This is a genomic window from Methylophaga muralis, assembly GCF_001720165.1.
In the GTDB taxonomy this organism is placed as follows: Bacteria; Pseudomonadota; Gammaproteobacteria; order Nitrosococcales; family Methylophagaceae; genus Methylophaga; species Methylophaga muralis.
This window is the reverse complement of sequence record NZ_MCRI01000001.1, coordinates 230,686-341,152: the sequence shown is the minus strand read 5'-3', so window position 1 is coordinate 341,152 and position 110,467 is coordinate 230,686. Positions and strand designations below refer to the sequence as shown.

General features: G+C 44.6%; 106 protein-coding genes, 2 tRNA genes and 3 pseudogenes (1 of these 111 cut by a window edge). 55 read left to right on the top strand and 56 right to left on the bottom strand.

Annotated features, from left to right (window positions below; all coding sequences use genetic code 11):
* Positions 1-87: 87 nt before the first annotated feature.
* Positions 88-228: an entericidin A/B family lipoprotein gene (locus A9E74_RS01640; protein ID WP_069294922.1), complete on the top strand. Its 141-nt coding sequence runs from the start codon at positions 88-90 to the stop codon at positions 226-228.
* 93 nt (positions 229-321) lie between these two features.
* On the opposite strand, the pseudogene A9E74_RS13970 reads toward A9E74_RS01640, so the two are convergent.
* A pseudogene (locus A9E74_RS13970) lies at positions 322-511 on the bottom strand (YqaE/Pmp3 family membrane protein).
* Between the two features lie 163 nt (positions 512-674).
* Between A9E74_RS13970 and A9E74_RS01635 the strand changes: the two are divergent.
* The gene (locus tag A9E74_RS01635; RefSeq protein ID WP_069294921.1) at positions 675-1,199 is read left to right on the top strand and encodes an ankyrin repeat domain-containing protein; all 525 of its coding nucleotides are present in this window, start codon (positions 675-677) and stop codon (positions 1,197-1,199) included.
* A 47-nt stretch (positions 1,200-1,246) separates the two neighbouring features.
* Here A9E74_RS01635 and A9E74_RS01630 read toward each other — a convergent pair.
* From A9E74_RS01630 to rpsU, 5 genes are all read right to left on the bottom strand, one after another.
* Positions 1,247-1,323, bottom strand: a tRNA-Ile gene (locus A9E74_RS01630).
* Between the two features lie 10 nt (positions 1,324-1,333).
* On the bottom strand, positions 1,334-3,172 hold the full coding sequence (gene rpoD, locus A9E74_RS01625; protein ID WP_069294920.1) for an RNA polymerase sigma factor RpoD: 1,839 nt from the start codon (positions 3,170-3,172) through the stop codon (positions 1,334-1,336).
* A 95-nt stretch (positions 3,173-3,267) separates the two neighbouring features.
* Positions 3,268-4,992 (bottom strand): DNA primase, encoded by a 1,725-nt coding sequence (dnaG, locus tag A9E74_RS01620; RefSeq protein ID WP_069294919.1) that lies wholly within the window; start codon positions 4,990-4,992, stop codon positions 3,268-3,270.
* A 67-nt stretch (positions 4,993-5,059) separates the two neighbouring features.
* Positions 5,060-5,521 carry a GatB/YqeY domain-containing protein gene (locus A9E74_RS01615; protein WP_069294918.1) on the bottom strand — a complete coding sequence of 154 codons (462 nt, stop codon included), beginning with the start codon at positions 5,519-5,521 and terminating at the stop codon, positions 5,060-5,062.
* A gap of 23 nt (positions 5,522-5,544) precedes the next feature.
* Positions 5,545-5,760 (bottom strand): 30S ribosomal protein S21, encoded by a 216-nt coding sequence (gene rpsU, locus A9E74_RS01610; RefSeq protein ID WP_014705573.1) that lies wholly within the window; start codon positions 5,758-5,760, stop codon positions 5,545-5,547.
* A gap of 152 nt (positions 5,761-5,912) precedes the next feature.
* Here rpsU and tsaD point away from each other — a divergent pair, with 152 nt between their 5' ends.
* A complete protein-coding gene (gene tsaD / locus A9E74_RS01605; RefSeq protein ID WP_069294917.1) occupies positions 5,913-6,929 on the top strand; it encodes a tRNA (adenosine(37)-N6)-threonylcarbamoyltransferase complex transferase subunit TsaD in 1,017 nt (338 codons plus the stop codon).
* On the opposite strand, the gene plsY is transcribed toward tsaD, so the two are convergent.
* Positions 6,921-7,517, bottom strand: a complete 597-nt coding sequence (gene plsY / locus A9E74_RS01600) for a glycerol-3-phosphate 1-O-acyltransferase PlsY (RefSeq protein ID WP_069294916.1) — start codon at positions 7,515-7,517, stop codon at positions 6,921-6,923. The genes tsaD and plsY overlap by 9 nt on opposite strands.
* A gap of 76 nt (positions 7,518-7,593) precedes the next feature.
* On the opposite strand from plsY, the gene folB reads away from it, so the two are divergent.
* Positions 7,594-7,947, top strand: a complete 354-nt coding sequence (gene folB / locus A9E74_RS01595; protein WP_069294915.1) for a dihydroneopterin aldolase — start codon at positions 7,594-7,596, stop codon at positions 7,945-7,947.
* Complete coding sequence (locus A9E74_RS01590; protein WP_084002802.1) at positions 7,944-8,471, top strand: 2-amino-4-hydroxy-6-hydroxymethyldihydropteridine diphosphokinase; 528 nt, start codon at positions 7,944-7,946, stop codon at positions 8,469-8,471. The genes folB and A9E74_RS01590 overlap by 4 nt, the downstream gene beginning before the upstream one ends.
* On the opposite strand, the gene A9E74_RS01585 is transcribed toward A9E74_RS01590, so the two are convergent.
* Positions 8,403-9,122, bottom strand: a complete 720-nt coding sequence (locus tag A9E74_RS01585) for an SDR family oxidoreductase (RefSeq protein WP_069294913.1) — start codon at positions 9,120-9,122, stop codon at positions 8,403-8,405. The genes A9E74_RS01590 and A9E74_RS01585 overlap by 69 nt on opposite strands.
* Positions 9,123-9,138: 16 nt before the next feature.
* Here A9E74_RS01585 and A9E74_RS01580 point away from each other — a divergent pair, with 16 nt between their 5' ends.
* Positions 9,139-10,302: a class I SAM-dependent methyltransferase gene (locus A9E74_RS01580; RefSeq protein WP_069294912.1), complete on the top strand. Its 1,164-nt coding sequence runs from the start codon at positions 9,139-9,141 to the stop codon at positions 10,300-10,302.
* A 53-nt stretch (positions 10,303-10,355) separates the two neighbouring features.
* Here the strand turns inward: A9E74_RS01580 and A9E74_RS01575 are convergent, their stop codons facing one another.
* From A9E74_RS01575 to A9E74_RS01550, 6 genes are read right to left on the bottom strand one after another with little or no spacing between them, the layout of a single operon-like run.
* Positions 10,356-11,225, bottom strand: a complete 870-nt coding sequence (locus A9E74_RS01575; RefSeq protein ID WP_069294911.1) for a hypothetical protein — start codon at positions 11,223-11,225, stop codon at positions 10,356-10,358.
* A 30-nt stretch (positions 11,226-11,255) separates the two neighbouring features.
* Positions 11,256-12,278 carry an NAD(P)H-dependent glycerol-3-phosphate dehydrogenase gene (locus tag A9E74_RS01570; protein ID WP_069294910.1) on the bottom strand — a complete coding sequence of 341 codons (1,023 nt, stop codon included), beginning with the start codon at positions 12,276-12,278 and terminating at the stop codon, positions 11,256-11,258.
* A gap of 19 nt (positions 12,279-12,297) precedes the next feature.
* A complete protein-coding gene (gene secB, locus A9E74_RS01565; protein ID WP_069294909.1) occupies positions 12,298-12,780 on the bottom strand; it encodes a protein-export chaperone SecB in 483 nt (160 codons plus the stop codon).
* A 21-nt stretch (positions 12,781-12,801) separates the two neighbouring features.
* The gene (gene grxC, locus A9E74_RS01560) at positions 12,802-13,059 is read right to left on the bottom strand and encodes a glutaredoxin 3 (protein ID WP_069294908.1); all 258 of its coding nucleotides are present in this window, start codon (positions 13,057-13,059) and stop codon (positions 12,802-12,804) included.
* An 18-nt stretch (positions 13,060-13,077) separates the two neighbouring features.
* A complete protein-coding gene (locus A9E74_RS01555; RefSeq protein WP_069294907.1) occupies positions 13,078-13,497 on the bottom strand; it encodes a rhodanese-like domain-containing protein in 420 nt (139 codons plus the stop codon).
* A 35-nt stretch (positions 13,498-13,532) separates the two neighbouring features.
* Positions 13,533-13,829, bottom strand: coding sequence for an ArsR/SmtB family transcription factor (locus A9E74_RS01550; protein ID WP_069294906.1), 297 nt, complete (start codon positions 13,827-13,829; stop codon positions 13,533-13,535).
* 154 nt (positions 13,830-13,983) lie between these two features.
* Here A9E74_RS01550 and gpmI point away from each other — a divergent pair, with 154 nt between their 5' ends.
* Genes gpmI through A9E74_RS01525 form a run of 5 tightly spaced genes read left to right on the top strand, consistent with a single transcriptional unit; the run spans position 13,984 to position 19,404 of the window.
* Positions 13,984-15,516: a 2,3-bisphosphoglycerate-independent phosphoglycerate mutase gene (gene gpmI, locus A9E74_RS01545; protein ID WP_069294905.1), complete on the top strand. Its 1,533-nt coding sequence runs from the start codon at positions 13,984-13,986 to the stop codon at positions 15,514-15,516.
* An 11-nt stretch (positions 15,517-15,527) separates the two neighbouring features.
* The gene (locus A9E74_RS01540) at positions 15,528-16,673 is read left to right on the top strand and encodes a murein hydrolase activator EnvC family protein (RefSeq protein ID WP_069294904.1); all 1,146 of its coding nucleotides are present in this window, start codon (positions 15,528-15,530) and stop codon (positions 16,671-16,673) included.
* A gap of 24 nt (positions 16,674-16,697) precedes the next feature.
* Positions 16,698-18,023, top strand: a complete 1,326-nt coding sequence (locus A9E74_RS01535) for a S41 family peptidase (protein ID WP_069294903.1) — start codon at positions 16,698-16,700, stop codon at positions 18,021-18,023.
* A gap of 10 nt (positions 18,024-18,033) precedes the next feature.
* Positions 18,034-18,588 carry a DJ-1 family glyoxalase III gene (locus A9E74_RS01530; RefSeq protein ID WP_069294902.1) on the top strand — a complete coding sequence of 185 codons (555 nt, stop codon included), beginning with the start codon at positions 18,034-18,036 and terminating at the stop codon, positions 18,586-18,588.
* 12 nt (positions 18,589-18,600) lie between these two features.
* On the top strand, positions 18,601-19,404 hold the full coding sequence (locus tag A9E74_RS01525; RefSeq protein ID WP_069294901.1) for a response regulator: 804 nt from the start codon (positions 18,601-18,603) through the stop codon (positions 19,402-19,404).
* A 2-nt stretch (positions 19,405-19,406) separates the two neighbouring features.
* Here A9E74_RS01525 and A9E74_RS01520 read toward each other — a convergent pair whose 3' ends face one another.
* Positions 19,407-20,303 (bottom strand): LysR family transcriptional regulator, encoded by an 897-nt coding sequence (locus A9E74_RS01520; protein ID WP_069294900.1) that lies wholly within the window; start codon positions 20,301-20,303, stop codon positions 19,407-19,409.
* Positions 20,304-20,403: 100 nt separating this feature from the next.
* Here A9E74_RS01520 and metE point away from each other — a divergent pair, with 100 nt between their 5' ends.
* Positions 20,404-22,683 (top strand): 5-methyltetrahydropteroyltriglutamate--homocysteine S-methyltransferase, encoded by a 2,280-nt coding sequence (metE, locus tag A9E74_RS01515; RefSeq protein ID WP_069294899.1) that lies wholly within the window; start codon positions 20,404-20,406, stop codon positions 22,681-22,683.
* Positions 22,684-22,712: 29 nt separating this feature from the next.
* Here metE and A9E74_RS01510 read toward each other — a convergent pair.
* The 4 genes and pseudogenes from A9E74_RS01510 to A9E74_RS01495 all read right to left on the bottom strand — a co-directional run bounded on the left by A9E74_RS01510 (position 22,713) and on the right by A9E74_RS01495 (position 25,993).
* Positions 22,713-23,416: pseudogene (locus tag A9E74_RS01510) on the bottom strand ((5-formylfuran-3-yl)methyl phosphate synthase).
* A complete protein-coding gene (locus A9E74_RS01505; RefSeq protein WP_069294898.1) occupies positions 23,409-23,993 on the bottom strand; it encodes a DUF447 domain-containing protein in 585 nt (194 codons plus the stop codon). Before A9E74_RS01505 ends, A9E74_RS01510 begins: the two are co-directional and overlap by 8 nt.
* Positions 23,965-25,440 (bottom strand): DUF6513 domain-containing protein, encoded by a 1,476-nt coding sequence (locus tag A9E74_RS01500; RefSeq protein WP_069294897.1) that lies wholly within the window; start codon positions 25,438-25,440, stop codon positions 23,965-23,967. The genes A9E74_RS01505 and A9E74_RS01500 overlap by 29 nt, the downstream gene beginning before the upstream one ends.
* Positions 25,433-25,993, bottom strand: coding sequence for a flavoprotein (locus A9E74_RS01495; protein ID WP_069294896.1), 561 nt, complete (start codon positions 25,991-25,993; stop codon positions 25,433-25,435). The genes A9E74_RS01500 and A9E74_RS01495 overlap by 8 nt, the downstream gene beginning before the upstream one ends.
* A 137-nt stretch (positions 25,994-26,130) precedes the next feature.
* Here A9E74_RS01495 and A9E74_RS01490 point away from each other — a divergent pair, with 137 nt between their 5' ends.
* On the top strand, positions 26,131-27,444 hold the full coding sequence (locus tag A9E74_RS01490) for an NAD(P)/FAD-dependent oxidoreductase (RefSeq protein WP_069294895.1): 1,314 nt from the start codon (positions 26,131-26,133) through the stop codon (positions 27,442-27,444).
* Between the two features lie 65 nt (positions 27,445-27,509).
* Here A9E74_RS01490 and A9E74_RS01485 read toward each other — a convergent pair whose 3' ends face one another.
* From A9E74_RS01485 to A9E74_RS01470, 4 genes are all read right to left on the bottom strand, one after another.
* Positions 27,510-28,067 (bottom strand): cytochrome b, encoded by a 558-nt coding sequence (locus A9E74_RS01485; RefSeq protein ID WP_069294894.1) that lies wholly within the window; start codon positions 28,065-28,067, stop codon positions 27,510-27,512.
* 89 nt (positions 28,068-28,156) lie between these two features.
* A complete protein-coding gene (gyrB, locus tag A9E74_RS01480) occupies positions 28,157-30,571 on the bottom strand; it encodes a DNA topoisomerase (ATP-hydrolyzing) subunit B (RefSeq protein ID WP_069294893.1) in 2,415 nt (804 codons plus the stop codon).
* Between the two features lie 75 nt (positions 30,572-30,646).
* Positions 30,647-31,723, bottom strand: a complete 1,077-nt coding sequence (gene recF, locus A9E74_RS01475; RefSeq protein ID WP_069294892.1) for a DNA replication/repair protein RecF — start codon at positions 31,721-31,723, stop codon at positions 30,647-30,649.
* A 133-nt stretch (positions 31,724-31,856) separates the two neighbouring features.
* The gene (locus A9E74_RS01470) at positions 31,857-32,024 is read right to left on the bottom strand and encodes a rubredoxin (protein ID WP_069294891.1); all 168 of its coding nucleotides are present in this window, start codon (positions 32,022-32,024) and stop codon (positions 31,857-31,859) included.
* Positions 32,025-32,164: 140 nt separating this feature from the next.
* Between A9E74_RS01470 and A9E74_RS01465 the strand changes: the two genes are divergently transcribed.
* On the top strand, positions 32,165-33,073 hold the full coding sequence (locus tag A9E74_RS01465; RefSeq protein WP_069294890.1) for a hydrogen peroxide-inducible genes activator: 909 nt from the start codon (positions 32,165-32,167) through the stop codon (positions 33,071-33,073).
* On the opposite strand, the gene A9E74_RS01460 is transcribed toward A9E74_RS01465, so the two are convergent.
* On the bottom strand, positions 33,070-33,696 hold the full coding sequence (locus A9E74_RS01460; RefSeq protein WP_069294889.1) for a TlpA family protein disulfide reductase: 627 nt from the start codon (positions 33,694-33,696) through the stop codon (positions 33,070-33,072). The two genes, A9E74_RS01465 and A9E74_RS01460, sit on opposite strands and share 4 nt — an antisense overlap.
* Positions 33,697-33,749: 53 nt before the next feature.
* Here A9E74_RS01460 and murJ point away from each other — a divergent pair, with 53 nt between their 5' ends.
* Complete coding sequence (murJ, locus tag A9E74_RS01455) at positions 33,750-35,294, top strand: murein biosynthesis integral membrane protein MurJ (RefSeq protein WP_084002801.1); 1,545 nt, start codon at positions 33,750-33,752, stop codon at positions 35,292-35,294.
* 50 nt (positions 35,295-35,344) lie between these two features.
* Here the strand turns inward: murJ and A9E74_RS01450 are convergent, their stop codons facing one another.
* Both A9E74_RS01450 and fnr read right to left on the bottom strand, forming a co-directional pair.
* On the bottom strand, positions 35,345-36,040 hold the full coding sequence (locus tag A9E74_RS01450) for an OmpW/AlkL family protein (protein WP_069294888.1): 696 nt from the start codon (positions 36,038-36,040) through the stop codon (positions 35,345-35,347).
* A gap of 110 nt (positions 36,041-36,150) precedes the next feature.
* Positions 36,151-36,900, bottom strand: coding sequence for a fumarate/nitrate reduction transcriptional regulator Fnr (gene fnr / locus A9E74_RS01445; protein WP_069294938.1), 750 nt, complete (start codon positions 36,898-36,900; stop codon positions 36,151-36,153).
* A 97-nt stretch (positions 36,901-36,997) separates the two neighbouring features.
* Here fnr and hisB point away from each other — a divergent pair, with 97 nt between their 5' ends.
* Genes hisB through tatC form a run of 10 tightly spaced genes read left to right on the top strand, consistent with a single transcriptional unit; the run spans position 36,998 to position 42,167 of the window.
* Positions 36,998-37,591, top strand: a complete 594-nt coding sequence (gene hisB, locus A9E74_RS01440; protein WP_069294887.1) for an imidazoleglycerol-phosphate dehydratase HisB — start codon at positions 36,998-37,000, stop codon at positions 37,589-37,591.
* Between the two features lie 50 nt (positions 37,592-37,641).
* Positions 37,642-38,277, top strand: coding sequence for an imidazole glycerol phosphate synthase subunit HisH (gene hisH / locus A9E74_RS01435; RefSeq protein ID WP_069294886.1), 636 nt, complete (start codon positions 37,642-37,644; stop codon positions 38,275-38,277).
* A gap of 25 nt (positions 38,278-38,302) precedes the next feature.
* Positions 38,303-39,052 (top strand): 1-(5-phosphoribosyl)-5-[(5-phosphoribosylamino)methylideneamino]imidazole-4-carboxamide isomerase, encoded by a 750-nt coding sequence (gene hisA, locus A9E74_RS01430; RefSeq protein ID WP_069294885.1) that lies wholly within the window; start codon positions 38,303-38,305, stop codon positions 39,050-39,052.
* 1 nt (position 39,053) lies between these two features.
* Positions 39,054-39,827, top strand: coding sequence for an imidazole glycerol phosphate synthase subunit HisF (gene hisF, locus A9E74_RS01425; RefSeq protein ID WP_069294884.1), 774 nt, complete (start codon positions 39,054-39,056; stop codon positions 39,825-39,827).
* On the top strand, positions 39,824-40,207 hold the full coding sequence (gene hisI, locus A9E74_RS01420) for a phosphoribosyl-AMP cyclohydrolase (protein ID WP_069294883.1): 384 nt from the start codon (positions 39,824-39,826) through the stop codon (positions 40,205-40,207). Before hisF ends, hisI begins: the two co-directional genes overlap by 4 nt.
* Positions 40,204-40,524, top strand: coding sequence for a phosphoribosyl-ATP diphosphatase (locus tag A9E74_RS01415; protein WP_069294882.1), 321 nt, complete (start codon positions 40,204-40,206; stop codon positions 40,522-40,524). Before hisI ends, A9E74_RS01415 begins: the two co-directional genes overlap by 4 nt.
* Positions 40,521-40,859, top strand: coding sequence for a histidine triad nucleotide-binding protein (locus A9E74_RS01410; protein ID WP_069294881.1), 339 nt, complete (start codon positions 40,521-40,523; stop codon positions 40,857-40,859). The genes A9E74_RS01415 and A9E74_RS01410 overlap by 4 nt, the downstream gene beginning before the upstream one ends.
* A 9-nt stretch (positions 40,860-40,868) precedes the next feature.
* Positions 40,869-41,111: a twin-arginine translocase TatA/TatE family subunit gene (gene tatA, locus A9E74_RS01405; RefSeq protein WP_069294880.1), complete on the top strand. Its 243-nt coding sequence runs from the start codon at positions 40,869-40,871 to the stop codon at positions 41,109-41,111.
* Positions 41,112-41,116: 5 nt separating this feature from the next.
* The gene (tatB, locus tag A9E74_RS01400) at positions 41,117-41,434 is read left to right on the top strand and encodes a Sec-independent protein translocase protein TatB (protein WP_069294879.1); all 318 of its coding nucleotides are present in this window, start codon (positions 41,117-41,119) and stop codon (positions 41,432-41,434) included.
* On the top strand, positions 41,424-42,167 hold the full coding sequence (gene tatC / locus A9E74_RS01395) for a twin-arginine translocase subunit TatC (RefSeq protein ID WP_069294937.1): 744 nt from the start codon (positions 41,424-41,426) through the stop codon (positions 42,165-42,167). The genes tatB and tatC overlap by 11 nt, the downstream gene beginning before the upstream one ends.
* Here the strand turns inward: tatC and A9E74_RS01390 are convergent.
* Both A9E74_RS01390 and A9E74_RS01385 read right to left on the bottom strand, forming a co-directional pair.
* Positions 42,164-42,508 carry a pentapeptide repeat-containing protein gene (locus tag A9E74_RS01390; RefSeq protein ID WP_069294878.1) on the bottom strand — a complete coding sequence of 115 codons (345 nt, stop codon included), beginning with the start codon at positions 42,506-42,508 and terminating at the stop codon, positions 42,164-42,166. The two genes, tatC and A9E74_RS01390, sit on opposite strands and share 4 nt — an antisense overlap.
* Before the next feature lie 8 nt (positions 42,509-42,516).
* The gene (locus A9E74_RS01385; RefSeq protein WP_069294877.1) at positions 42,517-42,765 is read right to left on the bottom strand and encodes a hypothetical protein; all 249 of its coding nucleotides are present in this window, start codon (positions 42,763-42,765) and stop codon (positions 42,517-42,519) included.
* Between the two features lie 178 nt (positions 42,766-42,943).
* On the opposite strand from A9E74_RS01385, the gene A9E74_RS01380 reads away from it, so the two are divergent.
* The 3 genes from A9E74_RS01380 to A9E74_RS01370 are packed head-to-tail and all read left to right on the top strand — an operon-like array spanning position 42,944 to position 48,123.
* Positions 42,944-43,882 carry an ABC transporter substrate-binding protein gene (locus A9E74_RS01380; RefSeq protein ID WP_069294876.1) on the top strand — a complete coding sequence of 313 codons (939 nt, stop codon included), beginning with the start codon at positions 42,944-42,946 and terminating at the stop codon, positions 43,880-43,882.
* Between the two features lie 3 nt (positions 43,883-43,885).
* The gene (locus tag A9E74_RS01375; protein WP_069294875.1) at positions 43,886-47,860 is read left to right on the top strand and encodes a PAS domain S-box protein; all 3,975 of its coding nucleotides are present in this window, start codon (positions 43,886-43,888) and stop codon (positions 47,858-47,860) included.
* Between the two features lie 26 nt (positions 47,861-47,886).
* The gene (locus tag A9E74_RS01370) at positions 47,887-48,123 is read left to right on the top strand and encodes a TIGR02647 family protein (protein ID WP_069294874.1); all 237 of its coding nucleotides are present in this window, start codon (positions 47,887-47,889) and stop codon (positions 48,121-48,123) included.
* Here A9E74_RS01370 and folA read toward each other — a convergent pair.
* Positions 48,120-48,605: a type 3 dihydrofolate reductase gene (gene folA, locus A9E74_RS01365; protein ID WP_069294873.1), complete on the bottom strand. Its 486-nt coding sequence runs from the start codon at positions 48,603-48,605 to the stop codon at positions 48,120-48,122. The two genes, A9E74_RS01370 and folA, sit on opposite strands and share 4 nt — an antisense overlap.
* A 95-nt stretch (positions 48,606-48,700) precedes the next feature.
* On the opposite strand from folA, the gene A9E74_RS01360 reads away from it, so the two are divergent.
* The 11 genes from A9E74_RS01360 (at position 48,701) to A9E74_RS01310 (ending at position 62,547) form a co-directional block, all read left to right on the top strand.
* Positions 48,701-50,326 carry a Na/Pi cotransporter family protein gene (locus A9E74_RS01360; RefSeq protein WP_069294872.1) on the top strand — a complete coding sequence of 542 codons (1,626 nt, stop codon included), beginning with the start codon at positions 48,701-48,703 and terminating at the stop codon, positions 50,324-50,326.
* A gap of 235 nt (positions 50,327-50,561) precedes the next feature.
* Entirely contained in the window at positions 50,562-52,742 is a 2,181-nt protein-coding gene (locus tag A9E74_RS01355; RefSeq protein WP_069294871.1) for a primosomal protein N', read from the top strand.
* Between the two features lie 77 nt (positions 52,743-52,819).
* Positions 52,820-54,583 (top strand): arginine--tRNA ligase, encoded by a 1,764-nt coding sequence (gene argS, locus A9E74_RS01350; RefSeq protein ID WP_069294870.1) that lies wholly within the window; start codon positions 52,820-52,822, stop codon positions 54,581-54,583.
* Positions 54,584-54,593: 10 nt separating this feature from the next.
* Positions 54,594-55,211 carry an SPOR domain-containing protein gene (locus A9E74_RS01345; RefSeq protein ID WP_245651997.1) on the top strand — a complete coding sequence of 206 codons (618 nt, stop codon included), beginning with the start codon at positions 54,594-54,596 and terminating at the stop codon, positions 55,209-55,211.
* A 93-nt stretch (positions 55,212-55,304) separates the two neighbouring features.
* On the top strand, positions 55,305-56,579 hold the full coding sequence (locus A9E74_RS01340; RefSeq protein ID WP_069294868.1) for a formylmethanofuran dehydrogenase subunit B: 1,275 nt from the start codon (positions 55,305-55,307) through the stop codon (positions 56,577-56,579).
* A 12-nt stretch (positions 56,580-56,591) separates the two neighbouring features.
* Entirely contained in the window at positions 56,592-58,259 is a 1,668-nt protein-coding gene (locus tag A9E74_RS01335) for a formylmethanofuran dehydrogenase subunit A (RefSeq protein WP_069294867.1), read from the top strand.
* Positions 58,256-59,158, top strand: coding sequence for a formylmethanofuran--tetrahydromethanopterin N-formyltransferase (fhcD, locus tag A9E74_RS01330; protein ID WP_069294866.1), 903 nt, complete (start codon positions 58,256-58,258; stop codon positions 59,156-59,158). Before A9E74_RS01335 ends, fhcD begins: the two co-directional genes overlap by 4 nt.
* Complete coding sequence (locus A9E74_RS01325; RefSeq protein ID WP_069294865.1) at positions 59,155-59,970, top strand: formylmethanofuran dehydrogenase subunit C; 816 nt, start codon at positions 59,155-59,157, stop codon at positions 59,968-59,970. The genes fhcD and A9E74_RS01325 overlap by 4 nt, the downstream gene beginning before the upstream one ends.
* 153 nt (positions 59,971-60,123) lie before the next feature.
* Entirely contained in the window at positions 60,124-61,134 is a 1,011-nt protein-coding gene (locus A9E74_RS01320) for a class 1 fructose-bisphosphatase (RefSeq protein ID WP_069294864.1), read from the top strand.
* A gap of 91 nt (positions 61,135-61,225) precedes the next feature.
* Positions 61,226-61,963: a dienelactone hydrolase family protein gene (locus A9E74_RS01315; protein ID WP_069294863.1), complete on the top strand. Its 738-nt coding sequence runs from the start codon at positions 61,226-61,228 to the stop codon at positions 61,961-61,963.
* A gap of 188 nt (positions 61,964-62,151) precedes the next feature.
* A complete protein-coding gene (locus tag A9E74_RS01310; protein WP_069294862.1) occupies positions 62,152-62,547 on the top strand; it encodes an MAPEG family protein in 396 nt (131 codons plus the stop codon).
* A 15-nt stretch (positions 62,548-62,562) separates the two neighbouring features.
* On the opposite strand, the gene A9E74_RS01305 is transcribed toward A9E74_RS01310, so the two are convergent.
* Complete coding sequence (locus A9E74_RS01305; RefSeq protein WP_069294861.1) at positions 62,563-62,820, bottom strand: TIGR03643 family protein; 258 nt, start codon at positions 62,818-62,820, stop codon at positions 62,563-62,565.
* A 50-nt stretch (positions 62,821-62,870) separates the two neighbouring features.
* Here A9E74_RS01305 and A9E74_RS01300 point away from each other — a divergent pair, with 50 nt between their 5' ends.
* Positions 62,871-63,401, top strand: coding sequence for a lipocalin family protein (locus A9E74_RS01300; RefSeq protein ID WP_069294860.1), 531 nt, complete (start codon positions 62,871-62,873; stop codon positions 63,399-63,401).
* Here the strand turns inward: A9E74_RS01300 and A9E74_RS01295 are convergent.
* Both A9E74_RS01295 and A9E74_RS01290 read right to left on the bottom strand, forming a co-directional pair.
* Positions 63,383-66,541, bottom strand: a complete 3,159-nt coding sequence (locus A9E74_RS01295) for an efflux RND transporter permease subunit (RefSeq protein ID WP_069294859.1) — start codon at positions 66,539-66,541, stop codon at positions 63,383-63,385. The genes A9E74_RS01300 and A9E74_RS01295 overlap by 19 nt on opposite strands.
* A gap of 15 nt (positions 66,542-66,556) precedes the next feature.
* Complete coding sequence (locus tag A9E74_RS01290; RefSeq protein WP_069294858.1) at positions 66,557-67,630, bottom strand: efflux RND transporter periplasmic adaptor subunit; 1,074 nt, start codon at positions 67,628-67,630, stop codon at positions 66,557-66,559.
* A 161-nt stretch (positions 67,631-67,791) separates the two neighbouring features.
* Between A9E74_RS01290 and A9E74_RS01285 the strand changes: the two genes are divergently transcribed.
* The 5 genes from A9E74_RS01285 (at position 67,792) to A9E74_RS01270 (ending at position 70,562) form a co-directional block, all read left to right on the top strand.
* The gene (locus tag A9E74_RS01285; RefSeq protein ID WP_069294857.1) at positions 67,792-68,868 is read left to right on the top strand and encodes an AI-2E family transporter; all 1,077 of its coding nucleotides are present in this window, start codon (positions 67,792-67,794) and stop codon (positions 68,866-68,868) included.
* A gap of 57 nt (positions 68,869-68,925) precedes the next feature.
* Positions 68,926-69,180, top strand: a complete 255-nt coding sequence (locus tag A9E74_RS14870) for an MgtC/SapB family protein (RefSeq protein WP_281198075.1) — start codon at positions 68,926-68,928, stop codon at positions 69,178-69,180.
* Entirely contained in the window at positions 69,177-69,350 is a 174-nt protein-coding gene (locus A9E74_RS14865) for an MgtC/SapB family protein (RefSeq protein ID WP_281198074.1), read from the top strand. The genes A9E74_RS14870 and A9E74_RS14865 overlap by 4 nt, the downstream gene beginning before the upstream one ends.
* Before the next feature lie 252 nt (positions 69,351-69,602).
* Positions 69,603-70,025 carry a plastocyanin/azurin family copper-binding protein gene (locus tag A9E74_RS01275; RefSeq protein WP_069294856.1) on the top strand — a complete coding sequence of 141 codons (423 nt, stop codon included), beginning with the start codon at positions 69,603-69,605 and terminating at the stop codon, positions 70,023-70,025.
* A 153-nt stretch (positions 70,026-70,178) separates the two neighbouring features.
* A complete protein-coding gene (locus A9E74_RS01270) occupies positions 70,179-70,562 on the top strand; it encodes a DUF6746 family protein (protein WP_069294855.1) in 384 nt (127 codons plus the stop codon).
* A 252-nt stretch (positions 70,563-70,814) separates the two neighbouring features.
* Here A9E74_RS01270 and A9E74_RS01265 read toward each other — a convergent pair whose 3' ends face one another.
* Positions 70,815-72,995, bottom strand: a complete 2,181-nt coding sequence (locus A9E74_RS01265) for a TonB-dependent receptor family protein (protein ID WP_069294854.1) — start codon at positions 72,993-72,995, stop codon at positions 70,815-70,817.
* A 582-nt stretch (positions 72,996-73,577) separates the two neighbouring features.
* On the opposite strand from A9E74_RS01265, the gene A9E74_RS01260 reads away from it, so the two are divergent.
* Both A9E74_RS01260 and A9E74_RS01255 read left to right on the top strand, forming a co-directional pair.
* The gene (locus A9E74_RS01260; protein WP_069294853.1) at positions 73,578-74,417 is read left to right on the top strand and encodes a plastocyanin/azurin family copper-binding protein; all 840 of its coding nucleotides are present in this window, start codon (positions 73,578-73,580) and stop codon (positions 74,415-74,417) included.
* A 211-nt stretch (positions 74,418-74,628) separates the two neighbouring features.
* A tRNA-Asp gene (locus tag A9E74_RS01255) sits at positions 74,629-74,705 on the top strand.
* Between the two features lie 22 nt (positions 74,706-74,727).
* Here A9E74_RS01255 and A9E74_RS01250 read toward each other — a convergent pair.
* From A9E74_RS01250 to A9E74_RS01175, 17 genes are all read right to left on the bottom strand, one after another.
* Positions 74,728-77,844, bottom strand: coding sequence for an efflux RND transporter permease subunit (locus A9E74_RS01250; protein WP_069294852.1), 3,117 nt, complete (start codon positions 77,842-77,844; stop codon positions 74,728-74,730).
* A complete protein-coding gene (locus tag A9E74_RS01245) occupies positions 77,841-78,938 on the bottom strand; it encodes an efflux RND transporter periplasmic adaptor subunit (protein ID WP_069294851.1) in 1,098 nt (365 codons plus the stop codon). Before A9E74_RS01245 ends, A9E74_RS01250 begins: the two co-directional genes overlap by 4 nt.
* A 105-nt stretch (positions 78,939-79,043) precedes the next feature.
* On the bottom strand, positions 79,044-79,817 hold the full coding sequence (locus A9E74_RS01240; RefSeq protein ID WP_245651996.1) for an HAD family hydrolase: 774 nt from the start codon (positions 79,815-79,817) through the stop codon (positions 79,044-79,046).
* Positions 79,805-79,969, bottom strand: a complete 165-nt coding sequence (locus A9E74_RS13965) for a DUF3012 domain-containing protein (protein WP_084002800.1) — start codon at positions 79,967-79,969, stop codon at positions 79,805-79,807. Before A9E74_RS13965 ends, A9E74_RS01240 begins: the two co-directional genes overlap by 13 nt.
* A gap of 20 nt (positions 79,970-79,989) precedes the next feature.
* Positions 79,990-81,270 carry a dihydroorotase gene (locus A9E74_RS01235; protein ID WP_069294850.1) on the bottom strand — a complete coding sequence of 427 codons (1,281 nt, stop codon included), beginning with the start codon at positions 81,268-81,270 and terminating at the stop codon, positions 79,990-79,992.
* A complete protein-coding gene (locus A9E74_RS01230; protein ID WP_069294849.1) occupies positions 81,270-82,241 on the bottom strand; it encodes an aspartate carbamoyltransferase catalytic subunit in 972 nt (323 codons plus the stop codon). The genes A9E74_RS01235 and A9E74_RS01230 overlap by 1 nt, the downstream gene beginning before the upstream one ends.
* The gene (pyrR, locus tag A9E74_RS01225; RefSeq protein WP_069294848.1) at positions 82,231-82,761 is read right to left on the bottom strand and encodes a bifunctional pyr operon transcriptional regulator/uracil phosphoribosyltransferase PyrR; all 531 of its coding nucleotides are present in this window, start codon (positions 82,759-82,761) and stop codon (positions 82,231-82,233) included. Before pyrR ends, A9E74_RS01230 begins: the two co-directional genes overlap by 11 nt.
* Entirely contained in the window at positions 82,758-83,177 is a 420-nt protein-coding gene (gene ruvX, locus A9E74_RS01220) for a Holliday junction resolvase RuvX (RefSeq protein WP_069294847.1), read from the bottom strand. Before ruvX ends, pyrR begins: the two co-directional genes overlap by 4 nt.
* Positions 83,174-83,695 (bottom strand): YqgE/AlgH family protein, encoded by a 522-nt coding sequence (locus A9E74_RS01215; protein ID WP_245651995.1) that lies wholly within the window; start codon positions 83,693-83,695, stop codon positions 83,174-83,176. Before A9E74_RS01215 ends, ruvX begins: the two co-directional genes overlap by 4 nt.
* Before the next feature lie 38 nt (positions 83,696-83,733).
* Positions 83,734-85,107, bottom strand: coding sequence for a Trk system potassium transporter TrkA (trkA, locus tag A9E74_RS01210; protein ID WP_069294845.1), 1,374 nt, complete (start codon positions 85,105-85,107; stop codon positions 83,734-83,736).
* A 9-nt stretch (positions 85,108-85,116) separates the two neighbouring features.
* Positions 85,117-86,391, bottom strand: coding sequence for a sigma-54-dependent transcriptional regulator (locus tag A9E74_RS01205; RefSeq protein ID WP_069294844.1), 1,275 nt, complete (start codon positions 86,389-86,391; stop codon positions 85,117-85,119).
* 2 nt (positions 86,392-86,393) lie between these two features.
* Entirely contained in the window at positions 86,394-88,553 is a 2,160-nt protein-coding gene (locus A9E74_RS01200; protein WP_069294843.1) for a sensor histidine kinase, read from the bottom strand.
* Positions 88,538-89,119 (bottom strand): DUF4390 domain-containing protein, encoded by a 582-nt coding sequence (locus A9E74_RS01195; RefSeq protein ID WP_245651994.1) that lies wholly within the window; start codon positions 89,117-89,119, stop codon positions 88,538-88,540. The genes A9E74_RS01200 and A9E74_RS01195 overlap by 16 nt, the downstream gene beginning before the upstream one ends.
* On the bottom strand, positions 89,097-90,413 hold the full coding sequence (gene rsmB / locus A9E74_RS01190) for a 16S rRNA (cytosine(967)-C(5))-methyltransferase RsmB (RefSeq protein ID WP_245651993.1): 1,317 nt from the start codon (positions 90,411-90,413) through the stop codon (positions 89,097-89,099). Before rsmB ends, A9E74_RS01195 begins: the two co-directional genes overlap by 23 nt.
* Positions 90,397-91,329: a methionyl-tRNA formyltransferase gene (fmt, locus tag A9E74_RS01185; protein ID WP_069294840.1), complete on the bottom strand. Its 933-nt coding sequence runs from the start codon at positions 91,327-91,329 to the stop codon at positions 90,397-90,399. Before fmt ends, rsmB begins: the two co-directional genes overlap by 17 nt.
* 8 nt (positions 91,330-91,337) lie before the next feature.
* Positions 91,338-91,841 (bottom strand): peptide deformylase, encoded by a 504-nt coding sequence (gene def / locus A9E74_RS01180; RefSeq protein ID WP_069294839.1) that lies wholly within the window; start codon positions 91,839-91,841, stop codon positions 91,338-91,340.
* Positions 91,842-91,880: 39 nt separating this feature from the next.
* Positions 91,881-92,198, bottom strand: a complete 318-nt coding sequence (locus tag A9E74_RS01175; RefSeq protein ID WP_069294838.1) for a c-type cytochrome — start codon at positions 92,196-92,198, stop codon at positions 91,881-91,883.
* Between the two features lie 187 nt (positions 92,199-92,385).
* Between A9E74_RS01175 and A9E74_RS01170 the strand changes: the two genes are divergently transcribed.
* From A9E74_RS01170 to topA, 4 genes are all read left to right on the top strand, one after another.
* Complete coding sequence (locus A9E74_RS01170; protein WP_084002799.1) at positions 92,386-93,417, top strand: LysM peptidoglycan-binding domain-containing protein; 1,032 nt, start codon at positions 92,386-92,388, stop codon at positions 93,415-93,417.
* A gap of 10 nt (positions 93,418-93,427) precedes the next feature.
* A complete protein-coding gene (gene dprA, locus A9E74_RS01165; protein ID WP_084002798.1) occupies positions 93,428-94,549 on the top strand; it encodes a DNA-processing protein DprA in 1,122 nt (373 codons plus the stop codon).
* Between the two features lie 23 nt (positions 94,550-94,572).
* A complete protein-coding gene (locus A9E74_RS01160) occupies positions 94,573-95,040 on the top strand; it encodes a Smg family protein (protein WP_069294836.1) in 468 nt (155 codons plus the stop codon).
* Positions 95,041-95,124: 84 nt separating this feature from the next.
* Positions 95,125-97,407: a type I DNA topoisomerase gene (gene topA, locus A9E74_RS01155; RefSeq protein WP_069294835.1), complete on the top strand. Its 2,283-nt coding sequence runs from the start codon at positions 95,125-95,127 to the stop codon at positions 97,405-97,407.
* Positions 97,408-97,458: 51 nt separating this feature from the next.
* Here the strand turns inward: topA and A9E74_RS01150 are convergent, their stop codons facing one another.
* From A9E74_RS01150 to purE, 3 genes and pseudogenes are all read right to left on the bottom strand, one after another.
* A complete protein-coding gene (locus A9E74_RS01150) occupies positions 97,459-97,734 on the bottom strand; it encodes an Rdx family protein (protein ID WP_069294834.1) in 276 nt (91 codons plus the stop codon).
* A complete protein-coding gene (locus tag A9E74_RS01145; RefSeq protein ID WP_069294833.1) occupies positions 97,734-98,864 on the bottom strand; it encodes a 5-(carboxyamino)imidazole ribonucleotide synthase in 1,131 nt (376 codons plus the stop codon). Before A9E74_RS01145 ends, A9E74_RS01150 begins: the two co-directional genes overlap by 1 nt.
* A gap of 14 nt (positions 98,865-98,878) precedes the next feature.
* Positions 98,879-99,372, bottom strand: a pseudogene (gene purE, locus A9E74_RS01140) (5-(carboxyamino)imidazole ribonucleotide mutase).
* 232 nt (positions 99,373-99,604) lie between these two features.
* On the opposite strand from purE, the gene gltB reads away from it, so the two are divergent.
* The 3 genes from gltB (at position 99,605) to hemE (ending at position 106,988) form a co-directional block, all read left to right on the top strand.
* A complete protein-coding gene (gene gltB, locus A9E74_RS01135) occupies positions 99,605-104,095 on the top strand; it encodes a glutamate synthase large subunit (protein WP_069294832.1) in 4,491 nt (1,496 codons plus the stop codon).
* A gap of 24 nt (positions 104,096-104,119) precedes the next feature.
* Positions 104,120-105,526: an FAD-dependent oxidoreductase gene (locus A9E74_RS01130; protein ID WP_069294831.1), complete on the top strand. Its 1,407-nt coding sequence runs from the start codon at positions 104,120-104,122 to the stop codon at positions 105,524-105,526.
* 397 nt (positions 105,527-105,923) lie between these two features.
* Entirely contained in the window at positions 105,924-106,988 is a 1,065-nt protein-coding gene (gene hemE / locus A9E74_RS01125) for a uroporphyrinogen decarboxylase (protein ID WP_069294934.1), read from the top strand.
* Positions 106,989-107,089: 101 nt separating this feature from the next.
* On the opposite strand, the gene A9E74_RS01120 is transcribed toward hemE, so the two are convergent.
* Genes A9E74_RS01120 through A9E74_RS01110 form a run of 3 tightly spaced genes read right to left on the bottom strand, consistent with a single transcriptional unit; the run spans position 107,090 to position 109,507 of the window.
* A complete protein-coding gene (locus A9E74_RS01120; RefSeq protein ID WP_069294830.1) occupies positions 107,090-108,361 on the bottom strand; it encodes an ammonium transporter in 1,272 nt (423 codons plus the stop codon).
* 18 nt (positions 108,362-108,379) lie between these two features.
* A complete protein-coding gene (locus A9E74_RS01115; RefSeq protein WP_069294829.1) occupies positions 108,380-108,718 on the bottom strand; it encodes a P-II family nitrogen regulator in 339 nt (112 codons plus the stop codon).
* A gap of 60 nt (positions 108,719-108,778) precedes the next feature.
* The gene (locus A9E74_RS01110; protein ID WP_069294828.1) at positions 108,779-109,507 is read right to left on the bottom strand and encodes a TorF family putative porin; all 729 of its coding nucleotides are present in this window, start codon (positions 109,505-109,507) and stop codon (positions 108,779-108,781) included.
* Between the two features lie 288 nt (positions 109,508-109,795).
* On the opposite strand from A9E74_RS01110, the gene lgt reads away from it, so the two are divergent.
* On the top strand, positions 109,796-110,467 hold the 5' portion of the coding sequence (gene lgt, locus A9E74_RS01105) for a prolipoprotein diacylglyceryl transferase (RefSeq protein ID WP_069294827.1). 123 nt of this gene lie beyond the right edge of the window; 672 of the gene's 795 nt are visible here — the first part of the coding sequence; its start codon is at positions 109,796-109,798; the stop codon falls past the right edge of the window.

Below are 110,467 nucleotides of genomic sequence, written 5' to 3'. Positions count from 1 at the left end.
CTAATTTTTTAACCTTAGCACGCACGATTAAATTGGACATTAGCTCCGGTCTTTTAAATCAAACTTCATTTATTTAAGGAAACCCGCATGAAACTTATAGCAGCATTTTTATCTTTGTTTTTTATCCTTGGTTTAACAGCCTGCAACACTATTGAAGGTGCCGGCAGAGATGTAGAAGCCGCTGGCGGCGCTGTAGAAGAATCTGCAAGAGAAAATAAAAACTACTAATCGTTAGGCAATGCCTTGTTGCTATTGTAGTTTAGTCAAACAATTAGCCCTGCTGAAGTTTTTCAAGCAGGGCTTTTTTACAGTCAAGGCCTTTTAATGCTTCAGTATCACATACAAGGCATGAATGATGCCGGGAATGAAGCCCAGTAAGGTTAGCAGAATACTTAGCCAAAAATGTCCTTTAAAACCTACTTCAAGAAAACACACCTAATGGTGGAAATAATATAGCGAATAAAATTTTAATTGGGTCTGTTGCGGTAAAAGCATGGTAATTACCTTTTATTTATTTAGTTATTATCAATTTATGTCACGGAAACATTATAGGCATCGCTCAATATTATTCTTTAACCTGTGTTTACTCTGGATGATCGCCTAGATCTTTTGGGCCTTCCTCCAACTCAATTAGTGGTTTTAAGTATTCATAAATCAACATTTTAGGAAACAAAATGGATAGGCCAAACGAACATCAATATCCCACACTAGATGATGAAACGTTGGAGATGGCACAAAAGCTATTTGAGCTGGTCCGACAGGGAAATACTGAAACGTTAGTTAAACCACTAGAAATGGGTTTGGCGCCGAACCTTAGAGACAGCAACGGTAACAGCCTGTTAATGCTCGCGTCCTACAATGGTCATGAAGAAATGACAAGGTTGCTATTAAAGCACGGCGCTGATCCTGAATTAGCCAATTTACGTCATCAAACACCGCTTGCTGGAGTAGCTTTTAAAGGCTATACAACTATCGCGCAAATTCTTATAGAACATGGTGCCAACGTCAATGCTATGACCCCAGACGGTAAAACACCACTTATGTTTGCTGCGATGTTTAATCAAGCTGAGGTCTTGCAACTTCTTTTAGATAATGGGGCCGATCCAGATTTATCAGCCGATGACGGTATGACAGCGCTTAAACTCGCTCACAATATGAACGCCCAGGATAGTATTCAAATATTGTCGACGGCGAGATAAAAATAAAAAACCCCAGTATTGAAAACAATACTGGGGTTTTAATTTATTGGTGGGCCCACCAGGACTCGAACCTGGGACCAAGGGATTATGAGTCCCCTGCTCTAACCAACTGAGCTATAGGCCCGATTTTGTAATCAGCTGTCGGAATCTAAAAAGCTTCTCAGTTGATCCGAACGTGATGGGTGACGTAATTTACGTAAAGCTTTCGCTTCGATTTGACGAATACGCTCACGGGTAACGTCAAACTGTTTACCGACTTCTTCCAATGTGTGGTCGGTATTCATGTCAATACCAAACCGCATACGCAGTACTTTGGCTTCTCGCTCGGTCAGGCCGTTAAGAACGCCCTGAGTGGCTTCTCTGAGGCCTTCGATGATAGCGGAGTCTGCTGGTGACATAACGTTGATATCTTCAACGAAATCACCCAGATGTGAATCTTCATCGTCACCGATGGGTGTTTCCATAGAAATTGGTTCTTTGGAAATCTTCAGTACTTTTCGTACTTTGTCTTCCGGCATTTCTACGCGTTCTGCCAATTCATCCGGGGTTGGTTCACGGCCCATTTCTTGAAGCATTTGACGGGCAACCCGGTTGAGTTTGTTAATAGTCTCAATCATGTGTACCGGAATACGGATAGTACGCGCCTGGTCAGCTATAGAACGCGTGATAGCCTGACGAATCCACCATGTTGCATAGGTTGAGAACTTGTAACCACGTTGATATTCGAATTTATCAACCGCTTTCATCAAACCAATATTGCCTTCCTGAATCAAATCCAGGAATTGCAGACCACGGTTCGTGTATTTTTTGGCAATCGAGATAACCAAACGTAGATTAGCTTCAACCATTTCTTTTTTGGCACGACGCGCTTTGGCTTCAGCAATCGACATTTGACGGCTGATTTCTTTGATATCTGCAATGGTCAATCCGCGGTCATCAGCAATTTCTGCCAATTTGGATTGTGCCGCCAGAATGTCATCCAGATTCTTCTTGATGGTAGATGAATAGTGCTTTTTAGCCCTAACGAATTTATCGGACCATTCAAGGTTGCTTTCATTTCCCAGGAAGGCATCGATAAAGTCGCGGCGATTCATACCCGCCTGCTCGACAACGATATCCATGATAATTTTTTCTTGTTTACGAACTTCTGTGATGGTTGCTGTCATCAATTCGTTTAAAAACACCAATGTTTTTGGTGTCAATTTGAATTCCATAAACAGGTTACTCGCCTGCTCACGGGCTTCAACCATGGCATCACCTTGTGTTGCCAGGACTTTTTTGTAAGCTTCACGTAATGCGGTAAAACGAGTGCGGGCCTCTTCCGGATCAATTTCACCAGAGTCCTCTTCGTCATCACTCACGCCACCAACATCATCGTCGTCATCATCGTCGCTATCGGTATCATCACTATCGACGCTGCTGGTCAGATCATCATCTTCATCTTCACTAGCAAGCAGTTCTTCTGGCGCGATAAAGCCTCGAATAAGTTCATTAAGCCTCATTTCACCAGCTTCCACCGCATCGTAGAACTCTAGGAAAGAAGAAATGACAGGAGGATAAGTAGACAGCATCAACAGGCTTTCGCGCAGGCCAGCTTCAATACGTTTAGCGATAACGATCTCGCCTTCACGGGTCAATAACTCAACAGATCCCATCTCCCGCATGTACATGCGGACAGGGTCGGTGGTACGACCAAACTCACCATCGGAACTGGCCAAAACGGCAGCCGCTTCTTCATCAGAGACTTCGTCATTAGATGAAACAGCCTCGGCAAGGCGTTCCATTTCATCGGTATCCATGCCATCTTCATGGACCATGATACCCAAGTCACTGAACATACTGACAATATCTTCGACCTGATCCGCATCGACCAAATCTTCTGGAAGGTGGTCATTGATCTCACCGTAAGTGAGATAACCGCGCTCCTTGCCCAGGGCGATAAGTTCTTTAACGCGTGATTGCTGATCTTTCATTCGGCCTCTTTATGCATGGTGACGCTGTTTTTGGCGGTAACACTATATTATAGTGAAAGCACTTCGTTATTGCATCATTTTTGATTACAGAACACTCACTTAAAGGATTTCACTTCCATTTTTTCAGCCTCTGTTAATTGGCTGAGAGGTTTGCTCATCAAATAAGTTAAACGTTCATCTCTTGCTTGCTTGTTTAGACGAGTCACAATCCCTATGAGTTCATGCTCCAGTTGTTCTGGCGACAAATTCAATGGTTGCATCGCGAGCTTTTCCATATAAGGAGCTTGTTGGGTGTCTCGCCAACGCTCCAACAGCTGTGCGGTTTTAAGATGGGGATGCTCACGCATGGTTTCAAGTAGCTGAATTAAAATCGCTAAGCCCGGCATATCCAGCAGACTTAATTTATCTGTATCCGGAACGGCTTCATGCAGTTGCGGATGTTGCAACAGAATCATCACGGCCATGCGCACCGGGGTCATATTGGCCATGGCATTTTGTTTAACGCTTTTAGCTCGTGGTGGCGCTGCTGGCTTTTCCAGATGTTTATTTAACGTGGCAATATTGGTCTTGGCATGGTCTGCCAGCTGCTGCTCCAGCATATCCCGGTATAAACCAGCTGGAATATGCCGTAGATAGGGTTTGGCAATTTCAACCAGCCTGGCACGGCCATCCATTGATTGACTATCCACTCGCGAAAGCAATGTAGCAAAGAAAAATTCGGAATAACTTTGTGCCTGATTCACTAACTGCTGAAATGCCTCAGCCCCCTGCTCTCTTACCATGGTGTCAGGATCCTGACCTTCCGGCAGAAACATAAATTTCAATTCAAAGTTGCCGCCAAGGATCGGTAAAGCGTTTTCTGCTGCTCGCCAAGCCGCCTCTTTACCTGCACGATCGCCATCAAAACAAAAAACAATTTCCGGCGCGCTACGCGTCAATAGCCGCAAATGTTCGGATGTTGTCGCCGTTCCCAATGTTGCCACGGCATTGTTAATTCCAAACTGCGCCAGGGCGATGACATCCATATACCCTTCAACTATCAGAATCTTTTCCAATCGACGATTGGCTTTACGGGCTTGATACAGGCCATACAGCTCCTGGCCTTTATGAAAGATGGGGGTTTCGGGTGAGTTCAGATATTTTGGTGTGCCATCGGCATCTATAACGCGTCCACCAAAGGCGATAACGCGGCCCCGACGGTCACGTATAGGAAACATTAGCCGATCACGAAAACGATCGTAGGTACGACCCTTGTCATTTTTAATCAACATTCCGGCTTCGAACAATTGATCCTGGGTTTGCTGATTATTGCCAAAAGTGCGTAAAACGTTGTCCCAGCCGTCCGGTGCCATACCTATATCAAAAGCGGCTACGGTTTCGGGACTCAGACCACGTTGTTGAATATAGTCCTGAAAGGGTTGACGCTGTGGATGGTTTTGTAGTTGATGCACGTAATAACGACTGACCTTATCCATCAGATCGTAAAGATTTTGTCTGGCAGGAGTCAGGGAAGCTTGTTGTGTTACCGGTACCTGCATACCAACGGTATCAGCTAGTTCCTGAATAGCTTCAGGAAAGCTGAGCTGATCGTATTCCATCAAGAAGCCGATCGCCGTTCCATGTGCACCACAGCCAAAACAATGATAAAACTGTTTATCAGGGCTGACAGTAAATGAAGGGGTTTTCTCGTTGTGAAAAGGACAACAGGCGTGAAGATTTTTACCGGCTTTTTTCAGCGGTACACGCGCATCAATAATATCAACGATATCGACTCGTGAGAGCAATTCGTCAATAAATTGTGGAGGGATTTGTCCGGCCATAAATCAATTATGGCCGAAGTCTGTCATGAATGTTAACCACGTCTGAAAAAAGACCTGGCATGCTGGCTTAGGAACTGAGCGCGGCCTTAACTTGGCTGCTTACTGCGCCCATATCAGCGCGTCCCTGAACTTTTGGACGCAACACATTCATCACCGCACCCATGTCTTTCTGGCTACTAGCACCTGTCTCTTGAATTGCATCAGCAATCGCTGCCTGCAATTCTGCTTCGCTCAAGGCTGTTGGCAAGAATTCTTCAATAATCGCCAATTCAGCTTTTTCGATAACGGCTAAGTCATCTCGGCCAGCTTGCTCAAACTGCGACAAGGCATCTTTACGCTGCTTAGTCATTTTGGTCAGCACAACGATGATGTCATCGTCTGACATATCCTGGCGATTATCGACTTCAACTTGCTTGATGGCAGCGGTGATTTGGCGCAATGTACCGAGACGATCTCTGTCTTTGGCGCGCATTGCGTCTTTTACGCTATCTTGAATTCGAGTTTTAAGCGGACTGGCTTCTTGAGGCATTAGAATGAGATTCTAATCAGCAATTAGTACATGCGAACGCGGCTAGCGTTTTCACGAGACAGTTTCTTTTGGTGACGTTTAACAGCGGCAGCTGCAGCACGTTTACGAACCGTAGTTGGTTTTTCGTAAGCTTCGCGGGCACGAGCTTCAGCAACCGTACCGGCTTTTTCACAAGCACGTTTGAAACGACGTAAAGCTACGTCAAATGGTTCGTTTTCTTTAACCTTAACAGATGGCATTCAATACATTCCTAAACAGACAATGACGGAAAAGCCCTTAATTGTACGAGATCTATTTAGGAAAGAAAATACTAAATGCTAATTAGTTGGATGAGACCAGCGCCAGCAAGGCATAATAATCGGCATTAATTTAATGCAGTCAGAATAAATTTATGCGTGTTTTAGGAATTGAATCATCTTGCGATGAAACCGGTATTGCACTCTATGATACTGAAAAAGGGCTGTTAGCTCACGCGCTTTTCAGTCAGATAGAGATGCATGCTGAATATGGTGGCGTGGTGCCTGAACTGGCTTCCCGCGATCATATTCAGAAAACATTGCCCTTAATGCAACAGGTTCTGGATGAAGCGGGTCTGCAACGTAAAGATATTGATGCGGTGGCTTATACGGCGGGTCCGGGTCTGGTAGGCGCTTTACTAGTTGGCGCCGCAATTGGCCGTAGTCTGGCCTGGGCGTTAAACATTCCAGCCTTGCCAATCAATCATATGGAAGGACACCTTTTATCGCCACTACTGGAAGCCAATCCACCGGCATTTCCATTTGTATCTTTATTGATTTCCGGCGGCCATACCTTACTGGTTGATGTTAAGGGCGTTGGTGAATACCAATTAATGGGCGAATCAATCGATGATGCGGTAGGTGAAGCATTCGATAAAACGGCCAAAATGTTAGGGCTGGGTTACCCAGGCGGCCCAGCATTGGCAGCTTTAGCAGAACAAGGCCAAGAGGGTGCTTATGTCTTTCCTAGACCAATGACTAATCGTCCGGGTTTGGATTTCAGTTTCAGTGGTCTGAAAACATTTGCTTTAAACACCTGGCATAACAGCGATAAAAGTGAACAGGCGAAAGCCGATATTGCGCTGGCTTTTCAAACAGCCGCGGTGGAAACCTTGGTGATTAAATGCCGCCGGGCATTAAAACAAAGTGGCCATAAACGTCTGGTGGTAGCTGGTGGTGTCAGTGCTAACAAGTCTTTGCGAGCAGCTTTAGATGCAATACCTAAAGTTCAGGTTTATTACCCGCAGTTACAGTTCTGCAGTGATAATGGGGCGATGATCGCTTTTGCTGGAGCTATGCGTGATCAAGCTATGGTTATGGAAACCGAAGCCACTTTTAATGTGCGTTCGCGTTGGCCTTTAGACGAATTAACGGCCCCTGTTTCAGCCTGATTTTTTCTCTTCACCTGCCAGTAAGCGTTGAATATTTCCGCGATGTCGCCACAACAACAGTATGGCAATGACCAAAATAACCCCGCGGGCAAATGCTGTATCAATCAACCAGATCGCATAAACCGGAGTCAGTGCAGCGGCCGTAATGGCAGATAATGACGAAATCCGGCTAATCACAAACACCATAATCCAAGTCAATAAGGCTGCGCCAGCCAATGCAGGTGAAAGGGCAAGAAATGCACCCAATGCCGTTGCGACACCTTTGCCGCCTTTAAACTGGAAAAAAATGGGGTATAAATGCCCAAGAAATGCGAAGAAGGCAATCAAGGTCAGGATATTGATATCAAAACCTAACATCCGTCCGATTAACACTGGAATGACGCCTTTTAAAACATCTATCAGTAATACTAATGCTGCGAGTTTTTTACTACCCATACGCAGAACATTGGTCGCCCCAGGATTGCCTGAACCTTGAGTCCTGGGATCCGGTAATCCAGCAATTTTGCAGAGTATTACAGCGCTCGACAGTGAGCCAATTAGATAGGCGCCGAGTAGTGCAAGCAGCGCGATGGCAGTTAATTCAGGCATGTTATGATGCGACCTTTTAAAATGTAGCGGTATTATTCAGTACCATTACTACTTTTGCCAACATTGAAGCGACATCATGGATAAAATTTTTCTTAATGATCTCAAAGTAGACACCATTATTGGTATTTATGATTGGGAGCGTGAAACTCTGCAAACCCTGCGTTTTGATTTGGAAATGGACTGGGATATCCGTCATGCAGCTAAATCAGATGATATTTCAAATACGTTGGATTATGGCGCTGTAGCCAATGTATTGGTGGAATTTGTTGCCAACAGCCGTTATCTGCTAATAGAAAGATTGGCAGAAGAGGTGGCGCAATTGTTGTTGAAAACATTTGCTATTCCAAAGCTCAAATTGACCTTGACCAAACCGGTCAAATTGCATGGTCAGAATTACGCACAAATTGTTATCGAGCGCTATAACGGATGATGCAACGGCAAGGCTATCTGCTTGGACTGGGCTCTAACATTAGTCCGCAGGATAATATGGCTGCCATGGTGACAGCCTTAGTGAGAGAATTTGGTGAACTTAATATCAGCCGCGTATTGAAAATCCCACCAGTCGGAATGAATAGCTATCGCGATTTTTTAAATACGATAATTTTTGTTGAAACCGACTTGCCCCAAAGTGAACTTAAGGTGTTTTGCAATCAAATAGAAACCCAGTTAGGTCGGGATCGTGACGACCCATTAAGCAAAACTAAAGATCGACCTGCCGATATCGATATTCTCTGCTCACTTAAATTGCCTGACGAAGCTGAAATTACCGTGAGCAGTGTGACTGACGAATATTTTCTTTATCCGATCATTCGTGAGCTATTAGGTTATTTGACTGAAACTGCCGAAGTAACACCACCTGAAGGCGTTTTAATCAAGACATCGCACCTAAGCTTTGGAGAGACGGCGACCACCATCTACTGGAATGGTAGCGCCAGTAATAAAGGGGTTTTCTAGCAAACTTTTGATGGCAAGATAAACTGGCTCAGCACCACCTTCTCGGGCCAGTGGGGTTTCAGCCAACATTTTCTGCCGAACCTCTTGACTATGTGATTCGGTAAATAATACCGGCCCCGGCGCCACTGAATTCACTTTGATATTTGGCGCAAGTTTTTTGGCAGAAACCACAGTTAGGTTATGTAACCCCGCTTTAGTTGTGCCGTAGATATCAAACCTCGGGGTGGGGTTTTCTACGTTGATATCAGTGATGTGAATAATATCCGCCGGATCATCTCCCGGGCCTTTTAAAGTCGCAGATAACGCCTGATTGATAAGAAACGGCGCTAACATGTGCACGGTAAAAAAGTGCTGATATTGTTCAGCAGCTTGGTTTAGATCTTCTGACGTCGGAGTAAAAGCTGACGCATTGTGCACAATGCCTCGATACGATTGACTTAACTGCTGCAATTGCTCAATAAACACCATAATGCTACTGGTGTCCTGCAGGTCAGCCTGGATAGTCTGTATGCCTAAATGCCTTAGTTTTTGGACATCATCGGTTTCAGTACGGTAATGTGCCAATACGTCATAACCATCCTGTTTTAGCCTGGAGGCAATATGAAATCCAACCCGCCGTCCGGCTCCTGTTACTAAAATGGGATTATCCACTGAAATTTCCGACTAAATGAAACACACCGCCACGTTACCTGTACCTGACCCTATAGCGCAACAGCATAGCGCTCAGCTGTTGCAACTGATTTATCAGACCATCGAAGATCGCAATGGCTGGCTGAGCTTTGCAGAATTTATGCAATTAGCTTTATACCAAACTGGATTGGGTTATTACAGTAATGGCTTGAGCAAAATTGGCAAAGCAGGGGATTTTATAACAGCACCAGAAATCACTCCGTTGTTTTCCAAGGCGCTGGGCAATCATATTGCTGATGTGCTTAAACAAATCCCTGAAGCTGATTGCCTGGAATTTGGCGCAGGGAGCGGTCAGATGGCCGTCGATCTATTGTTATATTTGGCTGAAATTGATTGTTTACCAAAGCAGTATTACATTATTGAAGCGAGTGCCTACTTACGTGAAATACAGCGTCATAAATTGAAAGAACAATCAGGTGACATATCAAGCTTAGTCATCTGGCTGGATCAATTACCTGTAGAATTTAATGGTGTAATTATCGCTAATGAAGTCTGCGACGCAATGCCGGTGCATCGGGTACAGTTTGAAAATGAGCAGCTTTTAGAAGTAGGGGTGAGTGTTCATAACGGAGAACTTGCATGGCAGACTCAGCCTATAACCAATCCCGAATTAAAAGCTCGTTGTGAAGAAATTCAGCCGCAGCTGGAGCTGTTTCCATATCAGACCGAAATCGCCTTACAGTCGCCAGCATGGTTGAGCACCATTGCTAATCTGCTGAACCAGGGCGCTATCTATCTGATTGACTATGGTTATGAAGCCAAAGATTATTTTCATCCTTTGCGTCATCAAGGCATGTTGCGTTGTCATTATCGTCATCAGGCACATGATGATCCGCTGGTTTTAGTCGGTTTACAGGATATTACTGCTCATGTGGATTTCACCGCGCTGGCTGAAACAGCCCTTACTGAAGGGCTGCAGGTAGAAGGTTATCAAAGACAAAGCGATTTTCTGCTGGCTGGCGAGATTCTTAATCTTAGTCAGGATAATGCAAATCAAGCCTTTCAGCAGATGCAGCAATCTGCGGCATTGAAACGTTTATTGTTTCCAGAACAAATGGGTGAATTGTTTAAAGTGCTTAGCCTGTCAAAAAAGGTTGAGATGCCACGCTCAAAATCCGCTGACCTTCGTTATCGTCTGTAATTGCTCAATAAAAAAGGCGCCGAAGCGCCTAATTTATATAACCCGAATAGGGATTATTGTTTTTCTTCAAGCTGCTGTTTGAGCTGCTCAAGCTGCTCTGACATTTCAAACAGGACTTCTTTGATGTTTGCCACATCGTCAGTCAAATTATCTGTTTGACGTTTAGTTCTGGCAATTTCTTCACGCATTTCAGGTGTTAATGCACCGGTATCCTGACCTTTACGTTCGGCAGCAGTTGCCAATACTGTCGGAATATCAATAATTAACCAGTCTGAACGCTCTGAGCCATCAACTTCATAATAAGACTGCCCATTATCAAGCACTACCTGCGTAGCAGGTCTGGAATCGCTTCTGCGGCTGCCCGGCAACAATGGATTCACCCGACGATCAATATCCTGACCGGTAATTTGGTCTTTATCGCGGTATTCCTGATGTACCAAACCAAAGATAATATTCAGACGACCATTACTATCAATGAACACACGACCACTGTTGGTTTTACGCTCTGCCGCAATTGCGCCGGCATGAACACCTAAAGTGACAAAAGTAATATCTTCATTCGGTTGAGCGCGACTTAAGCCTTGGGCAAGTGTTGAACTCAAGATCTGCAATTCACCTGGCGAGAACAAAGGAACCTGTTGTGTTCTCAATAATACCCGTTGATTGACATACAACGAAGACAGCACTTCTCGCATTTCATCAGAATTTATTGGTAATGGATGCTGGTTGGTACCAGGTTGATCCCGCTCGACCAATCGCACGTATTGCAGATTTGACTCCCACAGTTTCGGACCACTTTGTGACATGACGACTTCATTATCATTGGATGATTTTTTACTGAATGGGTTGCCACAGGCAGACAAGCCGACAGTCATTGCCATGCTGAGTGCAATGATGCTGCTGTATTTCACAATGCCTTGCATATAAATTTCCTCAATTAATTCGTATCACGTTTATCCGACTACCGGAGACTCTGCTTTTTGTTCACGACATAATAATGCCTGAACTGATTTGCGCGGATCGTACCCTTCAAACAAGATTTTGCATACCTGCTCGACAATTGGCATCTCAATACCTGCCTGCTGAGCGCGTAATAAAACCTCTCTTGCAGCATGCATCCCTTCAACCGTTTTCCCAACCTTTACAACGGCCTCATCAACGGTAAGCCCTGAGCCAATAGCCAAACCCAATTGACGATTACGACTTTGATTATCAGTGCAGGTCAAAATCAAATCACCCATCCCAGACAAGCCAAACATAGTTTCTGGTTCAGCTCCTAACACACTGGCCAAGCGCATGATTTCGGCCATACCGCGGGTGAGTAAAGCGGCTCGCGCATTAGCACCATAACCCAACCCATCACAAATTCCAGCGGCAATAGCCAATACATTTTTTACGGTACCGCCGATCTGTACCCCCAACACATCATTGGTGGTATAGGCCCTTAAAGCTGGACCATGAAGTGCATTTGCCAACGCCTTGGCAAACTCACCATCCCGGGAAGCCACCGTTAATGCCGTTGGCAATCCTGCTGCTACTTCTGCGGCAAAAGAGGGGCCAGAAACGACTGCCAGCGGATGTCCAGCACCCAGAATTTCAATCGCCGTATCATGCAGAAATTGCCCGGTTTGCGGCGTTAAACCTTTTGTTGCCCAACTAAGTGGGATGTTTTTTGGCAGAAAAGGTTTAATTTTATTTAAGGTTTCACTGAATGCTGCGCTGGGTACTGAAACCATCACATGTTGACAATGGGCCAATGCCTTGGCCAAATCCATTTCAATTTTTAAGGACTCTGGCAACACAATTTCCGGCAAATAACGGCTGTTCATTCGTTCTGCTGCTATCCGCGAAAGTTGTTCTGGATCACGTCCCCATAACAAGACTTCATGCCCGTTTCTCGCCATGGCTATTGCCAGTGCTGTTCCCCAGGCACCGGCACCAATGACTAAGGTGGGCATTAAAGTTGAAGCGTTCATTACTCTGTTTGTTCAAAAATTAATGCGTGGCTTGTGCTGCTTCCATTTGCTGACGAGCTTGATCAATTTGATGTCTGTATACCGCATCGAAATTAACTGGCGCCAACACTAACTGCGGGAAACCGCCTTTAATGACCACGTCTGAAATCACTTCACGAGCAAACGGGAAAATCGTATTCGGGCAGTAGCTGCCAATTAAAGGACCCATTTCTTCTTTGCTGTAACCGGTCAAGGTGAAAATACCAGCCTGTTTCACTTCTGCCAAAAACGCCACTTGATCATTAACTTTAGCGGTAACGGTAACAATCAGAATAATTTCATGGGTGTCTTCATCAAGACGGTTGTATTCATTACCTAACTGCAGATCCAGTTTTGGCTTCCATTCTTCACGGAAAATTGCTGGAGAATTCGGTGTTTCAAAAGAAATATCTTTGGTATAGATTTTCTGAATGATGAACTTAGGTTGTTGTTCTTCTGTTGCTGCTGCATTTTCTTCAGCCATGATTTTCCCTCTCGTTAAAGTTTAATTATTTGTTAATAAAGCATCGAGCTGGCCTGACCGGTCGATATCAACCAAATCGGTATAACCACCTACCGCTTTACCATTAATGAATATTTGTGGAACCGTACGGCGCTGACTTTTTTGCATCATTTCTTCACGTTTTTCAGGATGCTGATCCACCCGAATTTCATCGTAAACAACACCTTTACGATCCAACAGTTGCTTAGCCATAACGCAATACGGGCAATGGCCAGAAGAATAAATGATGACTTTGTTCATATCAGCACGTTCCAGGTCTTAACTGAACAGCGGCAATTTGGCATCTCGCCAAGCGTGTAAGCCGCCAGACAGTACATGAATATTGGTATAGCCACGAGTCTTAAACTGCTTGGCTGCAGATTTGGCACGTTGACCACTGTCACACACCAGCACTAAAGGTTGTTCTTTCTTTTTCAATGGCTTCAGATTCGCATCAATATCCGCCAGTGGCACATTTACCGAATCGACAATATGTGAACTCTCAAACGCCGCTTTATCACGAACATCCACAAAACAGCCTTTTTGCTGATTTACCAGATTGACCGCCGTCGTTACGTCGATGGTATTAAAACCACTGAGTTTGCGTGTTAATGAATCGGAAAAAACCAACCACAACAATACGACAAACAAGCTGGACAGTATCCAGTGGTTAATAATAAATTCGCCCAGATTTTCCATTAAACAACCCTAAAATTATGAATAATTGATGTATCTTATTTTGCGCAGAACAGTTCACACATCATACTGATCAGCCTTAACAGACGATCATCTTTAACACGATAAAAGATCCTATTCGCATCTCGTCTGGCAGCTAAAATGTTTTTTTCTTTTAATTTGGCAAGGTGCTGAGAGACATTACTTTGCGTGGTGCCTACATGATCTACGATATCCTGCACAGACAATTCTTTATCCCCCAAAGTACAAAGAATTTTCAAGCGCAAAGGATTCGACATTGCTTTCAGCGCAAAGGCAGCGCGCTCAATATCTTCATCAAGAGCCTGCGCCTTCATGTTTCCAGCCTGTGAGATGATGTTCGTCAATGCGATGGCAACTGTAATTGATTACAAAAGCCCATATAATACACAGCATTGTTGTTGATTTGCAGTGCTCACTGTTTTTGGCAAGCAAAGATGACGTCGCAACCTGTGATTAAAGGATAAATCCATGAACCACATGCACCGCCCACTTGCACTAATCATTCTTGATGGTTGGGGTTATAGTGAAGACCCTCAACATAATGCCATTATGGCTGCCCATACGCCTGTTTGGGATCATTTGTGGAATGATTACCCGCACACATTGATCAATGCTTCTGGCGCTGGCGTAGGCTTGCCCGGAGATCAAATGGGAAACTCGGAAGTGGGGCATCTCAATATTGGTGCAGGTCGCGTGGTGTATCAGGAATTCACCCGCATCAGCCGCGCAATCCGTACCGGTTCATTTTTTAGCAATCAAACTCTGACAGATGTTGTGGATGATGTGGTCCGCAATGACAAAGCGTTGCACATCTTAGGTTTGTTATCTGATGGCGGGGTACATAGTCACGAAAGCCACATTCACGCAATGGTCAAGCTCGCCGCAGATCGTGGCGCCAAAAAAATCTATTTACATGCATTTCTGGATGGTCGCGATACGTCGCCCAAGTCAGCTCTACAATTTGTCGAAAATATGCAAGCCAGTTTTAACGAAACTGGCGAAGGACGCTTTGCCAGTGTGATTGGTCGTTACTATGCAATGGATCGTGACAAGCGCTGGGATAGAGTCCAGCAGGCTTATGAATTGATTACCAATGCCAATGCGCTTTATCAGGCAGACAATGCTTTGCAAGCCATCAATGATGCTTATGATCGCGGTGAAACCGACGAATTTGTTAAAGCCACGCAAATTGGTGAAGCGGTGCCAATTGAAGATGGCGACAGCATCGTCTTTATGAACTTCCGTGCGGACCGAGCACGTGAACTGACCCAGACGTTTATTGATCCGGAGTTTAATGATTTCGTAAAACCACGAACGCCAAAATTGTCTCAATTTGTCACACTAACTGAGTATAAAAAGGATTTTGTGGTTCCGGTAGCGTTCCCGCCGGAAAAACTCAATAACCTGTTGGGTGAGTGTATTTCTGCCGTTGGTTTAAAACAGTTACGCATTGCCGAAACCGAAAAGTATGCGCATGTCACTTTCTTTTTTAATGGTGGCCGAGATGCTCCCTATGAAGGCGAAGATCGGATTTTGGTCCCATCCCCTAAAGTCGATACCTACGATTTACAACCCGAGATGAACGCACCAGAAGTGGCCGAAAAGTTAGTCAAAGCCATTCATAGCAACCAATATGATGTGATTATCTGTAATTTTGCCAATGCCGATATGGTTGGACATACCGGAAACTTTGACGCAACCGTTAAAGCCATCGAAACATTGGATAATTGTCTGGGCAAAATCTGGTCTGCATTGAAAGAAAGCGGTGGAGAAATGTTGGTTACTGCAGATCACGGCAATGCTGAAAAAATGCTTGATCATGAAAAAGGTCAAGCTCATACCGCACACACCAGCAATCTGGTGCCTTTGATTTATGCTGGCCGTCCTGCAGCATGTATGGAGCAAGGTGGGTTATCCGATATTGCCCCCACCATGCTAGACCTGTTGGGCCTGCCGATACCGGCGGAAATGAATAATCACCTTTTGGTGAAACTACTCTGAACTCGCAAGCTATGATTCGTGGTTTAATTCTGTTTTTATGGTTGTTTTTGCCTTTAAACCTCGCTGCTGAGCCTTCATCCGCAAAAAAGTTGGAGGCCGTTCGAGGTGAGATCTCAACACTCGACAAGAATTTAAATCTCAATAAAAAAACCCAGGCAGAGTTGCAACAGCAGTTAAAAAAACAAAGTCTCAAAGTTTCAGAAATCAATCGCGAGTTAAACAAGTTAAAACAGTCGATTGCCGTTAAAGATGATGAATTACTCAATCTTCAACTTGAACAAGGGCAAACTGAGCAACAACAGGCTCAACAGCTGGAAGCCTTGAATGAACAGATCCGTTCTGCGTTTATGAATGCGCAACCTAGCTACTTGAAGATATTATTGTCTGAACAATCTCCCGAACGAGTCAGTCGTAGCAACACTTATTACCGTTATTTCCACACAGCCCGTCAACAGCAAATCGAAGCTTTACAAACCACACTGCTGAATCTGACTGAACAGGAAAAAGCCATTTATGCCGTCAAGAAGAATCTGGGCGATCTAGAGCAGCAACAACTGGCACAACAAGAAGCTTTAAAACAACAAACTGCAGAACGAGAAAGCACCCTTGCAGCATTGAATAAGAAAATCTCTGGACAAGATGCTCAGCTATCAGCGCTAAGGCAAGAAGAGAAAGATTTACAGTCATTATTAAACGCACTTGCCAAAAAAGCAGCGCAAAGACCACCACCTGCTGCAGCGGTGAAACCAAATGCACGGTTTTCGGGTCTGAGTGGGAAGTTACAATGGCCTTTAACAGGAAAAATCCTGGCAAGCTATGGTAGCCAACGTAATCTTGATAAACTCAGTTGGAAAGGCATACTGATAGCATCCGATAAAGGTACGTCAGTCAAAGCAAGTGCAGATGGGCGGGTGGTGTTTGCCGACTGGATGAAAGGTTTTGGTTTGTTAATCATCATCGACCATGGCGAACAATTCATGACACTTTATGGCAACAATGATAGCTTGCTTAAAAACACCGGAGATACGGTAAAAGCAGGGGATGTGATCGCACAAAGTGGTGATCAGGGTGTCAGACAAATCGCTGGATTATATTTTGAAGTACGTCATAAAGGCAGTCCGACTAATCCTATACAATGGCTGCGCAAGCAAGGTTAACTAGAAATAAGGAATGAAGTTCATATGCGCTTTTTGAAACGTGATTTTGCGCTGGTAACAGCGGGTGTCATTATCGGCATCACATTGATTTTTGGCCAAATGGTGTTAGCCGATAAGAACCCTGTTGTTAAGCCTGACTTGCCAATCGATGATTTGAGAGCTTTCTCGGAAATCTTTGGCCGCATTAAAAGCAGTTATGTCGAGCCAGTAGAAGACAAAACCTTATTGGAAAATGCCATTCGCGGCATGCTTTCCGGACTGGATCCACATTCAGCTTATCTTGACCTGAGTGAGTTTAAAGATCTCCGTGAAGGCACTTCAGGCCAATTCGGCGGACTGGGTATTGAAGTCTCAATGGAAGATGGTTTTGTGAAAGTCGTTGCACCTATTGACGAAACCCCCGCGGCTGAAGCAGGCGTTAAATCAGGTGATTTAATCGTTCGCTTGGACGATACGCCGGTCAAAGGTTTAAGCCTTAACGAGGCTGTCGATATCATGCGCGGTGAACCTGGTAGTAAAATTTTGTTGACCATCATTCGTGAAGGGGCAGATAAGCCTCTACAACTTGAACTGACTCGCGCTATCATCAAAGTGAAAAGTGTTCGTTCAGAAACACTGGAATCTGGGTATGGTTACTTACGAATCAGTACCTTCCAATCGCCGACGGGTCAAAACCTGCGTGATGCGGTAAATCAATTGAAAACTGATAATGGTGGAAAATTAAAGGGTTTAGTGCTGGATTTACGTAATAATCCGGGCGGTGTTTTAGATGCCGCGGTAGAAGTATCTGATGCTTTCCTTAATAAAGGTTTGATTGTTTACACTGAAGGTCGCCTTCAAGATTCAGATCAAAAATTCCATGCCAAACCCGGAGATATGTTGAATGGTGCCCCGATTGTGGTGCTGGTCAATGGCGGATCGGCCTCAGCCTCTGAAATTGTGGCTGGTGCACTGCAAGATCACCAACGTGCAGTCATACTGGGTACTAAAACCTTTGGTAAAGGCTCCGTGCAAACGGTTATGCCTTTAACCAACGATACCGCGGTGAAAATGACTACTGCGCGCTATTACACACCTTCTGGCCGCTCAATCCAGGCTGATGGTATTGAACCAGATATCAAGTTGGATGCTCTACAAATCAGTGCAGCCGAAGATAACGGTTTCCAGCCGCTGCGTGAAGCGGACTTGAGCCGTCATCTGGAAAATGGCTTACTTGAGCAACTCAATGAGGCCACGCCTAAAGAAGAAGCTACAGACGAAGAAGAAAAACAGCCTTTAGCGTTACGTGATTATCCATTGTCACAAGCATTGAATCTGCTGAAAGGCATGCATATTTTGAGCAAGCGTTAATCCAGGTTTCATGACCACTGTACTGATACCTCTGGCAGAAGGCTGCGAAGAACTCGAAGCAGTAACCTTGATAGATGTACTGCGTCGAGCAGAGATTCAGGTGGTTACGGCAAGTTTGTCCGAACATCAGCAAATTACCGCCAGTCGGGGTGTCAGGTTAGTAGCAGACACCACGCTGGCTCAAGTAATCGATGACGAATTTGATATGTTGGTGTTGCCAGGCGGACAACCCGGCACAAATAATCTCGATGCGGATCCACGTATTCACGTTTTGGTTAAACGTTTATATCAAGGAGGTAACTGGATTGGTGCCATTTGTGCCGCACCAATGGTTTTAGCGCATGCTGGTTTACTTGATGGGCGTAAAGTGAGCTGCTATCCCGGCGTTCTTGAGCCTAAAGAATGGCCAGAACTTCAATTCAGTAATGATGCTGTCGTTTGCGATAATAAAGTCATCACCTCTCGTGGGCCGGGAACCGCCATGGCTTTTGCCTTGATGATTATCGAAAAATTAATGGATGAAACAACCCGCAGCAAAGTTGAAGCGGGCCTCGTTATTCGCTAAAACGGAAACAGCATGAATTCACTTGATGAATCAGAATTGTCGATATTACTGGTTGAGCCATCTTCGGTTCAGCTGAAAATTATCATGCGTGAATTACGTCAGGCTGGCGTAGAAAAAATTGATGGAGTTCATGACGGCGCTCAAGCCATTGTCGCCATGCAAAAATATCCTCCCGATCTAGTGATCAGCGCTATGTATCTGCCAGATATGACGGCGACCGAATTACTGGCTTCAATACGCTGCCTGGATAATCTTGAAAATACCCATTTCATGCTGATATCCAGCGAGTCAAATATTGAAACCCTTGAGCCTTTGCGCCAATCTGGTGTTGTTGCGATTCTGCCTAAACCTTTCGCTCACGCGAATCTGCAACGAGCCATCCGTACGACTCTGCAACACATTGATCCTGCCGAAATCGAACTGCAGAATTATGAAGTCGATCAGCTGGAAGTCCTTTTGGTTGATGACAGCTTGGTATCTCGCAACCACCTTTGTCGTGTGTTTCAAAACATGGGAATAAATCAGATTCATCAGGCTGAAAATGGCATTGAAGCGATTGAAAAACTTAAACAACAAACGTTTGATTTGGTTGTGACTGATCTGAATATGCCGAAGATGGATGGTCAGGCTCTGGTCGAACATATCCGTAGTGAAATGGGCAATACCTTTGTTCCTATTTTAGTAGTAACCAGCGAGCAAAATCAGACCAGACTTGGCCAGGTGGAACAGGCGGGTGTATCCGCTATTCTTGATAAACCATTTGAACCACAATCTATTCGCGAAATCTTGTACCGTGTGCTGGACGAGCGTACCTAGCACTAAAGAGTATGGGGTATTCTGGATTGTTTGCCGAGTGTTATAAATCGTTGCAAATAGCTAACCTCATCATCCGACTCTCTGATAGCAGCAAACAGTTTTTTAGCCAGGCCTTTTCTGCCAAGCCGTATCGCTTTTACCGGCAGGGTTTGACAAAACTCCAACGCTAACCAGTTAGGTAACACCGTAACACCTCTTTTCAACGCCACCATTTGCACCATGATATCCATAGATTGCATAGCTTTGCTTCTCGGATGAATACCCGCTGGCATTAAAAACTGGGTAAACACATCGAGACGTTCATGGGCTACCGGAAAGGTCAGTAGTAACTCATTTTGTAGCGCTGAGGCTTCAATAAAGTTTTGCTGAGCTAATGGATGACTTTCTTCCACCAGCAACACTAACTCATAATCAAACATCGGCTGATACTGCACTCCAACCTGATTCACTGCATCCGGTGTCACCAGCAAATCAATATGATGATTTAACAAACCTTCCATACCGGAAAACTGGAATTGATGCACGATATCCACATCCATCTGCGGCATTTCCCGCAGGTAATCTGCCAATATTTGTTTCAGCCACTCATAACAGGGATGACATTCCACCCCAATACGCAGTATTCCTGCACGACCTTCAGCATAAGCCTGCAAGGTTTGCTCGGTTTGCTCCAAAACCGGCAAAACCTGCTGAGCCACTTGCAACATCAATTCACCGGCTTGGGTCAGTCTTAATTTTCGCCCATCCCGCTGCCACAAGCTGACTTCCAATTTTTGCTCAAGATAGCGAATTTGATGTGATAACGCAGATTGGGTAACAAATAAAGCATTGGCTGCCGCCGTTAAACTACCGTTTTCTGCCAAAGCCTGAATGATGCGTAAATGTGCGCGCTCGATCATGTATGAATATATCTCATCAATTGGTTAATAATCATCATTATTACTCATCAATAAAGCTTATTACAATGGGCGACTTTAAAACCGATTGAGAGGATATCGAATGGTCAGCACACATAATCTTGGCTTTCCACGTATTGGCCGACAACGCGAGTTAAAGTTTGCTTTGGAACAATTCTGGCGTGGCGAAACAAATGCTGAGACATTACAAGAAACCGGCAAAAGCTTACGTTTACATCATTGGGCAGTTCAAGCGGAACTGGACTGGCAACCGGTAGGTGACTTCTCGTTTTATGATCATGTATTGGATACCAGCCAGCTGCTGGGCAATCTGCCAGCACGCGTAGACAAAAATGCTGATACGTTAAGCCAATACTTCCAAGCTTCAAGGGGTCAGGCTGGCACTAACTGCTGCAATCATCAAATCGCTGCGGCAGAAATGACCAAATGGTTTGATACCAATTACCATTATCTGGTGCCCGAATTTACTGCTCAAACTGACTTTACGGCACATCCTGAACGCTTGCTAAAACAAGTCAAAGAGGCTCAATCAGCAGGTCATCAGGCCAAAGCTGTGCTGCTCGGTCCGGTTAGTTATTTATGGCTGGGAAAAAGTAAAGATGAAAGTAACAAACTGGCATTATTAGAAAAAATATTGCCTATTTATGCTGAAATTCTTGGTCAGTTAGCAGCTAACGGTGTTGAATGGGTGCAGATTGACGAACCGATTCTGGTCACTGAGCTTTCTTTAGAGTGGCAACAGGCTTTTCAAACAGCCTATTTTTCGTTGGCCAAGTCCCCAATAAAACTTTTATTGACGACTTATTTCGGTCAGCTTCAGCAAAACCTACAACTGGCCTGTGAACTTCCTACCGCAGGTTTACATATTGATGCTATCAACGCAGCAAATGAAATTACGCAGGTTGTTGATTGGTTGCCATCACATAAAGTCTTATCGCTGGGAATTATCAACGGTAGAAATATCTGGAAAACTGATCTCAACCAGGCGCTTGATCTGTTAGAGCCGCTGCATAAACGGCTGGTTGATCGCTTATGGCTGGCACCAAGCTGTTCATTGCTCCATGTACCGATTGATTTAGCATCCGAGCAGAATCTGGATACTGAGGTACGCGATTGGTTAGCATTTGCTGTCCAGAAGCTCGATGAACTTCAACTGTTAGCCAAAGCGCTCAATAGCGGCAGAGAAAGCGTTGCTGAACAACTAGCTGAAAATAGACAGGCTATTCAACGTCGTCAGCGGTCCATTCGTGTTCATAATCCTGCAGTTAAACAACGTTGTGAGGCTATTCAACCCGAGCAGGCTCTACGCCAAAGTGACTATGCTCAACGTGCCAAGATCCAACAAGCCGATCTGCAATTACCCGCATTTCCAACCACCACCATCGGCTCATTCCCACAAACGAATTTGATTCGTCAGGCTCGTAAACAATATCGTCTGGGTTTAATTGGTGATGCTGACTATAAACAGCAGATGCAAGCAGAAATTCGTTATGCCATCGACAAGCAACTTGATCTTGATTTGGACGTCTTGGTGCATGGTGAAGCAGAGCGTAATGACATGGTCGAATATTTCGGCCAACAACTGCAAGGATTTGCCTTTACTGATAATGGCTGGGTGCAGTCCTATGGTTCACGTTGCGTCAAACCGCCCATCATCTTTGGTGATGTATCCCGCCCTGGACCGATGACGATAGAGTGGATCCGCTATGCACAATCACTGACCGACAAGCCGGTTAAAGGCATGTTGACAGGGCCAGTAACTATTCTTAACTGGTCTTTTGTACGCGACGATCAACCGCGCAGTGAAACTTGTAAACAGATTTCGCTAGCGATTCGTGATGAAGTAATTGATTTAGAAAATTCTGGGGTGAAAATCATTCAGATCGATGAAGCGGCATTACGTGAAGGTTTACCTTTACGGCAATCTCAGTGGCAGGAATATTTAGACTGGGCGGTGGAAAGTTTCAAGATCACTGCAAATGGCGTCACCGATAAAACGCAGATCCACACCCATATGTGCTATTCCGAGTTTAATGACATTATCGAAGCCATTGCGGCAATGGATGCCGATGTCATCACCATTGAAACCTCACGTTCGCAGATGGAATTATTGGATGTGTTTCGTGACTTTGACTATCCAAATGCCATTGGGCCGGGTGTTTATGATATTCACAGCCCGAATATTCCCCCTGAACAATGGATGGTTGATTTGTTAAAACTAGCCGCTAAGCGGATTGATAAACAGCAATTGTGGGTTAATCCAGACTGCGGATTGAAGACACGCCGCTGGGAAGAGGTTGAACCCGCACTGAAAGCGATGGTTTCAGCGGCTAAATTATTGCGAGATCAACTTACAGCTTAAATAGAAAAGTCGGGTAGGGGAACTGTCCTCTACCCGGTTTTAGCTTTTGGCATGCTCGCGTTCATTTGAAACTGGATCTGTTTAGCTAAATTCGGATCCAGGAGATTGGTACGGGTGTGTTGATGGCATATCGCACTACGAAAACCTAAATAATCCGCATCCAATGGTCTTAGCTGCTGAATATTTTCGATTCTCAAGCACCTGCCAAACCACATAGTAATTCTGCCGATTTCGCTTCAAATACAAATTTGTTTAATGACTGGATGGATAAATGGTTGAGTAATCCAAGGCCATTCTTTGTGGCTGTGTCCAGCATCACACCGACAAAACCGGTTTTTTTCAATAATGGAATCAAATTGTGCTGTGGTAGTTGATCGGCAAATAAAACCGCTATTACCGGTGTTTGCAAATCTTTAATGCTACCTTCCAGTTGCTCTATACAACGCACGAGCCCTGGCCCGTCAAATAAACCGACTTTAACAAAATCAACCCCGGTCTCCGCCATATCATGAATAGCCGCTGAAATGACTTCGGCCTGCATGGCTAAATCACCGACAGTGGCACTGCACAGGCACCGCTTATTCACCCATTGAACAATATCAGCTACAGTTTGGTGCATTAATGCCCCCAGAGCGCCTTGTGAAGGGTTTTTCATGTCCAGGATATCTGGTAACTGCTCAACCAGTGTTTGAGCCTCCTCTAGCGACTGTACGCTGGCTAACCACCTAGACATAATGTAATTCGATTCCTGCTTGTTCAACTCTTTCCATTAACCAGCTCCAGGCTTCCAGCTCCCTTTCTCCGGCGGTTTTATCAATTGCAATTGTGAGATAAGCGATTTCATCACGAATTTTCTGCTCAGATAACATGTCCAGACGGCTGACTAGGATAGCGGCTTCAATTACGGCATTTTGCGCACGATTAAAGCCTCTGAAAGGCTTATGATTAACATCACAGATCACGGCAGCATAAAAACAGGCACGAGGATCGGTATCATCCAGTCGAACCACTTCCAGCTCAATATGCGATAACGCATCGGATATGTATTCACCCTCGATCTGTTGGCACAAAGAAGTTGGCCAATCTCGACGTCCGGTTAATGCTCCGGCAAATATTCGGACATCATCGACGAAATTGATCGAACATTGGCCATGCCGCATTAGATTATCGTAGGTAGAAGAGGGCTTGAATGGTTTAATATGAAAGTGACCATTCACTTCTGATATTCCCATTGGTGCTGAATGGGGCTTACCATTCTCAGCCAAAGTAGTAACGATCACTTCATGTATCTTGCTGGTCAGCCGTGCCACAAGCGCGCTCCTTTTTTATTGGTGTTTCAGCTTCGGCGGTTCCACATGCACGCTGACTGCGTTTTTTCATCGTCGTGCCTTCCGCTTTTTGTTCATTCAGATCTTCCTGTTCCAGATCAACGGCACACCCCCATTGCAAATCTTCATCCTGGGTATAACGTTTGCCTAACTGCCAGGCAATCTGTGCACGAGCGAGTTCCACACCTAGATAAAAGGCGTGGCCCGGATCATCTTTAACTTGTAATTGCGGGTAAAAGGCAAAAGGATCGGTATCTTGTATCAGTCCATCGCGGTTAAAAACATAAACACCTTTGGGCGCTATCTTTATCCGATAATTCGGATCTTTAATGTTTTCAGATAGCTGAATAATTTCCTGCTCCGTATCGGTAAAGGGTCGGCGGTCATGACTCACCAATAAATCCGCCGTAATGTCACGAGGCAAGCTATTGTCATCACGAGCAGCAAACATCATACGTCTGGCAATATCGGCTTCTTTTATCGCTCGACGTGCATGCGGGCTGACTTCGGTGGCTAATACATTGGTTATTTTCAACTCCGAAATAATGCCAAACAGCAGGGCATTAATTCCACTGGTATCGGCATCGGTTAATTCAGTGAGATTGCCAACGCCCATCATCATTGGTGCCTCGGGATATTTTTGTCTGAGCGTATGGTAGCGAACAATTGATTCGGTCAAACCAAAGTGAATGGGATCAAGAATCGGATCGGCAATCCAGGGTTTGCCGATTTTATCCATTGCTTCCATAGCGCGTTCCAGTGATGCCAGAGAACCTGGTTCTGCCGGAACTAAAATTGGGATTGCGTCTGTTTCTTTAGCAAGATCGATAGTGTCTTCGGTCAGACTTAGCAGATAATCCGCTCCTGCCTTAGCCGCTCTCCTTAAGTCATCCAGAGAAAGTGAGTCCACACTAACTTTGAATCCATCCTGATGTAATGCGGCAATAGCTTCTTCCATTAACGGGAATTTTTCTTCTGGAAGGCAGCCAATATCAATCACATTTGCACCAGATTCACGATAATAGCGGGCACGCTCTAAAATGCCCTCAATATCACGTTGTGGCGCATCAACAATCTCAGCAAAGATATTCACGTCATAACGACTGAGATCAGGGATTTTACGGGCCTTGCCGAAAAACAATGGCAAGTCCTTTATTTCATCTGGACCACGCACTACTTCAAGTCCTAACAGTTTACTCAATTCAGCTAAATCTCCCCGACAACGACCAGGCACAATAATCTGTTTACAACCTGCGTAATCTTTCGGTTTCAAACGCCGGGCAATCATTTTATCGGTCATTAATGCAGCAACTGATAATCCTAATTGATGCACCCTATAGTCAAATGGCAGTGGCGCCATTTCCTGCAATACTTTTTCAACACTCGGTTGAGCAAGTTTACCGGTGAGAAACAGAATGGTTTCAGCCATGATCGGCGTTAACTTGTTCCAGACGTTTTTTCAGAGTTTCGTATAAGGCTTCTGCGGAATCCACAACGGTTGTAGCTTCAAAGCTTCGCAATTTTTCGGTGTGTGCCAGATCAATTGCTCTGGGCCATAAACGTACCATACGGTCTGGTGCCGGTGTGTCAACTTCGGGAATCGCATCACAAGCCAATACTATGCTTGGGACACGACATTTGCCTGCCTGCGCGTATACATTTGTAACCAACGTATCGGATAATCCCATGACCATTTTGGCAACGGTATTTGAAGTCGCAGGGGCAACTACCAATGTGTGGTAATCACCACGATAGAATAATCCGACCGGTGGCGAACTGGCAGCGCGATCCCGATAGACATGTCCGTCTTTAGTTAACGCTTTGGGATCATGGCCATACATGCGGATAACTTCTTCTCCCGCCCGGCTGTAAAACAAGTCCACGTCGGGCAAATCACGAATGATTTCCAGACATTCATCGAGATAATGACCTGATCCAGTAATTGCCCAGGCCAATTTTGGCTTTTCAGGCCTTGATTGCATTATTCTATCTCACTGTATTTTAATTAATGAATTTTGCCAGACTCTGGCTTAGGAGTAAAAATTAGATAGGTTGTGGTTATTTTTATCAGTTAAAATTAACCACAATTTTGCAACGGATTGATGGGAGTCGCATATCTATGTCAGAAGCAGTACCAAAAATTGTTGTTGTTGGTGGTGGAGCAGGTGGCCTGGAATTGGTTACTAAACTTGGCAAGAAACTGGGTAAGAAAAAGAAAGCCCAAGTGACTCTGGTTGATAACACGCATACTCATATCTGGAAACCGCTGCTGCATGAAGTAGCTGCCGGCACACTTGATTCCCATGAAGACGAAATTGAATATCTCAGCCAAGCCATGTGCAGTGGCTTTCGATTCCGTCTCGGTAAAATGGATGGTTTGGATCGCCAGAATAAAAAAATTATGGTGGCTCCAACCTATAACGAGGATGGACTGGAAATTATTCCACGTCGTACCTTTGATTATGATTATTTGATTATCTCTGTAGGCAGTGTCAGTCATGATTTTGGTATCAAAGGCGTGCGTGATCATTGCCTGTTTTTAGATACTACTAAACAAGCTGAATTTTTTCAGAATCAATTGCTGGAATCATACTTACGCGCACACACTCAAGGTCGTCCATTGGACGAAGGTCAATTGAATATTGCAATCGTTGGCGCCGGTGCAACCGGTGTTGAACTTTGTGCGCAGCTTTATGAAGTTTCTCATTTACTGAATGCTTATGGTTTAGACGAAGTTAAACCTCAAGATGTCAAACTGTCATTGATTGAAGCCGCCGATCGGATTTTGCCTGGTTTGCCCGAAAATATTTCTGCAGCAGCCCATGAAGAGTTGAATGAATTAGGCGTGCAGATTTTGGCTGGTGAACGGGTTATCGAAGTGACTGAAACAGCCATCAAAACCCAAAGTGGGCGAGATATTCCCGCAGCAATCAAAGTTTGGGCTGCAGGCATTAAAGCACCTGAATTTTTAAAAGATATTGATGGGTTAGAAACTAACTGGATGAACCAGCTGGTGGTAAAACAAACTCTGCAAACCACTTTTGATGATGATATCTATGCCATTGGCGACTGCTGTGCTTGTAAGTGGGTTGGCCAGGATCAGAATGTACCGCCACGTGCCCAAGCCGCTCATCAGATGGCCTCACTGGTGTATAAATCCATTATCAATCGTATGAAAGATAAAGAGTTGCCTGAATATCATTACCATGATTATGGCTCACTGGTGTCGTTAGGTCGTTATGGTACTGTTGGTAATCTGATGGGTAACCTGAGCAAAGGCAGTATGAAAGTTGAAGGCCTTATGGCTCGTTTAATGTATTTATCGTTATATAAAATGCACCAAGTTGCGCTATTCGGACCATTCAGGGTAATGATGTTATCGCTTTCTCATCTGTTCCGTCGCAGTGTTCATCCAAAGATCAAACTTCATTAATCGTTTTATTTCTACCAAAAAAGGCCCTTTAAGGGCCTTTTTTGTATTACTTTCACTTCCATGAGTTATTTCCATAAAGACATCCTGCTGGTCACCTCAGAGCCTTTCAGCCGATGTTTCAATGCCGCTCCAATGTGTAGAACCAGTACGGCGATAAACAGATACGCTAAGATTTGATGAATATCGGTAAAAGTTTCTCTTGCCACCGCATCTGCTTCAGCTAACCGAGGAAGCGTGATACCCCAAAGTTTTGTGTCGTATTTGCTATACATTGATTGTAAATAGCCAGTGATTGGCATCGCAATCATCAATGCATACAATAAATAATGTACCAAGCTAGACACCCGTTGTTGCCAGGTGGGGATGCTGGCTGGGAGTGGAGGGGCTTTATGGGTTAAACGCCAGACAATTCGCAAAATAATAAATGCTGCGACGGTTATGCCCATCGATTTATGTAATAAGAACCAAAAGGCGCGTACGCTTTCTTCATCGGGAGGAAGTTCAGATTGCATCGGTAATCCAACCATCCATAAACCCAAGCCCAGCATGAAAAATATCATCGCCGCTATTATCCAATGCAGAATTATCTGGACTTGATCATAGCGAGCGTCATTCATCGACATTTTTTTCTCCTGAATATTAAACAAAAGGCCACTCAGATTTCCTGAATGACCTTTTTGTGACCGTTATCTGCGGGAAGAATTCCCTATTGTTAAATATCCAGATTCGATGCCTGAAGTGCGTGTGTTTCAATAAATTCTCTACGAGGTTCAACATTGTCACCCATCAAGGTGTTAAATGTTTCATCCGCAGTAATCGCATCCGATATCCGTACCTGTAATAAACGGCGTTTGGATTTATCCATGGTGGTTTCCCACAATTGTTCTGGATTCATTTCACCCAAGCCCTTATATCGTTGCACATGTTGACCACGACGCGCTTCAACCATTAACCATTTAACTGCTTGTGCAAAATGTTGCACACTTTCATTTCTTTCGCCACGCTCTATTCTTGCACCATCACCAAACAAGCCATTGATTTTGTTAGAGAAAGACATGATTTTTTGATATTCAGTACTGGCAAAAAACTCTCCTGGCACATGAAAATCGTTACTGATGCCATGACGCGTGAAACTGATATTCACATGTGGCATTGGTTCTTTATCATGTTTTTGCAGGCCCAACACAAAAAATGTACCTGTTGGCATTATTGCGTTCATACGTTGTTCAATGGCCTTGAGCCATTCAGCCATCGCAGTCGTATTTGTAAATTCTGGTATTGCCGCTTGATAAATCAACTCATCCAAAAATGCCGGATAATAATGATTGGCTAAACGAGCGATGATTGCTCGAATAGTTTGATACTCATTCACTAACAGAGCTAGAGCGCTGCCTTCTATGGGAACGGCATCTGCAGCGGGGTAGAGCACGGCATTGGTTAACGCAACTTCCGTTAGATAACGCTCCATTTCAGCATCATCTTTTACGTAACGTTCCTGTTTGCCTTTTTTGATTTTATACAAAGGAGGTTGAGCAATGTATACATGACCGCGCTCAATCAATTCCGGCATTTGTCTATAGAAAAACGTCAGTAATAAAGTACGGATATGCGATCCGTCGACGTCCGCATCGGTCATGATAATGATGTGGTGGTAGCGAAGTTTTTCCGGATCATATTCATCGCGGCCAATGCCACAACCCAATGCTGTTATTAATGTTCCAACTTCTGCTGAACCTATCATTTTGTCAAAACGAGCGCGCTCAACGTTTAAGATTTTTCCTTTGAGCGGCAAAATCGCCTGCGTTCTTCTATCACGGCCTTGTTTGGCGCTGCCACCGGCCGAGTCACCTTCCACTAAGAATAATTCTGATTGGGCAGGGTCTCTTTCTTGGCAATCTGCTAATTTACCAGGCAATCCGGCAATATCCAGAACACCCTTACGTCGGGTTAATTCGCGAGCCTTACGAGCTGCATCTCGAGCACGAGCCGCATCGATCATTTTGTTCGCAATCAGTTTGGCTTCGCTAGGATTCTCAATCAGAAAATCCTGAAAATGTTCATTTACCAAAGATTCGACAATGGTACGGACTTCGGATGAAACTAATTTATCTTTGGTTTGCGATGAAAACTTAGGATCTGGCACTTTTACAGATAAAACTGCTGTAAGCCCTTCACGCGCATCATCACCACTGGTAACGACTTTTGATTTTTTCGCCAAGCCTTCGCTTTCGATATATTGGTTTAAGCTTCTGGTTAAAGCTGCTCTAAAACCTGCTAAGTGGGTACCACCATCACGTTGTGGAATATTGTTGGTGAAACAGTAAATATTCTCTTGATATGAATCATTCCATTGCATGGCTAATTCAACGACAACATCATCACGCGTACCACTGATGTTTATTACATGCTCGTGAACAAACGTTTTGTTTTTATTTAAATGCGTAACAAACGCTCTTATGCCACCTTCATAATGGAATACTTCTGTCTTTTCATCACGCTCATCGGTAAGAACAATTCTGACCCCGGAGTTCAAGAATGCAAGTTCACGGATCCGCTTGGCAAGTATTTTGTAATCGTAAGTGATTTGAGTGAAGGTTTCTTCGCTCGGCCAAAATTGAATTTTTGTGCCTGTTGCTTCAGTTTCTTCAAATGCTTTTAGTGGGGCATCCGGTACGCCGTGTGTGTAAGTCTGTTTGTGCATGAAACCATTACGTTTGATTTCCATCGTTAATTTTTTGGATAACGCATTGACAACGGAAATACCTACACCATGAAGTCCGCCTGAAACTTTATACGAGTTATCATCAAACTTACCACCGGCATGCAGGACTGTCATGATAACTTCTGCGGCAGAAACGCCTTCGCCTTCATGCATATCAACAGGAATTCCACGACCGTTATCCTCAACAGAAACTGAGTCATCCGGGTGTATGCGCACATTTATTTCTGTGCAGTAACCAGCTAAAGATTCATCAATGGAATTATCTAAGACCTCGAACACCATGTGGTGTAACCCAGTACCATCGTCTGTGTCACCGATATACATACCAGGTCTTTTTCTGACGGCGTCTAATCCCTTTAGAACTTTAATGTTGGAAGAATCGTAACTATTGTTTTCAGTGGTCATAAATTAATCCATTTTACTGCAAGGCAATGCACAATCGTTCATTCTACTATGTATCGATGCCGGTTGACAGCTCGACTATGCTTGGCTGATTTCACCACGTTTCACGTGGAACATTATGTCTTTTTTATTGATATTTATTGAGCGATTAAGCTCTGGATTTGTTGTTGTAATGAATGATTGTATACCTAAACGCTTAATGCTTTTCATGGCCAATACTTGGTGTTCAGCATCAAGTTCTGAACTTATATCATCTATTAACAATACACTTTTTTGTTGGGTTTTCTCTCGCAGCAAGGAGATTTGAGCTAGGCTGATCGCTAAAAAAAACATCTTCTGCTGTCCACGTGAACACATCTCTGCTGGATCCTGTCCATTTATTTTGATGGACCAATCAGCTGCATGGGGTCCGGATCGTGTATAGCCAAGAGCTGTATCCCTTGAAATAGTTGAATGTAAAACATCCGCGAACTGTGAATCTTTTGGCCAGCCTGTCGAGTAACGTATCTCATATTTTGCATTGCTATACTCAGCGCAAAGCAAGTTAAACCACTTAATAAACTCAGCTAATAACGTTGTTAAATAGTCATCACGATAGAGAGTTATTTTCAATCCGTGCTCAATAAGCGACGAATCCCATAGTCTGACTTCATTGATTGGTTTTGAATTACGCAAAGCCGCATTACGTTGAGAGAGTATTTTTTTATATGCCTGCCAATGAAACATGAACTCTTGTTCCACGTGAAACAATCCCCAGTCGATAACTTTTCGCCGAAAGCCTGGACCAAGATCAAAAAACTGGTGACAATTTGCTGGTATGTATTGAAGCGGGAGATGACTGGCTAAGTCTGAAAGTTTTTTCAGTGGCGCATTGTTTAAACGAATTTGTGTTCCAAGTATTGAAGAAATTTGCATCCCTACTGGAATGCCAGGGTGAATTCTGGCAAAAATCTGCGTCTGTTTTTCGTCAGTTTGAATGACATGCTTTAAATTTCGTGTTCGGAACGAGCGTCCCATAGCCAGTAAATAAACCGCTTCCAAAACACTGGTCTTACCGGAACCATTTTCGCCAATCAATAAATTTATTCCTGAGGCAGGATAAAAAACTGACTTCTGGATATTTCGAAACTGGGAAAGGGAGATTTCGGTAATCACTTAAATAACAATAAGAGTTGTTCGTTTTATGATTTGGCTTTAAAGAGAGAGGATATACATATACAGTTCCGACAACCTGCTGCTACAAGCAAGATCAGAATCTGTAATCACTCACGCTCAATCAAGATGTTTGTTATTCGATTTCAAGCATCTCAAAATCTTCTTTACCTACACCACATTCTGGGCATTCCCAATCATCCGGAATATCATCCCATGAGGTGCCCGCCGGAATTCCTTCTTCAGGTAAACCTTTGGCTTCGTCATAGATAAACCCACACACCAAACATTGCCACTTACGCATTGTATCTCCAGCCAACCGTTTAAAATTATTTGTACATCTTACATCAAACTGCTTTTTAGTTGGCTCAGGAATTGTTGTTTAAACTATGCTAAATTACAGCGAGCAAATCATTTTTATATAAATAAGTGGTTAAATCGATTATGAGACTTCCTACCTTACGCCAACTTCAATATCTCACTGCAGTGATCGAAGAGAAACATTTCGGTCGTGCGGCAGAAAAATGCCATGTGACCCAATCAACATTAAGTGCAGGGATACAAGACTTAGAAGACTTATTAGAAGTAGGGTTATTAGAACGCACTAATCGAAAAGTGCTCACCACGCCTATCGGTGAGGAGGTTGCGGAAAGAGCGCGACAAATATTGTCATTAAGTGATGATTTAGTTGATTTGGCACAAGCCGAAAAAAACCCATTAGCTGGCAGAATTAGGATTGGTGTTATCCCAACCATAAGTCCTTTTTTGTTGCCACGTGTTCTACCACGTATTCGTAAGCAGCTACCGCAATTAGAGCTGCTTCTGATTGAAGATCAGTCTGAAAGATTGTTAGTACAGGTTGAAAATGGTGATATTGATGTTGCGATTTTAGCCTTTCCATTCAATACACGAAATCTGAATTATCGCGTTATCGCTGAAGAGCCTTTTTGGGTTGCCCTGCCTAAGGATCACGCACTATGCGGCAATGAATACATTCAACCACATCAGTTACCGATAAATGAATTATTACTGCTGGCAGAAGGCCATTGTATGCGTGAACATGCTATCAGTGCATGCCAACTACCGGCATCTGCACAACGACGAAGTGTTCAGGCCACAAGCCTTTATACCTTAATAGAAATGGTCGCCAGTGGTCTAGGCATTACCTTGATACCGCATATGGCCATTAACTCGGATATGGTAAGACATGCAGATATTTGCCTTCGCCCTTTAAAACGAGACAGTCTGGCAAAACGCGAGATTGGCTTGGTCTGGCGCCCCAGTTTCCGAAGAACCAGTACTTTGGAACAATTATCATCCAGCTTCACTGCTGCAATGGAAGAAAGCCTCTAACCTTTGCTCGCGTATTCAGCACGAATTTGAATAAAACTTTGCCTAATCAATACCGAGGTGAACGGAGCCTGGAATCGGGCAGTCAGCTTAGCTTTTGGATTAACCAAAAAAACGGCATAACCTAGATCTTGATGGGCAAAAGCTCGACTTCTGGTGAAAAAAGCCGGCAACGAATTTTTATCGGTTGCGGCAGCAGCAACAGTAATGACCTGTGCATTCAGATCATGAGATTGGCTAACCGCCAATAATTCAGATGCTTGTTGGCCTGATCTATCAACCAGCACGATTTGCACAGCACGATTTGCCAGCCCGGCTTTTAGATTAGCCAAGACTTTAAAAATGGCTTCACAATCGTAGCAATCAGCTGAGGTAAAGAAAATAAAGCTCCATTTTCCGACCAAAGCATCATTGGTAAAGACCGAGTTATCAGCGTTATGAGCAAGAAACTGCGGGATTTCCAGATTGGGCTCAAACATCGTTAGCATTGCACCGGGTTCTGCTGGCGATTCAAACGGTTGTTGTTCCTGACTCATCGATAAAAAAAACAGCAGTAATAAAGCAACCAAGCCAAGATATGTCAGCAAAAAACGCTTAGAATGAACATTTTTAAACATATTCTGCATCGTTGCTCCTCCGCAAAACGCTGGCAGGCTTACCCACTAAACAATAAGCGACCATGAAAGAAAAATTGCTTAAGTCTACTCTCGTTGTAAGTTTGATGACTTTTTTATCCCGAATAATGGGATTTGTTCGAGATATTGTTATTGCCCGATTTTTAGGGGCGGGCATGGGTTCCGACGTTTTTTTTGTAGCTTTTAAAATTCCCAATTTCCTAAGGCGTTTGTTTGCAGAAGGAGCCTTTTCCCAAGCATTTATTCCCGTTTTAGCTGAGTACCGAGAGAAGGGAGATCGAGATCTGCAGCAGCTTATCGCAGCAACCAGCGGTACTTTGGCAGGCATTTTATTTTTCATCACCGCCATCGGGGTCATCGCTGCACCCATTTTAATTGTTATTTTTGCTCCGGGCTTTATGGATCAGCCTGAAAAGCTGCAGTTGGCAGGAGAGCTATTAAGAATCACTTTCCCTTATATTCTCTTTGTTTCGCTTACCGCTTTAGCCAGCTCAATTCTGAATAGCTTTGGCAAATTTGCCGTACCGGCATTTACCCCGGTATTTTTGAATATTTCGATGATTAGCTGTGCGTTATGGTTAGCGCCGCATTTAGACGAACCGGTAAAAGCTTTAGCTTGGGGTGTATTTATTGGCGGTGTAGTGCAATTACTATTTCAAATGCCGTTTTTAATGAAAATAGGTAGCTTACCGAAACCTCGCTGGGGATGGAAAGACGAGGGCGTACAAAAAATCTTGAAGTTGATGATCCCGGCTATGTTTGGGGTTTCTGTTTCACAAATTAATTTGTTACTCGATACATTACTGGCTTCCTTTCTTATTACCGGTAGTATTTCGTGGTTGTATTATTCCGACCGTTTAGTGGAATTTCCATTAGGCATATTGGGGATAGCACTGGCGACTGTGATCTTACCTAACCTTTCCAAAAAACATGCTACCGCTTCGATGCAGGAGTTTTCCCACACAATTGACTGGGCTTTACGTTGGGTATTTTTAATCGGCACGCCAGCAGCTATCGGTTTGATTATTCTGGCTGAACCGCTGTTATTGACGTTATTTCAATATGGCGAATTCACGCCTTATGATGCCCACCAGGCTTCTTTAAGCTTAATGGCTTATGGATTGGGTCTATTGCCGTTTATTTTCATCAAGGTGCTCGCTCCGGGCTTTTACGCCCGTCAGGACACTAAAACACCTGTCAAAATCGGCATTATTGCCATGGTCAGCAATATGGTACTGAATATTATTCTTATGATTTACCTGGCCCATGTCGGGCTGGCCTTAGCCACCGCATTATCGGCCATGCTCAATGCCGGACTGTTGTATTACACCTTACGCAAAAAAGCTGTTTATGAACCTATCGCTGGCTGGGGAATATTCTTTATTCGTACGTTTTTGGCCAATGCATCTCTTGTCTTAGTCCTAATGTGGCTAACACCGGCAAATAGTGAGTGGATAAGCTGGGATGGCTGGCATCGTTTTGGGATCTTAATGGGACTGATTACAATCTCAGCAATCATCTATTTTGCTGTTCTAACACTTTGCGGAGTCAGGCTAAAGACCTTAATTAAGCCACATTCCCAGTCATAAAAAAGCCCTCTTTGAGGAGGGCTTTTTGGTCAAGCAAGTGACAGAGAAGCTTAAAAGCGACGGCCGATACCGATACCATAAACAAACGGATTAATATCTGCGTTAATTTTGGCTGAACCAACCGCAGTATTTTTAAAGCGTGCTGTTGTATCAATATCCAGATATTTAATATCAAGATTGACGAACCAGTCTTGGTTAATAGCAATATCCACACCAGCCTGAGCCGCCCAACCCCATGAGCTTTCTAACTTAACTTTGTCGCCTGAGTTGGCAACACCTGAATTGCTCGGCACTTTTTCATCGAAGAAGTAAGTGTAATTGATACCAGCTCCAACGTAAGGACGAATATTAGAATCCGGTAAGAAGTGATACTGAAGAGTCAGTGTGGGTGGCAAAACTTTGGTATCAATAACATCTCTCGATCCAAGAGTACTAACCACGCCACCTGCAGATTTATGTGTACTAACAGTATGCTCTGAATAACCGAGGATTAATTCAAGACCCCAGTTACGGGTTATCATGTAAGTAATATCCAGCTCTGGCACAGTATCATTATCAACCGTCACGCCTTTACCTAAATTACCTGCAGCTTCTGTCCATAAGGTACCACTGCTGTCATTCGGATTAACATTAATAATACGCCCCCGAATCAACCAGTCACCAGCCTCATAAGCCATAACTGTAGAAATAGGGCTGGCCAGACCAGCGGCCAACAAGATTGAGGAAATCAGGGGAATTTTTTTCATAATGTGACTCCGATAATGTTCTGATGTAATGCACAGTTTCAGATCATACGGAGTACCTGGATTAAGACATTGATCCAGGTCAATAAAAATGTTGCTAAAGCACTACGATTTTATCCGCAATGTTGTTTTAATGCCGCAAGGTCGAGCAGCGTGACCTCTTTACCTTGCGTTGTTAATAACTGCTGCTCTTGCAACTGTGTAAATAAACGACTGACCGTTTCGATTGCTAGGCCCAGATGATTCGCGATATCACCTCGCGACATCGTCAATTGAAATGACATTGCCGAATAACCGCGCTCGCTGAAACGTTGAGAAAGTGACAACAGAAAACTAATCAATTTTTCCTGGGCGGTTTTTTTACCCAAAGAAAGTAACAAATTTTTATCTGCGGACAACTCTTTGCTCAACCGGGTCATCAACTGATTTTGTAACTCCGGAATCGTGGCACTGAATTCCTGCAAACGCTCATAAGGTAATTCGCAAACACTACTGGCTTCAAGTGCACGAGCTGTCGATAAATAGCGCTGTTGATAAATGGCATCCATCCCAATAAACTCACCGGGGAAATAGAAGCTAGTGACTTGTTCACGACCATCTGCCGCTGAAATAGTAGTTTTGAACGAACCAGACCGCACTACAAAAATGGTCTTGAAGGTTGAGGCTGGCTCAAACAGAATTTGATGGCGTTTAAAACCGGCACTGCGTTTGATGATTTCATCCAGCTTGGATAAGTCATCCCGATGCAGACCTAAAGGCAGGCATAGTCGGTATAAAGCACATGACTGACAGGCTAACTGATGATGATGTTCAACCTTTGCAAGGTCCTGAAACAACGGTGTTATCATCTGGGCTTGTGTCATTTTATTATCCATAAAAAAGTCACTGACCATGATAACGCTTCAAACCCTGCACTGAAACAGTTATTATCTGTTTTTATTTCAGTTTTCAGGAAAGCAAATGACCGCTCGTAGCGCCACTGTTGCGCGTAACACGCTCGAAACACAAATTGAAGTTTCCATCAATCTGGATGGCAGCGGAAAATTTCAATCCGAAACCGGTGTGCCATTCCTCGATCACATGTTGGAACAAATTGCCCGACACGGCTTATTTGATCTACAAATCAAAGCAAATGGTGATCTGCATATTGATGCTCATCACACCGTTGAAGATGTCGGCATCACTATCGGTCAAGCATTAAAACAAGCTCTTGGCGACAAGAAAGGCGTTATTCGTTACGGTCATTCCTATGTGCCGCTGGATGAAGCTTTATCACGGGTGGTATTGGACTTGTCCGGCCGTCCAGGCTTTGAGTTTGACGTGACCTTTACCCGCGACAAAATTGGTGATTTTGACGTTGATCTGTTTTATGAGTTCTTTCAGGGCCTAGTCAACCATGCTGGCATTACGCTGCATATCGATAACCTTAAAGGTCGTAACGCGCACCATATCGCTGAAACCATCTTTAAAGCGTTTGGACGGGCATTACGTATGGCCGTTACCTTGGATGAGCGCGCATTACAACAATTGCCATCCACTAAAGGTGCGTTGTAATCGGGTTATCGATTTAATCATTTTCACTTTCTAGCCTAGGTTTTTGTTTTATGCGTCGCGTTGCAGTTATTGATTACGGCATGGGTAATTTACGCTCAGTCTCCAAAGCGTTGGAAGCCGTAGCAGATAACCACACCCAAATTATTGTTACCGCGGATCCGGCCGATATTCGTTCGGCTGATCACATTGTATTTCCCGGTGTGGGCGCTATTCGGGATTGCATGGCTGAACTCAAAAAACTCGAACTAGACAAAATTATCGTTGAAGTAGCCAAACAAAAACCGTTCCTCGGCATTTGTCTTGGCATGCAAGCTTTATTAACTCATAGTCAGGAAAACCAGGGCTCTGATGGTTTAAATATCATCGGTGGTGATGTGGTGTATTTTGACAAAGCAGTAGAACAGGGACTAAAAGTGCCCCATATGGGTTGGAATCAAGTTGAACAGACTTATGCTCATCCTTTATGGCAGGATATTGAACAAAACAGTCGTTTTTACTTTGTTCACAGTTTTTATGTTAAACCTGTAGATGAAGGGAAAGTGTCGGGCCGCAGTCATTACGCATTACCGTTTGCAGCGGCACTGGCACAAGAAAACCTGTTTGCCGTACAGTTTCACCCTGAAAAGAGCCAGCATGCCGGCTTGCAGTTATTGAAAAATTTTATTAACTGGGACGGTCAGTCCTGACAAATTGTTTGATGGAGAAAGCGTTATGTTATTAATCCCTGCCATTGATCTTAAAGAGGGTCACTGCGTTCGATTGCGTCAGGGACGCATGGAAGATAACACTGTATTTTCAGAAGATCCGCTGGCCGTAGCGACCAGATGGGTTGAAGCCGGTGCCAAACGATTGCACATGGTGGATCTGGACGGTGCTTTTGCGGGTAATCCTGTTAACGCTGATGTTATTCATCGAATCTGTGCTGCTTTTCCTGATTTGGATGTTCAGGTGGGGGGCGGCATTCGTGATGAAGATACCATTCAAACTTATCTTGATGCGGGTGTTCGTTACGTGATTATTGGCACCAAAGCCATTAATGCACCGCATTTTGTTGGCGACGTTTGTGCCGAGTTTCCGGGCCATATCATCGTCGGGCTGGATGCTAAAGATGGCAAAGTTGCCATTGATGGCTGGTCTAAATTATCCAATCATGATGTTATCGATATCGCTCAACAATTTGAGCAGGATGGGGTTGAGGCTATTATTTATACTGACATCAGCCGTGACGGCATGATGCAAGGTGTAAATCTGCAATCTACCCGTGATTTAGCCCGTGCCATCAATATCCCGGTAATTGCCTCTGGCGGTGTTACTAACTATGACGATATCAAAGCTCTCTGCCATTACGAGTCTGAAGGTGTTATGGGCGCTATTATTGGCCGGGCCATCTATGAAGGCACCATCGATTTGGCTGAAGGACAGGCATTGGCTGATCGTCTGAACCCACCTCTGCAATTCTGATATGGCACTGGCAAAACGCATCATTCCCTGTCTTGATGTCGATGCTGGACGCGTTGTTAAAGGCGTTCAGTTCGTCGATATCCGTGATGCCGGCGATCCGGTTGAAATCGCCAAACGATATGATGAACAAGGGGCAGATGAACTGACCTTTCTGGATATTACGGCGACTCATCATAATCGCGACACTATGGAAGATGTTGTGAAAGCCGTTGCTTCTCAGGTCTTCATTCCTCTTACTGTTGGTGGCGGCATTCGCACCGTGGCGGACATCCGTCGGATGTTGAATGCCGGTGCTGATAAAGTCGGTATTAATTCCGCAGCGGTTAAAAACCCTGATTTTGTTCGCGAAGCCGCAGAAAAATTCGGCTCACAATGCATCGTTGTGGCAATTGATGCCAAACGTGTTTCTGCTGAAGGTGAAACACCACGATGGGAAATTTTTACCCATGGTGGTCGAGAAGCAACCGGCATCGATGCGGTTGAATGGGCCAAAAAAATGGTTGAACTGGGTGCCGGTGAGATCCTGTTAACCAGTATGGATAGAGATGGCACTAAATCTGGATTTGATCTTGAACTGACCCGCGCGGTCAGTGATGCGGTAGTGGTACCGGTGATTGCCTCCGGTGGAGTCGGTAAATTGCAGGATCTGACTGATGGTATCAAGTTAGGTCATGCTGATGCAGTACTGGCTGCCAGCATTTTTCATTTTGGTGAACATACGGTCGGTGAAGCCAAACAACAAATGGCACAACAAGGTATTGAGGTCCGCTTATGAACGCATGGCTGGATCAAGTGAATTGGGGCAGTGATGGTTTAGCCCCCGTTATCACACAAGAGTTTTCAACCAAGCAAGTACTTACTTTAGCCTGGATGAACAGAGAGTCTTTACAGCTCACTGCAGATACCGGCCACGCGGTGTACTGGTCACGTTCACGCCAAAAGTTGTGGCATAAAGGTGAACAGTCCGGCCATCAGCAAATCATTAAATCAATACGTATTGACTGTGATCAAGATGCCATCTTGCTTGAAGTTGAACAGTTGGGTGGCATTGCTTGTCATACTGGCCGCCACCATTGTTTTTTCCTACAACTGCAAAACGGTGAATGGCAACCAACAGAACCCGTACTGAAAAATCCGGATGAAATTTATCAATGAGTGATACATTGCAAAAGCTGATGCAGGTGCTGAATCAGCGTAAAAATGCCGATGCTGAGAGCTCTTATGTCGCCAGCCTATACACCGCTGGCACTGATAAAATTCTCAAAAAACTTGGCGAAGAAGCCACCGAAACAATTATCGCGGGAAAGGCTGGCGACAAAGATCAAATCGTTTACGAAACTGCAGACCTTTGGTTTCACTCAATGGTTTTACTGGCGCATAATGATATCGACGTTGATAACGTGTTAAAGGAATTGGATCGCCGATTCGGATTGTCCGGACATGATGAAAAAGCCAGTAGGAGCAAAAAATGACCGACTGTATTTTCTGTAAAATTATTGCCGGTGAAATTCCATCCTCAAAGGTTTATGAGGATGAATTGATTTATGTGTTCAAAGATATAAACCCAAAAGCCGATGTACATTTGTTGGTGATTCCAAAACAACATATTGCTCGACTGGATCATCTGGATCAGACTCATCAGACGCTCATTGCACACATGTTCCTCAAGCTTCCAGAGCTGGCAAAGTCGCAGGGCCTGGAAACCGGTTTCCGTACCATTATTAACACTGGTCCCGGTGGCGGTCAGGAAGTCGATCATTTACATATTCATTTGCTAGGCGGTAAAAATCTGCCTGGCTTTCATTAGGAGCGCATCATGGGGTTTGGTGGAATCAGTGTATGGCAACTATTGATTGTTCTAGTCATTGTCATCTTACTTTTCGGTACTAAAAAACTGCGTTCTTTGGGCGGCGATCTTGGCAGTGCCATTCGTAGCTTCAAATCATCAGTTCGTGAAGGCGAAGATGAGAAAAAAGATGAAACTGGTAATTTGAAACATGACAATGAAGCAGAGCAGCATAAACAGCAACACGAAGAACACGACTCAACTAAACGCTAACCATTGTGTTTGATATAGGTTTTTGGGAACTGTTACTGATTGCCGTAGTGGCATTGGTGGTCGTCGGTCCTGAAAGGCTGCCGAAACTGGTTAGAGTCTGTGGTTTATGGCTTGGCCGGGCCAATGCATCACTTCAAGCCGTCAAAAACGATATCGCTAAAGAACTTCGAGCAGAAGAAATTAAACAAGCATTCCAAAAACCCGATGATTTACCCGATTTGAATGAAATCATTGATCTTGATGAACCAATAAAATCTAAACCAAACTCAGACAAACCGTTAGGCGAGTCGTCAGATAAAAAACAGGCCGATGATGGAAAATAGTGAACAACAACCACTTATTTCTCATCTGGTTGAGCTTCGAGATCGCCTGCTGAGAGGGATTCTGGCCATATTAATCGTTGCGATTTGCCTGTTACCGTTCGCTAATGATTTATACCTTATTCTTTCTGCACCTTTGCTTGAGCATCTGCCAGAAACCAGCTCAATGATTGCTACCGAAGTGGCTTCCCCATTTTTAACACCGTTTAAATTAACTCTAACGGTTGCCATTATGCTGGCCATGCCTGTCTTGCTTTACCAGTTATGGGCTTTTATTGCCCCCGGCCTTTATAAACATGAACGTCGTATTGTTTTTCCATTGATGTTTGCCAGTACGCTGTTATTTATTTTAGGAATATTATTCGCGTACTTTGTGGTGTTTCCATTGGTATTTGGATTTTTAACTCAGGCCGCACCTGAGGGTGTCGCGGTGATGACAGATATCAGCAGTTATCTGGATTTTGTTTTGAAGCTATTTTTTGCTTTTGGGCTGGCATTTGAAGTACCCATCGCGACGCTTTTGCTGATCTGGACTGGGATCTCAACTCGAGAAAGTCTTGCTCAAAAACGTCCTTACGTAATTGTCGGCGCGTTTGTTATTGGAATGCTGCTGACACCACCAGATGTGATTTCTCAGACGTTGTTAGCCGTACCAATCTGGTTATTATTTGAATTGGGTTTGCTGGTTTCCAGGTTTATCCCTAAAAACCGAGAAAAACCTGAAATAACAGATTAGTCTCGGTAGCGCATTCTGGTTCCATGTTGCAGCGAAAGCGTGATTTCCTCAGCCGTTAATGGCGTCGGAAAGTAAACCCCCGATATTTTTGCACCATGAATGCTGGCTCCACGAAGACTGATCGCTTGACTGAAATCAATGCCACGTAAATCAGCCTGGCGGAAATAACTGTTACTGAAATCCAGTCCGCTGGCGATTAATCCCTGAAGATTAAGATGGCGAAAATCACAGCTAGTTAAATCGACTTTTTCGCCTTGGGCAATTCGATGATTAAACTCCTCCATCTTTCCATCACGTAACAATTGATAAAGTGGATCTTGAGTGATTTTTGGCTCTGCCATCTTAAACCTCAAACAGTAATATCAATTGTGCCACCCGGATTTTCTATATCAAAACCAGTCGCTTCACTCTGCGTCGCTTCATTGACGACAGCAACGTTTTGCAAACTTGTTGGCTCTTGTTCCTGAGCAACCGTTGTTGATGCTGTTTCACTATTCTGCTGCACCGGCGTCTGACGTCCTACCAATAAAGCTTGTGAAGATAAAGGATTAGTCAATGTAGGCTGACCACTGAAAGGGGCAATACCTGGAATTTCCATTTTGCTGCTCCTATTAAAAACTAGATTTATAGCTTACTCCGATCATTGCACAAATGTAAACGCAGGTTATTGAAAAACCATGTGTTTTCTCTCACTTTTAAGCAATATCGGCAAATACTCTTCTTCGCCCGTTTTTATGCTATCGTTAAGCTGACCTCATACTGAGAGGGAGCAGGTCATGCGATTGGCTAAACAGGTGATTTTGCTATTGGTGATTACCAGCTTATTTGCTTGCGAAAGGCAAATCGAAAAACCTCTGCGAGTCGGAACTATTCCATGGGCTGGCTTTGAAATACTCTATTTAGCACGTGATCTGGCGTATTACGACACTGCTGAGATCCAACTCAAAGAGTTAACTTCTACAACCGATATCCTCAATGCTTTTCGACAAGGCCAATTAGATGCCATTGCTGTGACGCTTGACGAAGCGTTAAGGCTAGCTGAAAACCAATCTGATTTAAAAATTATTCTGATTTTTAATATCTCTGATGGCGCCGACAAGTTAATCGTAACTCCTTCCATCACATCTCTTGCAGAACTCAAAGGTAAACGTATTGCAGTAGAGCAAAGCGGCGTGGGTGCCTATATGCTGTCTCAAATTTTACAAATGGCTAACTTAAGCCCGAATGACATCATTATTATTCCTTCTACCGTCAATCAGCATCCTATTATGTTAAGTAACGGAGATGTTGATGCCGTTATCAGCTTTGATCCCATTGCCTATCAACTGCAAAAGCAGGGATACATCAACCTGATGGATAGTCGTATGTTGTCGGGTCAAATTGTCGACGTTTTAGTCACCAGAGATGTTGCTTTACAACAGCAACGCAAAAACCTTCAGCAATTACTGGAAGGCTACTGGAAAGCTCGAAAATACATGGCGGATAACCCCACAGATGCGATAAGCAGAATTGCCCCGCGTTTAGGTTTGACCAGCGAAGAACTGGTGCTGTTATATGAAAATCTGATTTTGCCTGAGCGTGAACATCAACAAACTATATTTAATCAACAGCTGGAAAGTATTATTGAACCAATGAACACGCTGATGATAGAAACTGGCCTGTTAAAAAATGCGATTGATAGCAAACAATTACTGGTACATGACTTTTTGGATTAATGCATGCATCCAATCCAGACCTATCGCCTGACATTTTGGTTACCGCTTACCGTAACCGTGTTATTTCTCGGTATTTTATTGTTTTTTTCTATTCATGAATATCAACACCGGCTTCATGATATAAAACAAGCCTCTAAAATCCAGCTTCATGAATCGGGATTGCAACTGGGCCATAGTATCGAATATGCCATTGCCAATAATGATTTCCAGCATGCCAGAAGCAGTGTGGCGCGCTTTTCTTTACGTAGTGATGCTCAACTGGCGATATTAATTGATAGCAACAATGTAATTGAATCTGCTTCCTACTTTATCTGGCAGAATCAACCTGCTGACAAAGTGCTTGATGAAAAACTAATGCACTATGTAGAACAAGCACGCTCAGCCCAAAAAATCATTGATGATGACAATGATAAAAACGGCTTATTGACACTGATTTTGCCATTACTGGAGTCAGATCAAAGTCGTGTACTGGTTTTACAAAGCACTATTAACCATAAGTTGCAACGAGCCAGAACAGAAGCGATTACTGCAATTCTTCCTATGATCTTACTAATGGTTTTGGGAAACCTTTTTTTAATTGCCCTTATTCGTAAATTGGTTACAACCCCGTTAAAGGCTTTACAAAACCTCTCACAGCAAATTCAAAACCAACAGTTTGATCTGACAAATCCACTTTCAGGAAATACCGAGCAGGCTCAAATAGGTAAGACATTGGTTGATGCCGCCCAACAATTACAATCTCATATCAGTATTTTGACGGAAAACGAACAGCGTTTAAGAATTACCCTGGAATCAATTGGCGATGCCGTAATTGTTACCGATGCGTCAGGCAAAATTACCCGAATGAACCGTGCTGCCAGTGAACTAACCGCTTGGCATGAAAAAGAGGCTATCGGCCAACCCTTACCGAACGTATTTGATATTTATCAGGCTGATACCGGTGAAAAAATGACCAATCCGGTGGAACTGGTGATTCAGAAAGGTGAAGTGGTTGAATTATCTAACCATACTGTCCTGTTGGCCCGTAATGGTCAGTGTTATCACATATCGGATAGTGCAGCGCCCATTCGGGTAGATCATCTTCGTCAAACCGAAATTCTCGGTGTAATTCTGGTTTTTACCAATGTCTCCCACCAATACCGGCTACGTCAAGAATTACGTCAATCTGTAGATTTTTTAAAAAATTTGCTGACGATAAGCCCCTGTGTCACCTACATTCTGGATGTGAAAGAGGCAACACCTCCAGAATTTCTGCTTAGCTATATCAGTGAGTCTGTTAGCCATTATTCAGGCTATGACGCTGAATATTGGTTAAGTAACCCACAGGCTTGGCAGCAATGCATCCACCCGAATGACCTGAATAAAGTCCGTAAAACCTTATTCACTGTTTTGCAAACCAGCAAACCCATTACTAACCAGTTTCGTTTTCGCCACCGTGACGGGCACTACATCACAGTTCAAGACCACCTTTCCGCCGTAAGGAATGAACAGACTTTAATGTTACAAATTGTCGGCGTAGCTCTGGATGTCACGGAACAAAAACAGACCGCTGAACAAAATGCGTTATTTGGCGAAATTCTTGAGCGCTCTTTAAATGAGATATATGTGTTTGACGCACAGACGCTTAAATTTATTCAAGTAAATCACGGGGCAAAATCCAACCTCGGCTACAGCACCGAAGAATTACAGCAAATGACACCGGTTGATCTAAAAAAAGACTACAACCAAGCATCTTTTAAAGCATTGGTTTCACCACTGTTAAATGGTGAAACCGCAAGAATGATCTTTGAGACCAATCATTGTCGTAAAGATGGAAGCCGCTATGATGTGCATGTGGATTTACAGACCGCAGATTATGGCGAAAGATTAGTGTTTGTTGCGATTATTGAAGATATTAGTGAACGTAAACTGGCGCAAAAAAACCTGCAACAAGAACGCTCTTTATTAAGAAGTATTATTGATTCATCGCCTGATTTAATTTTTTGCAAAGATGATCAAGGAAAATACATTCGTTGCAATAAGGCCGTGATGGCTTTTCTGGGGGCGGATGAAGCAGAGATTATTGGCAAAACCGATTTTGATTTTTATCCGGAAAAACAAGCGCGTAATTACCGGCACAGTGACCAACTCACGCTACAACATGGCACCAGTCAATTTTATGAAGAACAAAAAAATGCCGCTGATGGACAACAGGTTTTTTTTGAAACGCTGAAAACACCGTTTAAAAATGAGTATGGTGAAACCATCGGTGTTCTCGGTATCAGCCGTGATATCAGCCGCCAGCATGAAACAGAAAAAGAATTACGATTGGCCAGTCTGGTATTTAACAATAGTAACGAAGGCATCATTATTACTGACCAGGATAATGTCATCATTACTGTTAATCCGGCTTTTATCGCTATGACCGGCTTCACACCGGAAGAGGCCGTTGGTAAAAACCCATCAATACTCAGCTCCGGAACTCACGATCAGTATTTTTATGAACAAATGTGGGCCCAACTGGAACAAGAAGGTTCCTGGTCCGGAGAAGTACAAAATCGACGCAAAAATGGTGAAACCTATCCACAATGGCTCTCCATTAACCGCGTTGAAAATACCCAACAAAACACGCATAACTATGTCGCCATCATGTCGGACATCAGCAAATACCGTGAGGCAGAAGAGCAGATTAATTTCCTGGCATACCACGATGTATTAACCAGTTTACCGAACCGTGCTTTACTTAAAGATCGTATAGGACAGGCACTGATTTCCGCAGAGCGTCATCAGCAAAAACTGGCTCTACTATATATGGATTTGGATCGGTTTAAATTCATCAATGACAGTCTTGGTCACGCGATAGGCGACAAATTACTGGTAAAAGTTGCCGAGAGATTAAGTGAGCAGGTACGGGAAGAAGACACCATCTGTCGAACCGGGGGAGATGAGTTCATTATTTTACTGCCCGATACGGATGCAGATGGTGCAGGCCATGTGGCACAAAAATTAGTCGAAAATATTACTACTTTGTTTGAGATTGACGGTAATCAGTTATTTGTAACCTTATCGATAGGCATCAGCATTTATCCTGATAATGGTGTGGATGCGGAAAGTCTAAATAAACATGCTGATACGGCGATGTATCGAGCAAAACAGGCGGGACGTAATCAATATCAATTTTTTACCACTGAAATGCATTCGCAAATTGTTTATAAACTGGAATTAGAGCACGCCTTGCGGTTCGCTTTGAGCCGTGACGAGCTGTCGTTGGTTTATCAACCTTTACTGGATATCAATCTGAATAAGATTACCGGTGCTGAAGCATTATTACGCTGGAAACATCCCGAGCTAGGAATGATTTCGCCACTGGATTTCATTCCAATTGCCGAAGAAACCGGCATGATTAATCCAATTGGTCAGTGGATTTTGCATACAGCAATAGCGCAATGTAAACAATGGATAGAGGCAGGCCATGATTTAGTTATTGCAATAAACCTCTCCGCCGTACAATTCAATAATCCGTTATTGGTGAGCATGATTAATTCCATTCTGGATGAATATCAATTAGCAGCGAATAATCTGGAGCTGGAAATTACTGAATCCGTCGCGATGATTAATATTGATTTAACCATTAAACAACTCAAAGCACTGTCTGAAGCCGGAATCCGTCTCTCACTTGATGACTTTGGTACGGGGTATTCCTCATTGAATTACCTGAAAAAATTTCCCATCAACAAACTCAAAATTGATCAAAGTTTTGTGTTTGACATGTTAATTGATGAAGACGATGAAGCCATTGTTGATGCGGTGATAACCTTGGCCCGTTCCTTAGGGCTAAAAACTCTGGCAGAAGGTGTAGAAACACCAGAGCATTTACAAGCATTAAAAAACAAAGGATGTGATTTTATGCAAGGCTTTTTGTTCAGCCGCCCCATTCCGGCTGAACAATTTATTAGCTTGTTAAATCACCCACCCCTGAGTAATTTAGGCGTAGACTGACATTTAAATTGGTAATGGAGCCGAACATGCAACAACAAAAAATTGACCAGATCGAAGTCTTATTACAATTTGATCCTAGCAATACGCTGCAAGGTATAAAAATTCACCATTCAACAGCGCGTGAAGGTCTGGTTGAAGCGGCACAACAATTATTTGATAACGGCTTAATAAGCCAACCAGACGGTGGTTATCTGACCGATCTGGGTCATGAAACCGCTGAACATCTGCATACCGCTATACAGTTGATGTCGCCGCCGAATTAGACGCGCTGGTAAACCTCGAAACTATAGGCATAGTCGTTTTTTTCATCGGCCGGGTGCGATTCCTGGCTGATTAATTGCCACTGCGTTTGATCCCATTCCGGGAACCAGGTATCACCTTCTAATTCAGCATGAACTCGTGTGAGATAAAGTTTATCGACGATATCGAACATCTGCTCAAACAATGAAGAACCTCCGATAACCATTATCTCATCGGCATTTGCAGCAAGCTTTAGTGCGTCCTCAATCGAATTTGCTACATCACATGCTTCAGCCTGATAATCCACTAACGAACTCACCACAATATTTTGCCGACCGGGTAAAGCTCTACCAATTGATTCGTGGGTTTTACGGCCCATTAAAATCGGTTTTCCCATGGTGATCCTGCGAAAATATTGCAAATCTGCAGATAGTCGCCATGGCAGATCATTATCGCGTCCAATTAATCCCTGTTCATCCATTGCCACTACAAACGCCGTTTTCATTGCACACCTCATTGATTAACTACACATAGCATAGCATCGCTTAATTTTTATCCGGTATTATCCATTCAAAGGTAAATCGATCGGATAGGTGAAACATGTTGAATATGCTGGGATCGCTGATAGGCGGCTTAGGTTTGTTTATGTTGGGTATGTGGTTGATGACTGACGGCCTGAAACAAATTGCCGGGGACAAGCTCAATCAAATACTGCAAAGTTGGACCAACACCCGTTTACGCGGCCTCAGTGCAGGCTTTTTGCTCACCGCACTTATTCAACATTCTGGTGCAGTCACTCTGGCAACGATTGGTTTTGCCAATGCCGGCATTATCAGCTTGCGCAGAGCGATGTGGATTGTGTTTGGCAGTAACGTGGGGACGACCGTTACTGGTTGGTTGGTTGTGCTGGTAGGTTTCAATCTGAGTATAGAAAAATTTGCCTTGCCGTTAATTGGTATCGGTATGGCGATGCGTTTATTAGGCAGTAATCGTGGTTATGCCAATATTGGTCTGGCATTAACCGGTTTTGGCCTGCTTTTCATGGGTATAGCCGCTTTAAAAACGACTTTTACCGGTGCCGACAGCTTGTTTGATTTGCACTTTTCCAGCGGCTTATTGGCTGTTGATATTGTGATTTTTGCTTTCGCAGGATTGATCCTGACGACTTTGCTGCAATCTTCCAGTCTTACTTTGACTCTGGCCTTAACCTCGCTCGCTGGCGGAATAATTGGCTTATTGCCAGCTGCTGCCATTGTCATTGGCAGTAACCTGGGCTCCACTACAACCTCAATATTTTCCGTTATCGGTAGTCAGCCAGTGGCAAAACGTATTGTTGCCAGCCACGTTATTTTTAATCTGTTAACCGCTATGGTCAGTCTTATTCTGCTGGTTCCATTAATCTGGCTTATCCATTGGTTTCAACAATTAATTGTTAATGATGTGCAATTTACAACAACGCTGGTTTTATTCCATACCGTATTTAATCTATTGGGTGTTGCCCTTATCTGGAAGCTGGCCGATCCAATGGAAAAATGGTTGAAAACCAAGTTTTCTGCCGTTGATGAAACGATTGCCGAAGCTAAATATCTTGATAAAACCACCTTAAAAATCCCAAATTTAGCCCTTACTTCTATACGTCTTGAATTAATCAGACTGAATCAACATGTCTTAAAAATGGCAACTCACTGCATTCATAAAAACCGTTCGGTGAGTTGGTTAAAAGAGCAACATAAATTCACTGAGCAAAATGTTTTTAAAATTGGTGAATTCAGTCGTCAACTTTACCAGCAACATATTAACGAGCAGATAGCTGAGAAAACTGCTGATTTGATACGAGTATCACAATATTGTGATGCTATCTCTTCGCTAACGGTGGGTATTGCTGAAAATCGTGCATTATCCAGTCAGCCAATTGAAGCTGAATTACAACAACAGCTAGCTCATTTTAATGTGGATTGTTTAATGCTGCTTGATACCGCTGCATTAGATAAACCCAATCCAGTCGTGTCAAATCAACTAAATACTTTGGAAAAAACTTATCTGTCTTTAAAGTCGTTATTGTTACGCCGTGGTGCTGAAGGGAGGCTATCAATTGCCCGTATGGATAAAGAATTAGAAGCGATATCTCAACTAAGACGACTCTGTCAGCAAGCTGTAAAAGCCACTCTATTTTTTGAAACCAGCCAACCTGATCCGCCTATTAATAACCTGGTAAAACAAGCTTAATAACTACGGTATGCTTTGCTTATAAAACAGATCATAAGCTGTGGATAAAATTACCTGTGGATAAGTCATGTAGTTATCCACAAGAGATCGATCCCGCAACGGTAAAGTTATGCACAATTAGATGGTTACTTAAATAACTGAATAAAAAGACTTTTTAGGATTAGTACAGCTATACACAGGACTAAAGCATTAACATCATTAAAAAGATCTCTTTTATTCTATTTAGTATTGATTAATGAGCTGCATCGTCGAAATCGCCTTATCCTGTCCCTTACGCCAGACCTTTGATTATCTAAGTGATGATCCTGCCGAGAATTGGCAAATCGGTATGCGTGCTTCTGTATCCTTTGGCAGCAGACAATTGATCGGAATTGTCGTTGCTATAAAACCGATAGCTGAAAAGGCCGTTGATAAATTAAAAAAAATTGATCAGCAAATAGACAAACAGTCATTTCTACCCAACGAAATAATGCAGTTGGTGCAATGGGTGAGTCGTTATTACCATCATCCAGTCGGTGAGTGTTTTCAAACTGCTTTACCAAAAAGACTACGCCTTGGCGATCCTGATGAAATGCAGACTGAAACCTATTGGATCTTGCATCAGCAACCAGACTCAACCAGTAAAACTGGCAAAAAACAGCAGCAGATCCTAGATTTACTGGAAGACTATCCTGAAGGTCTAAGCGAAAAAGCACTTCGAGTTCAATTAGGTAATGTAAAAAGTAGCTTGTCAGCTCTGGTGCAACAAAATGTAGTTGCTGCCAGACAATATGTTGCCTTACCGGTACCTTGTTTAGAGTTACAGCAACAAGTTTTATTAAATAACCAACAAAAACAATCTATTGAAACTATTCTGGGTAGCAAAGGACAGTTTTCAACTTTCTTGTTACAAGGCATTACAGGTAGCGGCAAAACAGAGGTTTATATTGAAACTTGTCGTGAGTTTGTGGAAAACCAACAGCAAGTTCTAGTGTTGATTCCGGAAATAGGTTTAACCACTCAATTTGTTGAACGGTTCAGGCAATCGTTGAATGCCAGCATTGTCGTTATCAATTCATCGGTTTCAGATTCAGATCGTAAGCAAGCCTGGTTATTGGCTCGGGCTGGTAAAGCAGACATCATTATTGGCACTCGTTCAGCCGTTTTTACACCAATGATAAATCCAGGTTTGATTATTATCGATGAAGAACATGACAGCTCGTATAAACAACAAGATGGACTGCGATATCACGCTCGAAATGTCGCATTGATGCGTGCAAAAAGCTTGAATATTCCGATCGTGCTTGGCAGTGCAACACCCTCGTTAGAAACACTTTATCAAGTCAAACAGCAACGTTATCAATTTCTGGAATTAACCGAACGTGCTGGAGGGGCAAGCTTACCTAAGGTTGCACTATTAGCCGCGCAAAATTCCAGTGAAAATAATGGCTTAAGCTCCAGTTTAATAAACGCGATTGAAAAACATATCAAACAAAATCATCAAGTTTTATTGTTTATCAATCGCCGTGGATTTGCCCCAGTATTGATGTGTCATCAATGCCATTGGCAAGCTAACTGCAGAAGTTGTGATGCCAAAATGGTGGTCCATCAACATCAAAACCGTCTGTTTTGCCATCATTGTGGCTTGATACAAATATTGCCAAAAATTTGTCCTGAATGTGGCAATACAGAATTGAAAAGTTACGGTGTCGGTACTGAAAAAATCGAACAAGCACTGACAGCCATTTTTAAAGATGTACCTGTTTTACGAATAGATCGTGATAGCACTCAACGGGTGAATTCCTTTGCCAATATGGTCAAACAAATTAATCAAGGTCAGGCTGCTATTTTGGTAGGTACTCAGATGTTAGCCAAAGGCCATGATTTTCATGATGTGACACTGGTAGGGGTAGTGGATGCTGATCAGGCATTATTTAGTGCAGATTTCCGGGCCACAGAAAGTCTTGCACAATTAATTACTCAGGTTACTGGCAGAGCTGGCCGCGGTAAAAAAGCTGGTGAAGTTTTGATTCAAACTGAACAACCTGAACATCCATTCTGGCAAAATCTGCTGCAGCATGGATATGAAAGCGTTGCTGATAATTTATTATCCGAACGAATTCAGATGGAATTACCTCCACATGGCTTTTGGGCAGTGTGGCGAGCTGAAGCAAAAGAGAAAGATTTGGCGATTGAATTATTACAACAGGTTTCTGGTTTACTGCAGCAATCAAATTCATCTGTTTTAATTTTGGGACCGGTGCCTGCCTTAATGGAAAAAAGAGCAGGACGATATCGTGCCCAATTGCTGATGCGATCCGCAGATCGTGGCGCACTGCATCAATTAATCGATCAACACATTGATTCGGTAACGAAGCTTAAACTGGCGCGAAAAGCTCGTTGGTCGATAGACATTGATCCTACAGAGCTAATCTAATCCCCAGGATAGTGTCATCCGTCTGCCTGATCGGTTAAAATTCGCCATCACATTTCTGTTACCTGGACTTCATTACCTTGAAAGACCAATTGAAAAAAATTATCGACAGCACATTAGCTTCGCTGATTTCACAACAAAGCCTTCCTGAAGATATTTCATCGATTGAAGTTAAGCTGGAACGAACTAAAGATCGCAGTCACGGTGATTTTGCTAGCAATATTGCTATGGTATTGGCGAAACCAACCAAAATGAATCCTCGTCAGATCGCAGGATTGATTGTGGATGCCCTGCCATCACATGAATTGATCGATAAAGTTGAGATTGCCGGTCCAGGTTTTATCAACTTCACCTTATCAGCAACTGCCAGACAACAAGTGGTGGCTGAGGTATTGAAAAATGCCGGTCAATTTGGCTTGAGTGATTACGGTAAAGGCCATAAAGTCCAGGTTGAGTTTGTTTCTGCCAACCCAACAGGGCCCTTACATGTTGGTCATGGTCGTGGTGCAGCCTATGGTTCAGTGGTCAGCAGTTTACTTAAAGCCGTTGGTTTTGATGTGCATCGTGAATATTACGTTAATGATGCCGGCCGGCAAATGGATATTCTTGCGACCAGTGTCTGGCTGAGATATCTGGAAAAATGTGGCGAACAATTTACTTTTCCAAGTAACGGCTATCGTGGCGAATATGTGTTTGATATTGCTGAAACATTGAAAAATCAGCATGGCGATGCATTGTTACACCCTGCTGCAGTGGTGTTCGAAGGTGTGCCAACTGACGAACCACAAGGTGGCGATAAAGAATTACACATTGATGGACTCACAAATCAAGCTAAAAAATTACTCGGTGCTAAGTTGTATCGCCAGTTATTTGATTTGGGCTTGAATGCCATTTTGGATGATATCCGTAATGATTTAGCGGAATTTGGCGCCGAATATGACGAGTGGTTTTCCGAGCGATCGTTGGTTGAATCCGGCGTGGTTGATGAAGCGATTGAACAACTGAAAGCTGCCAATATGCTTTATCAGCAGGATGGTGCCTGGTGGTTTAAATCAACAGAATTTGGTGATGAAAAAGACCGGGTTGTAGTACGTGATAATGGCCAGGCAACTTATTTTGCTTCCGATGTTGCCTATCATCTGAATAAATTTCAGCGTGGTTTTGATCAGATAATTGATATCTGGGGCGCCGATCATCACGGCTATATTCCACGCGTAAAAGCGGCCATGTCTGGCTTACAGCAAGATGTTAGCAAATTAAAAGTTCTGCTTGTTCAGTTCGCAGTGTTATATCGCGGTAAAGAAAAAGTCGGTATGTCGACCCGTAGCGGTGAATTTGTCACCTTACGTGAACTGCGAGATGAAGTTGGTAAAGATGCCGCCCGTTTCTTTTATGTGCTGCGTGGTGCGGATCAGCATATGGATTTTGATCTGGAGCTGGCCAAATCACAGAGTAATGATAATCCGGTATATTACGTGCAGTACGCTCACGCTCGGATTTGCAGCGTGTTCCGTCAATTAGCAGAAAGGCAATTGAGCTGGGATCAACAGCTTGGATTACAGAACTTGTCTTTACTTAGCGAAGAACATGAACAAGCCTTATTGACCATGTTATCGCGTTATCCTGAAGTGGTGGAGCTGGCGGCAATTACGCATACTCCGCATTTGTTAGCGCATTTTCTTATGGATCTGGCACGTGATTTTCACACGTATTACAACGCGCATCAGTTTATGATCGACGATATCAATGTCAGTCAGGCACGTTTAACGTTAATCACCGCAGTCCGGCAGGTTATTGCTAACGGTCTGGGTTTAATGGGCGTTTCAGCGCCACAATCGATGTAAGAGGTTTTTTGTGGCGGCGAGAAGAAATACCCGTAAACCGACACCGAAACAAGGTGGCAGTATGCCTTGGGGTCCAATGCTTATCAGCTTTGCAGTCGGTGCTTTTGTGATGTTTTTACTGCATCTGAAAGACAATGTGCCCGCTGATCAACAACAGGCAAAAACTACCCAACAACAGCAGAAACGAGCCGGCGTTGAGCCTACATTTGATTTTTATACTTTACTGCCGGAAACGGAAGTAGTGGTCGAAAAACCAAAACCTATCGCCAATCAACCGCAAAAACCGATAGTATCATCACCACCGGAAGAGATGGCTGAACCACCACAACCGTTAAACGAAACTCCGCAGCAGACCCAGCAGGCGGCAGTTGAGCAACCGGTCGATGCTGTAACTTATATGATTCAGGTCGGTTCATTTAAAAAACTTGAAGACGCGGATGGATTCCGGGCACGGTTAGCCTTTTTAGGTATTGAATCAAAAGTGCAAACCGTCACAATTGACAATACCGATACCTGGCATCGGGTACAGGTGGGGCCGGTGGCTGGGCGTGAAAAAGCCGATGCTTTACAGAAACAGTTACGAGACAACAATATTGATTCGCTTTTATTGCGAGCAAAACACGGATAGCGATTATCAGTATTGCTGCTAAAAGCCTATTGGAGTTGAAGCAGGTCATAACGACCCAAGTTTATTAAAGCAAGAACTATCGAGGACAGCGATATGACAGAAAACAGCACGGCAACCGTTTGGCATGAAGTTGCCAGTCCTTTTTGTGGGATAGCGTCTGATGATCTGACAATAGAGGTCAACGGAAACAACGTTAAAGTGCTGGAAAACGGCGATGCTGTCACTCGACCCGGATTTGAAACTCCCATTAGCGATATCCAGCCCCGCATCAATGGCAAAGAAGTAACATTGGAGCAGGCGGTATCTCACATTGCAGAGTTATTGATAAACAGTAAACAACCGTTGATTGCCGGTTTAGGAACAGACCTAAATGGTGCTCGTGCTGCAATGGCATTAGCCGATAAAACCGGTGCGACCATTGATAGTTATTATTCCCCAGCCGCTTTTCGCAATATTCTGGTGTTGCAAGACACAGGCTACATGACCACCACTCTCACAGAAGTTAGAAATCGGGTAGATGTGTTACTGGTGGTTGGTACCGATATCGAATCGACTTTCCCACGTTTTTTTGAACGCATGGTGTGGAATAAAGAAAGCATGTTTGGTCAGGAGATTGAGTCTCGTGAAATCATTTATCTAGGCAAAAAACCTAGTGGCGACGCATCCACCTCACCAAACGGTAAAAAAGCTCAGGTCATTGCCTGTGATAATGTGGATTTACCGGAAGTGGTATCAGTATTACGTGCTTTATTGAAAGGCAAACAGATTCAGGCAGAAACTGTTGCTGGTTTAGCAGTCAGTGAGTTACAGGCTTTGGCTGAAAAATTAAAGGCAGCTAAATATTCGGTAGTGACCTGGTCAGCTGGACAATTAGATTTCGATCACGCTGAAGCTACTATTCAAAACGTTTGTGAAATGATCAAAGAAATTAACGCCACCACACGCAGTAATGGTCTGCCATTAGGCGGAAAAGAAGGTGATACCACAGTCAATGCAGTTGCTTCCTGGCAAAGTGGTTATCCGATGCGTACAACGTTTAATCGTCGTTTTCCAGATTACGACCCGTTTTTAAACGATGGTCGACGTATTCTTGCTGATGGCGAAAGTGATGTCGTTATCTGGGTTTCCAGTTTCAACACAGCTGTTACACCACCCGAATCATCAGCTTCTACCATTGTGCTCGGACGTAGTGGCATGCAGTTTAAGTCAGAACCGGAAGTTTATATTCCAGTTGGCGTTCCAGGAATCGATCATGAAGGACGCACTTTCCGAACCGACAGTGTTGTTTCAGTTCCGCTTAGAAAATTACGTGACAGCGGCTTACCTAGCGTGTTTGAAGTACTTAGTGCGGTCGAACAGGCCCTGTAAACGGAGATAAAGATGCTTTTAAAACTAACAGGCGGACGTATTTTTGATCCGGCACATGATCTAAACGATGTAGTGCGGGATATTTATATCCGTGATGGCCGCATTGTCGACAAACCGGCTGATGGTCGCATTGATGAAGAAATTGATGTTCGTGGCAAAGTCATTATGGCGGGTGCCATTGATATGCATACCCATATCGGTGGCGGTAAGGTCAATATTGCCCGCACCATGTTGCCGGAAGACCATGCCCAGGCTGTATATGAGCGTACTGAGTTATTACGTTCAGGCACCGGTCATGCGGCCCCCAGCACCTTAACGACCGGTTATCGTTACGCAGAGATGGGCTACACCGCAGGCTTTGAACCAGCCGTATTGCCGATTAATGCCCGTCAGGCTCATATGGAAATGCATGACACACCGATTATCGATAAAGGTGGTTATGTGATGCTGGGTAGTGATGACTTTCTGCTGCGTATGATGGCGGCCAATTCCGATCAGGAAGCCATTAATAACTATGTCGCCTGGACCATTAACCACGCGCAGGCAGTAGGCCTTAAAGTAGTTAACCCGGGTGGTATCAGCGCCTTTAAATTTAATCAGCGTAAGCTGGATTTAGACGAAAAAAATGAGTTTTATGGTGTCACGCCTCGCGATATTCTGCATAGATTGTCGCGTGCAGTGCAGGAAATTGGCGTACCTCATCCTTTGCATGTACATGGCTGTAATCTAGGTGTACCAGGCAATATGCAAACCACTCTGGATACCATTCAGGGTGCGGAAGGTGTGCCGATGCATCTGACACATATCCAGTTTCACAGTTACGGCACAGAGGGCGATTTCAAATTTTCCTCCGGCGCAGCTGAAATTGCGGAAGCGATTAATAAACATAAAAACATTACCGTGGATGTCGGGCAGATTCTGTTCGGTCAGACAGTAACTGCTTCTGGCGATAATATGCGTCAGTTCGCCGGAGCACCGCATGCCCACCCTAACAAATGGGTGTGTATGGATATTGAATGTGAAGCCGGTTGCGGTGTAGTGCCATTCAAATACAAAGACCAAAGTTATGTGAACGCATTGCAATGGATGATAGGTCTGGAAACCTTCTTGATGGTCGATGATCCTTGGCGTATTTTTCTGACCACCGATCATCCTAATGGTGCACCATTCACCAGCTATCCGCATCTGATTAAGTTATTGATGGATAAGTCTTTCCGCAACGATATGCTGTCTACATTACATCCAGAAGCACAGAAAGCCACTCATCTTGCGTCTTTGGATCGTGAATATTCGTTATATGAAATTGCCATCATGACCCGAGCAGGTGCAGCCAAATTGGTAGGTCTGGCAGATCGTGGACATCTTGGAATTGGTGCGGCGGCAGATATCACCGTGTATACCGATAACAGCGATCGGGAGAAGATGTTCGAAAAACCGGACTATGTTTTTAAAGATGGTCAGATGGTGGTGCGCAACGGCCAGGTCATCAAAATTACTTGGGGCACAACCCATGTGGTCAAACCGGAATATGACGTTAGCATTGAAAAACCGCTGCAGCAATATTTCGATAAATTCCATACCTTGAAAATGAGCAACTTCAAAATCAGTAACGATGAAATCATCGATGATGGTCGTGGTAGCTTAACCATTCAGCCGCTGCATAAGGGAGGCAGACTATGATCATCAATGGTGTAAGCATTGATAAAACCTTTGCCGAAGCCTTTCCGATGAAAGGCACGCGAATCATCATCACAGCCCAGAATCTTGAATGGGCGATGCATTCTGCTACAGCGTTCACCGGGTTTGCGACATCGGTTATTGCCTGCGGTTGTGAAGCAGCTATTGAACGAACTTTGGATCCATCAGAAACCCCTGATGGTCGTCCCGGCGTCGCTTGTTTGATTTTTGCCATGGGTGGTAAAGGCTTAGCCAAACAAGTTGAAACTCGTGCCGGTCAGTGCGTACTTACTTCCCCAACATCAGCATTGTTCTCTGGTATTGAGGGCGATGATGGTGCCGAAATCGCATTGGGTAAAAACCTGCGTTTTTTTGGTGATGGTTATCAGATATCCAAAATGATTGACGGTAAACGCTACTGGCGTATTCCGGTGATGGATGGTGAATTCCTTACCCAGGAAAATACTGGGGTAGTTTCATCTGTTGGTGGTGGTAACTTTTTGATTCTGGCCGAATCTCAACCGCAAGCATTGGCGGCGTGTGAGGCAGCTGTTAAAGCGATGAAACAGCTACCGAATATCATTATGCCATTCCCAGGCGGGGTGGTTCGCAGCGGTTCAAAAGTAGGCTCCAAATATAAAGCGTTAAATGCTTCAACCAATGATGCGTTCTGTCCAACCTTAAAAGGTCAGACCAAATCCGAGCTGTCTCCGGAAGTAGAATCGGTAATGGAAATCGTTATTGATGGGTTGAGCAAAGAAGATATCGATAAAGCTATGCGAGTCGGCATTCAGGCTGCCTGTGAGCTGGGCGCAGAAAATGGTATTCGCCGAATCAGCGCCGGTAATTATGGTGGCAAACTGGGTCCATTCCACTTTCATTTGCAGGAGATCATGGCATGAGTGCGCTGACTCTTAAACTTAAAACCGATTTGGCACAGCGTGTCGATTGCTCACCATTAACTCCGGATAAGTTGGCGGGTAAAGATGTTGCAGATATCGCGGCGATGGAACTGGTCAGTGGTCGTTTAACGTTACCGGTTGATCAGCTGTTTGATATCAGTGGTGATGATGTAAATGATATTCGTTTTGAAAACAGCTCTGCCAAACTGGATCATATTGGTCATGCAATGAGTCAAGGCCGTATCACCATCGAAGGTGATGTTGGTGCTTACCTGGGTCAGTTTATGACCGGCGGAAATATTGAAATAACCGGAAACACGTTTATTTACACTGGCTGTGAAATGAAAGGTGGCCAAATCAAAATTAACGGTAATGCCGGAGATTTTGTTGGTGCAGCTCGTAGCGGTTATAAAAACGGTATGACCGGCGGCATCATTATTGTGACTGGTAATACCGGAGCCCGTACCGGTGATCATATGCGTCGCGGCATGATTTTGATTGAAGGTAATGCTGGTGAATACTGCGGATCACGGATGATTTCCGGCACTATAGCCGTATTGGGAGATGTCGGTAAACATTTAGGTTATGCGATGAAACGTGGCACCTTGCTGCTGACCAAAATGCCGCAATATGGCATCACCGCAAACTTTAATGATTGTGGATCGCATACATTGGCATTTTTACCATTGATGTTTGCATCGTTTAAAAAACTCGACAGCCAGTTTGCCAATGTTGAAGGTTTTTCTCGCGTACGACGTTACGCTGGCGATGTTGGTGGCATCGGTATGGGCGAGATTTTAATTAAAATTTAAAGGCTTTAAACAGGGAATTAGCGTGCTAATTCCCTGAATTCTCTTTTAAGCAAAACGCTTTCTTGGCATTATGCCGTTTTCTGGTTTACTCTCTCATTATCCGCTGTTCAGCATCAGCTCAACCTCAATACCCCATGCAAAGAGAGAAATTCCATGTCTGATATCGGTAAATCAGTTAATCAGTTTATTGTTGAAGAACAAAGGGCTCACCCCGCTTCGACAGGTGATTTAACTGGCTTGTTGAACGATATCGTTAGTGCCTGTAAAAAAATATCTCACTTGGTTAGTCGCAGTAACATCATTGGCCTAGGTGGTTATGCCGACAGTGAAAATGTACAGGGTGAAACGCAGAAAAAGCTGGATATAATCACCAATGAAGTAATGGTCGATCATCTGAAATGGACAGGTCACTTGGCCGCGATGGCCTCCGAAGAAATTGAAGAAATTATTCAAATTCCCAGCAAATTCCCGAAAGGCAAATATTTGATCTGCTTTGATCCGCTGGATGGCTCATCGAATATTGATATTAATCTTTCAGTAGGCACTATTTTTTCCATTTTGCGTTGCCCCAATGATTGCAAAAACCCGACCTTGAAAGACTTTATGCAAAAAGGGACCGAACAAGTTTGTGCCGGGTTTACCGTGTACGGGCCGGCCACCATGCTGATTCTGACCACTGGTAATGGTGTGAATGGTTTTACGCTGGACAGTGATGTTGGTGAATTTATCCTGACCCATCCCAATATGCGTATACCTAAAGATACCGCCGAATTTGCCATCAATATGTCCAACCAGCGTTTTTGGGAAGCTCCAGTGCAGAAATACGTTGAAGAATGTATGAAAGGCTTGGAAGGCGACCGTGAGAAAAATTTCAATATGCGTTGGGTGGCATCGATGGTTGCCGAAGTCTATCGCGTGCTGACACGAGGCGGTATTTTCATGTATCCGATAGATTCTAAAATTGCTAAACAAGGCGGTAAATTACGCTTAATGTATGAAGCAAACCCGATGAGTTTTATTGTTGAGCAGGCGGGCGGGGTTAGCTCGACTGGAACAGAGCGTATTCTGGATATTCAACCGGAAAGTATTCACCAGCGAGTCCCAGTTATTATGGGATCGAAAAATGAAGTCGACAGAGTTGTTCGCTACCATCAAGAAACCTAGTTTTATTGCCATCCAATAGATGGCCATTTTTTACCAACTCTGCGGCGATCTTTTGGTCGTAATAATCCATTCATGATTTTTAGGAGATAGCATGTTGCTGAAAAAATGCGTATTGCTGGGCCTCACATGGTTTTCGTTGTCGGCTGCGGCTGGAAATATTGATTATCAGATTAATGGCGAAAGCTACGAAGGTTATTACGTCAGCCCGGCTCAGAATTCACCACTGGTTTTGCTAATTCATGATTGGGATGGTTTGACCGATTACGAGATTAAACGAGCCAATATGTTGGTCGAAGAAGGTTATGCGGTATTCGCTGCAGATTTATTCGGAAAAGGCATTCGTCCGACAGAGGATAAAGATAAAAAACAACATACCGGCGAGTTGTATCAGGATCGGCAGAAAATGCGGTTATTGATAAATGCTGCTTTAGATAAAGCGGTTGAGTTGGGGGCGAATCCACAGCAAGTTGTAGTGATGGGCTATTGTTTTGGAGGTGCAGCGTCGCTAGAAATGGCCCGTTCCGGCAAAGATCTTAAAGGTTTTGTCAGTTTCCATGGCGGTTTAACAACTCCAGAAGGACAGGATTATGCCAATACCACAGCGGAGGTTCTGGTATTGCATGGTGCTGCTGATAAAGCCATCAGCATGCAGGAGTTTGCTCAGCTGAGCACTGAACTTGAAACGCATAATGTACCAAATGAGATGATTGCCTACGGCGGTGCAGATCATGCGTTTACCGTATTTGGTATCGATCGATATCATGCTGCAGCCGATGAAAAATCATGGCAGCGCTTTTTAGCTTTCCTGAACGAAAAACTGGAAAAATAATAAACCGATAGGACAATTAATTAACGGATGGTCATTTGATCGGATAATGGCCTAACTCTCTGATATAAAAGTCAGGTTAATTAATTGATCTCAACGTCTACAACAGATTTGTGGCATGATCCGAAACTAGAATCTGTCGTAAACCGTTTTCATCCCATCAATTTATTTAATGTTCACTGGAGTGGTACATGCCTGCCTTGTTTATTGTGTTATTTATCGTCTCGTTTTTTCCGATGATATTGGCATTTATTGGCGGCTACCTACGCTATAAACACGTTGATATATTTGATAATCGTCATCCCAGGGATCAACAGGCAGAGTTAACCGGTGTGGCTGCCCGCGTATTAGCAGCACAGAAAAATGCTTGGGAAGCACTGATTTTTTATTCGGCAGTGACCTTGCTGGCTTTTTATTCGAGTGTGAATCTACGCGAGCTAAGCGGCGCTGCTATCCTGTTCTTAGCTTGCCGAGTGTTACACCCCATTTTTTACGCCTTAGATATGGCGGTGTTCCGCAGCTTGATTTTTATGGTCGGTTGGTTAAGTTGCGTTTATATTGCAATAAGAGCTTTTACTGCCGTTTAATAAAACGCTAGCGGCTTAGCGTGGTTTATATTGAGTCGGGCAGTAGGCCCGCGAAATACGCGGATCACGCAAAGCTTGATGTTTGGTTTTGCGCCCTGCAACCCGTTCCCGCCATAAACGAAATGAACCAGGTTTCATTTGACGTTGCATTAATTTAATCACCTGATTCTCCGGTAAGCCATACAGCCGGAAAATCGCTTCAAACGGTGTACGATCCTCCCAGGCCATTTCAATGATCCGGGAAATATCCGCCAAACTTAGCGTCTCACTCATACATGCGACCTCATATATAAACTCGTAAATTAACCAAAGGTGTGTGAAATATGCGTCTATTTACCATTCTTCTGCTATCAATGGTGTTAACTGCTTGCACTGGAACTCCCAAAGGGGTTGAGCCTGTCACAGGGTTTGAGCTGGAGCGTTATCTAGGTAAATGGTATGAAATAGCCCGGCTCGATCATTCATTTGAACGCGGCTTAACCGCCGTAACCGCAGATTACAGCTTGCGGGATGACGGCAATGTCAAAGTGATCAACCGCGGCTATGACCAGGACAAAACTGAGTGGAAAGAGGCTGAAGGTAAAGCTAAATTCGTCAACGATACCGACATTGCTCAACTAAAAGTTTCGTTCTTCGGACCGTTTTACGGCAGTTATATTGTGTTCGGTCTGGATAAACAGGATTATCAATACGCTTTTGTGGCGGGCCCAAACCACGGCTATTTGTGGTTGTTGGCCCGCACACCGCAGGTTGATGAAGCAATAATTGAGCGCTTTATTAATGAAGCATCACAACGTGGTTTTAATACGGACGACCTAATTTTTGTCGAACATGATCAGGCAGGTGATGATTGAATCGGTCGACCTCGTTTGCGTTCTGCCCAAGACAAAATCGTTACCAATAAACTTGGCAAAAATGTCAGCGTGATCAATGTGGAAACCGCAATGCCGACCAGAACAACAATACCCACACCACGGTAAAGCTCGGTTCCCGCCCCAGGTATAAATACTAATGGTGCCAGACCGAAAATAGTGGTCAATGTCGACATTAAAATAGGTCGCAGTCGAGTTGCAACCGCCTGATTAACCGCCATATGCACTGAGATAGCTTTATCGGTCAGATTACGTCTGGCTTGTTCGACGATCAGAATTGGATTATTGACTACTGTGCCTAATAAAATGACAAAGCCCAGCATGGTAATCATGTCAAACGGCTGAATCACTGCTGGTAAACCAATCGCGTTTAATAAACTTCCAGACGCATTCACTGCTACTAATCCCACAATACCGCCAGCAATACCTAAAGGCACAGTGGTAAGAATAATTAATGGATAGCCCCAGTGTGAGAAGATCGCCACCAAGACCAGATAAATCAAAATCACTGCGACGATGAGATTTTCAGATAACGATTCCCGTGTTGCATCCAGCTGATCCGAGGCACCGGAAATGGAGAGGTTGATCCCCTTGGCGACTTCACCTTCCGCCTGCATAGCTGGAATCATCTCGTTTCGCACTTTATTGACGGCTGTTTCCAGCGCTACATCACGGGGTGGAATTATCAGTAACGTGACAGTTCGACGACTATCTACTCGTCGAAGCGTTGCACTATCAACCGTTTCAACTAAATCTGCCAAAGCATTCAATGGCAGAATATCGCCATTAGGGGTGAGTACCGGTAAACCGGCCAAGCCAGATAAGTTTTGCTGTTGTCCAGAGGTGCTAAAGAGAAATATATCGACCTTATCATCATCAATAAAAAACTCGTCGACAAAAGCGCCATCACTCAATGCGGCGACAGAATAGCCAAAATCATCCGCGGTGAAGCCGGTTTCCGTTAAACGTGACCAGCGAGGACGTACTTCAATTAACGGTTGATCCAAAGACAATGATCCCGGAATGGAATCAATCTGCGGGTTTTCAAATAATTGTTCAGCACGTTTGAGAGCAAACTCGGCAGTGCTGTATAGGTTTTCCATATCCGGACCCGCAATATCCAGACTGACGGCACGTGTTCCGCCTTGATCACTGGAGATAATGGAACCGCGACCTGAAAATGCCCGCATTCCCGGATAACTCTCAAACAAGTCCGTTAACGCGTTCATCATTAATTCAATATCCTGGGGCCTGGTCGGTTCGCTAAGTACACGTAAACCAGTCGGTGTCGTCCTTATAAAGTAATAGGCCAAAGAGGGAAGTACAGCTTCACCACGGTCAAATAAGACAGGATCTGCCCCCTTGGCATCACTGAGAACTTCAATAACCTCCTCACTGATTCGTAACATTTCAGAAATGTTATAACCTGGGGGAGGGATCATGCTGGTAAAGGCTTTTGGTTCTTCGCCTTCAGGCAGATATTCTGCTGGCGGCATTAAATGCCATGCTGCAACCAGGGTGGCACATACTGTAATCAGCATGGTCATCATTCGCCTGATAACACCGCCGGTCAACCAATTAACGGTATGCAGAATAACGCCACGTCGATGTAAATCCTCCTGCGTACCACGACTTTTGCCAAGTCCGAAATGGGCACATGCCGCCGGTACCACGGTTACCGCAAATATCATGGAAGCCAGGATAGCCACTGAAATCGCAATGGCGATATCGGAATAAAGTTGCCCAGCTTCTTCCTGGACAAATAACACTGGGGCAAACACCAGAATAGTGGTCATACTGGAGGCTAATACAGCGGTCCAGACTTCACGAACACCGGTAATAGCCGCTTCAATTCGATCGAGACCTCGTCGCCGAGCCTGTTCAATGCTTTCTAATACAACAATAGTGTTATCTACCGTCATACCTATCGCAAAAGCGATACCAGCCAGCGAAATAACATTAATGGTGCGATCAAACAGCAGTAACCCAAGAAATGCAGCAATGATACAAACCGGCATACCCATCAAGCCGATCAAGGTACCTCTGGCGCTGCGAAGGAATAAAAACAGGATGATGGTAGCCAGCAGAGCACCCAGCAATAAGTTCTGTGACACATTGCGAATAGAGGATTCGACATAACGCACGTCATCGCCAATTAACACCAAATCCAAACCATTTGGCTGTAACAAGTCTCGTCGCATCTCCTCGACGACCTGCATCATTCCAGCCTTGATATTGATTACATTTGAACCGGGCTCGCGCTTAACGGCCATTGTTAGTCCGCGTTCGTTATTAACCACGGCAACTTCGCGCACCTCGTAATGACCCAAATTAATCGTGGCGACATCTTTGAGGAAAATATCAGTGCCATTGCGATGCGCCAGAATCAGCTCTTCTAATTCCTGTTTATTATCAAAACGACCAACCGTGCGGATTAAATAACGTTTTTTCCCGTCATCCAAATCACCAGCCGATGTATCGCTGTTGCGCGCACGAATAGCCTCACGCACTTGCGTCAGGCTTAAGCCACGCTGGGCCAGTTTGGCGGGATCAATAAAGATCTGCATTTGCCTTTCAGCACCACCGCGAAGTTGGACTTCGGAAACTCCCGGCACGCGTTCCATCTGAGTGCGAATATTGTCATCAATGAAATCGGTAATCATGTCGATATCAAGGTTTAACGGGTTGCCCGCCAATGGTGATACCGCAAAGTACATAAATGCATTTTCTGAAAAAGAGTTGCTGCGAATACTCGGTTGGTCGACATTTTCCGGATAACTCGGCACTTGGCTCAGCGCATTGGAAACCTCTATCAGAGTTTCATTGATATCCACGCCGAACGGAAAGTCCAGCTCAACGTAGGAGACGCCGGTTTCAGCAAAGGATTCCATGCGACGTAAATTGGGAATATTGCGTAAATACCGCTCTTGTTCAATCAGGATTTCTTTTTCAATATCCTGAGGTGTTGCCCCTGGCCATTGAGTAACGACGCTGATGGTTCGCACATCCAGGTCCGGGATCATCTGTATCGGAATCATGCGTGCCGCAGTGATGCCGAGCACGCACACAATCAGCACCATGACAGTCAATAGTTTTGCGTTACGAATTGGTGCTTCTAACATGTGCGTTGAATTCCCTTATCTAGCATCACTGACGATTTCAACTTCATCGTTGTCGCGAAGTACCTCATTACCACGAACCACTACTAAATCTTCAGCCGTTAGACCATCGGTGATAATAATGCCCTCAGAACTATCGCTTCCCACATTGACACTGCGACGTTGCGCCCGGTTGTTGCTATCGATCACAAAGACACTTCGACCGCCATCAGGGTGACGTAAAACGGCATCACGCGGTACAAGAAAGCCCTTGGCTTTGTCGCCACCGATATAAATGACAGCACTGGCGGAGGTACCGGGCAATAAAGTTACATCCTCTGAATCCACCACGATACGGACTAAAAACGAACGGGCTTGGGCATTGCTTACAGGAACTAAAGCAGTAATTTTTCCGGAAAGTTTTCGTGAAGGCAGTGCATCAGGCAAAATTTCTACCCGTGTCTGCGTGGTTATTTCAGAAAAACGTTCTTGAGGCACATTCACATCCAGTCTCACAGGCTCCAGAGCAACTAATTCCAGTACTTGAGTGCCTCGATTAACCCATTCTCCCACTTCGGTCATTTTGGCGCTGATAACGCCGCTGAACGGGGCCGGTAATTCATGGCGACGCAGTTGCTCGGCAGTGGTATTTTGCATGGCTTGGGCTGCGGCAAGAGCAGCCTGACTCAACATAAAGTTAGATTCACGATTAGCCAGTTCTGATGCAGAAATATAATTATCACCACGCAGACGTTTAGCTTCCTCTACCAAGCGTTCGGCTTCATTAGCCGCAGCTTGTGCTTCATTGGTCGCCGCTTTGACCTGTTCTAGTTGCTGTCTGGCAATGGCCGCATCCTGGCGTAGCAGAATGTCGCCTTGTTTCACTTGATAGCCGGCATCTACCAGAACCTCTTTAACCAGCCCATCCACGCGAGGTGAAAGTAAGGCTCTACGCTCAGCTGTTAAGGAGCCTGATAAAGTAAGGGTTTCGGTTGATTCTGATACTATCGGTTTACTGACACTTACCGGGGTTGCTGCAAGACTGGTTTGACTGATGAGCAGTAAAACGAAACTAAAACCTCGCAGGTTATTTGACGAAAATGATTTCAACATGTTTATTCGCATGATTAGTGAATGCAGTTAATGAACAATACCTTAAAGGATAGTTCCTTAAAGATGATATTTAAGCGAGCTTAATACGCCACAAGAGTTATTGGGGTATGCCAAAATAGTAACAGACATTATCAAAGACGAAGAACAGGACCAAAACAGATATGACATTGCGAGCTGTTTTCAAAAATTGGGCAGAAAGATATTTTTCTGATGAAGAAGCGGTCATTTTACTGATTGTTCTGATCATAGGCTTTGCTGCCATCATTTGGTTGGGTGGCATGTTGGCGCCTTTTTTCACAGCTTTGGTTATCGCTTTTTTATTGCAGGGTGTAGTGAATATGCTAACCAGAAGGCATGTTCCGGAAATGATTGCCGTGGCGATAGTATTTCTCGGGTTTGTTGGGGTAATGCTGGCTTTGGCTTTCCTGTTGATGCCGCTGTTGTGGAATCAGTTAGTCAATCTGGTACTGGAAACGCCGAGAATGCTGACCAGTGGGCAGCAATGGTTAGATGAGCTTCAGGCTCAATATCCAACCCTGATAACCCCGGACGAAATTCAAAACTGGATTTCAATGATGGCAAGAGAACTGAGTATGTATGGTCAGCGTGCACTGACTTTGTCCTTATCATCACTTGGCAACGTGATTGGGTTAATTGTTTATCTGGTTCTGGTGCCAATTCTGGTATTTTTCATGCTCAAAGATCGTGAAAAGCTGGTGGGTTTTATTTTATCCATGATGCCGGAAAAACGCGGCTTGATGAGTCGGATCTGGAATGAGATGGATGGCCAGATCGCCAACTATGTTCGTGGCAAGGTGGTCGAGATCATTATTGTGGGCACCGTGGCGTTTATTACTTTTGCTTGGTTTGGTTTGCCGTATTCCGCTTTATTGGCTGTTATCGTCGGCTTTTCAGTATTAATTCCTTTTATTGGTGCAGCCGTTGCAACATTGCCTGTAGCTGCAGTTGCAGGTTTTCACTTTGGTCTTACAGAAGAATTTGCCTACGTGCTGTTGGCCTACGGCATCATCCAAGCCTTAGATGGTAATGTGCTGGTACCTATACTGTTCTCAGAAGCGGTTAATCTGCATCCGGTTTCAATTATTCTGGCTGTGTTGTTCTTTGGCGGAATTTGGGGGTTTTGGGGGATCTTCTTTGCTATTCCACTGGCAACACTATTGAAGGCGTTAGTAACGGCTTGGCCTCGAAGTTTAAAATCGCAATTTGCTTCAAGTTAAGTAAACCTATTTAAATTTTTGATACAAATCTAGCTTTGATTAAAGCGGGATTTATCTATGGATATCAATTTTGGTCTTATTTGGTATCACTCTTATCAGCTTGGGATTGCATTTGTATTGGCTTTACCGATGGCTTTAAATCGTGAATACAAGGCCAAAGGCGCTGGAATGCGAACGTATCCATTAGTATGTATCGCCTGTTGTGCCTTCATGTTGGTTGCTAGAGAGGTCTACAGTGGCGATGATCCAGAAGCAGGGTTATGTATGGCATTATCACCGGGATGGGGTTTATTGGTGGTGGCGCCATTATGAAAAATAATAGTGGCGTGAATGGCACTGCCAGTGCTGCTGGAATATGGTTAACGGGAGCTATCGGGTTGTCTGTTGCATATGCACGCTATGAGATTGCTATCGTACTCTCAGCTATGGGTTTTTTAATTTTCCAAATAAGCAGTTTCTTTAAGCATGATGACATTTGCTAAGAAACGAATAACGATTAAAAGCCTTTGATTTGTGCTGCAAAATTTAATTAACATAGGTTAATGCTCAGGTCAGGAAAAACTCCCACCATAAAATCGTATAAATCTTTTATAAATCAATTAGGGAACATGCCGTTATTCGTCAGGTCATAACCTTGGATTAAGGAATATTTCCTGGTAGTGTAAAAATTTATTTATTATTTACTCAGTTCAGCATTTGTTCCAATAACTAAAATTTACTGTACAGGAGGCTATATGCCGAAAACTAAACTTGCTTTAACAATTCCTGCAGCGCTACTTTTTATGGCTCAATCGGCATTTGCTGAAACGCATGTTGTCACTGCTGAAGGTATGAAATTTACGCCATTAGTTGTGAAAATTGCACCGGGTGATACCGTTCGTTGGGAGAATATGCCTACTCATAATGTTGAAACGATTGATGGTTTAGTACCCGAAGGAACGGAAAAAATTAATTCGCCTATGGGTGAAAATTATCAGCATACCTTTGAACAAGAAGGTATTTATGTTTACAAATGTACTCCCCATATCGGGGTAGCTATGGGCGGTGCGGTGATTGTTGGAGAGCCTGTAAATCTTGACGATATCAAAGCAGCCGAGGTGTCCGGTGGGGAAGCCCGGATTGTTCGGCAGACGATCAAAGAAGCCGAAGCGATGTAACCCTGAAATTTTTTCTTAAGATAAAACCTTCCGTTGTCATGACGGGAGGTTTTTTTATGTCCCTTGTTTTTGGGATTGTCATCCACATTTAAGTTGCTATAACGGTGCTCGTTATTATATGGTAATAATTCTTATTAACGTTTAGGGGTCAAAATGAAAGTTTTTAATTATCTTGCAGCTGCCGCATTAAGTTTTGGTGTGGCAACAATGGCAAAAGCAGAAACGGTAGAGCATTTTAAAGGTGAATCTGTAGAAACATTGGAAGAGGCGGTTACCCACTTCAAACGTTATAATCATCGGTTGGAAACCTTGCTCAAAAAAGATTCCATGTCAGCAGATGATGTGACGAAAGTACACGAACTGACTTACACCTTGGAAAATGCACTGGCGAAAATTAATGAAGAATTGGATAAGTTAGCCGCGACACTGGAAGAAGTTCATTTGGCGTCTGAAAAGTATGACGCTGATGCAGTCCAAAAGCATGGAGAAGCGTATATGGAAGTCATCAAAACCATAAGCAAGATGGGTGAGTCTTAATTTAATTAATTAAGTCATGCTTTATAGGATTATTAGGTCGCAAGTTCAGTAGTAAAAGCCAAGCCTAAAATTCCAACAAAAAACCTAAACCCACCTTTTCAGGTGGGTTTTTTTGTGCAAAAAAAGCCCATCTTTAAGAGATGGGCTTGTCGGCAATAGTGATGCAGAAACAGCAAATCTGGGAGAAATGGCTGTTTTTGTTACATATTTAAAACATGTTCTGCATACCGTCTCCGTCAACGTTGAAGCTGATTAAAAGTCGTAAGTAATACCGCCGAAGAACAGACGTTCACGACCTGGTAATTTACCCTCGGTACGACTTGCCAGATATTGTTTATCAAACAAGTTTTCGACACTGGCAAACAATGTCACACCAGTATTTTGTACACGGTAGTTAACAGTAGCATTCCAAATAGTGTAGCTAGGAATGATGCCTGATACGCCTGTGCGACGATCTGGTCTCGGATCATCTCGAATTTCATCGCGGGTGTTAACGTCATCAACAAACTGTTTGCCAACGTGTTGCACACCGATGCGAGCATCAAAACCACTGACATGTTCGTAACCAAAGTCAAGATTCAACAGGTTGCGAGGTGAGTACTGCATGCGGTTACCGCTGATATCGATTTCATCTCCATCATCTACCAAAACGGTGCTCTTATACTTGGCTTGAGGAATATGTGTGTATGCACCAGAGATGTAGAAGTTATTGGTAGTGTTGAAAATTTCACCAAAGTTTGCACGACCAGCGACTTCAAGACCGGTTTGTTGGCTCTTGCCACCATTGGCAAAAAAGTCACCGTAGTCAATGATGGTGTCTTTAATACGATTGTGGAATAGCGTTGTTTCAAAGCTAATACCAGTGAATGACGCATTTCGGAAACCAACTTCATACAAAACGCTTTGTTCTGCATCTGTTTCAGATTGGATGCTTGAGTCACGATTGGCGCGTGCAGGTGACATGCCTTTATGTACCCCGGCAAATACGGTGGTATTAGCAATACCATTCCAGGCCACGCCGATGCTAGGCAGGAATTCAGTATCGCTGTCGCTACCGCGTTCCCCGCTAATGTTGTTGGTATCGCTGCTGCGGATATGTTCCACTCGGAACCCTGGTGTTACAGCCCAATCGCCAATAAATGTCGTGTTTTGAGCGTAGTAGGATGTCGCTTGAGCTTTCAGTGTTTCATGAGTGAATGAATTATTCGCCAGTGCTAAATTATAGTTTTTACGTTCAGCGGCATTTTCAGCAAATACTTGTTTACGGACAGCGGTATCTTCGTGATAACGGATACCGACAATCGCGTCATTCTCAAGACCGAATAAGGTATGAGCAAAGTCTGCGCTAGTTTCAAGCCCCCAGGAGTAATATTGACGTGGCGCATGTCGACCACCGCAAACGCCTACGTCATCAACTTGATCGACTCGTAGGCTGTCGCTGCCATTACAGCGGCGAAGCCTTGACCATGACACACCATCTGCATCAGGCCTACCAGTATTGGATGCACGAAGACCATTGCGGAATACATCCGTGTAATAAGCTTGTGAATTAATCGTTAAGCGGTCGTTAACTTCAAACGCATGGGTTAATTGAATCGAGTCACGATCCTGTTCCCACTCATCCAGATCAACAGTTGGGTGTCTGAATGGATCGCGATCATATTCATCAATCGTAAGGTAATTCTCGGTTTGATTACGGCGATCACGTGTATGAGTAAGTTTTAAACCAAGGGTTTGGCGATCAGTGATATTCAGCTCGCCTTTAAAGCGATAATCTCTTACATCAAACTCACCGCCCTTGAAGATGCCATCACCTTTGTTCTGGGTGAAGTCAAACATCACGCCACCAATTTCGTTACCGAAGCCGACGCTACCATGTAATAAGCGATAATCCTGATTACCAAAAGCGGAAGTTACGCTGCCTTCTATCTCACCATTACGGGGTACAGGTTTTGTGAGAAAGTTGACTGCGCCACCTAAGGTTTGTGGTCCATATAAAATTTGTCCAGCACCTTTAACAACTTCAACGCGACTTAATACTTGTGATGGTGGAGAGTAATGATTGACGGGATCAACGTAAGGCGCTAATTGCAACGGCATTCCATCTTCCATCACCATCGTTTTGGCGCTACGGCGTGGGTTTTGACCACGAATACCGATATTTAAATCAAAACTCATGCTGCCATCAGGAACAACCATCACACCTGGTACAGTTCTTAATTGTTCGTTTACGGATACCGGACGGCGTGACTCTAGATATTCTTCGTCGATAATACTATAAGAGCCTGATACTGCTTCAAGGTTATCCGGAAGGATCCCGGTAACCGTCATTCTTCCAGTGTCGATTGCATCTTCTTCAGCTATGGCTGCGTATGGCATCAACATCAGCGAAGACATTATCGCTGTGCTGAGTATTTTTGGTTTTAGGTTCATTTCTCTCTCCAGTTGTAAAAAGCCCATGAAATCTAGCTTTAGCGAATTCAGCTTCATATAGGAAAAATTCCTAAAACAATGAATTTCACAGAGAGAAATGGAAGGATTTTAATGCGATAAATCACGATATTTTTGTGTGGTTATAAACAACCGTTTTGGTTTGTTCGTTTATTTCTTCTGAGGCCTTTTAAATAAAGGTCTTTTTAGTGCAGGTATCAAATGGTGGTTATATTTAGCCATCTATCTGGTTGTATACAAACTAATCTGTAACTTGTTGTTTCAATGAAAAAAATAATACGCTTTGTTGTTTAAATGCTACGAAAAAATAGAAATTTGTTAATTTTTGTAAGGTATTTTTGGGAACTTGCGCACAGATATTCAGGAGTAATGCCCTTTTATTTGTTAGTAAAACACTTAATTACTTATGAATAAGTGAGCAATTAAGTGAGGGTGTTGTAAAAAAGCCAAGTATTTGAAATGTTGACTTTGAATTGTTCTAGGTCAAGAAAAAGGCGGGAATTGCTTATAAATAGGATCAGGGTGATGGTATGATCGGTGAAAATTTCATTGTTGGAGAGTCAAATGCGTCATTCCCGTTCAATTATTACTGTGAGTATCATTATTGCCATTGCTGTATTTGTGGTGGCTGCCGTTTCATCTTTTATTTCTGGTAGCAGTGAACATTATGACCGTCCAAGTTCACCAGCTGAAGTAATTGAAAAGATGACTGAAGTAGGCGAGTCACTAACTGAAACGAATCAGATCGAAGAAACAACTGAATCCAGCGAGCAGCTTGCTGAAGCAGCGCAGCAAGAAGCAGAAGCTTTGGAAACCCGTACACAAGAAGAAGTTGTCGAGAATACAACCCAAGCCGTTGAAACAGCTATCGAATCTGCTCAAGAAACAAGCCAAAGTGTCACTGAGCGGGCTAATGAAGCTATTGCTGCCGCTGAAAATGCTGCTGCTGAAGGTCGAGCTGAAGCCGAAGCAAGACTGGAAGAGGTCACCAAAGAAGCAGGAATTTCGGAAGAACCAGCAGAAGTTGCTGCACCTGCAACAGTTGAGTCTAAAAACCACACCGTAACCGCTCAAGGTTTGATTTACGATCCTTTAGTTGTAACTATCGCACCGGGCGATTCGGTATCTTGGACCAACATGAGTACACATAATACCGAATCACTGGAAGGTTTGATTCCTGAAGGTACTGAGATGTGGATATCTGCGATGAGTGAAAACTACAGCCGCACTTTTACCGAAGAAGGCATCTACATTTATAAATGTACACCACATTTTGGTGCTGGAATGGGTGGCGTAATTATTGTTGGTAACCCAGTAAATCTGGATCAAATCAAAAGCTTTGATGCTAAAGGTGCAACTCGTCGTTTAGTTAATCGAGCCATTCAAGCCGCTGAAGCCATGTAAAAAATTTCCCCCGGTTCCACCCGGGGGATTTTTTTGTCCGAAATTCATCGCCAAGCTAACGGTTTTACTTTCATTAAAATTGCTTAATAGTTTGCATTTCAAAGGCTTATAAAGCGTGCTTAGCTTTTTTCTGACGAACACTAACACCTTTTGAAATTTTGCTGTATTCTTGCACGCTTCCTGACTGGTTAAGTGCTAACCATCAGGTTGCGGAGCGGTAGTTCAGTTGGTTAGAATGCTGGCCTGTCACGCCGGAGGTCGCGGGTTCGAGTCCCGTCCGCTCCGCCATTTTTATGGAAGACCTTCCCATCTAAGTTAAAGCTGTCTGGTTATCAAATTTGTTTCGATCTTTAATCGAGTGAAACAGGTGATACACCAGAGGAACCAGTAACAAACTCACCATCATCGAAAAGCTTAATCCCCATACCACGGCTATGGCCAACGGTTGCAACATTTCTGAACCTTCGCCAAATCCAATCGCCAGCGGCAACATCCCCATTACAGTACTTAATGTAGTCATCAAAATTGGCCGCAAACGCAATCTCACTGCTTCAATAACAGCTTCGGTTAAGTTGTTATTATGACGTCGTTCAAGCTCAATATAATTCACCAATAAAATTGCGTTATTCACCACAATACCTATCAACATGATAGTGCCCAGCCAGATTGGCATCGATAAGGGCAGATCAATCCAATAAATTCCCATAGCTACGCCAATGGCGGCAAACGGTACACTCAATAAAATTATTATTGGATTTAACAAAGACTCGTATTGGATTGCCATCACTACCAGAACCAGAAATAACGCCAGACCCAGCAAAATAAGATTTTGATATTGCTGCTGTTCCAAAGCTTCTCGTTGGCCGCCATCATAAATGGTATATCCGGTCGGCAACTCTATTTCTTGACGCATTTGATCCAGCTGAATCAATGCTTCACCCAATGTAGCGCCATCAGCCAAAGCAGCGGATAGCTCGACAATTCGCATCTGATTTTCCCGACGAATCCGAGAGGGTGTATCAAGCAGTTCTATTTCGGCAACATCACCCAAATATAACGGTGAGCTTCCATCCGACGAAGGAAACAGAATGATGGAACGTAATGCCTGCGGATTATTCATCTCTTCCTGTGGAAGCCTTAGACGGATGTCATAAGAGCGATTACCCTCGAGGAAATCACTGATAACACGACCCTGCAGAGCTGTTTGAGCTGCTTCAGCAAGATCCTGCATATCCAAACCCAGTTCCTGAGCTCTATCCCGATTCAGCTTGATTGAAATTTCAAAGCGTTCTTCCTCTGCAGAATGCTCTACATTCGTCAGTAAGGGAATTTGCCGCATTTTATCGGCGATCTCATCAGCGACGGTTTTCATTACTGCGAAATCCTCGCCTTGTAAGCGCAAGCTGATATCTTCATCACCACTATGAGTGCGTAATCCACGAATACCGCGCTGGAACAAAAATACCCGTAACCCGGCAATCTGTAATTCATCAATTTGTTTACGGATATCTTTTATCCATTCCTGGCTGGAGATATCTCGTTGGTCCGCTGGCACCAGTTCGATGGTCATTTCCGCGCGACTGGGTTCCTCACGTTGAGAACGTCCAAAAACGCTACCACCAACCAGAGTAAAGATGGTTTCCGTTTCTGGTTTTGCATCCATTATCTGTTCAATACGTTGAACATAACTATCCATTTCATCAACAGAAATGCCTGAATCTGAAACCATCCGCACTTCAATACGGCCATCATCAATATTCGGCAGCAAAATCTGATTACCACTGGTAAAGATGGGCAGACTTAAAGCAAATCCACCAATAAATAACGCAATAATAAGCAATTTAATTTTGAGGAAAAAACGAATGACCTTGCCATAGCCAAGCTGTAAAAATCCGATTAAGCCATCCATCATTTTTCGGATGGGGTTATTGCTGATTTGGGTGACTTTGGCGGCATAGGCTGGCACTAGCGTCAGTGCTATCACCATGGACGCAAAAATGGCCGCTGAAATAGTAAAGATCAATTCGCTGAACAAGAGGCCGGTTAAGCCCCCAATAAATAAAAACGGCAGAATAGCAGCAAGATTGGTAGAGGTTGAAGCGATAATCGGTCCATTAACTTCTGCAGCAGCGTGTGTGCCGGCTTCTAATGGCTTTTCATGTTTGCATTGATGGCGGTAGATGTTTTCCAGCATAACGATGGTGTTATCAACTAGCATGCCCACGCCTAATGCTAAACCGCCTAGCGTCATGATATTGAGTGTCAGTCCGCCAAGCCCCATCAATACAAAAGTAAACATAATGGCAATCGGGATAGCACTGCCGATGATCAGAGTACGCCGTAAATTACCGAGAAACAGATACACCACCAGCATAGCTAAGATTGCGCCACTGATGGCCGCGGTTGCAGCATTTTTCAAAGATTGCTTGATATACACCGATTGGTCGGTAACCGCCGTCACATTGATACCTGGGGGAATAACATTCTGCTCTTCAAGCCAATCCAGCTGCCGGTTTACCACCTCAACTACATTATTGGTATTAGCATTAGGCTGTTTTTGAATAGCCAATTTAATGCCGCTGATGCCATTAGCTCGGATCCGCAATCGTTCATCCTCACTGCTGTCCACAACCTTAGCGACTTCATGCAATTTGATGATGTTATTGTCTGTGCGGCCAATTGGCAGTTGGCGAATTGCTTCGACTGAATTCAGTCGACCCCCGATTCGTCCAGTAATTTCACTGCCAGGCATTTGTAATCGACCAATCGCAATATCATCGTTCGCGCTCTGGATTGTTTCAACGATATTCCGATAACTTAAACCCATTGCTGCCAGGCGTTGTTGATCGGGGATGATCTGAATTTCCCGTTCAACACCACCACCAATCTCCGCAGCGGCAACCCCAGGCAAATTAATAAACCATTTACTGAGAATATCGTCAGTCCAGGTCCGTAGATCGACCAAAGACATCAAATCTGAACTGACGACAAACTCAATAACGGGGATCTGCGAAGGATCGCGTTTGAATATTTCCGGTGGCTGAATCGAGTCGGGTAATTGTGTTTTGGCACGATCCAGTCGGGTGCTGGCATCGCGAAGTGCTACATCAATGTCTTTGCCATAATCGAAGGTAATATCGATTTCAACAATACCCAGATCAGTTGAGGATTGAACATTTAAGGCATCTTCAGTAATCGCCAGCTGCTCTTCGACAAACCGCGTGACCTGATCTTCCATGACGGTCGCCGGTACACCTTCATCCAGGATACGGATACGAATGTCGGGATAGATAATTTGTGGCAGCAAATCAATCGCCAAACGGCTCAGTACGGCTAAACCCAGCACAATTACTGTCATGGCAATCATTGATACCCCGATAGGGTGTTTAATCGACCATGCTGCCAGGCCGCCACCTTGAATTTTCATGGGGTATTCTCAATGTCCGTCAGGGGTAGCGGTTCCGTCGCAGAGGGAGCATTAACGATTTTGACTTCTTTGTTATCACGAAGATTGGTAAATCCACGGATTACAACTAATTCACCACCTTCCAAGCCATCTAAAATTTCTATTTGATCACCAATTTCGAGCCCGGTGGTCACGGGTGTCATTTGCACTTGATTGTTTGCACCCACTGTAAAGACATATTCCTCTTCAACAGAGCGGCGCAAAGCAATAAAGGGAACTAACAATCTTTCGGCTTGCTGACTGGTCAGTGTGACTCGAACAAACTGACCAGCTCGTGCGCCTGGAGGAACGGGTGTCAGGGCTATTTCAAGCGTGCCGGTTCGTGTTAAGGGATTGATATCTGGGTAAATTCGACTGATTCTGCCGGGCAGAGTTTGATGTTCGCTTTTACCGGCACGCAGCGCATCGATTTGAATACTGACCTCATCGCCAACCTGTAAATTATTTAATAGCAGTTCTGAAAGTTGGACTTCAGTAATCAATGTTTGCTGATCGGCAATGGTCATTAAATGGGAATAGCGCTCGGCAATATTGCCCGGTTCAGTATTTCGATGCGTCACAACGCCGGAAATGGGAGAGCGGATAACAAAATAAGAGAGGCGGGTCTGCAGCGCTTCTTGTTCTGCTTCTGCAACTGCCAGCTCCGTTTCGATACGGGTTAATTCATTTTGCGTGGTCAGTTTACGGGCAACCAGATCCTTAATTTGTGCCAGATCTGTTGCAGATTTTCGGGTTAAGGCTTGAGCACGGGTGAGTTGGGAGCGCAGCAAACGATCATCGAGTCTGGCGATAATTTGACCTTTTTCAACACGATCTCCTTCAAAAAATGGCAATTCAGAAACTTGACCCTCTTCCTGATTAAAGATTTGAATTTCCTGAATGGCTCTTAAACTGCCATTACGTTCTCTTGTAACAGAAATATCTTTTACTTCAGCACGGACGACTTCGACTAAATGCGGTTTGATTTGTGCTGTTGCTGTTGGTCTATCACGCTCACACCCTGTAAGGCTCAAAACAGTAAGCAGCAGAGCTGGCCATAATAGTTTTTGCTTCATTTAAAAGAATGATCTCGAATATTGGAGTAAAGCCGGGATAGGGAGTATTTAAGTCATTTTATGGGCAATTTTCCTATCCCTTAGTTCCTGGTCGATGTTATCCCATCAATGTGTCAAATTATGTAAAGAGGGCGTTTCCAGTGTGGTGATGCGAGGATTATGCATTGCCTGTTTTTTGTCAGCTGACGTGTTATAGCCCCAGTTAGCAAAAAATAACTTAATAGCTGACAGTGATGGCGTTTGAATCACATCCAGCAACGTCGGCAGCCGATCTTCAACAAACAAAATGGTTGCGATTGGGTTTAAACGTTGTAGATCTTCGAGGATTTGAGGTTTTTTCAGCTTACGATCCAAACCATAGATTTGTTGCGGCAAGATATTTATCTGATTGGCTGAGAGGATCTCGATGACAAAGCGCTCTTGTTTGGTGGTAATGATAAAGCGCTGCTGCAATGGGATTTGTTGTAAAAACTCTCTCACACCAGGATAAAGTGGATTCATCTCTATCCAGCTGGCAAGATCGGTTTTAATCCAGTTATCCCGATATTCACCAAACTGCTTTTTTAAATCAGCGACAGCTAGGTTCTCCCGAAGCAGAATAAGATTTATCTGCTTGGGAAAGTCATCAATTAGCAGATCTGATGGAGTGCCCTCATACAGCAATCGGCAAATTAAAATGGCCTCATAACCCGTTTCCATAACCGGTCTGACAACGCGAAAATCGCTGAGGATTTGCTCAGGCATTTGTGTTGGCATATCGGGCCAAATTTGGCTTGCCACTTGCCAACCACTGAGTCCTGTTTCAAGCGCGCTATCACAGAGAACACCATCAAAATCAAGCGCGAATAACTGGGTCTGCATGACTTTTAAAGCAAGCAATGCTCTGCATAATCACCCGCTTCATTAGCCGTCCAGTCACCTTTCGGTTTTTCTTTCATATGCACACACCAGGCATCTGAACCAACTTCAGGTGTGCAGGCTGAAAACAACACAGTTAAAAACGCAATAGCAAAAAAACGCTGAGTGTTCATTTTATGACTCCGAGAAGTTATTAAGCCGAGCGTTGATAAACGACTTTTCCCTGAAACAGGGTATGGCTGACTTGATGTTGAAACAACCATCCACCAAAAGGACTGTTTTTTCCGGCACTGATAAATGATGAAGGCTGACAGTCATATTGCACATCCGCATCGATAATACAGATATCGGCGCTGGCACCGACTTTAAGTTGTCCGGCATCGATGCCCAAAATCGCTGCTGGTTGGCAGGTCAAACTTGCAATAGCTTGATGCAAGGTGATTTCATCATCTTCTACCAATTTTAGTGTCAACGGTAACAAGGTTTCCAGTGCTGAAAGACCTGGTGTTGTCTCAGCAAACGGACCTAATTTGGCATCGGCATCCAATGGCTGATGATGAGACGAGACGGCTTGGATAACGCCATCGCGTAATCCTTGTTTGAGTTGTTCGCGATCTCGTACACCTCTCAACGGCGGCATAACATGACTGAAACTGTCGTAATTACCTAGATCATGTTCGCAAAGATGTAGATGATGAGCACTGACATCAGCAGTCACTGGCAGGCCACGTTCTTGTGCTTCACGAATAAGTTTGACCGCTTTGCCTGTTGATAAACTATGAAAGTGAGCGCGTACTCCGGTTTGTTCAATCAGAATCAAATCACGACTTACCGCGATAGTTTCGGCGCTTTCAGGGATACCGGATAACCCAAGTCGGGCACTGACCGTACCTTCGTGAACACAACCTTGTTTTTGTAGCCACGGATCGGCGGCGTTAATAAACACGGTTAAATCCAGCGTGGCTGCATATTCAAGTGCACGACGCCAAACCACGGTATTTTTGATTTCGGACACACCATTACTGACACCGACACAACCCGCCGCTTTTAGTGCAGCCATCTCGGCTAGCAGTTCACCATTTAATTTTTGTGTCAGTGCTCCGATGGTAAGCACCATCGTTCGGCCAGCTTTTTTGGCCCGATCTTCAATTAATTCCACTACCGCTGGTGTATCAATAACCGGATCAGTATCGGGGGGAACAGCCAATGTGGTAATACCACCAGCGGCTGCCGCACGAGTTTCACTTTCAATAGTCGCGGTATGCTCCTGACCGGGTTCACGTAATCTGGCACTCAGATCAACGAGTCCAGGACAGACGATTTTATTGTAGGCGTCGATTTCAATATCGGCATCAAAGCCAGCCACATCTTCAGCTATAGCCACAATCCGCCCATCTTCAATATAGACATTGTGATCAACATCCAGCTGGCTGGCAGGATCAATGACACGACCATTTTGAATACAAATCTTCATTATTCAATCTCTGCCTGTTCTGATTGGCTGGCTAGCGCCATCGACATAACGGCCATACGAATAGCGATACCGTGAGTGACCTGCTCGAGGATAACTGATTGCGGTCCATCGGCAACAGATGAGGCGATTTCAACGCCGCGATTAATAGGTCCTGGGTGCATCACAATGGCATCCGGTTTGGCGTATTTGAGCTTTTCTTCGGTCAGTCCGTAACAACGAAAGTATTCACGAGCACTGGGTAGTAATGCACCTTGCATACGTTCCAGTTGCAAACGAAGCGTGATGATTACATCAACGTCTTTCAAGCCAGAAGCCATGTCATGATAGACATGCACGCCTAATGTATGGCTGTCACGAGGTAATAAGGTTTGTGGCCCAATAACCCTAATTTCACCTACGCCAAGCGTCGCTAATGCCTGAATTTGTGAACGCGCAACCCGCGAGTGCAAAAGATCGCCGATGATAGCTACCCTAAGGTTGGCAAAGCCCTGTTTATGGCGACGAATGGTAAACATGTCCAGCATCGCCTGGGTAGGATGTGCATGACAGCCATCGCCAGCGTTGATGACACTGACATGAGGTGCAACATGCTGGGCAATAAACTCGGCAGCACCACTCTGATCATGGCGAACGACAAACATATCGGTATGCATGGCTTCGAGGTTATGCAGTGTATCGAGCAGGCTTTCGCCTTTGGAGGTAGCAGAGGTGCTGATATTAAAGTTCATCACATCCGCTGATAGGCGTTTAGCCGCAAGCTCAAAGGTAGAACGGGTGCGTGTACTGTTCTCAAAAAACAGATTGATAATGGTTTTACCGCGTAATAGCGGGACTTTTTTTACCTGGCGATGACTGATGCTGGAAAACTGCTCAGCTCGATCCATGATTTCGGTTAACAGTGGGCGTTTCAGACCTTCAATTGTCAGAAAATGCCGAAGCTGGCCACTCTCTGTCAGTTGATTACTCTGCATATGGCGCTCCTGCAGCGCGGATTTCCAACTGCAAACCCTCTTTATTACGTAATTTCAGATGTTGGTTACGGGGCAATATCACTGAGGCACCGACAATATCCGGTCGAATAGGTAATTCACGGCCATCGCGCTCAATCAGTACCGCGAGTGTCACACTGGCCGGACGCCCATAATCAAAAATCTCATTCAAAGCGGCTCGTGTGGTTCGGCCGCTGTAGAAAATATCGTCTACCAATACCAAATGACGATTATCAACCTCAAAGGGCAGGTCGGATGGAGACACTTGTGGATGCATGCCGATACGGGTGAAGTCGTCGCGATAATAGGCGATGTTCAAAGTGCCCAGAGGCGCATCAAAAAAGTCTTCTCCAAGAATATTCTGCAAAGCTTTTGCCACCCATACCCCACCAGTATGAATCCCCACCAGCAGAGGATCTTTATCGGCAAGTTCCTCGCGTATGGTTTCAGCCATTTCTTCGAGCAGGTTATTAATTTCCGCTGTAGTTTTGGGCATTGTCATTGTTGGTCCAACCATGATTGAAGAATAATTTGAGCCGAGAGTTTATCGACATCACTGCGTTTATCGGTCTGCATTTTACTGCGTATTCCCATTTGATCGAGCGCTTCAAAGGTAGTTAAACGCTCATCCTGCCAGACCACCGGAATATTAAATCGATTGTTCATGCGGTTGCCAAATTTACGCGCGGCAGCGGTCATTAATTGTTCTGTGCCATCCATATTCAGCGGCAAGCCAACAACAATCAGTCCAGGTTGCCATTCGGCCATTATTTTAGCGATGTTATCCCAGTCTGGAATACCATCCCGGGCGGACAGGGCGGCAATGCCTCTGGAGGAGTTTGTTAATTGATGGCCAACCGCCACACCAATGGATTTCATGCCAAAATCAAAGCCGAGAATGTTTTTATCAGAACTCATGCATGGCCTGTGGTATTAGACATCAGATTGATGTCGATGCCCAGTAATTTTGCTGCAGCATGCCACCGGTCTTCTGCACGGGTTTGATAGAGCAGTTCAGCGGTTGCCGCAACCGTCAGCCAACTGTTTTCGGCAATTTCCTGCTCCAATTGACCGGCTTCCCAAGCGGCATAACCCAGAGTAACAATGGAATTTGGTGGCCCTTTATCGGTACCTAATGACTCTAAAATATCGCTAGAAGTGGTTAAAAAGGTTTCATCGGTAATCTTCAGGGTATTTTTCCAGCGTTCACCGCCATCATGTACCACCATGCCTTGGTCTTTTTGTACTGGACCACCAAATAAGACAGCTGTGTTATTAGCCCATTCGGAATTATTGGTGATTTGCAGATGGTTGAGCAGCTCTCGCATCATGATTCGGGTGGGGCGGTTAATGATTAGACCCATCGCACCATCTTCATCGTGTTCGCACAGATACACCACCGAGTGATAGAAAAAACTGTCTATCAGCGTGGGCATGGCAATGAGGAAATGGTGTTTGAGATAGGTCATAAGCGTTAAAAGAACGTAAATCCGACCTGGAATAGTCGTTCTACTTCCTTGATATAGCGCTTGTTGGTCAAAAACAAAATGACATGATCTTCAGCTTCGATCATGGTATTTCGATGCGCGATGATAACTTCGTCACCCCGGACAATGGCACCGATTGAGGTGCCCGGTGGTAAATCGATTTCATCAATCCGTCGGCCTACTACCATTGATGAGCCTTTATCGCCATGAGCAATGGCTTCCAAAGCTTCGGCTGCACCGCGACGCAATGAATGTACCGCTACAATATCGCCACGGCGTATATGAGCGAGCAGGCTGCCGATAGTCGCTTGCTGTGGTGAAAGTGCAATATCGATGGTACCGCTTTCAACAAGGTCCACATATGCGGCACGATTGATTAATGATAAAACTTTGCGGGCACCAAGCCGTTTGGCGAGCATAGCCGACAAAATATTTGCTTCGTCGTCATTGGTCAAAGCACAGAACATATCCACATTGTCGATTTCTTCTTCGAGTAATAACTCCTCGTTAGCGACATCGCCCAGCAAGACAATACTTTTAGATAATTCTTCCGATAGATAATCGGCCCGGGCGCTATTCGCTTCGATAATCTTTATCTGATAGTCGTTTTCCAGGGCCCTGGCCAACCGGATACCAATGTTGCCACCTCCGGCCAGCATAATGCGTTTATAAGGTTTTTCCAGGCGGCGTAATTCAGCCATTACCGAGCGAATATCTTTACTGGCAGCGATAAAAAACACTTCATCATCGGCTTCAATGACGGTTTCGGCTTCCGGAAGTATGGCTTTGCCATTACGGAAGATTGCGGCCACACGGGTTTCGGTTTTAGGAATATGTTTACGCAAATCGCGTAGCGGATTACCGACTAACGGTCCGCCATGAAACGCTCTTACTGCGACTAATTGAACCAAACCGTCGGCAAAATCCAGTACCTGCAGGGCATTGGGGTGGCTGATTAGCCTTTCGATATATTCTGTGACCAATTGCTCAGGGCTAATTAATACATCAATGGCAAAGGCATCGTTGTTGAATAGTTCTGGTTTTCCAAGATATTCCGGTGCACGAATCCGGGCAATTTTGGTGGGGGTGTTGTAAAGCGTATGGCATATCTGACAGGCAACCATATTGGTTTCATCGCTATTGGTCACTGCCAGTACCAGATCTGCGTCAGCCGCTCCGGCCCGAGCCAGAACATCCGGATGTGAAGCTAGGCCTTGAATGGTTCGTATATCATAATGATCCTGGAGTTTGAGCAGGCTATTGGCGTCAGTATCCACTAAGGTGATGTCATCATCTTCACGGGCCAGCGTGGCAGCAACTGAGGCACCCACTTGACCGGCACCGAGAATGAGAATCTTCATTGCAAATCCTTAAACTTGTTTACTATCAATGCCTAGCGCCCGCAGTTTCCGGTATAGATGGGTGCGTTCCATCCCCGCTAATTTAGCGGCCTTACCTACATTACCATCGGTTTCCTGTAATTTTTGCAGCAAATAAATTCGTTCAAACTGTTCGCGTGCTTCACGTAACGGTTGATCAAAATTGATACCGGTTACATCATCGGCCTGGGGGGGCTGCTCGGCTTGCAGGGCGGATTCTACATCCTCAACATCAATATCATCTGAATCGCCGAGCACCAATAGTCGCTGGATAACATTTTTCAGTTCCAGCACATTGCCTGGCCAAGCATAATTTCGCAGACGATTCTGGGCTGCCACAGTAAAACGACGATAAGGCAGATCGGCCTGTGTGGTTTGCTGATCGACAAAGAAATGCACCAGTTCAGGGATGTCTTCAACATGATCGCGCAGAGCCGGTAATTGCAGCGTGATGGTATTCAGTTGATAAAACAAACCTTCACTGAAGTCACCGCGGGCAATCACTTTGTCTAAGCCAAGTTGGGTAGCGCAAATCAACTGACATTCTTTGAGGCGACCGCTTTCCAAGAGATGTTGCAGCAAAGCTTGAGCTTCATCACTGAGCAAGGCGACATCATTGATGTAAAGGGTGTTGTTTTGGGCCAGAGAAACTAGTTTATGACTATCAAGCGGGAAACTCTCAGGGCTGACTTCAATAAACTTACCGCTGTTGTATAAACCCAGTCGATGCAGATAATAAGCAAAGCAGTGTTTACCTGTACCGCCTTCACCAATCAGTAAAATCGGCATTTCATGACCGGCAACTCGTTCAGCCTGTTCACGAAGTTGTGCCATTTTTGGGCTTTTGCCAACAGGTTCCAAAGCAAACTCATGGCGTTGGGCTGCTTGTTTAGCGCGGTTTTCTATGGCTAATTCCACGGCGCGAAGTAATTTCGCCATCGATAACGGTTTTTCAATAAAATCACTGGCACCGGAACGGGTGGCTTCCACGGCAGTTTCGATAGTGCCATGTCCAGACATCATAACGATGGTAACACCAGGATTTTGTTGCTTGAATTCTTTGAGCAGGCTGATACCGTCAACATCAGGCATCCAGATATCTAGCAACACTAGTTGCGGTTGTTGCTGGGTAAAAACCAGCCGTGCTTCTTCTCCATTACTCGCGGTGACTACCCTGTAGGCTTCATCTTCGAGAATGTCTTTAATGAGCTCCCGGATATCCGGTTCATCATCTACAACTAAAATAAGTGGTTTTTCAGTACTCACGCCTAATCTTCCTCCAGTGGTAGCCGAATTATTATACCTGCTCCGTCGGGGTTAAGGTTTTCTGCCCAAACGTCCCCGCCATGTTCTTCGATAATTTTTTTGACTATTGCCAAGCCCAATCCGGTGCCTTTGATTTTGGTGGTGGCATAGGGCTCAAACAGTTTGTCCACCATGTCTTTTGGGAAGCCCGGCCCATGATCGTTAATGATGATTTCCAACCACGGTAAATGTTGCTGCATTATTAAGTGGTAACTGATCACTATATCAACGGATTTATTTGCTTCTTCGCTGGCTTCGATAGCGTTTTTCAACAAATTGTGGAATACCTGTCGCATCCGGTTTTTATCAACATTGACACGAATTTCAGCCGGACTGTTTAATAAGGTGAACTGATGGTTGGCATGACTTTGATACAAGGTCAAAACTTCACGGAGTAATTGGCCAATCGACACCTTTTCCAGTTGTAATCCAGGGCTACGGGCATAGTCGGAAAACTCGTTGACCATATCTTTCATTGCTTCAACTTGCTGCACAATCGTATCGGTGAGCTTTTGTAGTGTTTCGGTTTGATCAGGTGGTACCAACGAAGCATATTTATGTTGTAAACGTTCAGCCGATAGCTGGATTGGCGTTAACGGGTTTTTAATTTCATGCGCTAACCGGCGTGCTACTTCACCCCATGCCGCATTTCGTTGTGCCTGAAGCAATGTGGTGATGTCGTCAAACACGATGACCCAGCCAGTTTCGGCCGGTAAAGGCGTGCCATGGCACATCAGCGTTTGTCGCCCTTTGGTTTGCTGCAGTTCAATCTGCTGTTGCCAGGCAACAGCTTTGAAGGTGTAGTTTTGGATTAATAAGGAAAAGCTATGCAAATTATCGTTGAGCTTTCCTAAAGAATCCAAAGAGCTTTCCAAACGTTGCTGCAGATTAACACCAAGGATCTTGCTACTGGCAACATTCGCTGTTCGAAGATACAGATCGTTATCAATGGTAATGACACCACTGGATAAACTGCCAAGTACGGTGGTTAGATAGCTGGTTTGTTGTTCAAGTAACCGATGACTTCTGTCCGAGGCGTTTCGGGCTTGAGTAAGACGTTGTGTCATCTGATTGAATGAGCGCACCAGAAAGCCGATTTCATCGTGCCCCGAAGCGGTAAGTTGCATATTGTAGTTACCGGAAGCAACCGCCTGCGTACCGGCAGCCAGCTCTTGTAACGGCTGAACCATGCGCCGGGAAATCCAAACCGCAAACCAGATAGATGCCAGCATGGTCAGGAACACGATCAGACTTAAAGTTAAGGTAAAGATGGTGACCAATGGTTTGCGTAAATAACTCAATTCTTTGTAGTCGGTATAAGCATCCTGAACATTTTTACCCAGAGAGCTCAAATGATCATTAACCGGAAAAGACACATGGAGATACCGTTCTTCTGCCAGTATTGATTTACGGGGTAACATCACTGCAGCACTTAATTCCAGCTCATCATTCGCGGCCGGGTCCAGACCAATATAGTCTTCTCCCTGAAGCAAGCGACGAACGATGGAATCATCCGGTGCTTCAGGAATAAAAATAGCGGGATTTTCGATGCTGGAAACCACGAGTTGTCCATTAGTATTCCAAATAGTGATTTCCAGCGCGCCACTTAACTGTGTCAGTTCTCGCAAACTATGGGAAAGGCGTGCATCCGGTAATTCCGACAATACGCCAGCCATCATTCGGGTCTGCCTCAATAATGTGCGCATGCGGATACCAAAGGCATTACGACTTAATTCCAGCGAATCTTCTAACGCCTGCTCCACTTTTACATCGAACCAACTGTTGATGCCTCGTTGCAGAAAGTGAACAGAGAATCCGTAAACAATGCTGGTGGAGCCAACGATCAATAAGACAAATAAACTGACCAGTTTCAGTGTGAGTCGAGAACCAGGTGCTTTGCGTTTAAAATCGCGATAAAGCCGGTATAAGCCTCGGCCAAGAATGATGGCCAGCAGTAACAGACATACCAGCCCTAGTCCGAAGATATAGAGAAATAAATCGCTCAGTCTGGAAGTATCCTGGGTCGCCGCACTAAGTAGATAGGCCAGAACAAGTAATAATAAGGCCAGTGAAAAATACGGTGCGGTCCCGCTACTTAGTCCTCTAATTAATTGGAAGGCCATGCCACCTCATACCAGTCGCTGGCTAAGTCCCACTTACTGGACAAAAAGGCCCCTGGACGCATCGGTGATGGAAGGGCATTCAAATCAAGTTGACTGCGAAATCTTAGAATTAGGTTATCGGTTTCAAGAGTATGTTGGGGTGGCAGACTTAAATCTTTTATCTCTCCCATAGCATTTAATGCGCCCTCCATCGTAGGAAAATTACGATGGGTTTTAGTTGCCATGGAATGTAATAAATACTGTTGCGACAGATCGTGGTAACGCAACACATAACGTATTTCAGTTGACCAGATATTGTTGCGCCATTGCCACCATTCACCCAGCACCGGGTAAACCCGAATGAGTTGAATTTCCTGAACAAAGGTGATGGGTACGCCGTTATAGAGCGCTTCTTTTACCCGAGCGTTTAGTGGGTAATTAATTTCGGCATTCAGTAAATAGCCATTGCCGGCGGGAGAGGTGTGTGCATCAGCTATGTAAAACGATTCTGCCTGAACGGTTTGTACCGATACAAACACAAATACAATAGACGTCAGTAGACGTTTAACGGTGACGTAAGCAGGCATAATAGAAACCATCCAGATCGTTATCTCCCGGTAGCAATTGATAGCCGAAGCCTGCTCTTCGTGCTGGAGCCATCGCTGGAATATGCTCCATCGCATCAGGCTGACGTAACAAAAATGCTTCTATCTGTAATTCGTTTTCCTGCTTAAATGCAGAGCAGGTGGTATAAACCAGCAAGCCATCGGGTTTCAGTAATGGCCACAATTTATCCAGTAAATCTTGTTGTTGTCGTGCTAATTGCTGGATATCCTCATGCTTTCTGAGCAGCTTGATATCCGGATGCCGACGAATGACTCCACTGCCGCTGCACGGCGCATCGATCAATATACGGTCAAATTGCTCACCATTCCACCAGTTTTGTGTGTCGCTGGCATCTGCTGCCAAACAAGTTGCACTCAAATGTAATCGAGACAGGTTTTCGTCGACCTGTTTAAGCCGCTCATCACTGATATCAAGCGCCGTCACATGGTTGGTCGGAAATCTTTCCAGAATATGACAGGTTTTTCCGCCGGGAGCTGCACAAGCGTCTAAAATGCGCAGCCCTTGCTGTAAATCAAGTAAATCAACAACTTGTTGCGCAGCACCATCCTGGACCGATACGGCACCATCGACAAATCCCGGCAAGCTAAAAACATCACAGGCTTGTTCCAATAAAATGCCTTGAGCACAATTTTCAATCGCTGAGGCGGCGATGTTGGCCGCTGCTAATAATTCCAAATACTCTGTTTGTGAATATTCTCGGCGATTGACTCGCAGCATCATTGGCGGCTGCTGGTTATTAGCCTCCAAAATCTGCTGCCAGTGATCCGGCCAATCGCTTTGGTATTTTTCAATCAACCAGGCTGGGTGAGCAAAGTTGCTGACTAGCTGTTGTTTAACGGATTTTTCCAGTACATCTTGTTGACGCTGATAATTACGCAGACAGGCATTGATTAATCCGCTGGCCCACTGTTTGTTGAGCAGTTTGCTGGCGTTAACGGTTTCAGACAATGCTGCATGATCTGGAATTCGCAACGAGCGCAGTTGATAGATGCCCATCAGCAATAAGGCAAAAACATCTCCGTCTTTAGTCTTTAGTGGTTTGGACAGTAATTGCTTGCCTATGAACTCAAGCGTGGGATACCAGCGAACCACACCATAACTGAGCTGTTGAAATAGGCTGCGTTGAGATTCATCCAAACGCTTGCTGATATCCACAAAAGCAGTATTTAACGATTGACCCTGAGTGACTCGCTGAATGACCAAGGCAGCTGCACTACGTGCACATAAGGTTTTACTTTTAGCCAAAATGATCACCGGCTTTTAAGACATGAGCATTGAGAAAGTCTCTGACCGGCATGGCTTTTTTCCCCGGAGCCTGGAGCGTTAATACTCGGATGACTCCGTCTCCAGTAGCAATATCAATTCCATCACGATCGATCTGGATAATCGTGCCAGGTATTGCCTTTGGATCGTGATGGTCAATCATGGCAGCGTTCCAGATTCTCAGCATTTTGTCTTGCCAGAGTGTTTGGGCCACCGGCCAGGAATTAAATGCACGGATTTGGCGATCGATTTGCAGAGCAGATTGTAACCAGTCGATGTTGGCTTCGGCTTTTTGTAATTTTGCAGCATAACAACTTTCAGCATCATTTTGCGGGCTGGCTTTAGCTTGTAATTGCTCAAAATTATTCAGAGTTTCAAGTAGCGTATCTGCTCCGAGTTTGGCAAGTTTATCGTGCAGTTGCTCACCGGTATCGGTAGCTTCGATGGGTATTTCCGCGCGCTGCAGAACGGGGCCGGTATCGAGTCCGGCTTCCATTTGCATAATACAAATCCCGGTTTTACTGTCTCCAGCCAGAATTGCACGTTGAATCGGCGCTGCACCGCGCCAGCGTGGTAACAAAGAGGCGTGAACATTGATACAGCCTAATCGAGGAGTGTCTAAAACAATTTGTGGCAGCAACAGGCCATAAGCCACCACAATCATTAAATCAGCCTGATAACGGGCAAGTTTTTCCCTATCGGTTTCTTGTTTGAAATTGAGCGGTTGTTCAACAGTAATATGATGTTGTAACGCGAGTTGTTTTACCGGGCTGGCGGTCAGTTTACGACCACGACCAGCAGGTCGATCCGGTTGTGAATAGACTGCGCAGATTTCATGTTCAGTCGTCAGTAAAGCAGCCAGCGTGGTTGCAGCAAAGTCAGGGGTGCCGGCAAAAATGATGCGCATGGATATCCTTATAGTTTTTGTTTCTGGTGTTTCTCCAGCCGTTTTTTGATGCGTTGACGTTTGAGATTACTTAAATAATCAACAAATAACTTGCCTTCCAGGTGATCCATTTCATGCTGAATGCAGGTAGCCAAAATGCCGTCCGCCTCCATTTCAAACAGTTCACCTTGCAGATTTAATGCGCGAACGCGAATCTTATCGGCACGGGTAACCATCTCATAAGCTTCTGGAACAGACAGGCAGCCTTCTTCGAAATCACGTTCACCTTCTGTGACCAGTAATTCCGGGTTGATTAGAAACAACGGGCTGTCTTTTTCTTCTGAAACATCAATGACGATTAAACGTTTTTGTTCGTTGACCTGAGTTGCCGCCAGACCAATGCCCGGAGCATCGTACATGGTTTCCAGCATGTCGTGAGCCAGCTGCCGAATGTCGTCATCAACCTTCTTTATCGGCAAGGCTTTCTGGCGCAGCCGGGGATCGGGGAAATGCAATATATTTAATAAAGCCATGTTAATACCTGCAATGAATCAATGAAGCAGCAGTTTTTGTTAGTTCAAACTTGCGTAGTAAGCGGCAAGGTTTGCAATATCTTCATCTGATAAGTTTGTAGCCTGCATCTGCATAATAGCCGCCATACCACCTTGACGCTGTTTATCACGGTAGGCTTTGAGTGCTGACTCTAAATACTCAGCATTCTGTCCGGCGAGATTAGGATAAACCGGCATAATTGCAATTCCATCGGCACCATGACAGGTTGCGCATACGGCTGATTTAGCTTTACCCGCGGATACATCACCTGCTGCACTGACTAATGCACTCATACTACTTACAGTAAAACCAAGGATAATGCAGGCCGTTAATTTCATCTTGTACTCCGTCAATATGGCTGGCCTTGTCAGGCAGAAAAAGTTTAACCAGTCGAGATATCGACACATTATAAACCAAGTTTGTTGCCTGATTACTTGATTAGTGCAAACGCTTATTAGACACTATGAGCCGTTGCTGTCTGTCCAGGGATATGGCTGCCCTGTAAGCGTCCATGAGGATTTTATGATGATGCGTCACATCTGCTTGGGTTTAATGGCCCTTTTGATGAGTTCTACGTTGTTGGCAAACCAGGTAGCCCTTAATCCAAACCATCCTGAACGTTATGTGGTGGTCAAAGGCGATACGCTTTGGGATATATCAGCAAAATTTCTCCAATATCCCTGGCATTGGCCTGAAATATGGCAGGTCAACCCACAAGTCGAAAATCCCCACCTTATCTTTCCCGGCGATGAATTAACGTTGGTCTACCGTGATGGTCGACCAGTACTAGAGTTAAATCGTGGCCAGCAGACTTTCAAGCTTTCGCCTGAAATGCGTGAAATCAGAATGGATGAAGCAATCCACACCATTCCCTTATCAATTATTCGTCCGTTTTTAACCAAACCGCGGGTGGTAGGAACAGAGGTATTGGATGCGGCCCCTTATGTAGTCTCGACAGCAGATGAAAGGTTGCTATCCGGTGCGGGTGATTATGTGTATGTGCGGGGTATCACCGATCCGGATGATACTGAGTTTAGTGTGTTTCGCGGCGGGAAGATTTATTTTGATCCTAACACCGGTGAAGAGCTGGGTGTGGAGGCAATCTACTCTGGCGATGGAGTAATAAAACAACCGGGAGAAATCTCCACTCTGGATTTAACCTATACCGATCGTGAAGTCATGGTAGGTGATAGATTATTAGCCATTGAAGAAGAAGATTTTGAACTCAACTTCTTTCCAAGAGCTCCTTCCCAGCCGATGGAAGGCATGATTATTTCGGTTTTTGATGGCGTCTCGCAAGTCGGACAATATCAAATAGTGGTGTTAAACCTGGGCACTCGCGATGGTCTGGAAAGTGGCCATGTTCTGTCGGTTTATAAAGCCGGAAAAACTATTCGAGACACGGTCAGTGCTGATCGAAAAGCGACAGTAACATTACCTGATGAGCATGCCGGTGAAGCTATGGTATTCAAGCTTTATGACAAAGTAAGCTATGCCATCGTGATGAAAGCGACAACCTCCATGCATCTGTTTGACAAGGTGCGTTCTGCAGAATAAAGGAAACAGCTTGCATAGATTCTCTGATTCGCAACTGTTCTTAGCATGTCATCTGGCCTTACAGCGCATTCCCGGTGTCGGGCCAGTAACCTTTAATAAGCTGGTAAATCAGGTTCATCACCCAGCAGATATTTTCCGTGAAACCCGACTGTTAAAAGGTATTGATCAGACAGTTCTAAAGTTATTGCAATCTCCTGACTGGGATCAGGTAGAGCGGGATCTTGAATGGTTATCGGCAGATAACCGCCACGTCATTGATCAGCAGCACCCATCTTATCCAGAGTTGTTAAAGCAGATAGCGGATCCTCCTGCATTATTGTTTGTGCAAGGTGATGTCACCTTACTCAGTAAGTGGCAGTTGGCTATTGTCGGCAGTCGAAATCCATCAGCATCTGGACGTGATAGTGCATTTGAGTTCGCCCGCTATTTGGTGCAGGGCGATATCGTGATTACCAGTGGATTAGCCACTGGAATTGACGCAGCAGCACATAAAGGCGCTTTAGCTGCATCGGGTAGAACCATTGCCGTGATTGGTACCGGATTGGATCGAGTGTATCCGGCTGCACATCGTGACTTGGCACATCATATCGCTGAGAATGGAGCCATTGTTTCTGAGTTTCCGCTTGGTACGTCTCCTAAAGCTGAAAATTTTCCCCGCCGTAATCGCATTATCAGTGGATTAAGTTTAGGCACGCTGGTGGTTGAGGCCGCCGTAAAAAGCGGATCATTGATAACGGCAAGAATGGCGATGGAACAAGGCCGGGAAGTTTTTGCTATTCCTGGTTCCATTCATAACCCGTTATCTCGAGGCTGTCATCAATTGATACGGGAAGGAGCCAAGCTGGTTGAAACGGCAAATGACATTATCGAAGAGCTTGGGGCCTTGGCTGGAGTGATACCGCAAACTGATCAAAATATTGATCAAGCAGAAGAGGTTGCCGGGGCAGCGGAATTTGATGAAGATTATCAGCAACTGTTTGAGTTTTTGGGTTATGACCCTATCCACATCGATATACTTATTGACAAAAGCGGATTGACGGTTGATGCCGTTTCATCCATGCTGTTATTACTGGAGCTGCAAGGTCAGGTTGCATCATTGCCCGGAGGACGATACGTCAGAACCGGAACCTGATCGGGCCCACAATAGAGAAGCCGATGAAAGAAAATGTAATTGATGTGTTGCTCTATCTGTTCGAAAACTATATCGATACTGAAGATAGCAGCCAACCTGATAAAGATGTCCTGGAACTTGAATTAGAGCAGGTAGGCTTTCAGGAATTAGAGATACACAAAGCACTTGATTGGCTTGACAACATGACTGTGGTGGCACCGCAGACAGACATTCCCAATACACATATCCGTGTTTTCAGTGACAGTGAAATAGAGCGTCTCGATATTCATTGTCGTGGCTATTTATTGTTTCTGGAACAGGTTGGTGTTTTGGATGTCGAAACCCGCGAAGTTGTTATTGAGCGTGTGTTGGCCTTGGATAGTGAAGAAATTGATCTGGAACAGCTTAAATGGGTCGTGCTCATGGTGCTGTTCTACCAACCGGGCAGGGAAGTCGCTTATGCCTGGATGGAAGATTTAGTGTTTGAAGATTTGGAAGCGGTTATTCACTGAATTTGACCGCTCTTATTATGCATAACACTGCCCGTTTTACACGGGCAGTGTTATTTAGAGCGTCTATTTTTGGTACAGGATTTTATGGGAAAAAAACTCGTCATTGTTGAGTCACCGGCCAAGGCCAAGACCATCAAAAAATATCTGGGCAAAGATGTAGAAGTCTTGGCATCTTATGGTCATGTCCGGGATTTACTGCCTAAAGAAGGTGCAGTCGACCCGTCGAATGATTTTGCAATGAAATATCAGATTATCGATCGCAACAGTAAACATGTTGAAGCGATTGCTAAAGCGATGAAGAAAGCCGACACGCTCTATCTGGCAACGGATCCGGATCGTGAGGGAGAGGCTATCTCCTGGCATTTGTATGAGTTATTAAAAAAGAAAGGCGTATTAAAAGATAAAGAAACCTTTCGTGTTGTTTTCCACGAGATCACCAAACAAGCCGTCAATGATGCGGTAGCGAATCCACGCGAACTGTCGATGGATTTGGTCAATGCTCAGCAAGCGCGTCGAGCGCTCGATTATCTGGTTGGCTTTACCCTTTCGCCACTGTTATGGAAAAAAGTTCGTCGAGGCTTGTCTGCGGGCAGGGTACAAAGTCCAGCGCTTAGAATGATTGTCGAGCGAGAACTGGAAATTGAAGCTTTCAAAGCTCAAGAATATTGGACCATCGAAGCTGATGCTGCAGCTGAGAAAATACCGTTTCAAGCAAAATTAACCCAATACAAAAATGAAAAACTTAGTCAGTTCAGTATTGAACATACTGAGCAGGCAGATGAAGTCGTTAAAACATTAAATAAAGCTTCTGAAGGCAAACTGTTAGTTACTCACGTTGAGAAAAAACAACGTAAACGTAATCCCGCTGCACCATTCACCACTTCAACATTGCAACAGGAAGCTTCCCGTAAATTAGGCTTTGGCGCACAGCGCACCATGAGTGTTGCTCAACAGTTATATGAAGGTGTCGATACTGGCGAGGGTGCAGAAGGTTTAATCACCTATATGCGTACCGACTCGGTCACGCTGGCGGCAGAAGCGATCGAAGAGATCCGCATATTTATCGGTCAGCGATATGGCGCTAAATCGGTACCGAGCAAGCCGCAGGAATATAAAACCAAATCCAAAAATGCCCAAGAAGCGCATGAGGCGATCCGCCCAACCTCAGTGTTGCGCACGCCAGATGAAATGAAGGCGTATTTATCTGCCGATCAACACAAACTGTATAACCTGATATGGCAGCGTACTTTAGCCAGTCAGATGATCCACGCGACTTTGAATACCGTCGCGGTGGATTTGGGCTGTGGCAAGGGAAATACTTTCCGTGCCAACGGTTCTACCGTAGTTAACCCTGGCTTTATGAGTGTTTATCTGGAAGGTAAAGACGATACCAAAGGTGATAAAGACGAAACTATTTTGCCGCCGATGGAAGTCGGAGAAGTTATCGACTTAATTGCCATCCGTCCTGAGCAGCATTTTACTGAGCCACCACCGAGATACAGTGAAGCCAGTCTGGTCCGCAGTCTTGAAGAGCATGATATTGGCCGTCCATCAACCTATGCCAGCATCATTTCCACCCTGTTGCAACGTGAATATGTTGAGTTAATTACAAAACGCTTTCATCCAACCGATGTCGGGCGTGTTGTCGGCAAGTTTCTGGTTGAGCATTTTACTCGCTATGTGGACTATGACTTTACCGCCAAATTGGAAGATGATCTGGATGCGGTATCGCGCGGCGAGGCGGAATGGATCCCCTTATTACGTAATTTCTGGGGACCGTTTAAAGAACAGGTCGAAACCAAGGATAAAGAAGTTCAGCGTAGCGATGTGACGCAAGAACTGTTGGATGAAGACTGCCCAAAATGCGGCAAAAAATTATCCAGCCGGTTGGGCCGAAGTGGCCGATTTATCGGTTGTACCGGTTACCCTGAATGCGATTACACACGCAACATTGATGGCGAAGAAACTACTGCAAGTGAACCTGAAGTAGTTGAAGGTCGTAAATGTCCTAAATGTGAATCAGATCTCTGGGTACGTACCGGAAAGTATGGCAAATTCATCGGCTGCAGCAGCTATCCGAAATGCAAGCATATTGAATCATTGGAACAGCCGGATAAAACCGGTGTTGAATGCCCGAAATGTAAAAAAGGTGAGATCCTTACCCGTAAGTCCCGACGCGGCAAGGTGTTCTATTCCTGTTCGGAATACCCAACCTGTGATTATGCGATATGGAATGAGCCGGTTGCCGAGCCGTGTCCTAACTGTAATTGGCCGATTTTGAGTATCAAAACCACCAAGAGTAAAGGCACAGAAAAAGTCTGTCCGCAGAAAGAGTGCGGTTACAGCGTCAAAGTGGAAGATGCATAACAAAAAAAGGGACGTGAAAACGTCCCTTTTTTATCTTCTCAGACTCAGCGATTACTTTTTCTTATCGGAATGACCTAAATCCTGCTCGGGAGCAATAACATCACGAACACGTTGTTTCAGCTCGGTAATATCCGGGAAGCGACCTTCCTGTTTTCTTGACCAAACCAACTCACTATCCGCCGTTACTTCAAACACTCCGCCGGTACCCGGTTTCAGCGTTAATTCTGCAATCTCGCCATCAAAAGTACTGAGTAATTCTTGGGCCATCCAAGCTGCTCTGAGCATCCAACGGCATTGTGTGCAATAGGTAATCGTAATGTTGTGCATTAATCAGCTTTGATGGCTTCAAAAGTTTGACTGGCCAGCTCCATTGCTTGAGATGTTTCAGCAGCAAGCACATTAAAATGACCCATTTTGCGACCAGCACGTGCTTCTTTTTTTCCGTATAAATGCAGCTTGATATCGGGCTGGGTAAGCAGTTTATTCCAGTGTGGCTGGCTATTGCCCCACACATCACCTAATAAATTAATCATCACAACAGGCGAGATAAGCTCAGCATTTCCAGCGGGCAAACCGCAAAGCATTCTTACTTGTTGTTCAAATTGTGATGTGCGACAAGCATCCAGGGTGTAATGGCCGGAATTATGTGGTCTCGGTGCGATTTCATTAGCAATAATGTCACCTTGTTTCGAGACGAAAAATTCGACTGCCATGGTGCCAACGTATGCAAGGCCTTCAGCAATTTTACTGGCCATTTCAATCGCCGTTTGCTGAAGTGATTCTGCCGCAATGCTCGGCACAGTGGTCGAATGGAGGATGCCATTGATGTGCACATTTTCGGCAACAGGGAAAGGTGTTATCTGTCCATCCTGGCCACGAGCCAACACAACGGATATTTCACGTTCCAGATCAATACGCTGTTCCAGAACACATTCTTTTTGACCCATTGCATCAAATGCTGCATACACGGCTGATAAATCTTCACAAACAATCTGACCTTTTCCATCGTAGCCAAAAGTCGCTACTTTCAGGATGGCCGGGAAAGAAATCTGACTGCCGAGGTTATCAATATCGTCACTGCAGTTAATTTTGACAAATGGCACGGTAGCGATGCCCTGAGCACGAATAAAGTTTTTTTCAACATTACGGTTTTGCGTGCTGGCCAAAGCCGTTGATGAGGGATGAACAACAGTGCGTTGCTCAAGAAATGCCAAGGTGCTGGCAGGAATGTTTTCAAATTCGGTAGTGATCGCTGAACAAAGTTGGGCAAGTTCGGCGAGGGCTGATTCATCGGTATAAGCCGCACAGATATGTTGATCAGCAATAATGCCTGCTGGACTGTTTTTATCCGGATCCAGCACAATGACTTTATAACCCATTGTCTGAGCTGCGGTGGTAAACATGCGACCTAATTGGCCGCCGCCCAGCATTCCTAGTGTGGCACCTGGTAAGATCATTTACGTCCTCAGTTTTATGCTAATGGTGGCAGCGTCATGTCCAGAACGGCCTGATGCTGACTTTTACGAAACTGCTCAAGTTTTGCTTCCAGTTTTTTGTCATGGATAGATAACTGGGCAATAGCAAATAGGGCTGCGTTGGCGGCACCAGCTTCACCAATGGCAAATGTCGCCACAGGTATTCCCTTCGGCATTTGCACGATGGATAATAAAGAATCCTGACCTTTCAGGTAGCGAGAGGGAACTGGTACACCAAGCACCGGTACCAATGTATTCGCAGCGAGCATGCCAGGTAAATGAGCAGCACCTCCGGCACCAGCGATAATACAGCTTAATCCTTTAGCTTTAGCCGTTTTAGCGTACTCGGTTAACAGGTCAGGTGTTCGGTGGGCAGAGACAACTTGAGTTTCATAGCTACGCCGAAAGCTTCAAGTTGCTCGACGGCTTTTTGCATGACAGGCCAGTCACTATTGCTGCCCATCACTACACCTACCAGTGGTTTGTCCATTGTTAGTCCGATTGTATTGTCAGAAAAGCAGTGCATTTTAGCTATTTTATTGAAAATAGGAAAATTTACTGCTGATAGCACGGTCTAAAAGTGTAGCTAGAATTGAATGGTGCCGGATCAATCGTTATACTAGGTGATCCTTTCTGCCGTGTTTTTGTGCGACGCTCCTCAGTTTTGACATAGCTGTGCTGGTTTAACCACCGGAATGGAGCTGCGACGGCGCTAACAAACGATGAAGGTATGTGACGTGAGTCAGCCAACAGAACTAACACAAGGTCTTTACAGACCTGAATTTGAGCGCGATAACTGCGGATTCGGCCTGATTGCCCAAATGGATGGTAAGCCAAGCCACTGGCTGGTTAAAACCGCCATTGAAGCTTTGGGTAACCTGACCCATCGAGGTGCGATCGGTGCTGATGGTAAGACCGGCGACGGTTGCGGTTTATTGCTGAAAAAGCCTGACAGCTTCTTTAAAGCGATTGCCGAAGAGCTTGGCTTTTCATTGGCAGAGCATTATGCAGTCGGTATGGTTTTTCTGTCACAGGACGACGACAAAGCACAGTTAGCGCAAGATGCGGTGAGCGAAAAACTGACTGAACAGGGTTTGCATGTATTGGGCTGGCGCGAAGTGCCGGTTGATGCTGAAACAGCCTGCGGTCAGGAAGCATTACGTTTACTGCCGAAGATGCGCCATGTATTTGTTAATGCCGGTGAATCAATGGATGCTGCCGCTTTTGAGCGCAATCTATACATCGCTCGCCGTAAAGCAGAAAAAGCAATCACCGACGATAAAGACTTTTACATTCCAACCCTGTCATCACAAGTGGTGTCTTATAAAGGCTTGGTAATGCCGTCTTATTTGCCGGTGTTTTACAAAGACCTTGGTGATGAGCGGATGGAAACGGCTATTTGCGTATTCCACCAACGTTTCTCCACCAATACCTGGCCGCAATGGCGTTTGGCTCAGCCTTTCCGTTATCTGGCACACAATGGTGAAATCAATACTGTTCAAGGTAACCGTAACTGGGCTTTGGCCCGCGGTGCCAAGTTTGCGACATCGTTGATCGAAAACATGGAAGACATTCGTCCATTAGTTGGTACCACCGGTTCTGACTCATCTAGCATGGATAATATGCTGGAAGCATTGTTGGCGGGTGGCGTTAGCATGTTCCGTGCAATGCGTTTGTTGATTCCACCAGCTTGGCAAAACGATCCGACCATGGATGCGGATCTGAAAGCATTCTACGATTTTAACTCGATGCATATGGAACCATGGGATGGCCCTGCCGGTGTCGTTATCACCGATGGTCGTTATGCAGCGTGTACATTGGATCGCAATGGTTTACGTCCAGCGCGCTATGTCATTACCAAGGATCGCCATATCACACTGGCATCAGAAGTCGGCGTGTATAACTATCAGCCAGAAGATGTCGTAGCAAAAGGTCGCCTGAAACCAGGTCAAATGCTGGCGGTAGACACTCAGACCGGTGAATTGTTGATGCCAGAAGATATCAACAATATGCTGAAAAACGCTCAGCCTTATGGCGAGTGGCTGAATAATAATTTGCAGCGTCTGGAAGACACCGAAAGAGACGATGAGCATACCTTGCCGGAAATTCAGGGTGAAGAGCTGGAAATCTTTGAAAAAATGTTCGGCGTCAGCTTCGAAGAGCGCGATCAAGTTCTGCGAGTTTTAGGTGAGATCGGTCAAGAAGCCGTTGGTTCGATGGGTGATGATAGCCCGTTTGCGGTCATGTCACAGAAAGTCCGTTCGTTGTACGACTTTTTCCGTCAGCAGTTCGCTCAGGTAACCAATCCGCCGATCGATCCTTTGCGTGAAAACATTGTTATGTCGTTGGAGACCTGTATCGGTCAAGAGCGCAACCTGTTTGAAGAAGGTGAAGATCACGCTCAACGTGTGGTGTTGGATTCTCCGGTACTGACTGAAAAGCTGTTCAATCAGATCCTTAAACTGGGTGACAACGATCCAGAATACAAATCCTATCGTATTTCGTTGAATTACCAGCCAGAAATCGGCCTGGAAAAAGCAATTGATGCGATTTGTGCAGATGCAGAACTAGCTGTCCGTAGTGGCAATGTTGTATTGGTTCTTAGTGATCGTGATATTTCCAAAGATACACTGCCGGTACATGCCCTACTGGCAACTGGTGCGGTACATCAGCATCTGATTAAATCCGGTTTGCGCTGCGATGCCAACTTGATTATTGAAACCGCAACCGCCCGTGATCCACATCATTTCGGGGTGCTGCTGGGTTATGGCGCAACTGCAATTTACCCTTATCTTGCATACGCTTGCTTGCAGGATCTGCGTGCCACCAATGAAATCAAAGATATTGAGCATGCCAAGTTATGCCGTCACTACCGTAAAGGCATCAATAAAGGATTGTTCAAAATCACCTCGAAAATGGGTATCTCAACGATTGCCAGCTACCGTGGCGCTCAACTGTTTGAGATTGTCGGTTTGAACGATGCCGTGGTTGAAAAATGTTTCACTGCCACAACCAGCCGAGTCAACGGAGCTGATTTTGAAGCCTTGCATGAAGATCAGTTGCAACTATCTAAATTGGCTTGGAATCAACGTAAAAAACGTGAACAAGGCGGTTTGCTGAAATTCATCCATGGTGGTGAATATCACGCCTATAACCCTGATGTTATCGGCACCCTGCAGAAAGCCGTTCAGGGTGGCAGTTATGATGACTACAAAACTTATGCGGCTCTAGTCAACGAACGGCCAGCGATGGTTTTACGCGACCTGCTTGATGTCAAATTGGCCGATACACCGCTCGATATTGAAGAAGTTGAAGATACTGGCGCTATTCTCAAACGCTTTGACAGCGCAGGTATGTCTTTAGGTGCTTTATCGCCCGAAGCTCATGAAGCGTTGGCGATTGCGATGAACCGTTTAGGTGGTCGTTCAAATTCTGGTGAAGGTGGTGAAGATCCGGATCGTTTTGGTAACGAGCGTGTCTCCAAAATCAAACAGATTGCTTCAGGCCGCTTTGGTGTAACACCACATTATCTGGTCAACGCAGAAGTATTGCAGATCAAAATCGCTCAAGGCGCCAAGCCTGGCGAGGGTGGTCAGTTACCTGGTGGCAAAGTCAATCAGATGATTGCGACACTGCGCCATTCTGTACCAGGCGTAACACTGATTTCACCGCCGCCACATCATGATATCTATTCGATTGAAGATCTGGCGCAGCTGATTTTTGACTTGAAACAGGTCAACCCGGATGCCTTGGTATCAGTAAAACTGGTATCGCAAGCAGGTGTCGGAACCGTTGCCGCAGGTGTGGCAAAAGCCTATGCCGATTTGATTACTATTTCTGGTTATGACGGTGGTACCGGTGCCAGCCCGCTGACATCGGTCAAATATGCTGGCGGTCCTTGGGAGCTTGGCTTGAGTGAAGCCCACCAGACTCTGCGTGCCAATGATTTACGTGACAAAGTTCGTCTGCAAACAGATGGTGGTTTGAAAACTGGTTTGGATGTCATTAAGGCAGCGATTCTGGGAGCAGAAAGTTTTGGCTTCGGTACTGGTCCAATGGTGGCATTAGGTTGTAAATACCTGCGGATCTGCCATTTGAATAACTGTGCGACCGGTGTTGCAACGCAGAATGAAAAGCTGCGTACACAGCACTTTATCGGTTTGCCACAAATGGTGATGAACTACTTCCAGTTTGTGGCTCGTGAAACCCGTGAGTGGTTAGCTAAACTCGGTGTTCGCAGTTTGCAGGACTTGATTGGTCGTACTGATTTACTGGAAATTTTGCCAGGCACTACGGACAAGCAACGCGGATTGAATCTGCAACCGTTATTGTCAAACGCTGGTGTTCCGGCCGATAAACCCCAGTTCTGTCTTGAACCGAAAAATGAACCTTATGATAAAGGTGAATTGGCTGAACAGATGGTGGTTGATATTAAAGAAACCATCGTTAATAAAACTGGCGGTGAATTCAGTTACAGCATTCGTAACATAAACCGTTCAATTGGTGCACGGTTATCTGGTGAGATTGCCAAGCTTCATGGCAATTACGGCATGATTGATAAGCCTATCCGTCTGAATCTGAAAGGTTCTGCCGGACAAAGCTTTGGTGTATTCAATGCCGGCGGTCTGGAAATGCGTCTTGAAGGCGATGCCAATGACTATGTCGGTAAAGGCATGGCGGCAGGTAAATTGACCATTTATCCATCACCTGAAAGTGATTTTGAAACGCAGAATGCCAGTATTATTGGTAACACCTGTTTATATGGTGCGACTGGCGGTGAATTGTATGCAGCAGGTAAAGCTGGCGAACGCTTTGCAGTACGTAATTCCGGCGCAGTAGCTATTGTCGAAGGCGTCGGCGATCACGGTTGTGAGTATATGACTGGTGGGGTTGTTGTCGTGCTGGGCGAAACCGGCCTGAATTTTGGTGCGGGTATGACTGGCGGTCTGGCTTATGTGCTGGATTTGGATAACACCTTTGCTGAACGTTATAACGAAGAGCTGGTTGAATTGGTGCGGATTGACAGCGACGAAATGTCCGAAGCTGCTCTGCATCTAAAAGGCCTTATTGAAGACCACGTGCGTGAAACCGGTAGTGTCTGGGCGCACCAGATCCTGGATCGCTTTGAACAGGCGATTAAAGAATTCTGGCTGGTCAAACCCAAAGCAGCGTCATTGGATGGTTTATTGAAAATCGCCACCAAAGCGGCCTGATACAACTGGTAAAACAAAATAACGATGAAAAAAAATACGTTTCAATTTTTAGATGTAGGTCGTGTTGACCCCAAAAAACTCGATGCAAACGTTCGCAAACAGCAATTTGGTGAAATTTACGGGCAATTTGATGCGCCTCAGGCGGCTGAACAGGCTGACCGTTGTCTGGAATGTGGTAATCCGTACTGTGAATGGAAGTGCCCAGTACACAACTATATTCCAAACTGGCTGAAACTGATTAGTGAAGGCAATCTTGAACAGGCTGCTGAACTGGCCCATCAGACGAACACTTTGCCAGAAATTTGTGGTCGGGTATGTCCTCAAGACCGTCTATGTGAAGGCGCCTGTACCTTGAATGACGGCTTTGGCGCCGTGACCATTGGCTCTGTAGAAAAATACATTACCGATACCGCTTTAGCTCAAGGCTGGCGTCCGGATTTATCCAAGGTTGTCGATACTGGTAAACGTGTTGCGGTGATTGGTGCGGGCCCTGCAGGTTTAGGTGCCGCTGACGTATTAGTTCGCAATGGTGTAAAACCAGTAGTGTTTGATCGCTACCCTGAAATTGGTGGCTTACTGACCTTTGGTATTCCAGAATTCAAATTAGAAAAAGACGTTGTTAAACGCCGCCGTGAAGTTATGGAAGGTATGGGAATTGAATTCCGCCTGAATACCGAAGTAGGTAAAGACATTGAATTTGATGCTTTGCTTGACGAATACGATGCCGTTTTCCTCGGTATGGGAACCTACACTTATATGAAAGGTGGCTTCCCTGGCGAAGAATTGCCAGGCGTATATGAAGCGTTACCGTATCTGGTGGCGAACAACAAAAAATTGCTGGATTTACCTTCAGAAAATTATGTTTCGCTGGAAGGTAAGAAGGTAGTTGTGCTCGGTGGCGGTGATACAGCAATGGACTGTAACCGTACGGCAATTCGTCAAGGTGCAACTAACGTTATCTGTGCATACCGTCGTGATGAAGAAAACATGCCGGGTTCACGCCGTGAAGTAAATAATGCGCGTGAAGAAGGCGTTGAATTTATGTGGAACCGTCAGCCGATTGAAATTGTTGGCGATGGCAATAAAGTAACCGGTGTCAAAGTGGTCACTACAGCAATGGGTGAGCCTGACGAGCGTGGTCGCCGTCGTCCTGAACCAGTACAAGGTAGTGAAGAAATTATTCCTGCTGATGCAGTCGTAATCGCTTTTGGTTTCCGCCCAAGCCCAGCACCATGGTTTGAAAAATTCAATGTCAGCATTGATGATGGTGGCCGTGTTGTTGCTCCTGCTGAAGGTGCTTGCGCTTATCAAACCACTAATCCGAAAATTTTCGCCGGTGGTGATATGGTTCGTGGCTCTGATCTAGTGGTTACCGCTGTTTGGGAAGGCCGACAAGCGGCTGAAGGTATTCTTGAATATCTGGAAGTGTAAAACTCCAGTTTTTATCTGAAAAATAGTGGCAATCTTATCGCACTGAGTTGGTCATACTCGCTTGAGTCTGATCTCTCAGTGCGATTTTGTTTCTGAGTTAGGGCTTGTTTATCTTTCATATCCGCCTCTGTTGTGAGCTGAAAAAGCGTCAATCAAGGCACGAGGAGCGCCTTTTAGTTATTCTAAATAAGCGACGAGCAACGCAGAGTGACGCTTTTTCAGTCACAACCCGAAGGGCTGGGGCTATTTTTGCGGCCGCCTGCGTTGTCAATCACTTATGTAGGGTGGCTACACTGCGTGCTTTCCGCCTTGTCGGACACAAAAATAGCCGCCAGCAGTGGTGGATATGAAAGATCAACAAACCCTAGTAATTGCCATCAACAAAAAAGGTGCTCCGGTGTCCGAATTAAAAAATGATCGTTATCTGCGTGCTTTATTAAAGCAACCTGTCGATAAAACCCCGGTTTGGATTATGCGTCAGGCTGGTAGGTATTTGCCCGAGTACCGTCAGGTGCGTGAAAAGGCTGGTGACTTTATGACTTTGTGTACTACGCCAGAGCTGGCCTGTGAAGTCACTTTGCAGCCGCTTCGACGTTACGATCTGGATGCCTCGATTATTTTTTCCGATATTTTGACCATTCCTGATGCAATGGGGCTTGGCCTGCATTTTGTCGCCGGAGAAGGACCAAGATTTCATAAAACCGTACGCAGCGCAGCCGATGTAGCTAATCTCAGCGTTCCGGATATGGAAGATAGCCTGGGATATGTAATGGATGCGATCCGTCTGACCCGCAGAGAAATTGATGGCAAGGTACCGTTAATCGGTTTTAGTGGCAGTCCGTGGACATTGGCTTGTTATATGGTTGAAGGTGGTTCGAGCAAGGATTTCGCCAAAATCAAAGCCATGATGTTTGATGAGCCAAAAGTGATGCATAGTTTGTTATCGGTACTTGCCGAGTCAGTAACTGCTTACTTAAATGCTCAAATTGCTGCTGGGGCACAGGCTTTAATGTTATTCGATACCTGGGGTGGGGCCTTAAGTGGACCGAATTACAAAGAATTTTCATTAGCCTACATGCAGCAAATTATCAGTGGCTTAACCAAAGAAAATGAAGGAAGACGCGTGCCGGTAACCATGTTCACCAAAGGTGGCGGCCAATGGTTAAGCCATATGGCCGAAGTGGGGGCAGATGCCTTAGGGTTGGATTGGACCACGGATATCTCGCTGGCGCGTTACCAAGTCGGTGATAAAGTGGCCTTACAGGGCAATATGGACCCTTGTGTTTTGTATGCTCAGCCGGAAAGAATAAAAACAGAAGTAAAAGAAATTCTCAAAGCCTATGGTCATGGCAGTGGCCATGTGTTTAATTTGGGCCATGGTATTCATCCGACGATTAATCCGGAACACGTTGCAGCGTTAGTGGATGCGGTACATGCAGAAAGTGTTCAATATCATCAGTAATGGTTATCTATTAAAGCTGTAACAAGCCTTTGGGCTTGGTAAATTTCAGATATAAAAAAGGGCAGGATAAACCTGCCCTTTTTTGTTGTGTCGAGAATGACTTAGTTAGAATTATTAGTGAACTCTGGGTATGCTTCCATACCACATTCCACCAAATCCACACCTTCGTATTCTTCTTCTTCGGTCACACGCAGACCCATAATCATTTTCAGTACTGCCCAGATAATGAAGCTGGAAACAAATACCCAAACAAAGATGGTTACGGCACCGATGATTTGTGCAGAGAAACTGGCATCAGCGTTTGTCAGTGGCACTGCAAGCAGACCCCACAGACCAACCACACCATGCACAGAAATTGCACCGACAGGGTCATCAATTTTCACTTTATCCATAAAGACGATTGAGAACACTACAATTGCACCACCCACAGCACCAATGATGGTTGCCATCAATGGAGTCGGCGTGTCAGGGCCAGCAGTGATTGCAACCAGACCAGCCAGAGCACCATTCAGAATCATGGTTAAGTCAGCTTTACCGAATAACAATTTGGCAACAACCAGAGCAGCAAGTACACCACCAGCCGCTGCAGCATTTGTATTCAGGAATACCATTGCCACTGCGTTGGCACTAGCCATATCGCCTAATTTCAGAACAGAACCGCCGTTGAAGCCGAACCAACCCATCCACAGGATGAAGGTACCTAAAGTGGCTAAAGGCAGGTTTGCACCAGGGATCGGGCGAACTTCACCGTTAGGACCATATTTACCTTTACGAGCACCCAGCAAGATAACACCAGCTAATGCTGCAGCAGCACCCGCCATGTGAACAATACCGGAACCAGCAAAATCCAGGAAGCCAAGGTCACCCAGGTTGTACATGCCAAATACATCAGCACCACCCCAAGTCCAAGAACCTTCCATTGGGTAGATGAACGCTGTCATTACAACGGCAAATGCAGCAAAAGCCCACAATTTCATACGTTCAGCAACAGCACCTGAAACGATAGACATTGCTGTAGCAACAAACACAACTTGGAAGAAGAAGTCTGATGCAGAAGAGTAAACTGCGCCGCCTTCAAAGCCTTCTTCAGCAGATAATGCCAATGCATCAGCTACCAGTGTTTCACCACCGTCAATGCCAGCAAGGAATAAACCGCCGCCGTACATGATGTCATAACCTACAACCAGATAAGAGGTACAGGCAATAGCAAACAGCATTACGTTTTTGGTCAGAATTTCAGTGGTATTTTTAGCACGAACCAGACCTGCTTCAAGCATTGAGAAGCCGGCCGCCATCCACATAACCAAAGCACCACATACTAAAAAGTAAAAGGTGTCCATGGCGTACTGGAGTTGGAAGATTTCATTTTCCATTATCTATACTCCCTAAGCTTACAGAGCTTCTGGGCCGGTTTCGCCAGTGCGAATCCGAACCACTTGCTCAAGTGGGTAAACGAAGATTTTGCCATCACCGATTTTGCCAGTGTTAGCACCTTTAATGATAGCTTCGATAACTTGTTCTACGATGCCATCATCAATTGCGATTTCCAGTTTCAATTTTGGCAGGAAATCCACAACATACTCCGCACCTCTGTATAGCTCAGTGTGCCCTTTTTGACGTCCAAAGCCTTTTACTTCAGAAACCGTTAAACCTTGCACGCCGATTTCGGAGAGTGATTCGCGGACATCATCAAGCTTGAAAGGCTTGATAATTGCTACAACTTGTTTCATAAGCGTATTCCTTCTTTAGAAAAGAAGGCCCTGATTATCAGGGCCTTCTGCTTGAGCTGTTTAGAATGACGAGCTGACACTTACTACGAAACGATCATCTGCATTGCTTCTACTTGCAGCAAAGTCTTTACCATCGCTGTCAGTTCCTACGTAAGCAACAGACCAATCCAAACCGACAAAGCTTTTAGTCAAACCAATGCTGTAATCAGTGTAACTATCATCTAAATCGGTACCAGTATTACGATCAGAGTCGGTATAGCCATAATGTGCTGATAGCGCTAAACCGTACGGAAGATCATAATCAAATCCAAGTTTATAATAAATTTCATCTTCACCAGTATTACCCCAGTCGTTTGTATAGAAAACAGTAGCACTGAAATAGCTATAAGAAAGACCAGCATAATATTCGTTATAGTCTAAGCTGTCTGAGCCACGTGAACCTGGATACATATAACGAAGAGCACCTACGTCATAGCCGATACCACTTTCACCAAACTCATTGGCAAAGCCAGCATAGATGTCGATTTCAATGTTGGTTTCTTCATCGATAGAGAGATTCGAAGCCCAGGTGCCGGCATAAAAACCTGATGTGTGCGCGTAATCAAATCCACCTTGAATAGCAGGTTTATCATCAGTGAAAGAAATACCTCTAAAGATGTAATCACTAAACAGACCGATATTTGCACTGGTAGAATGCGCGCCGTCTTCGCTTTCCCATGCCATTGCTGATGAAGTAGCTAAAACTGTAGTTGCAGCAAGACACATTGCTGAGAGCGTTTTGAATTTCATTTAAATCTCCTCGTTTGAATTGTTTTGTAGTCTTGTTGAATCCGATGCGTTGATTTTTTACAACATCGTGTATTCAGACTGCCACAACTAACGCAGTTTACATGCCAGTTTTAAAAAACAATTAAAATACATATGCTTAGGTTAATTTGCAGACATTGCGCTGCTATCAAAAGAGTTATTTTGGTGCGATGATGAAATTGCTTTGCTCAAAAATGGTGCAAATTCTGTTAATGAAGATTAATAGCTGGCTTGTTATGATGCCTGCACCTACGAAGATGAGAACGACAAATGAATTATCCACAAATTAATCCAGTTGCCCTTGAGCTTGGTCCACTAGCGATACATTGGTATGGCTTGATGTATCTGTTTGGCTTTGTTGCAGCCTGGATGCTGGGTAGATGGAGAGCCAATGATCGAGGATGGGAAAAATCCCAGGTAGAAGATCTGCTTTTCTATGGTGCGATTGGTGTCATTTTGGGAGGCAGGATTGGCTATGCTTTATTTTATGATTTACCGAATGTACTGGATAACCCACTGAATTTATTCAAAGTCTGGCAGGGAGGCATGTCGTTCCATGGTGGTTTAATTGGTGTACTTGTTGCAATTTGGCTATTTGGTCGCAAGTCGGGTAAATCCTTTTTCGAAATCAGTGATTTTGCTGCACCTTTAGTGCCCTTGGGTTTGTTTTTTGGCCGGATAGGTAATTTTATTAATGGCGAATTATGGGGCCGAGCATCAGATGTGCCGTGGGCAATGGTATTTCCTACCGGAGGACCGTTAGCACGTCATCCTTCACAGCTTTATCAGGCCATGCTGGAAGGCCTGTTACTGTTTATTATTCTTTGGTGGTTCTCGGCAAAAACGCGTCCCCGTGCAGCAGTATCAGGTCTGTTTTTATTAGGCTACGGCTGTTTCCGTTTTGTAGCAGAGTTTTTCCGGGTGCCCGATCCGCAATACGGC

Bases quoted from the DNA above. Each gene is read 5' to 3' on its own strand.
- tatC (WP_069294937.1), top strand. From the start codon at position 41,424: ATGGAAAATAGTGAACAACAACCACTTATTTCTCATCTGGTTGAGCTT.
- plsY (WP_069294916.1), bottom strand. From the start codon at position 7,517: ATGCCTGAATTAACTGCCATCGCGCTGCTTGCACTACTCGGCGCCTAT.
- A9E74_RS01375 (WP_069294875.1), top strand. From the start codon at position 43,886: ATGCATCCAATCCAGACCTATCGCCTGACATTTTGGTTACCGCTTACC.
- A9E74_RS01200 (WP_069294843.1), bottom strand. From the start codon at position 88,553: ATGGCCTTCCAATTAATTAGAGGACTAAGTAGCGGGACCGCACCGTAT.
- A9E74_RS01295 (WP_069294859.1), bottom strand. From the start codon at position 66,541: ATGTTAGAAGCACCAATTCGTAACGCAAAACTATTGACTGTCATGGTG.
- A9E74_RS01410 (WP_069294881.1), top strand. From the start codon at position 40,521: ATGACCGACTGTATTTTCTGTAAAATTATTGCCGGTGAAATTCCATCC.
- A9E74_RS01305 (WP_069294861.1), bottom strand. From the start codon at position 62,820: ATGAGTGAGACGCTAAGTTTGGCGGATATTTCCCGGATCATTGAAATG.
- A9E74_RS14870 (WP_281198075.1), top strand. From the start codon at position 68,926: ATGGATATCAATTTTGGTCTTATTTGGTATCACTCTTATCAGCTTGGG.
- hisB (WP_069294887.1), top strand. From the start codon at position 36,998: ATGACCGCTCGTAGCGCCACTGTTGCGCGTAACACGCTCGAAACACAA.
- A9E74_RS01260 (WP_069294853.1), top strand. From the start codon at position 73,578: ATGCGTCATTCCCGTTCAATTATTACTGTGAGTATCATTATTGCCATT.
- A9E74_RS01130 (WP_069294831.1), top strand. From the start codon at position 104,120: ATGAAAAAAAATACGTTTCAATTTTTAGATGTAGGTCGTGTTGACCCC.
- A9E74_RS01385 (WP_069294877.1), bottom strand. From the start codon at position 42,765: ATGGAAATTCCAGGTATTGCCCCTTTCAGTGGTCAGCCTACATTGACT.
- hisI (WP_069294883.1), top strand. From the start codon at position 39,824: ATGAACGCATGGCTGGATCAAGTGAATTGGGGCAGTGATGGTTTAGCC.
- A9E74_RS01145 (WP_069294833.1), bottom strand. From the start codon at position 98,864: ATGATCTTACCAGGTGCCACACTAGGAATGCTGGGCGGCGGCCAATTA.
- A9E74_RS01150 (WP_069294834.1), bottom strand. From the start codon at position 97,734: ATGCACAACATTACGATTACCTATTGCACACAATGCCGTTGGATGCTC.
- A9E74_RS01575 (WP_069294911.1), bottom strand. From the start codon at position 11,225: ATGCAAGGCATTGTGAAATACAGCAGCATCATTGCACTCAGCATGGCA.
- A9E74_RS01555 (WP_069294907.1), bottom strand. From the start codon at position 13,497: ATGGAAAATCTGGGCGAATTTATTATTAACCACTGGATACTGTCCAGC.
- A9E74_RS01525 (WP_069294901.1), top strand. From the start codon at position 18,601: ATGAATTCACTTGATGAATCAGAATTGTCGATATTACTGGTTGAGCCA.
- A9E74_RS01465 (WP_069294890.1), top strand. From the start codon at position 32,165: ATGAGACTTCCTACCTTACGCCAACTTCAATATCTCACTGCAGTGATC.
- A9E74_RS01485 (WP_069294894.1), bottom strand. From the start codon at position 28,067: ATGTCGATGAATGACGCTCGCTATGATCAAGTCCAGATAATTCTGCAT.
- A9E74_RS01325 (WP_069294865.1), top strand. From the start codon at position 59,155: ATGAGTGCGCTGACTCTTAAACTTAAAACCGATTTGGCACAGCGTGTC.
- A9E74_RS01310 (WP_069294862.1), top strand. From the start codon at position 62,152: ATGCCTGCCTTGTTTATTGTGTTATTTATCGTCTCGTTTTTTCCGATG.
- A9E74_RS01250 (WP_069294852.1), bottom strand. From the start codon at position 77,844: ATGAAAATTCAAGGTGGCGGCCTGGCAGCATGGTCGATTAAACACCCT.
- fnr (WP_069294938.1), bottom strand. From the start codon at position 36,900: ATGACACAAGCCCAGATGATAACACCGTTGTTTCAGGACCTTGCAAAG.
- A9E74_RS01615 (WP_069294918.1), bottom strand. From the start codon at position 5,521: ATGCCTCAAGAAGCCAGTCCGCTTAAAACTCGAATTCAAGATAGCGTA.
- topA (WP_069294835.1), top strand. From the start codon at position 95,125: ATGGGAAAAAAACTCGTCATTGTTGAGTCACCGGCCAAGGCCAAGACC.
- A9E74_RS01215 (WP_245651995.1), bottom strand. From the start codon at position 83,695: ATGCCCACGCTGATAGACAGTTTTTTCTATCACTCGGTGGTGTATCTG.
- trkA (WP_069294845.1), bottom strand. From the start codon at position 85,107: ATGAAGATTCTCATTCTCGGTGCCGGTCAAGTGGGTGCCTCAGTTGCT.
- A9E74_RS01170 (WP_084002799.1), top strand. From the start codon at position 92,386: ATGATGCGTCACATCTGCTTGGGTTTAATGGCCCTTTTGATGAGTTCT.
- A9E74_RS01640 (WP_069294922.1), top strand. From the start codon at position 88: ATGAAACTTATAGCAGCATTTTTATCTTTGTTTTTTATCCTTGGTTTA.
- A9E74_RS01160 (WP_069294836.1), top strand. From the start codon at position 94,573: ATGAAAGAAAATGTAATTGATGTGTTGCTCTATCTGTTCGAAAACTAT.
- murJ (WP_084002801.1), top strand. From the start codon at position 33,750: ATGAAAGAAAAATTGCTTAAGTCTACTCTCGTTGTAAGTTTGATGACT.
- ruvX (WP_069294847.1), bottom strand. From the start codon at position 83,177: ATGAGTTCTGATAAAAACATTCTCGGCTTTGATTTTGGCATGAAATCC.
- A9E74_RS01415 (WP_069294882.1), top strand. From the start codon at position 40,204: ATGAGTGATACATTGCAAAAGCTGATGCAGGTGCTGAATCAGCGTAAA.
- A9E74_RS01360 (WP_069294872.1), top strand. From the start codon at position 48,701: ATGTTGAATATGCTGGGATCGCTGATAGGCGGCTTAGGTTTGTTTATG.
- A9E74_RS01110 (WP_069294828.1), bottom strand. From the start codon at position 109,507: ATGAAATTCAAAACGCTCTCAGCAATGTGTCTTGCTGCAACTACAGTT.
- fhcD (WP_069294866.1), top strand. From the start codon at position 58,256: ATGATCATCAATGGTGTAAGCATTGATAAAACCTTTGCCGAAGCCTTT.
- A9E74_RS01275 (WP_069294856.1), top strand. From the start codon at position 69,603: ATGCCGAAAACTAAACTTGCTTTAACAATTCCTGCAGCGCTACTTTTT.
- rpoD (WP_069294920.1), bottom strand. From the start codon at position 3,172: ATGAAAGATCAGCAATCACGCGTTAAAGAACTTATCGCCCTGGGCAAG.
- A9E74_RS01495 (WP_069294896.1), bottom strand. From the start codon at position 25,993: ATGCAATCAAGGCCTGAAAAGCCAAAATTGGCCTGGGCAATTACTGGA.
- A9E74_RS01355 (WP_069294871.1), top strand. From the start codon at position 50,562: ATGAGCTGCATCGTCGAAATCGCCTTATCCTGTCCCTTACGCCAGACC.
- A9E74_RS01270 (WP_069294855.1), top strand. From the start codon at position 70,179: ATGAAAGTTTTTAATTATCTTGCAGCTGCCGCATTAAGTTTTGGTGTG.
- A9E74_RS01235 (WP_069294850.1), bottom strand. From the start codon at position 81,270: ATGAAGATTTGTATTCAAAATGGTCGTGTCATTGATCCTGCCAGCCAG.
- A9E74_RS01340 (WP_069294868.1), top strand. From the start codon at position 55,305: ATGACAGAAAACAGCACGGCAACCGTTTGGCATGAAGTTGCCAGTCCT.
- A9E74_RS01115 (WP_069294829.1), bottom strand. From the start codon at position 108,718: ATGAAACAAGTTGTAGCAATTATCAAGCCTTTCAAGCTTGATGATGTC.
- A9E74_RS01120 (WP_069294830.1), bottom strand. From the start codon at position 108,361: ATGGAAAATGAAATCTTCCAACTCCAGTACGCCATGGACACCTTTTAC.
- tsaD (WP_069294917.1), top strand. From the start codon at position 5,913: ATGCGTGTTTTAGGAATTGAATCATCTTGCGATGAAACCGGTATTGCA.
- hisH (WP_069294886.1), top strand. From the start codon at position 37,642: ATGCGTCGCGTTGCAGTTATTGATTACGGCATGGGTAATTTACGCTCA.
- fmt (WP_069294840.1), bottom strand. From the start codon at position 91,329: ATGCGCATCATTTTTGCCGGCACCCCTGACTTTGCTGCAACCACGCTG.
- pyrR (WP_069294848.1), bottom strand. From the start codon at position 82,761: ATGACAATGCCCAAAACTACAGCGGAAATTAATAACCTGCTCGAAGAA.
- A9E74_RS01265 (WP_069294854.1), bottom strand. From the start codon at position 72,995: ATGAACCTAAAACCAAAAATACTCAGCACAGCGATAATGTCTTCGCTG.
- A9E74_RS01635 (WP_069294921.1), top strand. From the start codon at position 675: ATGGATAGGCCAAACGAACATCAATATCCCACACTAGATGATGAAACG.
- tatA (WP_069294880.1), top strand. From the start codon at position 40,869: ATGGGGTTTGGTGGAATCAGTGTATGGCAACTATTGATTGTTCTAGTC.
- hisA (WP_069294885.1), top strand. From the start codon at position 38,303: ATGTTATTAATCCCTGCCATTGATCTTAAAGAGGGTCACTGCGTTCGA.
- A9E74_RS01490 (WP_069294895.1), top strand. From the start codon at position 26,131: ATGTCAGAAGCAGTACCAAAAATTGTTGTTGTTGGTGGTGGAGCAGGT.
- A9E74_RS01175 (WP_069294838.1), bottom strand. From the start codon at position 92,198: ATGAAATTAACGGCCTGCATTATCCTTGGTTTTACTGTAAGTAGTATG.
- A9E74_RS01335 (WP_069294867.1), top strand. From the start codon at position 56,592: ATGCTTTTAAAACTAACAGGCGGACGTATTTTTGATCCGGCACATGAT.
- A9E74_RS01380 (WP_069294876.1), top strand. From the start codon at position 42,944: ATGCGATTGGCTAAACAGGTGATTTTGCTATTGGTGATTACCAGCTTA.
- gpmI (WP_069294905.1), top strand. From the start codon at position 13,984: ATGAACCACATGCACCGCCCACTTGCACTAATCATTCTTGATGGTTGG.
- A9E74_RS01590 (WP_084002802.1), top strand. From the start codon at position 7,944: ATGATGCAACGGCAAGGCTATCTGCTTGGACTGGGCTCTAACATTAGT.
- A9E74_RS01315 (WP_069294863.1), top strand. From the start codon at position 61,226: ATGTTGCTGAAAAAATGCGTATTGCTGGGCCTCACATGGTTTTCGTTG.
- A9E74_RS14865 (WP_281198074.1), top strand. From the start codon at position 69,177: ATGAAAAATAATAGTGGCGTGAATGGCACTGCCAGTGCTGCTGGAATA.
- A9E74_RS01540 (WP_069294904.1), top strand. From the start codon at position 15,528: ATGATTCGTGGTTTAATTCTGTTTTTATGGTTGTTTTTGCCTTTAAAC.
- secB (WP_069294909.1), bottom strand. From the start codon at position 12,780: ATGGCTGAAGAAAATGCAGCAGCAACAGAAGAACAACAACCTAAGTTC.
- A9E74_RS01470 (WP_069294891.1), bottom strand. From the start codon at position 32,024: ATGCGTAAGTGGCAATGTTTGGTGTGTGGGTTTATCTATGACGAAGCC.
- A9E74_RS01550 (WP_069294906.1), bottom strand. From the start codon at position 13,829: ATGAAGGCGCAGGCTCTTGATGAAGATATTGAGCGCGCTGCCTTTGCG.
- A9E74_RS01285 (WP_069294857.1), top strand. From the start codon at position 67,792: ATGACATTGCGAGCTGTTTTCAAAAATTGGGCAGAAAGATATTTTTCT.
- gyrB (WP_069294893.1), bottom strand. From the start codon at position 30,571: ATGACCACTGAAAACAATAGTTACGATTCTTCCAACATTAAAGTTCTA.
- A9E74_RS01530 (WP_069294902.1), top strand. From the start codon at position 18,034: ATGACCACTGTACTGATACCTCTGGCAGAAGGCTGCGAAGAACTCGAA.
- A9E74_RS01390 (WP_069294878.1), bottom strand. From the start codon at position 42,508: ATGGCAGAGCCAAAAATCACTCAAGATCCACTTTATCAATTGTTACGT.
- hisF (WP_069294884.1), top strand. From the start codon at position 39,054: ATGGCACTGGCAAAACGCATCATTCCCTGTCTTGATGTCGATGCTGGA.
- A9E74_RS01535 (WP_069294903.1), top strand. From the start codon at position 16,698: ATGCGCTTTTTGAAACGTGATTTTGCGCTGGTAACAGCGGGTGTCATT.
- A9E74_RS01300 (WP_069294860.1), top strand. From the start codon at position 62,871: ATGCGTCTATTTACCATTCTTCTGCTATCAATGGTGTTAACTGCTTGC.
- A9E74_RS01195 (WP_245651994.1), bottom strand. From the start codon at position 89,119: ATGCCTGCTTACGTCACCGTTAAACGTCTACTGACGTCTATTGTATTT.
- A9E74_RS01290 (WP_069294858.1), bottom strand. From the start codon at position 67,630: ATGTTGAAATCATTTTCGTCAAATAACCTGCGAGGTTTTAGTTTCGTT.
- A9E74_RS01500 (WP_069294897.1), bottom strand. From the start codon at position 25,440: ATGGCTGAAACCATTCTGTTTCTCACCGGTAAACTTGCTCAACCGAGT.
- folB (WP_069294915.1), top strand. From the start codon at position 7,594: ATGGATAAAATTTTTCTTAATGATCTCAAAGTAGACACCATTATTGGT.
- dnaG (WP_069294919.1), bottom strand. From the start codon at position 4,992: ATGGCCGGACAAATCCCTCCACAATTTATTGACGAATTGCTCTCACGA.
- grxC (WP_069294908.1), bottom strand. From the start codon at position 13,059: ATGAACAAAGTCATCATTTATTCTTCTGGCCATTGCCCGTATTGCGTT.
- A9E74_RS01520 (WP_069294900.1), bottom strand. From the start codon at position 20,303: ATGATCGAGCGCGCACATTTACGCATCATTCAGGCTTTGGCAGAAAAC.
- A9E74_RS01245 (WP_069294851.1), bottom strand. From the start codon at position 78,938: ATGAAGCAAAAACTATTATGGCCAGCTCTGCTGCTTACTGTTTTGAGC.
- A9E74_RS01460 (WP_069294889.1), bottom strand. From the start codon at position 33,696: ATGCAGAATATGTTTAAAAATGTTCATTCTAAGCGTTTTTTGCTGACA.
- A9E74_RS01450 (WP_069294888.1), bottom strand. From the start codon at position 36,040: ATGAAAAAAATTCCCCTGATTTCCTCAATCTTGTTGGCCGCTGGTCTG.
- A9E74_RS01230 (WP_069294849.1), bottom strand. From the start codon at position 82,241: ATGCAGAGTAATCAACTGACAGAGAGTGGCCAGCTTCGGCATTTTCTG.
- A9E74_RS01320 (WP_069294864.1), top strand. From the start codon at position 60,124: ATGTCTGATATCGGTAAATCAGTTAATCAGTTTATTGTTGAAGAACAA.
- A9E74_RS01370 (WP_069294874.1), top strand. From the start codon at position 47,887: ATGCAACAACAAAAAATTGACCAGATCGAAGTCTTATTACAATTTGAT.
- metE (WP_069294899.1), top strand. From the start codon at position 20,404: ATGGTCAGCACACATAATCTTGGCTTTCCACGTATTGGCCGACAACGC.
- rpsU (WP_014705573.1), bottom strand. From the start codon at position 5,760: ATGCCATCTGTTAAGGTTAAAGAAAACGAACCATTTGACGTAGCTTTA.
- gltB (WP_069294832.1), top strand. From the start codon at position 99,605: ATGAAGGTATGTGACGTGAGTCAGCCAACAGAACTAACACAAGGTCTT.
- folA (WP_069294873.1), bottom strand. From the start codon at position 48,605: ATGAAAACGGCGTTTGTAGTGGCAATGGATGAACAGGGATTAATTGGA.
- def (WP_069294839.1), bottom strand. From the start codon at position 91,841: ATGGCTTTATTAAATATATTGCATTTCCCCGATCCCCGGCTGCGCCAG.
- A9E74_RS01570 (WP_069294910.1), bottom strand. From the start codon at position 12,278: ATGAACGCTTCAACTTTAATGCCCACCTTAGTCATTGGTGCCGGTGCC.
- A9E74_RS01580 (WP_069294912.1), top strand. From the start codon at position 9,139: ATGAAACACACCGCCACGTTACCTGTACCTGACCCTATAGCGCAACAG.
- A9E74_RS13965 (WP_084002800.1), bottom strand. From the start codon at position 79,969: ATGAACACTCAGCGTTTTTTTGCTATTGCGTTTTTAACTGTGTTGTTT.